General features: G+C 69.5%; 85 protein-coding genes and 1 tRNA gene (1 of these 86 only partly in view). 56 read left to right on the top strand and 30 right to left on the bottom strand.

Annotated elements, in window-relative coordinates:
* Positions 1-109: 109 nt before the first annotated feature.
* Positions 110-1072 (bottom strand): metal ABC transporter substrate-binding protein, encoded by a 963-nt coding sequence (locus tag IBL26_RS05805; RefSeq protein ID WP_241749050.1) that lies wholly within the window; start codon positions 1070-1072, stop codon positions 110-112.
* Between the two features lie 135 nt (positions 1073-1207).
* Between IBL26_RS05805 and mntR the strand changes: the two genes are divergently transcribed.
* Complete coding sequence (gene mntR, locus IBL26_RS05800; RefSeq protein WP_187783510.1) at positions 1208-1693, top strand: manganese-binding transcriptional regulator MntR; 486 nt, start codon at positions 1208-1210, stop codon at positions 1691-1693.
* A gap of 354 nt (positions 1694-2047) precedes the next feature.
* Here mntR and IBL26_RS05795 read toward each other — a convergent pair whose 3' ends face one another.
* The gene (locus IBL26_RS05795; protein WP_187783509.1) at positions 2048-3406 is read right to left on the bottom strand and encodes a globin-coupled sensor protein; all 1359 of its coding nucleotides are present in this window, start codon (positions 3404-3406) and stop codon (positions 2048-2050) included.
* A 166-nt stretch (positions 3407-3572) separates the two neighbouring features.
* Positions 3573-5153, bottom strand: a complete 1581-nt coding sequence (locus IBL26_RS05790) for an aldehyde dehydrogenase (NADP(+)) (RefSeq protein WP_187783508.1) — start codon at positions 5151-5153, stop codon at positions 3573-3575.
* 578 nt (positions 5154-5731) lie between these two features.
* Here IBL26_RS05790 and IBL26_RS05785 point away from each other — a divergent pair.
* Positions 5732-7066: an LLM class flavin-dependent oxidoreductase gene (locus IBL26_RS05785; protein ID WP_187783507.1), complete on the top strand. Its 1335-nt coding sequence runs from the start codon at positions 5732-5734 to the stop codon at positions 7064-7066.
* A gap of 361 nt (positions 7067-7427) precedes the next feature.
* On the opposite strand, the gene pdxA is transcribed toward IBL26_RS05785, so the two are convergent.
* The 3 genes from pdxA to IBL26_RS05770 form a co-directional block, all read right to left on the bottom strand.
* The gene (pdxA, locus tag IBL26_RS05780) at positions 7428-8450 is read right to left on the bottom strand and encodes a 4-hydroxythreonine-4-phosphate dehydrogenase PdxA (protein WP_187783506.1); all 1023 of its coding nucleotides are present in this window, start codon (positions 8448-8450) and stop codon (positions 7428-7430) included.
* Between the two features lie 89 nt (positions 8451-8539).
* Positions 8540-9817 carry a four-carbon acid sugar kinase family protein gene (locus tag IBL26_RS05775; RefSeq protein ID WP_187783505.1) on the bottom strand — a complete coding sequence of 426 codons (1278 nt, stop codon included), beginning with the start codon at positions 9815-9817 and terminating at the stop codon, positions 8540-8542.
* Positions 9818-9821: 4 nt separating this feature from the next.
* A complete protein-coding gene (locus tag IBL26_RS05770) occupies positions 9822-10067 on the bottom strand; it encodes a hypothetical protein (protein ID WP_187783504.1) in 246 nt (81 codons plus the stop codon).
* Between the two features lie 177 nt (positions 10068-10244).
* Here IBL26_RS05770 and IBL26_RS05765 point away from each other — a divergent pair, with 177 nt between their 5' ends.
* The 8 genes from IBL26_RS05765 to IBL26_RS05730 all read left to right on the top strand — a co-directional run bounded on the left by IBL26_RS05765 (position 10245) and on the right by IBL26_RS05730 (position 18911).
* Positions 10245-10955 carry an SDR family NAD(P)-dependent oxidoreductase gene (locus IBL26_RS05765; RefSeq protein WP_187783503.1) on the top strand — a complete coding sequence of 237 codons (711 nt, stop codon included), beginning with the start codon at positions 10245-10247 and terminating at the stop codon, positions 10953-10955.
* Between the two features lie 96 nt (positions 10956-11051).
* On the top strand, positions 11052-11900 hold the full coding sequence (locus IBL26_RS05760; protein ID WP_367615377.1) for an IclR family transcriptional regulator: 849 nt from the start codon (positions 11052-11054) through the stop codon (positions 11898-11900).
* Positions 11901-11937: 37 nt separating this feature from the next.
* Positions 11938-13068 carry an iron-containing alcohol dehydrogenase gene (locus IBL26_RS05755; protein ID WP_187783501.1) on the top strand — a complete coding sequence of 377 codons (1131 nt, stop codon included), beginning with the start codon at positions 11938-11940 and terminating at the stop codon, positions 13066-13068.
* Positions 13069-13080: 12 nt separating this feature from the next.
* The gene (locus IBL26_RS05750; RefSeq protein WP_187783500.1) at positions 13081-14286 is read left to right on the top strand and encodes a sialidase family protein; all 1206 of its coding nucleotides are present in this window, start codon (positions 13081-13083) and stop codon (positions 14284-14286) included.
* Entirely contained in the window at positions 14283-15197 is a 915-nt protein-coding gene (locus tag IBL26_RS05745; protein WP_206684148.1) for a dihydrodipicolinate synthase family protein, read from the top strand. The genes IBL26_RS05750 and IBL26_RS05745 overlap by 4 nt, the downstream gene beginning before the upstream one ends.
* A 339-nt stretch (positions 15198-15536) precedes the next feature.
* Positions 15537-16517 (top strand): Bug family tripartite tricarboxylate transporter substrate binding protein, encoded by a 981-nt coding sequence (locus tag IBL26_RS05740; protein WP_187783499.1) that lies wholly within the window; start codon positions 15537-15539, stop codon positions 16515-16517.
* Complete coding sequence (locus IBL26_RS05735; RefSeq protein ID WP_367615376.1) at positions 16514-17392, top strand: amidohydrolase family protein; 879 nt, start codon at positions 16514-16516, stop codon at positions 17390-17392. The genes IBL26_RS05740 and IBL26_RS05735 overlap by 4 nt, the downstream gene beginning before the upstream one ends.
* 538 nt (positions 17393-17930) lie before the next feature.
* Positions 17931-18911: a Bug family tripartite tricarboxylate transporter substrate binding protein gene (locus IBL26_RS05730; RefSeq protein WP_187783497.1), complete on the top strand. Its 981-nt coding sequence runs from the start codon at positions 17931-17933 to the stop codon at positions 18909-18911.
* Between the two features lie 320 nt (positions 18912-19231).
* On the opposite strand, the gene IBL26_RS05725 is transcribed toward IBL26_RS05730, so the two are convergent.
* Positions 19232-19993, bottom strand: coding sequence for a phosphatase PAP2 family protein (locus IBL26_RS05725; protein ID WP_187783496.1), 762 nt, complete (start codon positions 19991-19993; stop codon positions 19232-19234).
* Positions 19994-20253: 260 nt separating this feature from the next.
* On the opposite strand from IBL26_RS05725, the gene IBL26_RS05720 reads away from it, so the two are divergent.
* Positions 20254-21195 carry a lipid kinase gene (locus tag IBL26_RS05720; RefSeq protein WP_187783495.1) on the top strand — a complete coding sequence of 314 codons (942 nt, stop codon included), beginning with the start codon at positions 20254-20256 and terminating at the stop codon, positions 21193-21195.
* A gap of 50 nt (positions 21196-21245) precedes the next feature.
* Complete coding sequence (locus IBL26_RS05715) at positions 21246-22001, top strand: TerC family protein (protein ID WP_187783494.1); 756 nt, start codon at positions 21246-21248, stop codon at positions 21999-22001.
* Positions 22002-22440: 439 nt separating this feature from the next.
* On the opposite strand, the gene rdgB is transcribed toward IBL26_RS05715, so the two are convergent.
* Together rdgB and rph are read right to left on the bottom strand one after the other, a co-directional pair.
* Positions 22441-23058 carry an RdgB/HAM1 family non-canonical purine NTP pyrophosphatase gene (gene rdgB, locus IBL26_RS05710; protein WP_187783493.1) on the bottom strand — a complete coding sequence of 206 codons (618 nt, stop codon included), beginning with the start codon at positions 23056-23058 and terminating at the stop codon, positions 22441-22443.
* Positions 23055-23771, bottom strand: coding sequence for a ribonuclease PH (gene rph / locus IBL26_RS05705; RefSeq protein ID WP_187783492.1), 717 nt, complete (start codon positions 23769-23771; stop codon positions 23055-23057). Before rph ends, rdgB begins: the two co-directional genes overlap by 4 nt.
* A 572-nt stretch (positions 23772-24343) precedes the next feature.
* Here rph and IBL26_RS05700 point away from each other — a divergent pair.
* The 12 genes from IBL26_RS05700 to IBL26_RS05645 are packed head-to-tail and all read left to right on the top strand — an operon-like array spanning position 24344 to position 34989.
* Positions 24344-24976 carry a TetR/AcrR family transcriptional regulator gene (locus IBL26_RS05700; protein WP_187783491.1) on the top strand — a complete coding sequence of 211 codons (633 nt, stop codon included), beginning with the start codon at positions 24344-24346 and terminating at the stop codon, positions 24974-24976.
* Positions 24973-25737, top strand: a complete 765-nt coding sequence (locus IBL26_RS05695) for an ABC transporter ATP-binding protein (protein WP_187783490.1) — start codon at positions 24973-24975, stop codon at positions 25735-25737. Before IBL26_RS05700 ends, IBL26_RS05695 begins: the two co-directional genes overlap by 4 nt.
* The gene (locus tag IBL26_RS05690) at positions 25734-26462 is read left to right on the top strand and encodes an ABC transporter ATP-binding protein (RefSeq protein WP_194443512.1); all 729 of its coding nucleotides are present in this window, start codon (positions 25734-25736) and stop codon (positions 26460-26462) included. Before IBL26_RS05695 ends, IBL26_RS05690 begins: the two co-directional genes overlap by 4 nt.
* Positions 26455-27717, top strand: coding sequence for an ABC transporter substrate-binding protein (locus IBL26_RS05685; RefSeq protein ID WP_367615375.1), 1263 nt, complete (start codon positions 26455-26457; stop codon positions 27715-27717). Before IBL26_RS05690 ends, IBL26_RS05685 begins: the two co-directional genes overlap by 8 nt.
* Before the next feature lie 7 nt (positions 27718-27724).
* Complete coding sequence (locus IBL26_RS05680; RefSeq protein WP_187783489.1) at positions 27725-28588, top strand: branched-chain amino acid ABC transporter permease; 864 nt, start codon at positions 27725-27727, stop codon at positions 28586-28588.
* Positions 28588-29493: a branched-chain amino acid ABC transporter permease gene (locus IBL26_RS05675; protein ID WP_187783488.1), complete on the top strand. Its 906-nt coding sequence runs from the start codon at positions 28588-28590 to the stop codon at positions 29491-29493. The genes IBL26_RS05680 and IBL26_RS05675 overlap by 1 nt, the downstream gene beginning before the upstream one ends.
* The gene (locus IBL26_RS05670; RefSeq protein WP_187783487.1) at positions 29490-29960 is read left to right on the top strand and encodes a GAF domain-containing protein; all 471 of its coding nucleotides are present in this window, start codon (positions 29490-29492) and stop codon (positions 29958-29960) included. Before IBL26_RS05675 ends, IBL26_RS05670 begins: the two co-directional genes overlap by 4 nt.
* Positions 29961-29976: 16 nt before the next feature.
* The gene (locus tag IBL26_RS05665; protein ID WP_187783486.1) at positions 29977-31203 is read left to right on the top strand and encodes a metal-dependent hydrolase family protein; all 1227 of its coding nucleotides are present in this window, start codon (positions 29977-29979) and stop codon (positions 31201-31203) included.
* On the top strand, positions 31203-32009 hold the full coding sequence (locus tag IBL26_RS05660) for an ABC transporter permease (RefSeq protein WP_206684147.1): 807 nt from the start codon (positions 31203-31205) through the stop codon (positions 32007-32009). The genes IBL26_RS05665 and IBL26_RS05660 overlap by 1 nt, the downstream gene beginning before the upstream one ends.
* A gap of 4 nt (positions 32010-32013) precedes the next feature.
* On the top strand, positions 32014-33066 hold the full coding sequence (locus IBL26_RS05655) for an ABC transporter ATP-binding protein (RefSeq protein WP_187783485.1): 1053 nt from the start codon (positions 32014-32016) through the stop codon (positions 33064-33066).
* Between the two features lie 28 nt (positions 33067-33094).
* Positions 33095-34132, top strand: coding sequence for an extracellular solute-binding protein (locus tag IBL26_RS05650; RefSeq protein ID WP_187783484.1), 1038 nt, complete (start codon positions 33095-33097; stop codon positions 34130-34132).
* The gene (locus IBL26_RS05645; protein ID WP_187783483.1) at positions 34129-34989 is read left to right on the top strand and encodes an ABC transporter permease; all 861 of its coding nucleotides are present in this window, start codon (positions 34129-34131) and stop codon (positions 34987-34989) included. The genes IBL26_RS05650 and IBL26_RS05645 overlap by 4 nt, the downstream gene beginning before the upstream one ends.
* Before the next feature lie 414 nt (positions 34990-35403).
* On the opposite strand, the gene IBL26_RS05640 is transcribed toward IBL26_RS05645, so the two are convergent.
* The 4 genes from IBL26_RS05640 to IBL26_RS05625 form a co-directional block, all read right to left on the bottom strand.
* Positions 35404-35820: a pyridoxamine 5'-phosphate oxidase family protein gene (locus IBL26_RS05640; RefSeq protein ID WP_187783482.1), complete on the bottom strand. Its 417-nt coding sequence runs from the start codon at positions 35818-35820 to the stop codon at positions 35404-35406.
* 504 nt (positions 35821-36324) lie between these two features.
* Positions 36325-37038 (bottom strand): uracil-DNA glycosylase, encoded by a 714-nt coding sequence (gene ung / locus IBL26_RS05635; protein WP_187783481.1) that lies wholly within the window; start codon positions 37036-37038, stop codon positions 36325-36327.
* 20 nt (positions 37039-37058) lie between these two features.
* Positions 37059-38189 carry a peptide chain release factor 2 gene (gene prfB / locus IBL26_RS05630; protein ID WP_187783480.1) on the bottom strand — a complete coding sequence of 377 codons (1131 nt, stop codon included), beginning with the start codon at positions 38187-38189 and terminating at the stop codon, positions 37059-37061.
* A gap of 526 nt (positions 38190-38715) precedes the next feature.
* A complete protein-coding gene (locus IBL26_RS05625; protein WP_187783479.1) occupies positions 38716-41145 on the bottom strand; it encodes a penicillin-binding protein 1A in 2430 nt (809 codons plus the stop codon).
* A 352-nt stretch (positions 41146-41497) separates the two neighbouring features.
* Here IBL26_RS05625 and phnD point away from each other — a divergent pair, with 352 nt between their 5' ends.
* The gene (gene phnD / locus IBL26_RS05620; RefSeq protein WP_187783478.1) at positions 41498-42475 is read left to right on the top strand and encodes a phosphate/phosphite/phosphonate ABC transporter substrate-binding protein; all 978 of its coding nucleotides are present in this window, start codon (positions 41498-41500) and stop codon (positions 42473-42475) included.
* 255 nt (positions 42476-42730) lie between these two features.
* On the opposite strand, the gene IBL26_RS05615 is transcribed toward phnD, so the two are convergent.
* Positions 42731-43627 carry a diacylglycerol/lipid kinase family protein gene (locus IBL26_RS05615; protein WP_187783477.1) on the bottom strand — a complete coding sequence of 299 codons (897 nt, stop codon included), beginning with the start codon at positions 43625-43627 and terminating at the stop codon, positions 42731-42733.
* Between the two features lie 253 nt (positions 43628-43880).
* Between IBL26_RS05615 and IBL26_RS05610 the strand changes: the two genes are divergently transcribed.
* The 3 genes from IBL26_RS05610 to IBL26_RS05600 all read left to right on the top strand — a co-directional run bounded on the left by IBL26_RS05610 (position 43881) and on the right by IBL26_RS05600 (position 46514).
* On the top strand, positions 43881-44726 hold the full coding sequence (locus IBL26_RS05610; protein WP_187783476.1) for a UDP-2,3-diacylglucosamine diphosphatase: 846 nt from the start codon (positions 43881-43883) through the stop codon (positions 44724-44726).
* A gap of 2 nt (positions 44727-44728) precedes the next feature.
* A complete protein-coding gene (locus tag IBL26_RS05605; protein ID WP_187783519.1) occupies positions 44729-45796 on the top strand; it encodes a glycosyltransferase family 4 protein in 1068 nt (355 codons plus the stop codon).
* 82 nt (positions 45797-45878) lie between these two features.
* Positions 45879-46514, top strand: coding sequence for a class I SAM-dependent methyltransferase (locus IBL26_RS05600; RefSeq protein ID WP_241749049.1), 636 nt, complete (start codon positions 45879-45881; stop codon positions 46512-46514).
* Positions 46515-46788: 274 nt separating this feature from the next.
* On the opposite strand, the gene IBL26_RS05595 is transcribed toward IBL26_RS05600, so the two are convergent.
* The 5 genes from IBL26_RS05595 to IBL26_RS05575 all read right to left on the bottom strand — a co-directional run bounded on the left by IBL26_RS05595 (position 46789) and on the right by IBL26_RS05575 (position 52021).
* Complete coding sequence (locus tag IBL26_RS05595; protein WP_187783475.1) at positions 46789-47307, bottom strand: chromate transporter; 519 nt, start codon at positions 47305-47307, stop codon at positions 46789-46791.
* A complete protein-coding gene (locus tag IBL26_RS05590) occupies positions 47304-47909 on the bottom strand; it encodes a chromate transporter (RefSeq protein WP_241749047.1) in 606 nt (201 codons plus the stop codon). Before IBL26_RS05590 ends, IBL26_RS05595 begins: the two co-directional genes overlap by 4 nt.
* Positions 47910-48429: 520 nt before the next feature.
* A complete protein-coding gene (locus tag IBL26_RS05585) occupies positions 48430-49293 on the bottom strand; it encodes a DUF6492 family protein (protein ID WP_187783474.1) in 864 nt (287 codons plus the stop codon).
* A gap of 437 nt (positions 49294-49730) precedes the next feature.
* Positions 49731-50510, bottom strand: coding sequence for an SDR family oxidoreductase (locus IBL26_RS05580; protein WP_187783473.1), 780 nt, complete (start codon positions 50508-50510; stop codon positions 49731-49733).
* Between the two features lie 68 nt (positions 50511-50578).
* Positions 50579-52021 carry an amidase gene (locus IBL26_RS05575; protein WP_187783472.1) on the bottom strand — a complete coding sequence of 481 codons (1443 nt, stop codon included), beginning with the start codon at positions 52019-52021 and terminating at the stop codon, positions 50579-50581.
* Between the two features lie 185 nt (positions 52022-52206).
* Here IBL26_RS05575 and IBL26_RS05570 point away from each other — a divergent pair, with 185 nt between their 5' ends.
* The 3 genes from IBL26_RS05570 to IBL26_RS05560 all read left to right on the top strand — a co-directional run bounded on the left by IBL26_RS05570 (position 52207) and on the right by IBL26_RS05560 (position 56297).
* Entirely contained in the window at positions 52207-53085 is an 879-nt protein-coding gene (locus IBL26_RS05570) for an SMP-30/gluconolactonase/LRE family protein (RefSeq protein WP_187783471.1), read from the top strand.
* Positions 53082-54107 carry a threonine ammonia-lyase gene (locus tag IBL26_RS05565; RefSeq protein ID WP_206684146.1) on the top strand — a complete coding sequence of 342 codons (1026 nt, stop codon included), beginning with the start codon at positions 53082-53084 and terminating at the stop codon, positions 54105-54107. Before IBL26_RS05570 ends, IBL26_RS05565 begins: the two co-directional genes overlap by 4 nt.
* A gap of 549 nt (positions 54108-54656) precedes the next feature.
* Positions 54657-56297: an acetolactate synthase large subunit gene (locus IBL26_RS05560; RefSeq protein ID WP_187783470.1), complete on the top strand. Its 1641-nt coding sequence runs from the start codon at positions 54657-54659 to the stop codon at positions 56295-56297.
* Between the two features lie 580 nt (positions 56298-56877).
* Here the strand turns inward: IBL26_RS05560 and IBL26_RS05555 are convergent.
* Positions 56878-59643: an SLBB domain-containing protein gene (locus IBL26_RS05555; protein ID WP_367615374.1), complete on the bottom strand. Its 2766-nt coding sequence runs from the start codon at positions 59641-59643 to the stop codon at positions 56878-56880.
* A gap of 83 nt (positions 59644-59726) precedes the next feature.
* Between IBL26_RS05555 and IBL26_RS05550 the strand changes: the two genes are divergently transcribed.
* From IBL26_RS05550 to IBL26_RS05500, 11 genes are all read left to right on the top strand, one after another.
* Entirely contained in the window at positions 59727-61472 is a 1746-nt protein-coding gene (locus tag IBL26_RS05550; RefSeq protein WP_187783469.1) for a heparinase II/III family protein, read from the top strand.
* The gene (locus IBL26_RS05545) at positions 61472-62305 is read left to right on the top strand and encodes a hypothetical protein (RefSeq protein ID WP_187783468.1); all 834 of its coding nucleotides are present in this window, start codon (positions 61472-61474) and stop codon (positions 62303-62305) included. The genes IBL26_RS05550 and IBL26_RS05545 overlap by 1 nt, the downstream gene beginning before the upstream one ends.
* 639 nt (positions 62306-62944) lie before the next feature.
* The gene (locus tag IBL26_RS05540) at positions 62945-64267 is read left to right on the top strand and encodes an O-antigen ligase family protein (RefSeq protein WP_187783467.1); all 1323 of its coding nucleotides are present in this window, start codon (positions 62945-62947) and stop codon (positions 64265-64267) included.
* Complete coding sequence (locus IBL26_RS05535) at positions 64260-64871, top strand: sugar transferase (protein WP_187783466.1); 612 nt, start codon at positions 64260-64262, stop codon at positions 64869-64871. Before IBL26_RS05540 ends, IBL26_RS05535 begins: the two co-directional genes overlap by 8 nt.
* Before the next feature lie 97 nt (positions 64872-64968).
* The gene (locus tag IBL26_RS05530; RefSeq protein ID WP_187783465.1) at positions 64969-66189 is read left to right on the top strand and encodes a DegT/DnrJ/EryC1/StrS family aminotransferase; all 1221 of its coding nucleotides are present in this window, start codon (positions 64969-64971) and stop codon (positions 66187-66189) included.
* 11 nt (positions 66190-66200) lie between these two features.
* Positions 66201-67463, top strand: a complete 1263-nt coding sequence (locus IBL26_RS05525) for a glycosyltransferase family 4 protein (RefSeq protein WP_187783464.1) — start codon at positions 66201-66203, stop codon at positions 67461-67463.
* On the top strand, positions 67463-68698 hold the full coding sequence (wecB, locus tag IBL26_RS05520) for a non-hydrolyzing UDP-N-acetylglucosamine 2-epimerase (protein ID WP_241749044.1): 1236 nt from the start codon (positions 67463-67465) through the stop codon (positions 68696-68698). Before IBL26_RS05525 ends, wecB begins: the two co-directional genes overlap by 1 nt.
* The gene (locus tag IBL26_RS05515) at positions 68695-70086 is read left to right on the top strand and encodes a glycosyltransferase (RefSeq protein WP_187783463.1); all 1392 of its coding nucleotides are present in this window, start codon (positions 68695-68697) and stop codon (positions 70084-70086) included. Before wecB ends, IBL26_RS05515 begins: the two co-directional genes overlap by 4 nt.
* A gap of 59 nt (positions 70087-70145) precedes the next feature.
* The gene (locus IBL26_RS05510) at positions 70146-72059 is read left to right on the top strand and encodes a polysaccharide biosynthesis protein (RefSeq protein WP_187783462.1); all 1914 of its coding nucleotides are present in this window, start codon (positions 70146-70148) and stop codon (positions 72057-72059) included.
* 4 nt (positions 72060-72063) lie between these two features.
* On the top strand, positions 72064-73605 hold the full coding sequence (locus IBL26_RS05505; protein ID WP_241749041.1) for a nucleotide sugar dehydrogenase: 1542 nt from the start codon (positions 72064-72066) through the stop codon (positions 73603-73605).
* Positions 73606-73662: 57 nt separating this feature from the next.
* Positions 73663-74823 carry a DegT/DnrJ/EryC1/StrS family aminotransferase gene (locus IBL26_RS05500; RefSeq protein ID WP_187783461.1) on the top strand — a complete coding sequence of 387 codons (1161 nt, stop codon included), beginning with the start codon at positions 73663-73665 and terminating at the stop codon, positions 74821-74823.
* A gap of 469 nt (positions 74824-75292) precedes the next feature.
* Here IBL26_RS05500 and IBL26_RS05495 read toward each other — a convergent pair whose 3' ends face one another.
* Together IBL26_RS05495 and IBL26_RS05490 are read right to left on the bottom strand one after the other, a co-directional pair.
* A complete protein-coding gene (locus IBL26_RS05495; protein ID WP_187783460.1) occupies positions 75293-75469 on the bottom strand; it encodes a hypothetical protein in 177 nt (58 codons plus the stop codon).
* The gene (locus IBL26_RS05490) at positions 75466-75705 is read right to left on the bottom strand and encodes a hypothetical protein (protein WP_187783459.1); all 240 of its coding nucleotides are present in this window, start codon (positions 75703-75705) and stop codon (positions 75466-75468) included. Before IBL26_RS05490 ends, IBL26_RS05495 begins: the two co-directional genes overlap by 4 nt.
* Before the next feature lie 271 nt (positions 75706-75976).
* On the opposite strand from IBL26_RS05490, the gene hrcA reads away from it, so the two are divergent.
* From hrcA to IBL26_RS05460, 6 genes are all read left to right on the top strand, one after another.
* Positions 75977-77008, top strand: a complete 1032-nt coding sequence (gene hrcA / locus IBL26_RS05485) for a heat-inducible transcriptional repressor HrcA (RefSeq protein ID WP_187783513.1) — start codon at positions 75977-75979, stop codon at positions 77006-77008.
* 613 nt (positions 77009-77621) lie between these two features.
* Positions 77622-78254 (top strand): glutathione S-transferase family protein, encoded by a 633-nt coding sequence (locus IBL26_RS05480; RefSeq protein ID WP_187783458.1) that lies wholly within the window; start codon positions 77622-77624, stop codon positions 78252-78254.
* 432 nt (positions 78255-78686) lie between these two features.
* A complete protein-coding gene (locus IBL26_RS05475; RefSeq protein WP_187783457.1) occupies positions 78687-79703 on the top strand; it encodes a CobW family GTP-binding protein in 1017 nt (338 codons plus the stop codon).
* Positions 79700-80737 (top strand): WD40 repeat domain-containing protein, encoded by a 1038-nt coding sequence (locus tag IBL26_RS05470; RefSeq protein WP_187783456.1) that lies wholly within the window; start codon positions 79700-79702, stop codon positions 80735-80737. Before IBL26_RS05475 ends, IBL26_RS05470 begins: the two co-directional genes overlap by 4 nt.
* Before the next feature lie 89 nt (positions 80738-80826).
* Positions 80827-81651 carry an aldo/keto reductase gene (locus tag IBL26_RS05465; RefSeq protein ID WP_187783455.1) on the top strand — a complete coding sequence of 275 codons (825 nt, stop codon included), beginning with the start codon at positions 80827-80829 and terminating at the stop codon, positions 81649-81651.
* Positions 81652-81945: 294 nt separating this feature from the next.
* Positions 81946-82353, top strand: a complete 408-nt coding sequence (locus IBL26_RS05460; RefSeq protein ID WP_187783454.1) for a DUF2177 family protein — start codon at positions 81946-81948, stop codon at positions 82351-82353.
* 258 nt (positions 82354-82611) lie between these two features.
* Here IBL26_RS05460 and IBL26_RS05455 read toward each other — a convergent pair whose 3' ends face one another.
* The 3 genes from IBL26_RS05455 to IBL26_RS05445 all read right to left on the bottom strand — a co-directional run bounded on the left by IBL26_RS05455 (position 82612) and on the right by IBL26_RS05445 (position 85304).
* The gene (locus tag IBL26_RS05455; RefSeq protein ID WP_187783453.1) at positions 82612-83217 is read right to left on the bottom strand and encodes a hypothetical protein; all 606 of its coding nucleotides are present in this window, start codon (positions 83215-83217) and stop codon (positions 82612-82614) included.
* Positions 83218-83284: 67 nt separating this feature from the next.
* Complete coding sequence (locus tag IBL26_RS05450; protein ID WP_187783452.1) at positions 83285-85078, bottom strand: adenine deaminase; 1794 nt, start codon at positions 85076-85078, stop codon at positions 83285-83287.
* Positions 85079-85228: 150 nt separating this feature from the next.
* Positions 85229-85304 (bottom strand) — tRNA-Ala (locus tag IBL26_RS05445).
* 173 nt (positions 85305-85477) lie between these two features.
* Between IBL26_RS05445 and IBL26_RS05440 the strand changes: the two genes are divergently transcribed.
* Positions 85478-86215, top strand: a complete 738-nt coding sequence (locus IBL26_RS05440; protein ID WP_187783451.1) for a CoA transferase subunit A — start codon at positions 85478-85480, stop codon at positions 86213-86215.
* Between the two features lie 172 nt (positions 86216-86387).
* Positions 86388-87038 carry a CoA transferase subunit B gene (locus tag IBL26_RS05435; protein WP_187783450.1) on the top strand — a complete coding sequence of 217 codons (651 nt, stop codon included), beginning with the start codon at positions 86388-86390 and terminating at the stop codon, positions 87036-87038.
* A gap of 261 nt (positions 87039-87299) precedes the next feature.
* Here IBL26_RS05435 and IBL26_RS05430 read toward each other — a convergent pair whose 3' ends face one another.
* Entirely contained in the window at positions 87300-88466 is a 1167-nt protein-coding gene (locus IBL26_RS05430) for a lactonase family protein (RefSeq protein WP_187783449.1), read from the bottom strand.
* 787 nt (positions 88467-89253) lie between these two features.
* Here IBL26_RS05430 and pnp point away from each other — a divergent pair.
* The 5 genes from pnp to IBL26_RS05405 all read left to right on the top strand — a co-directional run bounded on the left by pnp (position 89254) and on the right by IBL26_RS05405 (position 95281).
* The gene (gene pnp, locus IBL26_RS05425; RefSeq protein WP_187783448.1) at positions 89254-91458 is read left to right on the top strand and encodes a polyribonucleotide nucleotidyltransferase; all 2205 of its coding nucleotides are present in this window, start codon (positions 89254-89256) and stop codon (positions 91456-91458) included.
* Positions 91459-91708: 250 nt separating this feature from the next.
* Positions 91709-93109 (top strand): NAD(P)H-dependent flavin oxidoreductase, encoded by a 1401-nt coding sequence (locus tag IBL26_RS05420; protein WP_187783447.1) that lies wholly within the window; start codon positions 91709-91711, stop codon positions 93107-93109.
* Between the two features lie 119 nt (positions 93110-93228).
* Positions 93229-93633 carry a DoxX family protein gene (locus IBL26_RS05415; RefSeq protein WP_187783446.1) on the top strand — a complete coding sequence of 135 codons (405 nt, stop codon included), beginning with the start codon at positions 93229-93231 and terminating at the stop codon, positions 93631-93633.
* Positions 93634-93897: 264 nt separating this feature from the next.
* The gene (locus IBL26_RS05410) at positions 93898-94293 is read left to right on the top strand and encodes a DUF983 domain-containing protein (RefSeq protein WP_187783445.1); all 396 of its coding nucleotides are present in this window, start codon (positions 93898-93900) and stop codon (positions 94291-94293) included.
* Between the two features lie 220 nt (positions 94294-94513).
* Positions 94514-95281, top strand: a complete 768-nt coding sequence (locus IBL26_RS05405; protein ID WP_187783444.1) for a DUF3891 family protein — start codon at positions 94514-94516, stop codon at positions 95279-95281.
* Between the two features lie 563 nt (positions 95282-95844).
* On the opposite strand, the gene IBL26_RS05400 is transcribed toward IBL26_RS05405, so the two are convergent.
* Positions 95845-96531, bottom strand: a complete 687-nt coding sequence (locus tag IBL26_RS05400; protein WP_187783443.1) for a CBS domain-containing protein — start codon at positions 96529-96531, stop codon at positions 95845-95847.
* A 536-nt stretch (positions 96532-97067) separates the two neighbouring features.
* Between IBL26_RS05400 and IBL26_RS05395 the strand changes: the two genes are divergently transcribed.
* On the top strand, positions 97068-99038 hold the full coding sequence (locus IBL26_RS05395) for a glycerophosphodiester phosphodiesterase family protein (RefSeq protein ID WP_187783442.1): 1971 nt from the start codon (positions 97068-97070) through the stop codon (positions 99036-99038).
* A gap of 453 nt (positions 99039-99491) precedes the next feature.
* On the opposite strand, the gene IBL26_RS05390 is transcribed toward IBL26_RS05395, so the two are convergent.
* From IBL26_RS05390 to IBL26_RS05380, 3 genes are all read right to left on the bottom strand, one after another.
* Positions 99492-100460: a TAXI family TRAP transporter solute-binding subunit gene (locus tag IBL26_RS05390; RefSeq protein WP_187783441.1), complete on the bottom strand. Its 969-nt coding sequence runs from the start codon at positions 100458-100460 to the stop codon at positions 99492-99494.
* Positions 100457-102172, bottom strand: coding sequence for a hypothetical protein (locus tag IBL26_RS05385; protein ID WP_187783440.1), 1716 nt, complete (start codon positions 102170-102172; stop codon positions 100457-100459). Before IBL26_RS05385 ends, IBL26_RS05390 begins: the two co-directional genes overlap by 4 nt.
* Positions 102173-102498: 326 nt before the next feature.
* On the bottom strand, positions 102499-103107 hold the final stretch of the coding sequence (locus tag IBL26_RS05380; protein WP_187783439.1) for a xanthine dehydrogenase family protein molybdopterin-binding subunit. 1599 nt of this gene lie beyond the right edge of the window; the window shows 609 of its 2208 coding nt (coding positions 1600-2208); its start codon lies beyond the right edge, outside the window; its stop codon occupies positions 102499-102501.

The raw sequence follows: 103107 nt of genomic DNA, 5'->3' as shown, positions 1-103107 counted from the left end.
GGCGGCAGCGGCGCGGCCACCGGCCCAGCGGGCCAGCCAGCCGGTGGGCCGGGGCGCTGCCTGGCGGCCGGCCCCGGCTGGTTCGAAGGCGGCGGGCTGCGCGTCCATCTCAGCGGGTTCCCTGCAGGCCGGCCAGGAGGGCGCGGGCATTGAAGTCCAACAGGTCCAGGAAAGTGGGCGCGTCGCCACCGGCTTCGGTCAGGCTGTCCACATGCAGCACGCCGGCGAAGCGCGAATTCGCCTCCCGCGCCACCTGCTTCATGGCGCGGTCGCTCACCGTGCTCTCACAGAACAGGGCCGGGATGCGGTGCTGGCGGACCGTGTCCACCACCTTGCGGACCTGCCGCGGGGTGCCTTCCTCCTCCGCGTTGATCGGCCAGAGATACAGTTCCCGCAGGCCGTAATTCTGCGTCAGGTAGGAGAAGGCGCCCTCGCAGCTGACCAGCCAGCGCTGCGCTTCGGGGATCGCGGCCAGGCGCTCGCGGATCGGTGCATCCAGGGCGCGCAGGCGTTCGGTATAGCGGGCGGCATTGGCGTTGTAGGTCTCCGCATTGGCGGCATCGGCGGCGACCAGCGCCTTGCGGATGTTCTCGACATAGACCAGCGCATTGGCCGGGGACATCCAGGCATGCGGGTTGGGCCGGCCGCGATACGGCCCCTCGGTGATCGCCACCGGCGCGATGCCATCAGTCAGTACGGCGGAGGGTACGTCCCGCACCCGCTGGAAGAAGCGCTCGAACCACCGTTCCAGCCCCATGCCGTTCCACAGCACCAGGTCGGCCTGCTGGGCGCGCACCACGTCCTGCGGCGTCGGCTCGTAGTCATGGATCTCAGCCCCCGGGCGAGTGATGGATTCCACCACCGCGGCATCGCCGGCCACGTTGCGGGCCATGTCCTGCAGGATGGTGAAGGTGGTGACCACCCGCAGCTTGCCCTCCCGCGCCCCGGCCTGGGCCCAGGCCGCGCCCGGCAGCAGCACCGCCCCCAACAAGGTGCCTGCGAGGGACAAGGCAACGGCACGGCGGGCCCAGAGGGCACGGCTCCAGGGCTTCGCGGGTGGCCGGGTGTGCATTCAGGTCACTCCTGTGGGCTGCGCATCGAACTCGTGCTTGGTATTGAGCATGTAGCCTAAGCTACATTCAAGAGCGAAAGTTGCACTTTTCGCGTTGTTGCAACACCTTCCCCCCTGCGGCATTTTGCGCCCCCTATGACCCAGCGAGACCTGAAGCAGGCCGCGGGCGGGCCCAGCAGCCTGCCAGCCGAGCCGCCCGAGATGGATACGACGGAGGAAGGCGCGCAGGCCGCGCGGCACGCCTCCGCGCGCGCCGGCCGTGCCTCCGCCGTGCTGGAGGACTATGTCGAGCTGATCGACGACCTGCTGCGGGAAGACGGCGAAGCCCGCCCCACCGACCTCGCCCGCCGCATGGGCGTGGCCCACGCCACCGCCATCAAAAGCATCGCCCGGCTCAAGGCGCTGGGGCTGGCACATTCCCGACCCTATCGCGGCGTGTTCCTGACCCCGGAAGGCCACACCCTGGCCGAGAAAGTCCGCGCCCGGCACCGCGTGGTGGTGGACCTGCTGAAAGCCGTCGGCGTCCCGCACGACGTGGCGGAAAGCGACGCCGAAGGGCTGGAACACCACGTCAGCGACACAACCCTGCAAGCCTTCGCGGAATTCCTCCGCGGGCGCTGACGGTCGGACGGCGCGCCGGTCCGGTTCTGTCGAGGTTCGTGCAGGGGTGAAGCAAGGCCGGGGAAGGAATTCCCCGGGCCCCTTCTTTTCCTTCTTCGAGTTTTTGCGGGTGTGGCTGTTGTTGGGGTGGGCCTGAGAAACGGCTGGGTGCGCCGGAGGTCCTAGACCTTCGGCGACTGACGGTTCAGCCCGCGTGGTCCATATTTAAGATCATCAAGCAGCGTCCGCTCTCAGTCCTGCAGCGCTGTCCCAAATTCGCAGAAAGAAAAGAAGGGGTCTGGGGAATTCATTCCCCAGCCTCTCTTCCTTCCTCATTCGGCACCCCAGAGCCAGCCAAGGAGCCCCCCCAGGACCCTAAGCCGCGCGGACCTGCTTCAAGAAGCCGCCCACGGCCTGGTCCAGTTGCTGGATCTGGCCGCCCAGGCTGCGCGTGGCCTGCCCGACTTCCCGCGCCACGCCATGGCTGGCTTCGGCCGAGCCCTTCAGCCCGTCCATCAGGGCGCTGACGGTCTGGTTGCCGTCGGCCGCCTTCTGCACGCTGCGGGCGATCTCGGCCGTGGCGCTGCCCTGTTCTTCCACCGCGGCGGCGATGGCGGTGGCGATGCCGCCCATCTCCCCCACCGTGGCGCCGATATCCTGGATGGCCGCCACGGCCTTCTGCGTCACCGCCTGCATCTGGCTGATCTGTTCGCGGATGTCGTCGGTCGCCTTGGCGGTCTGGCTGGCCAGCCCCTTCACCTCGCTGGCCACCACGGCGAAGCCCTTGCCGCTTTCGCCGGCGCGCGCGGCCTCGATCGTCGCATTGAGGGCGAGGAGGTTGGTCTGCCCGGCGATATTGCTGATCAGCATGACCACGTCGCCGATCCGCCCGGCGGCCTCGGCCAGCGCCTGCACCACGGCATCGGTGCGGCGGGCGCTGTCCACCGCCCGCTCGGCGATGCTGGTGGACTGGCTGACCTGCCGGCTGATCTCGCCGATCGAGGCCGCCAGTTCCTCGGCCGCGGCGGCCACGGTCTGCACGCTGCCATTGGCCTCGCCTGCCGCCGAGGCGGCGGTCGCCGCATCGGCGCTGGAGCGGTCGGCGGCGACGGACATGGCGCGCACCGCGTGGTCCAACTGTCCGGTGGACTGGCTGACGCCTTCGGTCACGCTCTGGATGCTGCGCTCGAACTGGGTGGCGAAGCTCTCCAGCAGGGCGCGCTTGCCGGCCTGCTCGGCCTCCGCATAGGTCTCCAGCAGCACTTCCAGGTCCATCCAGGCGGCGCTGTTGACGGCGCGGGGCAGCGAGGGCGCCCCGGGCGCATCCGCGCCACGCCCCATCAGGCGCGGCAGCAGGCCGCTGCCCTTGGCATCGGCCAGCAGGCGCTGCAGGCCCTCGGCCACGGTCGCATGGCAGATGGTCACGGCATAGGCGGGGACGTGGCGCTCATACAGCGCCTGGGCCAGACGCTGCGCGGATTCGTAGAAGCCCGGCCCAAGATCGCCGGAGGCCACGCGCGTCCAGTGCGCCAGGCGCGGCTCATGCACCTTGGGATCGGCCAGGGCAGCATGGATTTCCGGCCAGGGCAGGAAGGCGTGCTGCAGCTTCGCCAGCAGGGCCGGCATCTGCTGCCGCACCGGCTCGGCCTGCTGCCGCAGCAGGGCAAGCTGCTGTTCATCCAGACCGAAGGCCTGCAGGCGGTTGCGGTGGGCGGTGGCGGAGACATCGACCATGGGTGGGACATGCTCAAAAATGGGGTGAGCATGATCCTGCGACGCACCGGGTTAACGGAGCCTTTCGCCCCACGGAGATGTCATCCGGGGCCGAATGTGGCTGGCCAGGGGCTGCGTGCCCCTGGCCAGGATCGCGGCAGCCGGGACCGGCCCGGCTGCCCGCGGTTCAGTCGCGGCCGAGCTGGCCGTCCGTGCGGCGCCACAGGCCCTGCGGATTGCCGTTCCGCAGCGCTTCCGGCAGCAGCGCGTCCGGGAAGTCCTGGTACGCCACCGGGCGCAGGAAGCGCCGGATGGCCAGCGAACCGACCGAGGTGGTGCGCCCGTCCGACGTGGAAGGCCACGGGCCGCCATGCACCATGGCGTGCCCGACCTCGACCCCGGTGGGGTAGCCGTTGACCAGGATGCGGCCCACCTTGCGCTCCAGCACCGGCACCAGCCGGCGGGCCAGCTCCAGGTCCTCGGGCTCCATCTGGATGGTCGCGGTCAACTGGCCTTCCAGCTTCTCGGCCAGGCCCAGCATCGTCTCCAGGTCCGGGCAGCGGATGATGAGGGAGGCGGAACCGAACACCTCCTCCTGCAAGGCCAGGTCGGCGGCGAAATGCTCGGCAGTGGTGCTGAACAGCGCGGCGCGGCCCTGGTTCGGCCCGGCGCCGGTCAGCCCTTCCACCACCGTCTCCACCCGGTTGTTGGTGGAGAGGCGGGAGACGCCCTCCTCATAGGCCTTGAAGATGCCGGGGGTCAGCATGGTCTGCGCCGCGCTGCCCTTCAGCGCCTCGCTGGCCGATGCGATGAAGGCGTCCAGCTCCTTGCCTTCAACGCCCAGCACCAGGCCGGGATTGGTGCAGAACTGCCCGGCGCCCATGGTGAGCGAGCCGACGAAGCCCTTGCCGATGCCGTCCGCCCGCTTGGCCATGGCGCCCGGCAGCAGGAACACCGGGTTGATGCTGCTCATCTCGGCATAGACCGGGATGGGGTGCGGGCGGCTCTGCGCGATCTTCAGCAGCGCCGTGCCGCCGGAGAAGGACCCGGTGAAGCCCACGGCCTGGATGCGCGGATCGGCCACCAGCGCGGCGCCCACCTTGGCGCCCGAGCCCATCAGCAGGCTGAACACCCCTTCCGGCAGCCCACTCGCCTTGACGGCGGACTGGATCGCCCGGCCCACCAGCTCGGACGTGCCGGGATGCGCCGAATGGCCCTTCACCACCACCGGGCAGCCGGCGGCCAGGGCCGAGGCCGTGTCACCACCGCCGACGGAGAAAGCCAGCGGGAAGTTGCTGGCGCCGAACACCGCCACCGGGCCCACGGCAATGTGGCGCTGGCGGATGTCGGACCGCGCCAACGGCTTGCGGTCCGGCTGCGCGGGGTCGATCCGCGCATCGACCCAGCCGCCTTCCCGCACCACGCCGGCGAACATGCGCAACTGACCGACGGTTCGGCCACGCTCACCCTCGATCCGGCCGCGCGGCAGGCCGCTCTCGGCCACCGCACGCTCGATCAGCTCATCGCCAAGGTCCAGGATGGCCTGCGCGGCCGCTTCCAGGAACGCCGCGCGCTGCTCGGGCGCGGTCTGGCGGAAGGTGTCGAACGCCGCGGCCGCCAGGGCGCAGGCACGCTCCACCTCGGCCGCGCCGCCACCGCCGAAGGCCGGCTGCAGCTTCTCCCCGGTCGCGGGGTTGATGCCGTAGATGTCGCCTTCCGTGCCGCGCACCGCACTGGCACCAATCAGCATCTCGCCTGTAATGGCCATACTTGAAACTCTCCTCGCTCCCCTCCACCACGGCATCACACCGGGGGTCGGGTTGGTTCGGGCCATGACAGGGCATCTTCCAGCCGGCCGCAACCCACCATTGCCGCGGATGGGACCTGGAAAGGTGGGGGATGGCCTTTCTTCTTGAGCCGTCCGCAGTTTGGCCGGGGTAGGAGGAAGGCCGGGGAAGGAATTCCCCGGGCCCCTTTTTTTCTTTTTCGAGTTTCTGCCGGAGCGGTTGTTGAAGGAGTGGCCTAAGAGACGGCTGGGTGCCGGAGGTCTTGGACCTCCGGCGACTAAGGATTCAGCCCGCGTGGCCTCATATTTAAATCCTCAAGCAGAGCCCGCTCTCAGTCCTGAGGCACGACGCTAAACGCGCAGAAAGAAAAGAAGGGGTCCGGGGAATTCCTTCCCCGGCCTTCCCTCAAACCGCCAAAAATTCACGGAACTTCATGGTTGATCTGCGCGCAGCGCGCGGCGAACCCGTGGTATTCTCCGCCAGACGGGTGTTCAATCGCCGGGACGGCCGCGCCGGGCAGACCGGCTGACGGCCCCATTCCTGTACAGGGACACCCCCGATGGGTCAGACCCGCCAACTGCATCTGGGCGCCTTCATGCGCCCCACCACCATCCACACCGCCGGCTGGCGCTACCCCGGTGCCTGGCCGGACACCAACTTCAATTTGCCCCGCCTGAAGTACCTTGCCCAGCGGCTGGAGCAGGGGCGCTTCGACGCCTTCTTCATGGCCGACCACTTGGCCGTGCTGAACATGCCGATCGACGCGCTGAAGCGCAGCCACACGCCCACGTCGTTCGAGCCGCTGACGCTGCTCTCGGCGCTCGCCGGGGTCACGGAGCATCTGGGGCTGATCGCCACCGCCTCCACCACCTTCGAGGCGCCTTACCATCTGGCGCGGAAATTCGCCTCGCTGGACCATATCAGCGGCGGGCGGGCCGGCTGGAACCTCGTCACCACCTCCAACCCCGACGCCGCGCTGAATTTCGGGCTGGAGGAGCATGTCGACCACGCCGAGCGCTACCGCCGCGGGCGGGAGTTCTACGACGTCGTCACCGGCCTGTGGGATAGCTGGGCGGATGACGCCTTCGTCCGCGACGCGGAATCCGGCCTGTTCCTCGACCCCGCCAAGCTGCATGTGCTGAACCACAAGGGACCGCATTTCTCCGTGCGCGGCCCGCTGAACATCGCCCGCCCGGTGCAGGGTTGGCCCGTCATCGTGCAGGCCGGCTCCTCCGAGGATGGCCGGCAGATCGCGGCCGAGACCGCCGAAGTGATCTTTGGCGCGCAGAACACCCTGGCCAGTGGCCAGGCCTTCTACGCCGACGTCAAAGGCCGGATGGAGAAGTTCGGCCGCAACCCGGACCACCTGAAGATCCTGCCCGGCGCCTTCGTCGTCGTCGGCGACACGCGGCAAGAAGCGCAGGACAAGCGCGCGCTGCTGGACAGCCTGGTGCACGACCAGAGCGCCATCGCCGCCCTCTCCATCGCCCTCGGCCACGATGCCTCCGGCTTCGACCTGGACGGCCCGTTGCCCGAGATCCCCGAAAGCAACGCCAGCAAGAGCGGGCGGGAACGCGCCATCGAACTCGCGCGTCGGGAGAACCTGACCGTTCGGCAGCTGGCGCAGAAACTCGGCGGCTATGGCGGGCTGCAATTTGTCGGCACCGCCACCGATATCGCCGACCACATGGAAGAATGGCTGACCACCCGCGCCAGCGACGGCTTCAACATCATGTTCCCCTTCCTGCCCGCCGGGCTGGAAGACTTCGTGGACAAGGTGGTGCCGGAACTGCAACGCCGCGGCATCTTCCGCCGCGAATACGCCGGCACCACCCTGCGCGAAAACCTCGGCCTACCGCGGCCGGAAAACCGCTTCTTCACACCGGGTTCGTGAAGGTGCTGGAATCGGCTGGGATTTTTCCCGCCGGTTCTCCGCTTCAGGCTGCTGTGTGAAGCGTGGTTGGGGAAGATGAAGGGGAGGCCGGGGAAAGAATTCCCCGGGCCCCTTCTTTTCTTTTTTCGAGTTTTTCGGCTGTGGCTGTTGAAGGGGTGGCCCTGAGGGGCGGCTGGGTGCGCCGGAGGTCTTGGACCTCCGGCGACTGAGGATTCAGCCCGCGTGGCCCATTATTAAAATCATCAAGCAGCGCCTGCTCTCAATCCTGAAGCGCCACGCCAAACTCGCAGAAAAAAAGATGGGGCCCGGGGAATTCTTTCCCCGGTCTTCCTTCCCCCGCCCCACGAAGGCAAAGCGCCCGTCAGGCCGCCACGGCGTTCCGCTTCGGGGCCAGGTCGACGGCCTGCTTCAGGGCTTCGACCAGCGAGCCTTCATCGGCGATGCCGGTGCCGGCGATGTCGAAGGCCGTGCCGTGGTCGACCGATGTGCGCACCACGGGCAGGCCGATGGTGATGTTCACCCCGGCTTCCAGCCCCATCACTTTCACCGGGCCGTGGCCCTGGTCGTGGTACATGGCCACCACCAGGTCGAAATCCCCGCGTGCGGCGCGGAAGAACAGCGTGTCGGCGGGCAGCGGGCCATCGACTTTCCAGCCCTTGGCCTGGCAGGCCTGCACGGCGGGGATGATTTTTTCTTCTTCCTCACCCTGTCCGAACAGTCCGTTCTCCCCGGCATGCGGGTTGATGCCGCAGACGCCGATGCGCGGCTCGGCGATGCCGGATTTCACCAGCGTGGCGCGGCCACGGGCGATGACGCGCTCGACCAGACCCGGCTCGATGCGGCGGATGGCGTCCATCAGGCCGATATGGGTGGTGACGTGGATGACGCGCAGCTTCGGCGCCACCAGCATCATGGAGACTTCCGGCGTGCCGGTCAGGTGGGCCAGCAATTCGGTATGGCCGGGGTATTTATGCCCAGCGGCGTGCAGCGCTTCCTTGGAGAGGGGGGCGGTGCAGATGGCATCGGCCTCCCCGGCTTCCACCAGGCGCGTGGCGCGTTCGATATAGCGGTAGGCGCCTTCGCCTGAGAGCGGGATGACCTTACCGAACGGGTGCCCGGCCGGGATGAGGCCGAGGTCGATGCAATCGACCGTGCCGGGCGCGTAGCGGGCTTCCGCCGGGGTGGCGAGGGCTGCGACCTGCTGGCCGGTGCCGGTGATGGCGGCGGCCTCGCGCAGGCGGGTGGCGTCGCCCACCACCAGCGGGCGGCACATGGCGTAGACGTCCTGCCGCGCCAGGGCCTTCATGATGATCTCGGGGCCGACGCCGGAGGCGTCGCCCATGGTGATGGCAACGATCGGGCGGGTGTCGGGGGTCTGGGTCATGTCGCGGTTCCGGGCCGGAGAGAGGGCGGGAGTCGGGCGGGCAGGCGCAGCGGCATGGGCGCCGCGGGGGAAGGGAAGCGGGGCCGGCGTCATTGGTTCACCGCCGGGGCTGGCGCGCGGGGGAAGCCACGCAGCCGGGCCAGACTGCGGAGGATGGTGGCATCATGGCCGAAGGCGCCGGCCTTGGTCATCACCGGCACTTCCAGCGCGCCCTGGGTGATGCCGAGCGGCACGCCGGGCTCGACCTCCTCCAGCAGGCGGATACCGTGGACGCCGAGCTGGGTCAGCAGCGCGCAGGCGGTCTCGCCACCGGTGGCGAACAGCCCACCCATGCGGGCGGCGGCGGGGCGTAGCAGCGCGGCCAGCCCCTCGGCCAGCGCGGCGCCCTGGGCGAGGTCCGCCGCCGGGTCGGCGGCGATCTCCACCAACGTATCCCGCCCACCGCCGATGCTGGCGGCGATGCCGGTGGAAAGGGCGGCCCAGTCCGGTGCGGCGGGGCCTGCGCGCAGCGTGGCGGCGGGGATGCTGAAGCGGCTGGCGGCGTCCTCCGCCGCCAGCCGGGCAGCGGCGGCGCGGGAGGCCTCGGCGATGCTGCCAACGACGACCAGCACGCCGCCGCGCGCGGGCGGCAGTGTCGGGGCGCGTGGTGCTTCGGTGGCGTCCGGCAAGGCGGCGGCCAGGGCGGCGGCGATGCCGCCGGAGCCGGCCCAGTAGACCTGCCCGGCCAGGCCCAGGCTGGCACGGGCCAGGGCGGCGAGGTCCTCCACCGCCTCGGCATCGCAGATCACGGCGTCCAACCCTTCGGCCAGGGCGGCGCGCAACGATGCGGCCAGGGCGGCATGCCCGGCGCGCAGCGTGTCCAGCGGCAGCAGGCGGGCGGCGAGGCCGGCCTGGGCCAGAATCTCGCCCAGGTCGGCGCTGGCATAGGTGTGGTCCCGCGCCCAGAGCGGCGTGGCTTCCAGCGGCATGCCGTCGATGCGCACGCGGCCGTCGCGTGTGGTGCGGCCGGTGGCGGGGAAGGCCGGGGCCAGGATGGCCAGCATCGGCTGGCCGGCGGCGCGCAGCGCCTGGTGGGTGGCCGCCAGCTCGGCGGCAGGCTGGCCGCGCAGGGTGGAATCGATCTTCTTGATCAGCCCGGCACCGGGGCGGTGATGGGCCCGCAGCAGCGCGACGTGGCGGGCGGCGGCCTGCGCCGGCGGCAGGCGGCGGCTATCGGCGTCGATCGCCAGCACGGCACCGGCGGTTTCACCCGCCGCCCCCGCGTACCAGCCGACCGAGGCCTCCAGGCCGCGCCGGGCGAAGGCGATGGCGCAATCCGCCGCCCCCGTCAGGTCATCCGCCAGGATCAGCCACGTCGCGGGCGGCATCGCCTCAGCTGCGCTCCGCCACCGGCGTGGCGGCGGCCGGGCGCGCGCCGCTCAGCAGGCGTTCCAGCAGCAGGACCAGCGCGGGGGTGACAGCGGCGATGTCCATGTTGTCGATGCCATACTTGTTGTTGGGCAGGTACCAAGCCGTGGTCGGCAGGGCAGTGGCGATGAGGCCAAGCGTAGCGCTGCGGTTGCTCTGGAAGAAGGGCAGGACGAACCCACCACCGCGACGATGGAGAAGGAGAGCCACAGCGCCCCGGTGAAGACGGTTTCTTTCTGGTTCGGACTGCGAACTTATGTTCTAATTTGTACAAGACCTTTTATCGGTCCTGCCCTGGCAGCGTCAACCGCCAGGAATCGGGGGCGCCAATGACGTCTTCGCAATCATCCCGCGGCCGGGAAGGACACACGCTTGAAGGACACACGCATGCCCGACGCCACCATTCCCCAGGGCGCGCCCCACGCCGTGGTCACCGGCGCCAGTTCCGGCATCGGCGAGGCCATCGCCCGCCGCCTGCTGGCGGATGGCTGGCACGTCACCGGCCTCAGCCGCCGCGCCGGCGGCATCGCGCATCCCGCCTTCACCCACCGGGAGGCCGACCTGCGCTCCGAGCCCAGCATCCTCGCCGCAGCCGAGGGGCTGGTGGCGGATGCCTTCGTCCACGCCGCCGGGCTGATGGGCACCAGGCCGTTGGGCGAGCTGGAGGCCGCGACCGGCGCCGGCATGTGGCAGGTGCATGTGCAGGCCGGCAGCCTGCTGGCGGACCGGCTGCTGCACGGCATGGGCGGTGCCGGGCGCCGCGGCGGCCGCATCGTGCTGGTGGGCAGCCGCACCGCCACGGGCGCGGCCGGCCGCAGCCAGTACGCGGCCACCAAGGCGGCGCTGACCGGCCTGGCGCGTTCCTGGGCCGCCGAGCTGGCGCCGCGCGGCATCACGGTGAACGTCGTCTCCCCCGCCGCGACCGACACGCCGATGCTGGCCGACCCCGCCCGCGCCAGCACCGCGCCGAAGCTGCCGCCAATCGGCCGGTTGATCCGCCCGGCGGAGGTGGCGGCCACTGTCGCCTTCCTGCTGTCGGAGGACGCGGCGGCGATCACCGGGCAGAATATCGTCATCTGCGGCGGCAGTTCCCTGTAAGCGCCGCCGCGTTGAACGATTGACAGAGGGCCTTGCCGGGATGAGTGTATTGATTAACGAACAAGAGTTCGCAGTCCGAACATGAGGGAAGGAAAGGTGGTAACCACCGAGGCCGCGCCCGCCCCCGCCAAGGGGCGCCCGGCCGCCGAGAATCCGAAGAACGTCGTCCAGTCCGCCGCGAAGGTCTTCGCGGTGCTGAAGGCGTTCGGCCCGGACCTGCCGGAACTGACCCTGGCGGAGGTGGCGGCGCGTGCGGGCACCGACCGCGGCACCGCCTTCCGCCTGATCCACACGCTGGAGGCGCTGGGCTACCTGCGCGCCGTGCCCGCCAGCCGCCGCTTCCGCCTGACGCTGAAATGCCTGGAGCTGGGCTTCTCCGCCCTCGCCGCACGCGGCATGCCGGACCACGCGGCGCCGCTGCTGCGGGAACTGGTGCCGGAATTCGGCGATGCGGCCTCCCTCGGCGCCGTGGAAGCCGGTGAGGTCGTCTACCTCGCCCGCGTCCAGGCGGGGCTCGAGCGGCACGGGGTGGTGCGCCACCCAGGCACGCGCGTCGGCGCCTACGCCACGGCGCTGGGCCACGCCATGCTGGCCTTCCTGCCGCGCGAGGAACAGGTGGCGCAGCTGGAGCGGAAGGAGCGGGTGAAGCTCTCCGAACGCACCATCACCGACCTCGATGCGCTGCTGGAGCGGCTGGCGGAGGTGCGCGCGCGCGGCTTCGCCGTGTCGGATGGCGAGAACGCCTACGGGCTGCGCACCGTCGCCGCCCCCATCCTGGATGCCAGCGGCCAGCCCTTCGCCGGGGTCAGCCTGACCATCGATGCCAGCCGCGCGCCGCTGGAGGACTTCGTCGCCGCCGGCCTGCCGCGACTGCGCCAGGTGGTGACCGAGTTGACCGAGGCCACCCGCCTCTCCCTGGGCGCGATAGGCCCCCGCCTCGCCTGAACCCCACCGCCCCGAACCCCTGCTGACGGAACCCGCCATGACAGACTTCACCATCCCCATCGAGATCGCCCGCCCCGCCATCATCGAATTCGGCGGCGGGCTGGTCTCGGCTGCCGGGCGCTGGGCGCGGGCGCGCGGGCTGTCCCGCACCCTGGTGGTGTCGGACGCCTTCAACGCCGCGCGGGTGGGGCTGCTGGACCTGCCCGGGGACGTCGTGGTGTTCGGTGAGGTGAAGCCGGAGCCCGACCTGCCGAACCTGCAGAAGGTGCTGGCGCTGGCGGAGCAGGTGAAGCCGGACCTCGTGATCGGCTTCGGCGGCGGCAGCGCCATGGACCTGGCCAAGCTGGTGGCGGTGCTGCCCGGCAGCGGCCAGAGCTTCGCCGATGTCGTGGGGCCGGAGAAGGTGCATGGCCGCAAGGTGGCGCTGTTCCAGGTGCCCACCACATCCGGCACCGGCAGCGAGGGCGGCACCCGCGCCCTCATCACCGACCCGGCGACGCAGAACAAGGCGGCGGTGCAGAGCCGCCACATGCTGGCCGACATCGCCATCGTCGACCCCGACCTGACGCTGACCGTGCCGCCCGCCGTGACCGCGGCCACCGGCGTCGACGCCATGGCCCATTGCGTCGAGGCCTTCACCAGCAAGAAGTCCCATCCGCTGATGGACCTCTATGCGCTGGAAGGCATCCGCCTCGTCGGCCGTTTCCTGCGGCGCGCCGTCGTGGACGGCAATGACCGGGAGGCCCGCGCCGGGCTAGCCCTGGCGTCCATGTATGGCGGCTTCTGCCTGGGCCCGGTGAACACCACCGCCGGCCACGCGGTGGCCTATCCGCTGGGCACCCGCCACCACATCCCGCACGGGCATGCCTGCGCACTGATCTTTCCCTACACCCTGGCCTTCAACGCGCCGGTGATGGCGGAGAAGACCGAGCTGGTGCTGCAGGCGCTCGGCCTGCCCGCCTCGGCCGACGAGGCGACGGTGCGGGACGCCACCCACGGCTTCTGCGCCGGCCTTGGCATCGAGATGCGCCTCTCCGCCCTCGGCGTGCCGAAGGATGACCTGGAAGCGATGGCCACCGAAGCGCACGCCATCCGCCGCCTGCTGGACAACAACCCGCGCGACCTGAGCCGGGAGCAGATCCTGGCCATGTACGAAGCGGCGTACTGAAAGGTTCCCAACATGACCATCAAGACCACGGAAAGCGGCAAGCTCGACCTCGGCGAGGTCGGCCATGTGCGGCCGGTGGCGGGCGATGCGGCGCGGCGGGAAGCCTTCATCCCGCCTGCGACGGTGCAGAGCCACGCCGCCAACCTGATGCCGCTGCCGGATGGCTCGCTGGGCTGCGTCTGGTTCGGCGGCACGCAAGAAGGTGTGCCGGATATCTGCGCCTATTTCTCCCGGCTGGAGGGGGACCGCTGGTCCGCCCCGGTGCGCCTCTCCGACGACCTGACCAAGTCCGAGCAGAACCCGCTGCTGTTCCCGGCGCCGGACGGCACGCTGTGGCTGATCTGGACCGCGCAGAATTCCGGCAACCAGGACACCGCCATCGTCCGCAAGCGCGTCTCCACCGACAATGGCCGCTCCTGGGGCCCGGTCGAGACGCTGTTCGGCCCGCGCCCCGGCGGCGGTACCTTCATGCGCCAGCCCGTGGTGGTGCTGGACAACGGCGACTGGCTGCTGCCGGTGTGGATCTGCCAGAGCACGCCAGGCAAAAAGTGGGTGGGCGACGACGACACCAGCGCCGTCATGCTCTCCTCCGACCAGGGCAAGAGCTGGACGGAAGTGGCGGTGCCGGAGAGCCTGGGCTGCGTGCACATGTCCATCGTGGATCTGCGCGACGGCACGCTGGCCGCCTTCTACCGCAGCCGCTGGGCGGACAACGTCTATGTCAGCCGCTCGAAGGATGACGGCCGCAGCTGGAGCGCGCCGGAACCGACCGAGTTGCCCAACAACAACTCCTCCATCCAGGTCACCCGCCTGGCCAACGGCCACCTGGCGATGGTGTTCAACGACAGCAGTGCGGCGGATGCCACCGAGCGCCGCCTGTCGCTCTACGATGACATCGAGGACGATACCGATGACGGCAAGGTCGTCGCCGCGATCGATACCAGCCGCCGCACCACCTTCTGGGGCGTGCCGCGCGCGCCGATGACGCTGGCGATCTCCGAGGATGGCGGCCGCACCTGGCCGCACCGCCGCAACCTGGAAACCGGCGACGGCTATTGCATGACCAACAACTCGCGCGAGGGGCTGAACCGCGAGTTCTCCTACCCCAGCGTCGTGCAGGGGCCGGAGGGGCGGCTGCATGTCGCCTACACCGTGTATCGCCAGGCCATCAAATACGTCTCCGTCACCGAGGACTGGGTCAAGGACACCATCGCATGAGCATGACCGCCGAGCTGCCGACCACCTTCAAGGGCCCGACCGGCGTGTTCAGCGCCGCGCTGACGCCGTTGACCGCCGAGCTGATGCCCGACCATGCCGAGTTCGCCGCGCACGCCAAGTGGCTGCTGGCGGAAGGCTGCGACGGCATCGCCATGCTGGGCACCACCGGCGAGGCGAATTCCTTCTCCGCCGAGGAGCGCATGGCGCTGCTGGAAGCCACCGTCGCCGCCGGCGTGGCGCCCGGCGCGCTGCTGCCCGGCACCGGCGTCGCCGCCTTCACCGAGACCGTGGCGCTGACGAAGCATGCGCTGTCCTGCGGCGTCACCACCGTCGTCATGCTGCCGCCCTTCTACTACAAGGGCGTCTCGGATGACGGCGTCTTCGCCGCCTATTCCGAGATCCTGCAGCGGATCGGCGACAGCCGCCTGCGCGTGGTGCTGTACCACATCCCGCAGATGTCGGCGGTGCCGATCAGCCACGCCGTCATCGCGCGCCTGATCGAGGCCTTCCCCGAGACCGTCGTCGGCATCAAGGATTCCTCGGGCGACCTCGCCAACATGGAAGCCATGGTCGCGAAGTTCCCCGGCTTCTCGGTGCTGGCGGGCGCGGACCCGGCCATGCTGCCGCTGCGCCGCAAGGGTGGCGCCGGCTGCATCACCGCCACCTCCAACCTTGTGGCACGGGACCTCGCCTTCGTGTTCCGCCATGCGCTGGACGAAGCGAAGAACGCCGAGGTGGATGCGGCGCAGGCGCGCGTCGTCGCCGCCCGCGCCAAGGCCTCGCGCTTCGCCCAGATGGCCTCGCTGAAAGCCATGACGGCACAGCGCACCGGCAACCCCGCCTGGATGCGCCTGCGCCCGCCGCTGCTGCCGCTGACGGAGGCGGAAGCCGCGGCGTTGGCTTCGGCCTGAACCGGACGCCAGCCCGGCCCTGCTGCGGCCGGGTTGGCGCCGGGATGACGCCCCGATCGGCCGGTGCGACAGGCCTTGGGGCCCGCGTCCGGTCCTCCGGGCTGTCCGCACGCCGAGTGTCGCCTGGGCTGCCCTTCGGCGGCAGGGTGGCGGCTGCTACCCAGCTCGAGGATCGCTCCCGCTGGGAAGGCGCAGCCTCCATCGTCAAGCCCGCCGGCCGCGTCCGATGGAACTGTGCGGTGGCAACAGATCGCGCCTGATGCGCCAGGCAATGGCGTCCGCGCATGGCTGAACAAGAACGCCGAGTGATCAACCCACCGGCGCATAGGGAAGAAAAGAATGAACCGTAGAAATCTGGTGCTGGGAACATCCGCCGTCGCGGCGGGACTGCTGGCCGCGCCGGCCATCAGGGCACAGCCCGCCTGGCCAATGGGACGCCCGATCCGTATCGTGTGCCCAACGCCGCCAGGCGGTGCGAACGACGCCTTGGCGCGCCTGCTTGCCCAGCAGCTTCAGGACAAGTTCGGCGCCCTGGCCGTGGTGGAGAATCGCCCGGGCGGCTCGGCGCTCCTGGGCACCAATGCCGTTCTGCAATCAGCCCCGGATGGCTTCACGCTGCTGGCCTCCACCTTCAACACGGCCATCATGCCGCTGGTGCTGAAAGGGGCGACCTTCGATCCTGAAAAGGATCTCGCACTGATCGGCCGGACGGCCCAGGCGCCGCTGGTCATGGCCCTCAGCGGCCGCCGCCCCGAGAAGACCCTGGCCGAGGTGATCGCCAGCGTGAAGCGCGATCCGCTCGCCTGGAACGTCGCCATCTCGGCGCTGGGCTCCGCCGGCCACCTGGCGACGATCGACTTCATGCGCAGGGCGGACCTCGACATTAACGTCGTGACCTATCGCGGCACGCAGCCGGCCCTGGCGGATCTGATGGGCGGCAGCGTGCAGTTGCTGATCGACCCCAGCTTCGCCCTGCTCGCGAGCCGGGAGGATGGCCGGATCAAGGCCATCGGCATCGCCACGGCGCAGCGTTCCGCCCTGGCACCGGATGTACCGACGATGGCCGAGGCGGGTGTGCCGGGCTTCGAGTACCAGGCTTGGTACGGCGTGTGGGCCCCGAACGGCACGTCGCCCGAGATCTGCCAGCGGGTGAATGGCCTCGTGCAGGACACGATGCGCGATCCCGCCATCGCGGGGCGTCTGGCGGCGCAGGTCATCGAGCCGGTCGTCGAGGATGTCGAGGACAGCCGCCGCTTCATCCGGGGCGAGATCGTCCGCGCGACGGCGCTGCTGCGCAGCGTCAACTATCAGCCGGAATGAGTCAGGCGCAGGGCAGGACCAAGCCGATGATCGCCGACTCCCAGGTGCATGTCTGGCCGGCGGAGACGGCCGATCATCCCTGGCCGCAGCCACCGCCCTCTGTCGTGCAGCGGGCGACGCCGTTCTCGTGGCAGGACCTGCTGCGGGAGATGGATGGCGCCGGCGTCGATCGCGCCATCCTGGTTCCGCCATCGTGGGAGGGGTATCGCAATGCCTATTGCCTCGCCGCCGCCCAGCTTCACCCCGACCGCTTCGCGGTGATGGGGCGCCTGCCGCTCGATGCGCCGGATAGCCGCGATCGGTTCGAGGAATGGGCTACGCTTCCGGGCATGCTCGGCGCGCGGCTGAATTTTCGCCGCGCGGCGGTACGGCAGTTGCGGGATGGAACCGCCGACTGGATCTTCCGCGCGGCGGAGCGGCTCGATCGTCCGCTCATGCTCTTCGTGAATGAGGATTTCGCCGCGGTGTCCCTCATCGCGCAGCGTCACCCGGGCCTTCGCCTGATCATCGACCACCTGGGGGTGAATGTGGAAAGCCGAGGTGAGGCTGCCTTCGCGCATTTGCCCGAGCTGCTGAGTCTGGCGCGGCATTCGAACATCGCGGTGAAGGCTTCCGCCCTGCCCTGCGCCGCGGCGGACGCCTATCCGTTCCGCAGCCTGGACCCTTACCTGCGGGCGAGTTTCGATGCCTTCGGGCCGCAACGGATGTTCTGGGGCTCCGACCTGACCCGGCTGCCCTGTGACTATCGCCTCTGCGTTCAGATGATGACCGAGCATCTGCCCTGGCTGTCCGGCCCCGACAGAGACCAGGTCATGGGACTTGCGCTCTGCGACTGGCTTCGATGGCCGGTTTCATCGGCGCCTGTTGACCGGTGACTGATGCCCCACGTGTCTTCGTCCTACCAGTATAGAGGCTGAGTCGTTGGCTTGAACTCACGCCGCAGGGGCGGAGTCCCGGACTTCCGGCGCCTGACGGTTCAGCCCGCGTCGCCCATCCTCACACCATCCAGGGCGCCCGCTCCTGCGGTGCGTAACGCCAAACTCGCAGAAGAAAGAAGGGGCCTGGGGAATTCATTCCCCAGCCTTCCCTGCTTCCATCTCTCCCGGAATCGGTCAGCCCCGGCCGTCAGATTTCCCATCACGCCTGCCCTTGTCGGCGCTTTCGTCAATCGACACCTGCACGACGATTGACGGCGCGGCCGGCGGTATGACATTGTCCCCTCAATCTCCCGGACAACAGTTCGCATTCCGAACTTCGATGAGGAGAGACAATGAAGGTGGGAACGGATCGGTCCAGGATGTTCAGGCAGCGCGCCCGATATGCGCGGAGCCTGTGGGCCATGTTTCCTCCGTTCCGCTGCCATCGTGCAAAGCCAGGTGGCAACGAACTACCTGGGTACCGGAGGATAGGTTGATGAACAGGCGAACCATTCTGGGCGTGACGGCCGCGGCTGCCATCGGCCTGCTGAAGGCGCCGGCCGTGTGGGCGCAGGATGCCTGGCCCCGCGCCCGGCCGATCCGCCTGGTCTGCCCCTTCGCCCCCGGTGCCGCCACCGACGCGATGGCCCGGCTGGCCGCGCAGAAGATCACGGAAAAGCTCGGCGTGAACGTGGTGGTGGAAAACCGCACGGGCGGCGGCGGCGTGCCCGGCACGCTGTCCGTGCAGCAGGCACCTGCCGATGGCTATACGCTGCTCGCCTCCAGCCTGACGCATACGATGCTGAAGCACGTGCTGCGCAACGTGCCGTTCGACCCGCAGGCCGATTTCGCCCCTATCGCCCGCACCGCGCGCGGCCCGCTGATGATGGTGATGACGCCGAAGCGCCCACCGATGACGATTCCGCAGATCGTCGCCGCCGCCAAGGCAAACCCGAAGGACTGGACCTTCGCCGTCAGCTCGCTCGGCGCGCCGGGGCACCTCGCCACCATCGACTTCAACCGCCGCACCGGCGCGGAGATCGAGATGACCTCCTATCGCGGCACCGCGCCGGCGCTGCTGGATGTCGCCGCCGGCAACGCGCATGTCATGATCGATGCCACCTTCGCACTGCTGCAGGCCGCCCGCAGCGGCCAGGTGCACCCGATCGGCATCTCCACGCGTGAGCGTTCGCCCCTGGCGCCGGAAATCCCGACGCTGATCGAAGCCGGGCTGCCGGATTTCGAATTCTACTCGTGGTACGGCGTCTGGGCCCCGAAGGGCACCCCCGCCGCCATCTGCGAAAAGCTGAACGCCGTGCTCACCGAATCCATGCGCGACGCCGATTCCACCGAACGGCTGAAGACGCTGGTGGTGGAGCCGGTCTCGCAAACCGTGCCGGAGATGCAGCGCTACATCGATGAGGAAGTGAAGCGCAACGCCGAGCTGCTGCGCATCGCCAACTTCCAGCCGGAGTAGCGGGAGGCGCTGTTCGCGGTGCGCGCCTTCGGGTCCGCTGGGTGGGGTGGTAGAAGAGAAGAAAGTCCCGGGGAAAGAATTCCCCGGACCCCTTCTTTTCTTTTTACGAGTTTTCCGTGCGGGGCGGTTGAACCGGCGGTGCTGAGAGGCGGCCGGAGGTCCTGGACCTCCGGCGACTGACGGTTCAGCCCGCGTGGCCCATTTATAAAATCACCAAGCAGCGCCACTCTCAGTCTGCAGCACCACGCCAAACTTGAAGAAAAAAGCAGGGGCCTGGGGAATTCCTTCCCCAGCCTTCACGCCACCACCCCCACATCAGTTCAGCCCTGAGACCCCGAGGGCGGCTCCGTCGCGCCACGGCGGTTCTGCCGCAATACGATGCCGCGCACGCCCAGCCAGCAGGCCATGGCCCAGGCGGCACCCAGGCACCAGCCGCCCAGCACGTCGGTGGGCCAGTGCACGCCCAGATACACCCGGCTGAAGCCCACCAGCACGGTCAGCCCCACGGCCACGCCCAGGATATAGGCCTTGAAGCGCCGCTGTTGCGCCACGCCGGCCAGCAATGCGCCGAGCGTCAGGTAGCAGACGGCGGAGAGCATGGCATGGCCGCTGGGGAAGCTGGCAGTGTGCACTTCCACCAGATGCGCCACCAGGTCCGGTCGCGGACGGGCGAAACCCAGTTTCAGCAACCCGTTCAGCACCATGCCGCCGGCGAAGGAGACGACGAGCATGGCGGCGGAGAACCGCTTGCCCATCATCAGCAGGTAGGCGAACGCCACCGCCCCGATCAGCCCCAGAACTGCGTGGCTGCCGAGGGAGGTGAAGTCCCGCATCATGATCTCCAGCCAGACCGGACCGATCGGGTCCGCCGAATCGGCCGGGTTGCGGAGGGCGAGCAGCACTGCATTGTCGAAGGCGTGGGTATCGCCTTCCATCATCTCGTCCATGATGCTGGCGAAGGTAAACAACCCGCCGGCGCAGACAAACATGGCGGCGAGGACGACGAACTGCCCCCAACCGAATTCGCTCCACCGGAACTTGATCCCCGCAAGCCCGCGCAATCGCGCCCCCAAGGGTGCCATCGGCCCCATCTCCCTATCCTCACCGCCGTGTGACGCGGCATGGTGGCCATGAGTTGCCGGTCCGGACTGCCGTGCCCCACCTTGCCCGCCCTGGCCAGCCCCGCCAACCGGAAGCGTGCTGGCGGGTTTAGGGCATGGCCGCCACGGCCGGTACGGCGGGCATGCTCCGACCTGTCGTCTGGCGCGTGATCCAAGCGTCCGGCCGGGATCATGCTCCAGGCCGGCCGAAACCTGCTACGCCGCCGCCCTGAGAGCCGACCATGCCGGAGACGACAGCCCTGCCCGATACGCCCGCCGCCCCGCCGCCCCGGTTGCTGCTGATCGTCAACCGCCACGCCCGCAATGGCGGCGCATCGGTGGCGGAGGCGCTGGACATCCTGCGCGACGGCGGCCGGGAGGTGGTGGAGCACCAATGCGGCCCGGGGGAGAAGCTGGCGGACGTCATCCGCGCCCGGGCAGCGGAAGGCCTCGCGGCCGTGGTGCTGGGCGGCGGTGACGGCACGCTGAATGCCGCTGCACCGGCCCTGAAGGATACCGGCCTGCCGATGGGCATCCTGCCGCTGGGCACCGCCAACGACCTGGCGCGCAGCCTCGGCATCCCCGCCGATGCCGCCGATGCGGCACGGATCATCGCCCAGGGCCGGCTGCGACGGATCGACCTGGGCGAGGTGAACGGCCACCTGTTCTTCAATGTGGCCAGCATCGGCTTCAGTGCGGAGCTGGCGCAGGAGCTGCGGGCGGAGGCCAAGCAGCGCTGGGGTAAGCTGGGCTACGCCATCGCCGCCTTCCGCCTGCTGCGCCGCGCCCGCCCCTTCACCGCCTGGATCACCCAGGATGGCCAGGTACGGCGGGTGAAGACGCTGCAGATCTCGGTCGGCAACGGCCGGCACTATGGCGGCGGCATGACGGTGGCCAGCAGCGCCCGCCCGGATGACGGCAAGCTGGATATCTACAGCCTGGAAGTCGCCCACTGGTGGCGGCTGCTGGCGCTGCTGCCCTACCTGCGGCTCGGCACGCACGGGCAATGGCGGGACGTGCGCAGCTTCCAGGCGCTGGAATGCAAGGTGGTCACCCGCCGCCCGATGCCGATCAACACGGATGGGGAGTTGAGTACCTCTACCCCCGCCCGGTTCCACCTGTGGCCCGGGTGCATCCAGGTCTTCGCACCCGCACAAAATCCTTCAAACAGACCTCAACCCTGAGCGTGACGAAACGTTCATAATGCCTTCGTAACCTCACCGGACCGTCCCTGATGGATTCCCTCCTCGTCCTGGCAGCCGATCCCGCAGCCTGGGTCGCGCTCGCGACCCTGGTGGCGATGGAAGTCGTGCTCGGCATCGACAACCTGATCTTCATCTCGATCATCACCAACAAGCTGCCGGAGCATCAGCAGGCACGGGCCCGCCGCATCGGCATCGGGCTGGCGCTGATCCTGCGGCTGGCGCTGCTGGGCACCGTCGCCATCATCGTGCGGCTGACCTCGCCAGTGATCGAGGTGTTCGGCATCCCGCTCTCCTGGCGCGACCTGATCCTGATCGCGGGCGGGCTGTTCCTGGTGTGGAAGGCGACCAAGGAAATCCACCACAGCGTGGACCCGACGCCGACGCCGGACATGTTCGACCAGCGCAAGCCGCAGCTGGGCTACACCTCCGCCATCGGGCAGATCCTGGTGCTGGACCTGGTGTTCTCGATCGACAGCATCGTCACCGCCGTGGGCATGACGCCGCACGTGCCCATCATGGTCATCGCCGTGCTGGCCGCCGTCACGGTCATGCTGCTGGCGGCGGACCCACTGGCCAACTTCATCAAGGCCAACCCGACCGTGGTGATCCTGGCCCTCAGCTTCCTGCTGATGATCGGCATGACGCTGATTGCCGAAGGCTTCGGCGCCCATGTGCCGAAGGGCTACATCTACGCCGCCATGGCCTTCTCGGTCGCGGTGGAAGGGCTGAACATGATGGCCCGCCGGGCATCCCAGCGCCGTGGGGGCAACAAGGCGGCGCATTGAGGGCGCCGGGCTAAGGGGCTTGCTCCCCTGGTCGGGGCCAGAAGGGGCACTGCCCCTTCTGGACTTCCCCGCTGGGGTGACAATGGCACCCCAGACCCCGCCATCTGGTTCAGGCGACAGGGTGGGTTACGCCGGAGGCTTCTGGCCCTCGGCCGCCACCCTCCCAGATTGCGCTCCTAGTTCAGGTGAAGTGGTGGCGCGCCGAAGCTGGCGAAGCTGGCGAAGCTGGCGAAGCTGGCGAAGCTGGCGAAGCTGGCGAAGCTGAATTGCCAGGACCTCGACCTTCAAGAAAGCCAAGATCAGCGTGGCTGGACGGACCTATCGGTTCCAGGCTCCGGAAAACTGACAGCGGGGTCCGGGGTGGACTGTCCACCCCGGCGGGGGCCTGGGGGCAGCGCCCCCCAGTCGCGCCCGCCCCCGAGCGCATACCCTGCAAGGTTCACTCCTTGACCAGGCAAGCCTCCGCCAGCATCGCGAAGGCATGCGCCCGGTGGCTGATCGTGTGCTTCAGCGCCGGGTCCATTTCCGCGAAGGTCTGCCCGTGCCCGGTGGGCACGAACATCGGGTCGTAGCCGAAGCCGCGATCACCGCGCGGCGGCCAGACCCATTCGCCCGGGGCGCGGCCTTCGAAGCCCTCGGTGTGTCCATCCGGCCAGGCCAGCACCAGGGCGCAGGTGAACCAGGCGGTGCGGTCGGCCGCGTGGCGGGCCAGCTTCTCCACCTTGGCCATGGCAATGGCGTAGTCGCGCTTGCCATCCGCCTGCACCGCCCAGTCGGCCGTGTAGACGCCCGGTGCACCATCCAGCGCGCCGACGGAGAAGCCGCTGTCATCCGCCAGCGCCACCAGGCCGGATGCCTTGGCCGCCGCCTGCGCCTTCAGCGTGGCGTTGCCGAGGAAGGTGGTCTCCGTCTCCTCCGGCTCCGGCAGGCCGAGTTCGCCGGCGCTGACGATGCTGATGCCGTATTCGGCCAGCAGGGCGGCATTCTCCCGCACCTTGCCGGCGTTGTGGCTGGCCATGACGATCCTGCGTTCGGTCAGCTTGCGATGCGTGCTCATGCGCCGATGGCCTTTCTCTGTGCCGCGAACAGTTCCGCCGTGCCCTTCCGGGCCAGGCCCAGCAGGCCGAGCAGTTGCGCTTCGGCGAAGGGTTCGCCCTCCGCCGTGGCCTGGATCTCCACGATGCCACCGGTGCCGGTCAGCACGAAATTGGCGTCCGCCTGGGCGGCGCTGTCCTCGGCATAATCCAGGTCCAGCACCGGCTCCCCACCCCACAGGCCGCAGGAGACGGCGGCCACCTGGCCGATGATCGGGTTGGCGGCGATCACCCGCTTCGCCACGCAATGCTGGAAGGCCAGGTGCAACGCCACCCAGGCCCCGGTGATGGCGGCGCAGCGCGTGCCACCATCGGCCGTCAGCACGTCGCAATCCAGGGTGATGGACAGTTCGCCCATCGCCTTGCGGTCCACCACGGCGCGCAGGCTGCGGCCGATGAGGCGCTGGATCTCCTGCGTGCGGCCGGACTGCTTGCCGCGCGCCGCCTCCCGGTCCCCCCGGCTATGGGTGGCGCGAGGCAGCATGCCGTACTCGGCCGTCACCCAGCCCTCGCCCTTGCCGCGCAGGAAGCCCGGCACCCGGCCCTCGACACTGGCGGTGCACAACACCTCGGTCAGCCCCATGCGGATGCGGCACGAACCCTCCGCATGATGGGCAGCGCCCGGTTCCAGGATGATGGTGCGCAACGCATCCGCGGCGCGGCCCGAAGGGCGCATGGTTCGATCCAGTCCTAGCCTTGAAGGGGCGGAGCAATGCCCGGCAGGTCGGGCGGCTGTCAAACACCTCGTCTCGCTCTTTCTGGGGAGGGCGAAGGCCGGGGAAGGGATTCCCCGGACCCCTTCTTTTACTTTTTCAAGTTTTCCGGGCGTGGCGTCTGAAAGCGCAGTCTTAAGAACGGCTGGGTGCGTCGGAGGTCCTAGACCTCCGGCGACTGACGGCTCAGCCCTTGGGGCCCTTTTAATATCATCAGAAGCATCCGCTCTCGGTCTTGAAGCGTGACGCCAAACTCGCAGAAAAAAGAAGGGGTCCGGGGAATTCTTTCCCCGGCCTTCCCTCCCCGCTCGGCACCCCCGGCCAAAGCGACATCGCCGCGCCTGTGATGACCTCGCGGTAACATGGGAAGAATCACAGGCATTCAGCCCAATTGATGGGCGAATGCACGTACCCACACCGCACTGCACCATAAAATTTGGGCAGTGAAGCCGAAAAACATGCTTGCGTGTTTGTTTTTTCAATCCTCCACTGCGGCGGTCCACTCTCATTCCCGCCGCAGGGGGCTGCCAGCATCATGACCAGTGCCGCGCCACGTCGCAGCCAGGAAGCGCGCAGCGAGGATACCCAGCGCCGCCTGCTGGAGGCCACGGTCGCGTTGTTGCTGGAGCGTGGCTACACCCGCCTGACCACGCCGGACATCGCCCGCCGGGCGGGATTGTCCCGTGGGGCGCTGACACATCATTTCGCCAGCAAGGAAGATATCGTGGTGCGCGCCCTGGGGGCGCAGCTGGAGGCGACGACCAGCGGCCTGCGCCGCTTCTGCGACAGCCGCCCGGCGCCTACCATGAACACCGACGACGTGGTGGACTACCTCTGGCCGATGATGGAGCAGGGGCTGTTCTACGTGACGTTGGAATACCTGCCGGAGGCCCGCAACAACCCCGGCTTCCGTGCCCAGCTATTGCCATTGGTGCAGGATTTCCACGCGGCGCTGGATGCCATCTGGACGCGGCTGTCGGAAAGCTACGGCGTGCCGCCGGAACAGGCGCGGGTGACGATGAATGCCACCATGTGCCTGATCCGCGGCATGATCGCGCAGACGGTGCTGCGCGACGATCCTGCATATTTCAAGCAGATCCTCGATTACTGGAAGGGCCATCTGCGCACCAGCCTGGGCGCGCGCCGGCCGGCGGAGCGCGCGGCGTGACGGCGGCCCTGGCTGTCTCCGGCATCACCCGGCATTTCTTTGGCGTCGCGGCGCTGGGGGGCGTGGAGTTCGCGGTGCCGGCCGGCAGCATCACGGGTCTTATCGGGCCGAACGGCGCCGGCAAGTCCACGTTGCTGAACGTCGTCTCCGGCCTGCTGAAGCCGGATGGCGGCGAGGTGCGCTTCATGGGCGAGGCGGTGACGGGCGCGGCGCCGCACCGCCTGGCCGCGCGCGGGCTGACGCGCACCTTCCAGGTCGCGCGCGGCTTCCCCAAGATGAGCGTGTTCCAGCACCTGATGCTCTACGGCCCGCGCCAGCCGGGCGAGCGGCTGTTGCAGGCGCCGATGTGGGGCGCCGCCGCCCGGCGGCGGGAGGCGGAGCTGGCCGAGCGCGCATGGAGCATCGCCCGGCGCCTGCGCCTCTCCCACGTCATCGACGCGCCCGTCACCGCATTGTCCGGCGGCCAGAAGAAGCTGGTGGAGATCGGCCGGACATTGATGGCCGAGCCGCGCATGATCCTGCTGGACGAGCCGATGGCGGGCGTGAACCCGACCCTGACGGCGGAGATCGCCGCGCACCTGCAGGCGCTGAACGCGGAGGGCATCACTCTCTGCCTGGTGGAGCACGACATGGCGCTGATCCGCCAGCTTTGCGGCCATGTCGTCGTCATGGCGCAGGGCCGCACCCTGGTCACTGGCAGCTTCGACGAAGTGGTGGCGAATACCGAAGTGCAGGAAGCCTATCTGGGGCGCCGGCATTGACCGCACCTGTCCCCGCCACGGGCATCCTGGTGGCCGAGGGGCTGGTGGCCGGCTACGGCGCCGCCGAGCAGATCCTGAAAGGCACCTCCCTGCGGGTGGAGCCGGGCGAGATCGTCACCATCATCGGGCCGAACGGCGCCGGCAAGTCCACGTTCCTGAAGGCGGTGGCGGGGTTGTTGCGGGTCTCCGCCGGCCGCATCGCCATCGGCGGGCGGGACGTGACGGGGGCGGACGCCATCGGCCGCGCCCGCGCCGGCATCTCCTTCGTGCCGCAGGAGAGCAATGTGTTCGGCCGCCTGTCGGTGGCGGAGAACCTCTCCATCAGCGGCTTCCTGGAGCCGGGCGAGACGACGCGGCGGGTGGAGGAGATGTACGCCCGCTACCCCATGCTGGCGGAGAAGCGCCGCGCCCTGGCGCGCACCCTCTCCGGCGGCCAGCGGCAGATCCTGGCGATGGCCATGGGGCTGATGGCAAAGCCCAGCCTGATCCTGCTGGACGAGCCGACCGCCGGCCTTTCCCCCCGCGCGGCGGACGAGCTGTTCGACGCCGTGGTGGCCCTGAACCGCGACGGGCTGCCAGTGCTGATGGTGGAGCAGCACGCGGTGGAATCGCTGGAAATTTCCCATCGCGGCTACGTGCTGGTCTCCGGCCGCAACAGCGTGGAGGGGCCGGGCCCCGACCTCGCGCGCGATCCCGAGATCCGCAGGCTGTTCCTGGGTGGCTGACAACACGCGCCGCGACCGGCGCCAAGGAGTAGACATGATCGACTTCCTCTCCGGCCTGGCTCAACGGTCCCTGGCGCGCCGCTCTCTGCTGGGCACCGCGCTCGCCCTGCCGCTGCTGCCGGCCGCCGCGCGGGCGCAGCAAAGCGGCCCCATCCGCATCGCCGCCCTCTCGCCGCTCAGCGGTGCCGGCGGCGCCTATGGCCCCAGCATGGTCAAGGCCATCCGCGCGGTGGTGGAGGAAGCCAACGCCGCCGGCGGCATCCTCGGCCGCAAGGTGGAGCTGGTGGTCGAGGACGACCAGACCAACCCCGAGGCCGCGGTGCGCGCCATGCGCAAGCTGATCGACGTGGACAAGGTCTCCGCCGTCGCCGGTGTCTGGGCCAGCTCGGTCGCCGCCGCCATCGCGCCGCTATGCTGGGAAAGCGGCACGATGCTGCTGACCTGCGCCGGTGCCGATGCGCTGACCAACCTGCCCCACCAGGGCTTCCTGGCCCGCACCCAGCCCAACACCACGCTGCAGGGCCGCAAGTTCGGCGAGTTCGCGCTGGCCCAGGGCGCCAAGCGCGTCTTCATGCTGTCGCCGCAGACGCCCTTCGTGCAGAGCCAGTTCGAGAACATCGCCGCCGCCGTGAAGGCCCAGGGCGGCGAGGCCGAGCTGCTGGTCTATGACGACAAGAAGCCCTCCTACCGCTCGGAACTGCAGCAGGCGCTGCGCTTCCGCCCCGATGCCATCGTGCTCGGCGGCTACCTGCCGGATACGACGGTGCTGGTGAAGGACATGCTGCGCGCCGGCTTCAACGGCACCCGCATCGCCTTTGCCTACTCGGTCAACCAGAAGCTGATCGAGAGCGTGCCGGCCGATACGGTGGAGGGCATCTTCACCATCGCCCCCTCCCCGGCCGAGGGCTCGCCCGCCTTCAAGCACATGACGGAACAGGCCGGCACGCCGACGCCCGACCCGTATTCCACGCAGAGCTACGACCAGGCCAATCTGGCGCTGCTGGCCATGCAGGCCGCCGGCACCGCCAGCGGCACCGCCATCCGCGACACGCTGCGCAAGATCAGCCAGGCGCCGGGCGGCACCGTGGTCAGCACCGTGACGGAAGGCCTGGCCGCGCTGAAGGAAGGCAAGGCGCTGAACTACGAAGGCGCCAGCGGCCCCTGCGACTTCACCGAGAAGGGCGATATCGCCGACTGCCAGTTCCGCTACGAACAGGTGAAGGCCGGCAAGCTCACCCTGCTGCGGATCGCCTGAGCCGGCGATGGAAGCCCTCCTCCAGGCCCTGGTGAACGGACTCCTCTCCGGCTCGCTGATCGCGGTGCCGGCGGTGGGCTTCACCGCCATCTTCGCCATCCTGCGCTACCCGAGCTTCGCCATCGCCGGTTATGTCTCGGTCGGCGCCTTCGCCGGCTGGTGGGTGAACACCCGCTTCGGCTTCGGCGCGCCGCTGGCCCTGCTGGCGGCCTTCGTGGCGGGCGGCCTCACCGGCCTGGTGTGCGAGCAGGGGCTGCTGCGGCGGCTGATGCCTTCCGGCGCGCTGACCGTCGCCATCGCCTCCATCGCCGTCAACCTGGTGCTGGAGAACGTGCTGCGCTTCTTCTTCGGCAACGACCTGCGCGGCTTCGACCTGCCGATCCGCCCGGACCTGATCCTGGGCGGCATCTTCATCGGCGTGCAGCAGCTGTGGAACCTGCTGCTGGCCGTCGTGGTGGTGGGGGCGGTGTTCGGCTTCCTGATGTTCACCCGCTTCGGCCGCGCCATGCGCGCGGTGGCCGACAACCCGGACCTGGCGCGGCTGAAGGGCATCGACCCGTCGCGCATCGCCGCCATCGCCGTCATGCTCGGCGCCGGGCTGGCGGGCGCGGGCGGCGTGCTGCTGGGCCTGGATACCTCGATCGACCCCATGACCGGCTACCGCGTCCTGCTCTCCGTCTTCGCGGCGGCGGTGCTGGGCGGCCTCGGCTCCATCCCTGGCGCCGTCGTCGGGGCCCTGGCGCTGGGGCTGGCGGAAGAGCTGTCCCTGCTGGTGGTGCCGGCCACCTACCGCACGGCGGTGGGCTTCGTCGCCATCCTGCTGATCCTGACCTTCCGGCCGCGTGGCCTGCTGGGCGAGAGGGCGGCCTGATGCTCTCCTACCTTCTCTTCTCCATCACCATCGGCGGCGTCTATGCGCTGCTGGCGCTGGCGCTGAACCTCGCTTGGGGCAGCGCCGGGCTGGTCAATCTCGGCCTCGCCGGCTTCTTCGGCATCGGTGCCTATGCCACGGCGCTGGCCACCGGCGCCGGGCTGCCCGTCGCGCTCGGCCTCGGCATCGCCATGCTGGCGGGCGTGCTGGCAGGCCTGATGGTCACCGGCATGACGCTGCGGCTGCGCGACGACTACCTGGCCATCGTCACGCTGGGCTTTGGCGAGGTGGTGCGGCTGGTGGCGCTGAACGAGCGCTGGCTGACCAACGGCGCGGACGGGCTTTCCGGCATCGCCGCCCCCGGCAAGGCGGCGCTCGGCACCGCCGGCTTCAACTGGGCCTGGTGCATCGGCGTCAGCCTGGTCGTGCTGCTGGTGGCGCTGTTGCTGCGGCGGCTGGATGCCGGCCCCTTCGGCCGCGCCCTGCGCGCGGTGCGGGAGGACCAGGAGCTGGCCGCCTTCGCCGGCAAGCCGGTGCTGCGGCTGAAGCTGCAGGCCTTCGCGCTCTCCGCCGCCATCGCGGCGCTGGCGGGCGCGCTCTACGCCCACTACCAGTCCTACATCTCGCCCGACCACTTCCAGCCGCTGATCACCATCTACATCTTCCTCGCCGTCACCGCCGGCGGCCTCGGCCGGCCGCTGGGCGCGGTGCTGGGCGCCTATGCGGTGGTGGCCTTCCTGGAAGGCACGCGCTTTCTGGCCGCCGAGGTGCCGGGCATCGAGCCGGTGCAGGTAGCGGCGCTGCGCGAGGCGCTGGTCGGGCTTTCCCTGTTGCTGGTGCTGCATCTCCGCCCACGCGGCGTGCTGCCCGAACGCATCCCCGCCGCGCCGAAGGTATCCGCATGACCGAGCTCCTCCCCCTGCTGGCCGAACCCGGCCAGCCCGAGACCCTCTACCGCGCCCTGCAGGAGGAGACGCGGCGGCTGGTCGGCCACCGGCTGTTCACCCTGCTCTACGTGGACGGCACCGACGTCGCCCGCGTCTGGTCCAGCCACCCGGCCGAATACCCGACCAGCGGCCGCAAGCAGATGACCGAGACGCCCTGGGGAACGCATGTGCTGGCCGGCGGCCAGCCCTATCTGGGCCGCGACGTCGCCGGTATCCGCTGGGCCTTCCCCGACCATGCGCTGATCGAGAGCATGGGGCTCGGCTCCGTCATCAACCTGCCCGTCCGCTACGACGGCCAGACCATCGGCACCTGCAACCTGCTGGATGCCGAGCACGCCTATGACGAGGCGGCCCTCGCCAAGGTGCTACCGCTGGCGCCCCTGCTGGTGCCCGCCTTCGTCGAAGCCCGCCGTGCCCGCAGCTGAAGAAGAAACAATCGCCATGACCACGATGTTCCTCGCCAACGCCCGTATCGTCGACGGCACCGCGCCCGAGCCCACCGCGCCCCAGGGCGTGGTGGTCGAGAACGGCACCATCCGCGAAGTCGGCGCCAATGCCCGCGCGCCGCAGGGCGCCACCGTCATCGACCTCGCCGGCAAGACGCTGATGCCGGGGCTGATCGACGCGCATGTGCACATCGTCGCCGTGGAGGCCAGCCTCGGCCGCAACGCAACGCTGCCGGATTCGCTGATCATGGCGCGCTCCATGCGCCTGCAGCACGAGATGCTGCTGCGCGGCTTCACCACGGTGCGCGACGTCGGCGGCGCCGACCACGGCCAGGTGCTGGCCAGCGAGCAGGGCTTCGTCACCGGCCCGCGCCTCGTCATCTCCGGCAAGGCGCTGAGCCAGTCCGGCGGGCATTGCGACTTCCGCGGGCCGTTCGACAATTCCACGCCGCGCTTCAGCCATCGCCTCGGCGCGCTGGGCCGGCTGGCCGATGGCGTGGCGGAAGTGCGCCGCGCGGCACGGGAAGAAATCAAGGGCGGCGCGCGCTTTATCAAGATCATGGCCAATGGCGGCGTGGCCTCCCCCACCGACCCGATCGACTTCCTCGGCTTCTCGCGGGAGGAGATCGAGGCGGCGGTGGAGGAGGCGCGCAACGCCGGCACCTATGTCTCCGCGCATCTCTATACCGATGACGGCATCCGCCGCGCGGTGGAATGCGGCGTCCACTCCCTCGAGCACTGCAACCTGATCACGGAGGAGACGGCGCGCTTCGCGGCGGAGCAGGGCGCCATCGCGGTGCCGACGCTGGTGACCTACGACAAGCTCTCCTCGGAGGGCGAGGCGCTGGGCATCGGGCCGGAAGCCGTCGCCAAGGTGGACAACGTGCGGCTGGCGGGGATGGACTCCATCGCCCGCATGCAGGCCGCCGGCCTGCCGATGGCCTATGGCTCCGACCTGCTCGGCGAGATGCACCGGCACCAATCGGAGGAATTCGTCATCCGTGGCCGCGTGCTGCCGGCGCAACTCGTCATCGCCTCCGCCACCCATATCGCGGCGAAGCTCTGCCGCATGGAAGGCAAGCTCGGCGTGGTGGCGCCCGGCGCCTTCGCCGATTTCGTCGTGGTGGATGGCGACCCGTTGCAGGACCTCGCGCTGCTGACGCGCCAGGGCGCGCACATGCCCATCATCATCAAGGGCGGCGCCCTGGTGAAGGGGGGCTGATGCCGCGCCACCTGCGACGCTGGGCGTTGAACGGAGCCGCCGGGCTGGGGCTGGGATTCATCCTGCTGCCGCTGCTGCTGGTGATGTGGCTGGCCTTCTTCCGGCAGGAGATCCCCTCCTTCCCGCCCGAAGGCTATTCGCTGAAGTGGTTCGCCGAGATTCCCGGCAACCGTGCCTTTACCTCCGGCTTCCTGCTCAGCCTGCAGGTGAGCATCGCCGCCACCGCCATCGGCCTGCTGCTGGCGGTGCCGGCGAGCATGGCGCTGGTGCGCAGCCGGCTGCCGCTGCGCGGCGTACTGAACACGCTGCTGCTGCTGCCGCTGGTGGTGCCGGGCGTCGTGCTCGGCGCCGCCTTCTATGTCGGTGAGCTGGAGCTGGAGATGGCGACGGAGTGGCCGCTGCTCGGCTCCACCATCGGCCTCGTCATCGCGCATACGCTGGTGGTCATTCCCTGGGCGGTGCGGCTGATCACCGCCAGCCTGGGCACGCTGAACCCGACGATCGAGGAAGCGGCGCGCAACCTCGGCGCCACGCCGCTGACCACGTTCCGCCGCATCACCCTGCCGGCCATCCGGCCCGGGCTGGTCGCGGGCGCGCTGTTCGGCTTCGTCACCTCCTTCGGCAATCTGGAGGCCAGCCTGTTTCTGGTGGGGCCGGGGCAGACCACGCTGCCCATCGCCATCCTCCAGTACCTGGCGTGGAAGATCGACCCCACCGTCGCCGCCGTGTCGCTGCTGCAGATCCTGGTGATCGGCATCGCGATGCTGGTGACGGACCGCTTCGTCAAACTTTCTCAGGTGGTGTGACGCCATGGCACGGCTCGAACTCAGCGGCCTTTCCAAGACCTATGGCGCCGTCACCACGGTGCGCGACGTCAGCCTGGATGTGCCGGACGGCGAATTCCTCGTGCTGCTCGGCCCCTCCGGCTGCGGCAAGACGACGACGCTGCGCATGGTGGCCGGCTTCGTCGACCCCAGCGCCGGCCGGGTGACGCTGGGGGGCGAGGACATCACCCACCGCCCGCCCTGGCGCCGCAACACCGGCATGGTGTTCCAGAACTACGCGCTGTTCCCGCATATGAGCGTGGCGGAGAATGTCGCCTTCGGGCTGGAGATGCGGAAGGTGCCGAAGCCGGAGCGCGAGCAGCGCGCGCTGGCCGCGCTCGGCCTCGTCCGCCTCTCCCAGTACGCCGCCCGGCTGCCACGGCAGCTCTCCGGTGGCCAGCAGCAGCGCGTGGCGCTGGCCCGCGCGCTGGCCATCCGCCCGGACGTGCTGCTGCTGGATGAGCCGCTCTCCAACCTCGACGCCAAGTTGCGGGAGGAGGTGCGGGTGGAGATCCGCCAGTTGCAGAAGCAGCTGGGCCTGACGGCGGTGATGGTGACGCACGACCAGGAAGAAGCGCTGACCATGGCCGACCGGCTGGTGGTGATGGCCGAGGGCGCCATCCGCCAGGTGGGCAGCCAGCAGGATTTGTATGAACGCCCGGCCGACCGCTTCGTCGCCGGCTTCGTCGGCCGCAGCACCTTCCTGCAGGGCCGCGTGGCCGAGCCCGGCGTGTTCCAGACCGAGGGCGGCCTGCGCCTGGCCTGCGACCCCGCCGCGCGCTCCGGCCCCGCCGTCATGGCCGTGCGGCCGGAAGCCATCCACCTGCATCCGGGGGCGGAGGATAACAGCCTCTCCGGCACGGTGGAGTTCACCTCCTATCTCGGCCCGGTGCTGGAGCTGCATGTGCGGCTCTCCCCCACCGAGCGCGTCGTTTTGCACATGCCCAACCGGGGCGGCACCCCCGCCGCCGGCCTGGGCGAGAGCGTGACCATCGGCTGGCCGCGTGCCGCCGGCATGGTCTTTTCCGAAGCTGCCTGACGAACCCCCCACAGCGGAGTTGCCCATCATGAGCGCCTTCCCCGTCTCCCGCCGCGCGGCCCTGCTCGGCCTCGGCGCCGCTGCCGCGCTGCCCATGCTCTCCCGCCCCGCGCTGGCCGCCGGCCGCGTCGTCGTCGGCACCTGGGGCGGCGACTATGCCCGCCTGCTGACCAAGAACATCGAGGAACCGATCCTGAAGCCGAAGGGCTGGGAAGTGGTGCAGGACCAGGCCTCGGACGCCCCGCGCCGCGCCAAGGTGCTGGCCGAGCGCCGGCTGCCGCGCGGCACCGTGGATATCCAGGGCTTCTCCGCCGCCAATATCTACGAGATCGGCGAGGCCGGTGCGGCGGAGGAGATCGACTATTCCAAGCTGACCAACGCCGCGAACATCATTCCGTCGATGCGCTACAAATACGGCATCGGCCACATCTATTCGGGCAAGGTTGTCATGTACAACCCGAAGCTGGTGGAAGCGCCCGTCAGCTTCCGCGATGCGATCGACCCGAAGCACGGCAGCAAGATCGGCTTCATCGACATCCAGTACCAGACCGTGATGGTGGCGGCGGCGCTGGCGGCCGGCGGCGGCGTGGCGGATATCGAGAAGGGCAAGCCGCTGCTGCTGGAAGCCAAGAAGGCCGGCGCGCGCCTCTACCCGACCAACGAGGCCTTCGCCCAGGCAATGAAGACCGAGGAGATCGCCCTCGGCATGATGTGGAAGGCGCGCGGCGTGCAGTGGCAGAATGCCGGCATCCCGCTGCAGATGGTGGCGCCGTCGGAAGGCATCCCGATGTATGTCACCGGCTTCCTCATCCAGAAGAACGCGCCCAACAAGGCCGGTGCCTACGCCTACATGGACGCGATGCTGGAGAAGTCCGCGCAGGACGCCTTCGCCATCGACATGGGCTTCAACCCGACCGTGACCAACGCCACGGTGGAAGCCGCCCTGCATGACCGCATCGGCTTCTCGGAGACCGAGCAGAAGCGGCTGGTGGACCTGGACTACGCCTACCTCGCCCGTGAAAACGCGGCGATGAAGGAGTGGTGGGACAAGGTCTTCAAGGCATGAGCCTGGGAACGCAGGGCCATGGCACCGCCGCCGGGCTGGTGACGCCGGCCACCATCTTCGTGGTGCTGACGCTGCTGGTGCCGCTGGCCCTGCTGTTCCGCTACAGCCTGAACGCCTTCGTGCCCGGGCAGTTCATGGTGGATGCGCTGACGCTGGAGAACTACGTCAAGTTCTTCACCGATCCGTTCTACACCGCCGTGCTGTGGCGCACCTTCCGCATCGCCTTGCTGGTGACGGTGATCTGCCTGTTCGTCGGCTTCCCGCTGGCCTACGTGCTGGCCCGCACCCGCAGCCGGTACAAGAACCTGCTGCTGATCGGCGTCGTGCTGCCGCTGTTCGTCGGCAACGCGGTGCGGGCGGCGGGTTGGATGGTGGCCTTCGGCGCCAAGGGGGTGGTGAACGCCTCCCTCATGGGGCTCGGCGTCATCGCCACGCCGCTCGACATCATGTTCACGGAGACGGCGGTGATCATCGGCATCACCGCGGTCAACCTGCCCTTCATGGTGCTGAGCCTGCAAAGCGTGATCGAGGGCATCGACCGCTCGGTGGAGGAAGCGGCCTTCAACCTGGGCGCGCCACCCTGGCGGATGATCGGCCGCGTGCTGGTGCCGCTGGCGGCACCCGGCATCGTCGCCGGCTGCATCCTCACTTTCATCCTGGGGATGAACGCCTACGCGACGCCGGTGCTGATCGGCGGCCCGCGCTTCCAGACCATGGGGCCGCTGGTCTATGGCCAGTTCGTCGAGCAGAATAATTGGCCCTTTGGCGGCGCCATCGCCTTCATCCTGATGACGGCGACGCTGCTGCTGACCATGGCCTCCAGCCTGCTGCTGCGGCGGCGCCGCGTGGCGGACTGAAGAAAGGGAAGGCTGGGGGAAGGAATTCCCCCAGGCCCCATCTTCTTTTCTCGAGAGAGGGGAGTTCCGCCGTCTTTGGCAGGCTCCCCCGTTCTCCTGGGCCGGATCGACATCCGGGCTTGGACAGGAAGGCCGGGGAAGGAATTCCCCGGACCCCTTCTTTTTTCTGCGAGTCTTTCGGGCGCGGATGTGGCGGTGTCAGCTTTTCCAGGCCCAGAGCAGGGTGACGCCGGAGGCTGCTGGTTCAGTCCAGATGGCCCGTGATTTTTCCCAAGGCCGCATCTGCTGGTCCTGAGTTCCACGCCAGCTGACAGAAAAGAGATGGCGTAAACGTCTACATTTACGCAGGAGAATTCTTTCCCCTGGCCTTCCCTCTCCCCCTGAGCCGAATGTCGATCGGCCCTGGCCTTCAGTTTACAGCGTGATTTCGCCGTCCTCCTCGCCGTTCCAGTAGTGGATGCGGGTTGCGCCGACCTCGATCATCACCACGCCCGGCGTGTCGATCCCCTTCTCGAACCAACGGTCCAGGTCCGGCGTCCAGTGTTCCTGGAAGCGCGCCTTGTCGCGCACCAGCTCCGCCTTGCCTTCCACCGCCACGGCGAAGGCCTTGGGACCCTGGAAGGTGAGGGAGACCTTGGGGTCGCGCTTGATCTCGCCCACCATGTGGGACTGCTCCCAGGTGAAGTAGTAGGAGCGGCCGTCATACTCGACCTCGCCATTGTTGCTCATCGGCCGGCTGGCGATCGAGCCATCCTCGGCGTGGGTGGAGAGCATGGCGATGTCGATCTGGCGCATCTTTTCCGACAGATCGGAGAGGCTCATCTGGCTCATGGTGCATGTCCCTTGGTGGCTTGCACCTGGAACGCCCGGCGCCACGGCCGGGTTTACGCCACCAGCTGATCAGGCCGCCCTTCTCGCACCCGGCGTGAGCGTGATCGTCGCAGTTAAATCAACCGAAGACATGAATCATGCGCCGGACCGGAGGTCGGTTCCACACCGGTGACGTCCTCCGATGCGGCCTGATCCTGGGGCAGCCTGCATGCCGGGACCGATCGACATTCAGCCGGCGCGGGAAGGAAGTTCGGGGGAAGGAATTCCCCTCAAACCCCATCTTTTTTCTACGAGTTCAGCGTCGGGCTTCGGACCTGGCCAATGGAGCCCTGCGGACGATCATGGACCACTCGGTCTGAACCGTGCGTAGCCGGCAAGATCTGAAAGGCCGATGCTCCCAATGCCACCCCGTGTCTCGAAGAAAGAAAAGAAGGGGTCCGGGGAATTCCTTCCCCGGCCTGTCCCTCAAATGGCAGCACCTGGAGAAAGGCCCGCCCCCAGCGCCTACAGCCGCCAGTCGATGCCGCCACGCCCCTGGCTCTCCAGAAAGGCATTCGCCTGGCTGAAGGGGCGGGAGCCGGCGAACGGCCGCAGGCTGCTGGCGCCGCGGGCGGCGGCCAGGGGCGAAGGGTGGTCCGATTCCAGCACCAGGTGCCGCGCCGTATCCACCATGGCCGCCTTCTTCCGCGCGTGCCCGCCCCAGAGGATGAAGGCGACCGGCGCCGGCCCCGCATTCACCGCCTGGATCACCCGGTCGGTGAACACGTGCCAGCCGGCGCGGGCGTGGCTGCCCGCCTTGCCTTCTTCGACCGAGAGCGCGGTGTTGAGCAGCAGCACACCCCGGTCGGCCCAGTCCGTCAGGCAGCCATGCGGCGGTATCGCCACGCCGCAATCGGCCGCCAGTTCCTTGTGGATGTTCCGCAGCGAGGGTGGAATCCGCACCCCCTCCGGCACCGAGAAGGACAGCCCCATAGCCTGGCCGGGCCGGTGATACGGGTCCTGCCCCAGGATGACCGCCTTCACCGCATCCAGTGGCGTGCGGCGCAGCGCGGCGAAGGTCAGCGCCGCTGCGGGGAAGATGTGCTTGCCCGCCGCGCGCTCGGCGGCCAGGAACGCCGCCAGGGCGCGCATAGTGGGCGCCTCGAACTCAGCGCGGAGGGCGACCTGCCAGCAGGGTGGCAGCGCGGCGAGGTCGGCGCTCCAGGATGCATCCGTCATCGGCGTGGCCGCGCGCCGGGTCAGCGCGCGTTCGCGCTGGCCTCGCTGCGGGTGGCACCGACGCGGCTGGCCAGGGCGGCGGCCATGAAGTCGTCGATTTCGCCATCCAGCACCGCGTCCGGGTTGCCCTTCTCCACATTGGTGCGGAGGTCCTTCACCAGCTGGTAGGGGGCGAGGACGTAGGAGCGGATCTGGTGGCCCCAGCCGATATCGGTCTTGCCGGCCTCTGTGGCGGCATTGACCTCTTCCCGCTTGCGCAGCTCCAGCTCGTAGAGCCGCGCCTTCAGCATATCCATGGCGATGACGCGGTTGCGGTGCTGGGAACGGTCCTGGGTGGAGGCAGCGACGATGCCGGTCGGGATATGCGTGAAGCGCACGCCCGACTCGGTCTTGTTCACGTGCTGGCCACCGGCGCCGGAGGCGCGGAAGGTATCGGTCCGCAAGTCCGCCGGGTTGATCTCGATCTCGATCTTGTCGTCGATCACCGGGAAGACATAGACACTCGCAAAACTCGTCTGGCGGCGGGCGGCGGCATCGAAGGGGCTGATGCGCACCAGCCGGTGCACGCCGCTCTCGGTCTTCAGCCAGCCATAGGCATTGGGCCCGGTCACCTGGATGGTGGCGGATTTGATGCCGGCCTGCTCGCCCTCGCTCTCCTCCGTCATGGTCACCTTCAGGCCACGCTTCTCGGCCCAGCGGGTGTACATGCGCAGCAGCATCTGGGCCCAGTCCTGCGCCTCGGTCCCGCCAGCGCCGGCATTCACTTCCAGGAAGGCGTCGCGCATGTCGGCCTCGCCGGAGAGCAGGCTCTCGATCTCGCGCCGCTTGGCTTCCTTGGCGAATTCCTTCAGGTCGGCCACGGCGGCATCAGCGGTGGCCGCATCGCCCTCCGCCTCCGCCATCTCGACCAGTTCCATCGCGTCGCGGACGTCCTGCTCCAGCTTCTGCACGCCCTCGATCTGGTCGGCCAGGCGGCCACGCTCGCGCATAACCTCCTGCGCCAGGTCGGGCTTGTCCCACAGCGTCGGGTCCTCGGCGCGGGCATTCACCTCGTCCAACCGGCGCAGCGCCACATCCCAGTCGAGGTGGCGCCGCAACAGGGCGATGGAATCCTGGATCTGCCCGTTCAGGGCCTCGGCATCTGCGCGCATGGGGGCTCTTTAGAACAAAAGCGGCCGAAGTTGAATGGGCAGCCTGCCTGGGATGGGCCGGGGCGGGGGAAGGCCGGGGAAAGCATTCCCCGGACCCCTTCTTTTTTCTGTGAATATTTCGGATGTGGTTGTAGTGGGCGTCCAGCCTGTTGAGCCCCAGGTTACGCCCAGAGGCCCGTGACGGCTGGAGGCCGGACCTTCAGCCCAGGTGGCCCCCACCGACTGACAGGAAAAAGATGGCGTAAACGTATACGTTTACGCAGGAGAATTCTTTTCCCTGACCTTCCCTCCTGTCGCGCGCCGAATGTCGGTAGGCGCCAGGCGGCGCCCGGCGTTCCGGGCCTGCGCAACCGTCAGCGCCTGTGAGGATGGAACAGGCCGAGCGCGCCGAACGGTCTGTCTCGACAGCCATCGATGGTGCGACCATGCCGGGCACCCAGCCGCAAAGGCAAAAACCCGCAAAAAGAAGATGGGGGTCCGGGGGAATTCCTTCCCCCGGCCTTACCCTCCGGAAGCTGAAGCTCCCTCAGTAAAGCCCGCCCAGCGAGCTATCGGCCCCGGCGGCCGTCCCGGCGGCAACCCCCTCGCCCGTATCGCCGATCGGCGCGCGGGCGGCATTTTCGGTGCCGGGGCGGAAGGGCTCCAGGATGGTGTCGCCATTGCTGGCCTGTACCCGCACCAGGGAGACGCCGGGCGGGGCGCGGAACGGCACTGGCGGGCTGTTCCGCAGCGCGGCGGCAATGACGTCGTGGAAGATCGGCGCCGCGTTGCCGCCGCCGGTCTCGCCATCGCCCAGGCTGTGCGGCTCATCGAAGCCCACCCAGACCGCGACGACGATCTCCGGCGTGAAGCCGACGAACCAGTTATCCATGTAGTCGTTGGTGGTGCCGGACTTGCCGGCGATGGGGCGGTTCAGCCCGGCGCCGGCGCGCGTGCCAGTACCCCGCTGCACCACGCCCTGCAGCAGGGAGACCATCTGGTAGGCGGCGATGGGGTCGGTGATCTGCCGGCGCTCATCCACCAGGGTCGGCGGCTGGGCGCTGGCGGCACTGCCGCAACCCTCGCAGCGGCGGTTGTCGGCGCGCCAGACGACGCGGCCGAAGCGGTCCTGCACGCTGTCGATCAGCGTCGGCGCCACGGCCTTGCCGCCATTGACGAAGCTGGCATAGCCGGCGGCCATGCGCAGCACCGTCGTCTCGCCAGCGCCAAGGGACATGGCCAGCACGCGCGGCATGTTGGGGATGATGCCGAAGCGCGCGGCGGCATCCGCCACCTTGTCGATGCCGATCTCCTGCGCCAGCCGGATGGTGACGAGGTTGAGCGACTTCTCCAGCGCCGTCCGCATCGTCACCATGCCGTTGGTGTTGCGGCTGTAGTTGCCGGGGCGCCACATGCCCTGCGGCGTCATGATCTCGATCGGCGCGTCCAGCAGGCGCTGGTTGGGCGGGATGCCCATCTCCAGCGCCGGCAGATAGACGAACGGCTTGAAGGAGGAGCCGGGCTGGCGCATCGCCTGCGTGGCGCGGTTGAACCAGCTCTGCTCGAAGCTGTAGCCGCCGGCCATGGCCAGCACGCGGCCCGTCGCCGGGTCCAGCGCCACCACGGCGCCCTGCACCTTGGGTATCTGGCGGAGCGAGAGGCGTTCCGGCCGCGCCGGGGTCCGGCCCTCGGCCGGGCGGGCGGGCTGGTTCTCCACCATCACCACGTCGCCGACATTCATCACGTCCTGCACCCGGCGCGGCGCGCCGCCGATGCGGCCCTGGGCGTTGACCGGGCGGGCCCAGCCAGAGAAATCCTCGAAATTCAGCGTACCCTGGCGCGGCTGGGCGGGGCGGCCGTCGGTCGGCCGCTCCAGCCACGCCACGCGGGCGCTGCGGCCTTCGACCGAGAGCACCACGGCCAGCTTCCAGTCCGGCTGGGCGCCGGGCGGGCGGGTCGTAGCCTCCAGCTGCGGCATCCACTCGGTCGCGGCGGCGGAAATCTTCGCCACCGGGCCACGCCAGCCGCCGCGGCGGCGGTCGTAGCTGGTCAGGCCCTCGCGCAGGGCTTCCTCGGTGGCGGCCTGCAGCTCGGGCTCCATGCTGGTGCGGACCACCAGCCCGCCCATCGTGGTCTGGTCCTGGCCGAAGCGGGCCACCAGGTCGCGCCGCACTTCCTCGGTGAAGTACTGGCCGGTAGCCAGCATGTCCGGCCGCTGCCGGCCACGGACGACGATCGGCTCCTGCTTCGCGGCGGCGGCCTCGGCGGCGGTGGCCGCGCCATCCTCCACCATGCGGTCCAGCACGTAGTCCCGGCGCGCGCGGGCGGCGTCCGGGTACCGGGTGGGGTTCAGGTTGTTCGGTGCCTTGGGCAGGGCGGCCAGGAAGGCCGTCTCGCTGAGCGTCAGCTCATCCAGCCCCTTGTTGAAGTAGTTCATCGCCGCCGAGGCGACGCCATAGGCCTGCTGCCCCAGGAAGATCTCGTTGAGGTAGATCTCCAGGATGCGCTGCTTGGACATGGCGCTTTCCAGCCGGAAGGACAGGATCGCCTCCCGCACCTTGCGCATCATGGTCCGGTCGTTGCCGACCAGCATGTTCTTGGCGACCTGCTGGGTGATGGTGGAGGCGCCGATGGCCCGCCGCCCGCTGCCCATGCCTTCCAGGTTGGTCACCACCGCGCGCGCCAGGCCGACCGGGTCCACGCCATGGTGGCTCCAGAACCGCTGGTCCTCCGCCGCGATGAAGGCTTCCTGCACCCGCTTCGGGATGGCATCGATCGGCAGGAACACGCGGCGTTCCAGCGCCATCTCCGCCATCAGGCGGGAATCGGCGGCGTACATGCGGCTCATCTGCGGGGGCTGGTAGTCGGCCAGCCAGGCATGCGCCGGCAGGTCCTTCCCGGCGGTCTGGTACACGCCGTAGGCGGCAATGCCGGCAATGACCGCCAGCGCCAGGCCCAGCGAGAGGCCCCAGCCCATCAGCCGCCGCATCCAGCGGCCGAAGCCGCCCCCCCCGCCCCGTGGCGCGCGCGGAGGCCGCCCCCCCGGCGGCCGGCCACCCGGAGGTGTCGGCGGCGGCGGGACTTCGGGCGTCGCGGAAGCGCGGTCACCGACCAGGGGACGGCCGGCGCGGAGTTCATTCGATACCATGGCGTCCCCCCCTTACACCCATGCGTACCGGGGAGCGAAGCACCGTTTCGTTGGGTTGCATGCCAGCCCCGCCCGCCAGGCGGCCCAGGCGTAACGAAGCCAGGACATGCCCGTTGCGGAGGGTGAAAGAATTCCGTCATCCTCCTGCCACAACCCCTCCCGCGCACCCGGAGTGCCCTTCATGCAACGACGCGCACTGCTTGCCCTGACCGGCCTCGCCGCCGGCACCGCCCTGGCCCCTGCCAGCCCGGCCCGCGCCCAAACCGCCGCACCACCCGCCATGCCGGCGCCCGGCAAGCGCCCCTGGGCCACCCAGGTGCCGCAGATCCGCATCGGCGTGCTCGGCGGGGAGTCGGAGAGCGACCGCCTCGGCCGCTACGGCGCCTACGCCAAGCTGTTCGAGGATACCTTTCAGGTCCCCGCCCGCCTGTACTTCGCCAGCGACTATGGCGGCGTGCAGCAGGCCTTCGCCGCCAAGCAGCTGGAAATCGCCAACATGTCCCCCGCCGCCTATGCCGGCGTGTGGATGGATACCAATGGCGGTGTCGAGCCCCTCCTGGTGACGCGGGAGCAGGACGGCTCCACCGCCTATGTCGCCGTCATGTATGTCCGCGCCGATTCCGGCATCACCAGCCTGGAACAGATGCGCGGCCACTCCATCGCCTGGGCGGACCCCAACAGCGCCTCCGGCTACCTGATCCCGCGCGCCGAGCTGCGCGCCGCCGGCATCAACCCCGAGCCCGGGCAGTTCTTCTCCCGCACCGGCTTCGGCGGCGGGCACGACCAGGCGCTGGTGGCGGTGCTGCAGAAGCAATACGACGCCGGCGTCACCTGGGTCTCCGGCCAGGGCGAATACCCCTACACGCGCGGCACCCTGCGGGCCGCGGTCGAGAAGGGCATGCTGGACGTGAAGGACCTGCGCGTCATCTGGACCTCCCGCCCCATCCAGAACGGGCCGATCGTCGTGCGGTCCGACCTGCCGGCGGCCTTCAAGGAAGACATGGTCGCCTTCCACCTGGCCCTGCCCGCCGCACACCCGGACATCCACAAGGCCGTGGAACGCGGCAGCGCCGTCGGCTGGTCCCGCACCAGCCACGCCGACTATGCGGTGTTCGTGGAAATGCGCCAGGAAGAAGCCCAACAACGCCGGCGCCGCTGAGCGGCCCGACGCGCGGTGTTCAGAAAGGGAAGGAGAAGGCCGGGGAAGGAATTCCCCGGACCCCATCTTTTCTTTTTTCGAGTTTTCTGCGTGGGGCTGTTGAACCGGCAGTGCTGAGAGATGGCCGGAGGTCCTGGACCTGCGGCGACTGACGGTTCAGCCCGCGTGGCCCATTTTGAATATCATCAAGCAGCGCCACTCTCAGTCCTGCAGCGCTTCGCCAAACTCGAAGAAAAAAGATGGGGTCTGGGGAATTCATTCCCCAGCCTTCCTCCCATGCTCCGTCCCCGACCCCGCAGGCAAGCGGACCCGCAGGGGTGCCGGGGCGTCGTCGATGGTCACTGGCAGGTCGCCGGTCACGTCGCCATCCATCTGCGTCGGCACGTCTTCGCCGCGGAGGGCAATCCGGGAGGCCTGGTGCAGCACCAGACCGGGCAGGTGCGGCAGCAGGCCCAGCGGCAGCAGCGCGCCGGCCATGGCGGCGTGCAGGGCGCCGCCGCCGATCAGTGCCACGTGGAAGCCAGGGCGCAGCGGCGTGGCACCGGGGGCAAGGCGGAAGGGGCCAGCGTAGAGGCGGCCCTTGGTCACCACCAGGGCGCTGGCGGGCATGGGGGCGCCGCCATCCAGCACGGCCTGGATAGGCCGGAACCGGTAGCGGGGCAGTTCCCGCGCCGCTTGCCAGACATAGGCGGCGCGGCCGGCGCGGCGCTTCAGCCGCAGGTCCAGGTTGCGCACCACCATGGCGTCGAACCCGGCGCCCAGCATTTGCACGAACAGGCGGGACTGGCCGCTGCCGAAGCGGGCGATGCCGGGCCACAGCGCCGTGTCCTGCCCGGTCAGCAGGGCGCGGGCTGCCTCCTCCGGCTGGCGGGGCAGGCGGAGTTCCAGCGCCAGCACGTTGGCGGTGCCCAGCGGCAGGATGCCCAGCGCGGTCTGGCTGCCGACCAGCCCGGCCGCCACTTCGGCAATGGTGCCATCGCCGCCGGCGGCCACCACGCAATCCTCGCCGGCGGCGGCGGCCTGGCGGGCCAGCGCCTCGGCATGGCTGGGCCCATGGGTCTCGGCCAGCCGCGCGCCGGGCAGCAGGGCCAGGGCACGATCGAGGCGGGAGCGGCGCCGGCTGCCGGCGGCCGGATTGAAGACGATGAGCATGCGCGCGCGTCACCCAGGAACTGTTTCGGACCTCTGCCGGCCGAGGGCACAGCCGGGGTTTCCCGTGCCGGCGGGATATCTGGCGAAGCCGGCGCGGGAGAGGCCGTTGTGACCGGCCCGGCAGATCTCCGCAGCAGTCTCTAGACCACACGGCGGCCGCACGCCGCATCCTGCCGGGCGATTTCAGAAAACCGTCACGCCCTTTTATCGAGTTCGCCGGTATCCAGGCGCCATCGCAGCGCGGGAATGCCCCATGCACCAGAGCCCAGCGAGCCAGTCGCTGTTCCATGAGCGGGGCTCGAAGCGCCGCTACCGCAGCGTCTTCATCTCCGATGCCCATCTCGGCACGCGCGGCTGCCGGGCGGAGTTCCTGGCGGATTTCCTGCGCGGCGTCGAATGCGAGCATCTCTACCTCGTCGGCGACATCGTCGATGGCTGGCGGCTGAAGAAGACCTGGTACTGGGACGCGCATCATGACGAGGTGCTGCGCCTCATCATGAAGCTGGCCCGCTCCGGCACCGCCGTCACCTACATCCCCGGCAACCACGACGAGATCTTCCGCTCCTGGCTGGGGCTGGAAGTGGCGGGGGTGAAGCTGGCGCTGCAGGCGGTACACACCGCCGCCGATGGCCGCAGCTTCCTGGTCATGCATGGCGACGAGTTCGACAGCGTGGTGCGCTACTACCGCTTCCTGGCCCTGCTGGGGGACAGTGCCTACACCATGGCACTCGGCCTCAACCGCTGGTTCAACGGGCTGCGCCGCAAGCTGGGCTATCCCTACTGGTCGCTCAGCCAGTGGCTAAAGCGGCAGGTCAAGGAAGCCGTCAAGGCGATCGACCGCTTCGAGACGGCGCTGGCCGCCGAGGCGCGGCGCCACGGCCACCACGGCGTCATCTGCGGCCACATCCACCATGCCGAGATGCGCGACATCGGCGGCATCGCCTACATGAATGACGGCGACTGGGTGGAAAGCTGCACCGCGCTGGTCGAACATGCCGATGGGCGCTTCGAACTTCTCGACTGGGCGGCGGAGCTTCGCATGTCCCACTCCCTTCCCCCGCTGCCGGCGCCCGAGCCGCGCCTGTCGCTGCCCGCGTGACGATGCAGCCCGGCGTACCCACCCGCCTCCTCATCATCTCCGACGCCTGGTTCCCGCAGGTGAACGGCGTGGTCCGTACCCTCTCCGTCGTGGTGGACCATCTCCGTGCCGGCGGTGACACGGTGGAGGTGATCGGGCCCGAGCGCTTCCCCACTATCGCCACGCCGGGGTATGCCGAGATCCGCTTGGCGTTGCTGCCTCGCCGCCGCCTGGCGCGGCTGATGGACGCATTCCGCCCGGATGCCGTGCACATTGCCACCGAGGGCCCGCTGGGCTGGGCGGCCCGCGCCATCTGCCTGCGCCGCGGCTGGCGCTTCACCACCTCCTTCCACACCCGCTTCCCGGACTACGTGCATGCCCGCACGAAGGTTCCGAAAGCGTGGAGCTGGGCACTGATGCGGCACTTCCACCGCCCATCCTCCGCCGTGCTGGTCGCCACGCCCTCCCTGGCGCGGGAGATGGAGGAACGCGGCTTCCACAACCTTGCCCCCTGGTCCCGCGGCGTGGACCTGGAACGCTTCAAGCCGCAGCCGCGCGCGGCCTGGGACGGGCTGCCCCGCCCGGTGTTCCTCTATGCCGGCCGCATCGCGGTGGAGAAGAACATCGAGGCCTTCCTGGCGCTCGACCTGCCCGGCAGCAAGGCGGTGGTGGGGGATGGCCCGCAGCGCGCCGCGCTGCAGGCGAAGTACCCGCGGGCACATTTCACCGGGCGGCTGGAGAACGGCAAGCTCGCCGCCGCCTATGCCGGCGCCGATGTCTTCGTCTTTCCCTCCCGTACCGACACGTTCGGCCTGGTGCTGCTGGAGGCGCTGGCCGCCGGCACGCCCGTCGCCGCCTTTCCGGTGACCGGGCCGATCGACGTCATCGGCACCGCGCCGCAACCGGTCGGGGCGCTGGACGAAGACCTGCGCGCCGCCTGCCTGAAGGCGCTGGAGGCCGACCCGGCGGCCTGCCGCCGCTACGCCGAAGGCTGGTCCTGGGCCGCCTGCGCCGCCCGCTTCCGCGAGACGCTGACACCCGCCATGCCCCCCGCCGCCGGGGCCGCCCCACTGCGCCCCGCCGCTGCGTGAAAAGGGGGCGCATCCCGCGTCCACCACGGCGGCCACGAAACGCCTGGCAGGGCTGCCGCTGAGAACGGCGCCCGCACGCACAATGGCCGCCACCGCCGATGCCGAAACCTGCATGAAGGACACCGCCGCCTTGCTCGACAGCATCAGCCGCGCGCCCCGGCCCGGCATCGCCCTGTTCCTTGGCCGCTGGCTGCGCCACCCGCTGCGCATGGGCAGCGTCGTCCCCTCCTCCCCCGCCCTGTGCCGGCGCATCGCCCGCCATACGCGCTGGCAGTCGGACGAGATCGTGGTGGAGCTGGGCGCTGGCACCGGCGTCGTCTCCCGCGCCTTGCTGGAAGCCGGGCTGCCGCCGGAGAAGCTGGTGGTGGTGGAGATCGAGCCAGACATGGCCAGCCACCTGCGCGACACCCTGCCCGGCGTGACCGTTCTGACCGGCGACGCCTTCGCCCTGCCGGACATCCTGCCCCGCGCCCTGCACGGCAAGGTCGGCACCGCCATCTGCGGCATCCCGCTGGTGCTGCTGCCGCAACCCCAGCAACAACGCTTCGTCGATGCGGTGGAAGCTGTCGCGCCGGGGAAAGGCTTCCTGCTCTACACCTACTGCGCCACCTCCCCCCTGCCTTACGCCCGGCTGGGCCTGCGGGCGAAACGCGAAGCCTGGACACCGCTGAACGTACCGCCGGCGAGCGTGTGGCGGTACGTGCCGACGGGGCGCTGAGACCTGGGGCGTTGGAGGAAGGCCGGGGAAGGAATTCCCCGGACCCCTTCTCCCTTTTTATCGAGTTTTCAGGAGTGACTTTTGGTGGGTTAGGCCTGAGAGACGGCTGGGTGCGCCGAGGTCTAAGACCTCCGACTGACGGTTCAGCCCACATGACCCATCTTTAAAATCATCAAGAAGCGCCCGTCCTACGCGCTGAGGCGCGCCGCCAAACCCGCAGAAAGAAAAGGAGGGGTCCGGGGAATTCTTTCCCCGGCCTGCATCCCCCGGCACGTCACAACAGCAACAACCCCGCCACCGCCCCTCCGCCCAGCAACCAGAGCGGATGCACCCGGGTCAGGGTCATCGCGGCCGCCGTGGCGGCGGTGATGCCCACCAGCAGCCAGTGCGTGCTGGTGGCTTCGGTGATGAGGGCGGCGCTGGCGGCGACCAGGCCGACCGTCATCGGCACCAGCCCGGCCTGGATGGTGCGGCGCCAGGGGCGGTCCTTGAAGCGTTTCCACAGCCCTAGCACGATGCCCGTCAGCAGGGAGGACGGGCCGAACTTGGCGAGGGAAGACACCAGCAGCCCGCCCCAGCCGGCCACGTGCCAGCCTACCAGTGGCACCACCATCATGTTCGGCCCGGGTGCCGCCTGGGCCAGGGCGAACAAGGCGCTGAAATCCTGGGCGGACATCCAGCCGTGCACCTCCACCACCTGCCGCTGCATCTCGGGCAGGATGGTGTTGCCGCCGCCGAAGGCGAGCAGGGAGAGTTCCGCGAAGATCAGCGCCAGGGCCAGCAGCGTGCTCACCGGCTGCTCCACTTCACGGCGAGGATGCTGAGCGGCGCCAGCACCGCCATGCTGGGCAGCAGCGGCAGCCGCAGCACCGCGATGGCCAGGAAGCACAGCAGCACGATGGCCAGGCCCGGCAGGTTGCGGCGCAGTGGCAGCAGCATCTTCAGCGCGGTGGCCACCAGCAGCCCGGCGGCGGCGGCGGCCAGGCCGGCGAACAGGTGCTGCAGGTGCGGGTCGTCGCGGAAGCGGTCGTAGATCACGCCGAGGCCGATCACCACCGCGGTCGGCCCCAGGATGAGCCCCATGAGCGCGGAGACGGCGCCGGCGACGCCGCGGAATTCCAGCCCGATGGCGACGGAGAGGTTGATGATGTTGCCGCCTGGCAGGAACTGGCAGAGGCCGAGCATCTCGGCGAAGGCCTCGGCCGTCAGCCAGCGCTTGTCCTCCACGATCATGTGCCGGGCGAGCGGCAGGACCCCGCCGAAGCCGATCAAGCCGAGGCCGAGGAAGCCGGTGAACAGGGCGGCGCAGCTGGGCGGCGCCCGCAACGTCCCGGCCTCGGGTGCTTGAGAATTGGCCGGGGGCGCGTGCGGGGTCTGCATGGAAGGCCTCGTCATCGGTGGGTTCCACCCCGATGGATGCGCCGCCGCACCGGTGATGTCCAATGCAGGCGCCGGGTAGGGGCGATACGGTGCGGGTATGGGCGGGAAGCGCTGCATCGACCACTTGGCATCCCGCAAGCGCAATCGCGGCCATCTTTCTTGCGCGGGCTGGAGGAGAGCTCCATCAGGTGGAATCACCGGATGGAGTGGCCCTGCCCTGCAAAACAACAAGCGAGAGCATTGGAAGTGAGCCTGTGCGACCGAAAATACTCTGGCGACCGGCCAGAAAGCGCCCGGGCGGGGCTGCCGGTCGCCTCGCCGGCTACCAGGACGTCCTAGCTGCTTGATCGCGGCGGCCTTTTCCGGACCGGCTGAAGGGCTGTGGAGACAATCCGCTAGGCCATCGCCAGCGGACTCGCGGCCAGCGTTGTTGGCGGCATTGCTGGGTCTCCGCACCGGCCCCATGCGGCGAGCGCCAGGCCCGCGCTGGTGCATAACCCTGGCCCTCACCCGCTTGGCTTGCCACAGCGTCCCCTTAGAAAGGCGAACCCGGAATGAACGGCGCCAGCCGCTCCCAGATCTCCCGAGGCGGAATGCGCGTGCTGCTCTGGCAAACCATGAAGAACCCCACAGCCTCCGGCGCGAAGGCATCCTCCGGCTGCCAGTCCTGCAGTTGCGCGGCGGACCACAGGCTCTGCCTGGCTCGCAGCGCCTGCCCATGCGCCCGCATCCAGGCAAGGTCGTGGTGGTGGCGCTCCAGCAGCCCCTGCCGCTCGGCGAACAGGGTGTAGAGGCTGTACTCGCTCCACAGGCCCGGGCGCCGCAGCAGGCGCATCCAGGCCTCCGGCCCACCCTCGGCACATAGCGCCCGTTGCAGGCGCCGCAGCACCTCGGTGGCCAGCAGCTCCGGCGTCACCGCCATGCCGGGCCGCCGCTCCGCCGCTTCCTCCACCCCTAGCGCGGCGGCGGAAGCCGCCCACCAGGGCCGGTGCAGGTTGCGGCTCTCCCAATCCGTCAGCGCCCGTCCCTCCCGCACCAGCCGGTCGGTGGAGACGGGGCGGATGCAGACCAAATCGGCATCCAGGGTCAGGAAGAACGTCCCCTCCACCAGCACATGGGCCGCCAGCTTCAGCGCCATCTGGCGGAACCAGCCGCCCACCTCCGGCACCGCGCCCAGCCCAGGCAGCAGCAACCCCTCCCGCACCACCACCACCCGCACATGCCGCGGCACCAGCGCGGCGCGGACCGCCTCCACATCCCCCTCCGGCGCAATGACGATCAGGCGCAGCGCCTCCGGTCCACACCAGAAATGCTCCAGCGAATGCAGCAGCATCCGCGCGCGCTCCAGATCATGCTCCTGGTAGCCACCGGACAGGCGCAGGGGCAGCACGGCATCCATGACAGTCGCTCCCCCCTCTGCGCCAAGCCTCAGCCACATGCTGGCATAGCTGGAGAGCCTTCGCACCTGCGCCGGGTTTGGGTGCCTTTCGTTCGGGAATCGATCGTGTCCGGCTACGGATCGGCTGGCGCAAGGCTGGGGAATGAATTCCCCATCAAACCTATAGGTTTGATCCTTCTTTTTTTCTGCGAGTCTGGCGTGGCGCTGCAGGGCTGAGAGCGGACGCTGCTTGATGATTTTATCAATGGGCCACGCGGGCTGAACCGTCAGTCGCCGGAGGTCCAGGACCTCCGGCGCACCCAGCTGTCTCTCAGACCCGCCCTCTCAACGGCCCGCCCGGTAAAAACTCGAAAAAAGAAAAGAAGGGGCCCGGGGAATTCCTTCCCCGGCTTTCCTCCCCAATCCAAAAGACCCAGGCAGAGACAGGAACGAAGCCCTCACCCACCCTTCGGCAGTTGCGCCACGGTGCGCCCCACCATGGGCACCCCGGTGGAGAGGCCGCCATCGACGGCCAGGATGGTCCCGGTGATCATGCGGGCTTTGTCCGATGCCAGGAAGGCCACCGCATCAGCGATATCAGCGGGGGTGGACAGGCGCGGCAGCGGGCAGAGGGCGGTGAGGTCCTCGAACAGGCCAGGGTTCTTCTCAAGCCGTGCGTTCCAGGCGCGGGTCATCACGCTGCCTGGCGCCACCGCGTTCACCCGCAGCCCGCGCGGGCCGAGTTCCACGGCGAGGGACTTGGTGAGATGCACCAGCCCCGCCTTCGCCGCGCTGTAGCTGGGGAAGCCATAGACGCCGACGCCGTTGACCGAGGCGATGTTGACCACGTTGCCCTGCTGCTCGATCAGATGGTCCCGTAGCGCCTGGATGCAGAGGAAGGCGGAATCCAGGTTCACCGCGATGTCGGCGCGCCAGGTGGCGTAGTCTGTGGTGAAGATGGAGCGGCCATTGGCCTTGCCGGCGGTGTTCACCAGCACGCGGATATCGCCCAGCCGCCGCGCCGCCGCCACGGTGGCAGAGACGGCGTCCGGGTCCGTCACATCCGCCGCCAGGGCCACGGCCTGGCCGCCGGCCTGGCGGATGCCGGCGCAGACTTCCTCCGCGCGCTCCTGGCTCAGGTCGACGCAGGCGATGCCCAGCCCGTCCCGTGCCAGGGCGTGGCAGATGGCGCCGCCGATATCGCCGCCGCCGCCGGTGACGAAGGCCCAATGTGTCATGAAGCGGTATCCTTCTGCGCCCAGGCGCGTTGGTGGAAGGGAATGGTCAGGAGCGAGGACCGGCGCGGTCAGGCGGCCGTGGCGGCGGCAGGAGAGTCGAGATGGCGGGGGCGATGCCGGGCCCAGGGCCGGGCGGCCTCGAACAGAGCGGAGAGCCGCAATACGCCGAGGTCGTCGAAGCGGCGGCCAACGATCTGCAGTCCGACCGGCAGGCCCGCCGCGGTGAAGCCGCAGGGAATGGAGGCCGCCGGGTTGCCGGACAGGTTGAAGGGGTAGGAGAATTCCGCCCAGCTCAGCCAGTCCCACGGGTGCTGCGGCCAATGCTCCGGCTGCAGCCGCTCCGCCGGGAAGGCGGCGACCGAGACGGCGGGGGTAAGCAGGAAGTCCCAGTCCTCGAAGAAGCGATGGATCTCGACGCAGTAGGCGTATTTCTCCAGCCGCATGCGCTGGTAGCTGTTCAGGTCGCAGCCCTCGCCGGCGCGGATGCAGGCGACGAAGCCGGGGTCCATCCGCGCCTCCCACTCCGGCAGCAGGGCGCCGAAGCGGTTCATATGCGCGGGCCAGAAGAAGCGGGCGAGGTCCGGCCCCCGCCTGCCCCATTCGGGCACTACCGGCTCCACCGGCAGACCGAGGCTGGTCTCGATGGCATCGGCGGCGGCTTGCACCAGCGCAGCGACCTCCGGGTCCACCCGCGCGTGGCCGAGATCGGCGCTGAAGGCGATGCGGGGCTGGCGGGGGAAAGGTTCGCGCAGCAGGCCAGGGTAGTCGGCCGGCGGGGCTTCCAGGCTGGTCTGGTCCCAGGGATGCGGCCCGGCCATGGTCCGCAGCATCAGCGCGGCATCGGCCACAGTCCGCGTCATCGGCCCCAGATGCAGCGTCTGGTCCCCGGCGCTGGGGGGATAGACGGGCACGCGGCCATAGGTCGGCTTCAGCCCGAAGGCGCCACAGAAATGCGCCGGCATGCGGATGGAGCCGGCGCCATCCCCCGCCTGGTGCAGTGGCCCATACCCCGCCGCCGCCCCCACCCCGGCGCCGGAGGAGGAGGCACCGGCATTGTAGCCGTGCTTCCACGGGTTGTGCGTCATGCCGGTCAGCGGGCTGTCGCTGACGCCCTTCCAGCCGAATTCCGGCGTGGTCGTCTTGCCCAGCAGCACAGCGCCGGCCTCCTGCAACCGGGTGACCATGGGCGTGGTGAAAGCCGGCGTATCGCCCTGGCGGGTGTAGCTGCCGAATTCGGTCGGCAGGCCTGCGATCGCCTCGTGGTCCTTGATGGTGACGGGCACGCCGTGCAGCGGCCCCAGCGTCTGGCCCGCCATCACCGCGTCCTCCGCCGCGCGCGCCTGCTGGCGGGCGATGTCTGGCGTCAGCCGGGCGAAGGCGTTGAGCTGCGGCTCCAGCCGCTCGATCCGCCGCAGCACCGCCTCGGTCAGCTCGACCGGGGAAAGGGCTTTGGAGCGGATGAGGCCGGCCAGCTCGGTGGCGGGGGTGAAGCAGAGATCTTCGTCGCTCATGGCATGCACGGCCTTTTCGGTGGTTCCAGGGGGCGGCTTGGGTCCAGGGCCAAACGCCGAAGATTTTGATATAGCAAATCACCCTGCAAGAAAGCGCAAGTGGTTTTCTTTGCCAAATTACCCTGGAAATTTTGCCATTTCTGGTACATCAAAAACACAGCAGCATCCATCGCCGAAGGATTCCCATGCAGCTCACCGACCTCAGGACCCTGACCCACGAAGCCTTCGCCCTGCTGGAGAGCCCCGTCTGGGACGACCGCGAAGGCGTGCTCTGGTTCGTGGACATCACCGCCCCCCTGGTGCTGCGGCTTGAGCCGGAGAGCGGCCGGCTGGACCGCTTCCCCATGCCAGCCGAGGTCGGCAGCCTCGGCCTGGCCACGCAGGGGCGCCTCGTCCTCGCGCTGCGCACCGGCATCCACCTGTTCGACCCCGCCACCGGCGCGCTGGAGTTCCTGGTGAACCCCGAGCCCACGCCACCGACCAACCGCCTGAACGACGGCAAGGTGGGGCCGGACGGCAATTTCTGGGTCGGCAGCCTGGACGACCGGCCGAAGCGGGAGGCGACGGCGGCGCTGTACCGCATCACCCCCGCCGGCGAATCCACCCGCATCGTCGGTGGCCTGTTCTGCTCCAACGGCCTGGCCTGGAGCTCGGATAGCCGTACCCTGTACCATTCCGACAGCCGCGGCCCCTGGCTGCAGGCCTTCGACTTCGACGCCCGCCAGGGCCTGGCCACCAACCCCCGCCGCTTGCTGTCGCTGACCGAGGCGGAGGGCCTGCCGGACGGCGCGGCGATGGATGCGGATGGCTTCTACTGGAGCGCCGGCATCACCGCCGGCGTGCTCAACCGCATCTCGCCCGATGGCATCATCGTCGAGCGGATTCCCCTGCCCGTCACCGCGCCGACCATGCCCTGCTTCGGCGGCGCCGACCTGCGCACGCTCTTCGTCACCTCCCTGGCCTCGGATCGTTCCGGCAGCCACCAGCCCGGCCGCCTCATCGCCTTCCGCACGGAGGTGGCCGGGCTGCCGCCCCACCGCTTCGGCGAGGGCCCGGCGGCGTGACCGGCACGGAGGGTTCGCCGTGGTGGATGCAACCGCCCGGCGCGGAGGAGCGGGCGCAAGCCGCCACCCGGCTGCGCGGGGTGCTGCTGGAAACCCCGCTGCTGGAGAGCGAGCGGCTGAACGACCGGCTCGGCGGCCGCGTGCTGGTGAAGGCCGAATGCCTGCAGCACACCGGCAGCTTCAAGGCGCGCGGCGCCTGGAACTGGCTGTCGCAGCTGGACCCCACGGCGGCGGCGGGCGGCATCGTCGCCCTCTCCTCCGGCAACCACGGCCAGGCGGTCGCCTGGGCGGCGCGGCGGCTTGGCCTGGGGCCGGTGACCATCCTGATGCCGGTGGACGCACCCGCGGCCAAGGTGGCCCGCACCCGCGCCTGGGGCGCCGTGGTGGCGGCCTATGACCGGACCAGCGTCGACCGCGCCGCCCTGATGCGGCACTGGGTGGAGGAGCGGCGGCACGTGATGGTGCCCGCCTTCGACGACCGCCGCATCGTCGCCGCCACCAGCACCATCGCCACCGAGGCGCTGGCCCAGGCCGCCGCCGTGGGCGCCACGCCCACGCAGATGGTGGTGGCGTGCTCCGGCGGCGGGCTGGCCGCCGGCTGCGCCCTGGCGTTGGCTGCGCACCCCGCCCCGGTGCCGCTGCTGGCGGTGGAGCCCGAGGGCTTCGACGACATGGGCCGCAGCCTGGCCGCCGGCCAGCGCCTGGCCAACGCCCCCGGTGCCACCACCATCTGCGATGCCCTGCTCTCCCCCATCTCGGGCGAGCTGTGCTTCGGCATCAACCACGCAGAGGGCACCCGCGCCCAGGCCGTACCGGACCACCTGGCCCGCGCCGCCATGGCCGCCTATTTCGAGTATTTCGGGTTGGTGGTGGAGCCCGGCGGTGCCCTGCCCCTGGCCGCCCTGCTCGGCGGGCCGGAGGGGCTGCGCGGCCGCACGGTCCTCATCGTCGCCAGCGGCGCCAACACGGACAAGGCGGTGTGGCTGGATGCCGTCAGCCAGGACCTGCCGGCTGCGGCCTGAGGGCGCTGCATCTGGCACGTTGCCTGATGATGTGCCCCAGGTCCGATTGATATTCAGCCTTGGGCAGGAAGGTTGGGGAAGGAATTCCCCAAACCCCTTCTTTCTTTTGCGAGTCTTTGGGGCGTGGCGGCGGCGGCGTCAGCCTTTTCATGGCTCAGCCGGGTCACGCTGTCGGTCCGTGATGTCACGCGAATGCGGTTCCGCCTCTTCAACATTCATCCAGGCTCCGCTCGGCCGTCCTGAAGCACCACACCAGACTCGCAGAAAAAAGATGGGGTTTGAGGGGAATTCATTCCCCTGACCTTCCTCGGCTTCCCGAGCCGATACCAACCGCCCCCAAAGGCCGGTGAGGTTTCCCCTGGCCCCACCGCCACCCCTGGGGCGGGAGGCTGGGCCGACCAGCCCGCGCTTCCGTCGCGCCGGGGAAAGTGGCCAACTGGCCGGGACAGGTCGCGTGGCCGCCCGCCGGGGGCGGCACCGTGGCCGGCCCGGGGGAAGACGCGTCGCACGCGACGCGCCCCCCCCTTGGGCCCGCAACAGGAGTGGCATATGACCAAGGGCTCGGATCTGCTCGTCGCATCGCTGGAGAATGAGGGCGTGGAGCGCATCTTCGGCGTGCCGGGGGAAGAGAACCTCGACGTGCTGGAATCGCTGCGGAACTCCTCCATCAAGCTGGTGCTGACACGGCATGAGCAGGCCGCCGCCTTCATGGCCGCCACCTATGGGCGGCTGACCGGCAAGCCCGGCGTCTGCATCACCACCCTCGGCCCCGGGGCGCTCAACCTCTCCACCGGCGCCGCCTACGCGCATCTCGGCGGCATGCCGATGGTGATGATCACCGGGCAGAAGGGCATCCTCTCCTCCCGCCAGGCGCGCTTCCAGGTGGTGGACGTGGTGGCGGCGATGAAACCGCTGACCAAGCTCTCCCGCCAGATCGTCTCCCCGCAGATGATCCCGACCCTGGTGCGCGAAGCCTTCCGCATCGCCGCCGAGGAACGCCCCGGCCCCGTGCACCTGGAACTGCCCGAGGACATCGCGGCGGAGGAGTGCGAGGCGCTGCCGATGATCCCGCCCCACCCGACCGAGCTGCCGGTGGCCAGCGCCGAGGCGCTGGACCGCGCCGCCGCGCTGATCCTGGCGGCGAAGCGGCCGCTGGTGATGCTGGGTGCCGCGGCCTCCCGCCCCCGCTCCACCGACGACCTGGCGCAGTTCGTGCTCCGCAGCCGCATCCCCTACTTCACCACGCAGATGGGCAAGGGCACCGTGCCCGGCGGCACCGCGCTCTACATGGGCACCGCCGCCCTCTCCGAACGCGACTACGTGCATGAGGCAATTGAGCAGGCCGACCTGATCATCACCATCGGCCACGACACGATCGAAAAGCCGCCCTTCATCATGGGCCCCGGCGGGCCGCACGTGATCCATGTCGGCTACCAGCCGGCGACGGTGGAGCAGGTCTACTTCCCGCAGGCCGAGGTCATCGGCGATATCGGCCCCTCGCTGCGCCTGCTGGCGGACCGCATCGAAGGCCGCATCCCGAACGCCGAAGCGCTGCTGCCGCTGCGCGAAGGCATCCTCGCCCGCATCGCGGACCGCGCGACGGAGGACCGCTTCACGCCGCAGCGCATCGTGCACGACGTGCGCCGCGTCATCCCCGCCGATGGCGTGGTGGCGCTGGATAACGGCATGTACAAAATCTGGTTCGCGCGGAATTACCGCACCACCCAGGCCAACACCCTGCTGCTGGACAACGCGCTGGCCACCATGGGCGCCGGCCTGCCCTCCGCCATGATGGCGGCGATGCTGCATCCGGACCGCCGCGTCATGGCCGTGTGCGGCGATGGCGGCTTCATGATGAACAGCCAGGAGATGGAAACCGCCGTCCGCCTGAAGCTGAACCTGGTGGTACTTATCCTGGAAGACGGCGCCTACGGCATGATCCGCTGGAAGCAGGCGGTGGACCACTTCCCCGATTTCGGCATGACATTCGGCAACCCCGACTTCGTCCGCTACGCCGAAAGCTACGGCGCCACCGGCTGGCGCGTGTCCGAGATCGGCGACTTCGTACCGACGCTGGAAAAGGCCTTCACCGCCGGCGGCGTCCACCTCGTCACCATCCCGGTGGACTATTCGGAAAACACCCGGGTACTGGTGGAGGAACTGCAAAGCAAGCTGCGCCCGCAGTTGTAGCGGGGCGCTACCGGCAGTCGTTGGAGCCGTCGGGTTTTTAAGCAAAGGCCGGGGAAGGAATTCCCCGGGCCCCTTCTTTCCTTTCTTCGAGTTTGGGGGTGCGGGCCGCGGCCATCACCGCCATTCCGTGGTGCGCAGAAGGTCAGGGACCTTTGCTGACTGCACCCGCCACGCATGTGGCCACTCTTTTGTATGGCTTCGCCAGTTGTTCGGCAGAGCCTACGTCGAAAACAACCTTATTATTACAATAATTTTTTTCAGAATATGATCCGTCGGAACGCGGCATATGTCTGGCACAGCGGCTTCAACCGCGCGCAGCAAATTTCCAAAAATCCTTCAGCGCTGTGCCTCAATCAGAAGACAGCCCACCGCACACGCGCGGAGGCAGTCTGGGGCCGCCACGAAGATGCAGTTGATCTGCTGAAGATCTCTGCCAAACCACTCAACGATCGCTGTCACCTACTTGGCTCACAACGGCCGCACACCTCCGCAAGTCCCCTTACTCAAACTTGCAGACATAAAAGAAGGGGCCGGGGGATTCTTTCCCCGGCCTTCTTCCTGCCGCCAGACCGAAGCTCCCCTAGCGCGCCTGCTTCCCGATCACCGCCAGTGCGGCCGCGCTGATGCTGATCTGCCCCAGCACCTGCGTCAGGTCGCGGATGAAGCCCCAGGTCTCGTAGGGGCTTGGGTCCTGGGGTACCACCACCAGGCTGCCGGGCGGCACTGGCGGGCCGCTGGCCTGCCAGGAGCCGAGGCCGGAGGGCACGCTCTGCCCATTGGGCAGCACGATGAAGGCGCGGGAGCCATCGGCGAAGCGCTGCGCGCCGCCGGAGGCGCGGACATATTCCGCCACCCGCCAGCCGGTGGTGAATTGCAGGCTGCCGGGGTTCAGCACCGCGCCCACCACCGTCACTTCGTTCGGCCGCTTCGGGATGGCGATCAGGTCGCCCGGTTCCAGCAGCACGTCCAGTTCAGGCCGGGCGGCGAGGATGACGGGATTGGCTTCCACCACCATGCGGCCGGCGGCACGGGCGTCGCGCAGCGCGCCGGCCAGTTCGCGCCCGGCGGTGATGGCGCCGCCCAGGTCCATGCCGCTGGCCCGGCTGCCGGAGACCGCCTGCCCGGCGGCAACCTGGATCAGGCTCTGCTCCAGCTCCCGCGCCGTGCGGGCGAAGCCGTCCTGCTGCCGTTGCCGCACGCTTTCCCGCGTGAACACCGCCCCATAGGGATAGGCCTGGGGGGAGAGGCCGCCGGCGCGGGCGATGAGCTCGGAGAAGCGCTCGCCGCGGCGGATGTCGTAGATGCCGGGGCGGAGGAACTCGCCCATCAACGTCACAGGCCCGCTATCGCGGTCCCCGAAGCCGCGTGGCAGGCGGATGGCGTCGCGCGGGGAGAGCCGGATGGCGGCATAGTTGCGGCTGCGCAGGTCCAGCAAGGTGCGGGAGAGCGGGATGGCGCCCGCCTGTTCCATCGGCTCGCGGGAGAGTTCGACGGCGGAGAGGTCGGCGGTGTCGGTCACGCCACCGGCGGCGGCCAGCACCTTGTCCAGCCCGGTATCGTCCAGGATGGGGTAGAGGCCGGGCATCCGTGCCTCGCCGGAGAGCAGCACGGACTGGTCCAGCAGCCAGGGCAGCAACTGCGGGTAATCGATGAAGGCCTGCGGGCAAGGCGGCGCGCCAAGGTCGGGGAAGCCGGCGCCGCGCGCATGGGCGAAGCGGGCGGGGGAGGACCGGGCGGCGACCGCCAGGGCCTGCAGCGCCGCGCATTCGGCCCCGGGCGCTGCCTGGACCGGCATGGCGCCGGCCGCGACGGGCACGGCGATGGCCGGGGTCAACTCTCCCCGCAGCGCCCGCTGCACCGGCGGGCTGGCCAGCCACAGCACGTCGGCTTGGGAGAGCAGGACGATCTCGTCGCTCTCATCCAGCGGCATGTCCACCTCGCCGCGCAGCACGCGGCCGAGGTCGAAGCCGATGAAGCGCCGCACGCGGCTGCGGCCGTCGACGCGCCAGATGACGCCGAGGCGGATATACGGGTCCGGCCGCACCAGGCGCGGGTCATGCAGCATGGCGCGCAGCCCGCCGCCGCGCGGCGCCCGCAGCACCGGCGCGGTGACATGGCCGGAGAGCCGGACCTGCCCGGCCGCCACGTCGGCCCCCGGCTGCACCACCACGGCATCGCCCCGGCGCAGCTGGGCGGCGGTGTTGATCTCGCTGAAGCTGCGGCGGCCCTCGGCGTCGGTGCCCTGCAGCAGGAAGCGGTTGCCGGCGGGGCGCAGCGGCTCCCCCGCCAGGCGCAGCAGGCTGGCCAGCGGCGCGCGGGTGGCACCGGCCGGAAGTTCATAGATGCCGGGGCGTGTCACCTCCCCCGCCACCGCCACGGTGGCGCCCAGCGGCGGCACCACCAGCCGCTCGCCCTCCCGCAGCATCAGGTCGGGCGCGCCGGCCTCGCCGGCGATGACGCTGTAGAGGTCCACCACCCGGCGGCCGTTCGGCCCCTCGATCCGGATGGCGCGGAGCGAGCCGGTCTTCTTCACGCCGCCGGCCATGGCCAGCGCATCCAGCGCCGAGGCCAAAGCGGGCAGCGCCTGCATGCCGGGCCGCGCCACCTCCCCCGCCACGAAGACGCCGATCTGCCGCACCTGGCCGATCGAGACATAGGCCTCGGAGCCACCCAGCTCCTGCGCCACGCGGGCCATGATGTCGGCCCGCACCTCGCCCAGGCTGCGCCCGGCGGCAGGGAAGGGCAGCAGGTCCGGCAGCAGCAGGGTGCCGTCGCGGTTGACGCGCAGCGTCACGGTCTGCCGGGTACGGCCGCGGATGGCCACCATCACCTCGTCGTCACGGCCCAGCACGTAGCTGTCCGGCAAGACGCCCAGCGCCGGCGGAGCGCCGGTCATCGGCATCTCGCGGAAGGTGTCGTAGCCGAACTGCCGCAGCGGGGCTTCCAGCCGGGCGGCGTAGAACACCTCGGTGTGGGACAGGCTTTCCACCAACTGTGGCGCCGGCTGCGGCATCACCGCCGGCCGGGTGGGGCTGGCGATCTGCGGCAGGGAGGCCGGGAAGCCCGGCGGCTGCGCGCCCACTTGCCCGGCACCGGAGGCGTCGAGAATGCGCTGCAGGATGTCCTGCTGCACGCCGGGTGGCAGCGCCGGCACCGGAATGCCGCCAGGCAGCATGGAAGGCAGTTGTGGCGGCGAGAGCAGCGGGCTGGGCGTGGCGCCGCCTGGTGTCGCCTGCGCCAGGGCCGGGCTGGCCAGGATGGGGGCGACAACCCCCAGGGCGGTGGCCAGCATCGCGAGGGGGAGCCCGGAGGCCATCAGCAAGGACAGACGTGGTGCGCGGGACACGGAGCCGGAGTTTTCCCTGGCGAGAGGCAAGCGCGCGACCTAGGCGCTCGCAAAAAAGTGAACACCCATTTATCATCGCCCGCATGCCGATCCAAGCGCGCATCATGAGGACGCTGCTGATAGCCGACGCCGCCTGGCGCCTCGGCCCGCGCGCGCTGGGCCGCTACGGGCGCTACCGCCTCTCGATGCTGAGCGGACAGGCCGGGCGGCGGCTGGCCGGCGCGCGGGCGCCGACCGGCCCGTTCCTGACAAATCAGCCCACGCCGCCGCCGCCCAGCTTGCCGGAAGCGGCGCGGGACGCACTGCGCACCAGCCTCGCCACCCTGCCGCCCCCTGCGGTGCATGGCCCTTTCCCTGCCACCGTCCCGGCACTGGGGATGGACCTGTTCGGCCCCGGCGATGTCCGCCCGGTGTGGGAGGCCAACCGCTTCCAGGCCCTGCCCCTGCTGGCCCAGGCGGCGCGGCTTTGGCCGCAGGCCGGGCACCAGGCGGCGCTGGGTGGCTGGCTCGGCGCCTGGCTGGCCGCCAACCCGCCCTTCCACGGCCCCAACTGGGCCTGCGGGCAGGAAGCAGCGTTGCGGGCGCTGCACCTGGCACTGGCCCTGGCGCTGCTGGAGCAGGACAAAGCCCCCACCCTGGCCACCCGTGCCGTGCTGCAACTGCATGCCCGCCGCATCGGCGCCACCGCCCGCTACGCCCAGGCGCAGGACAACAACCACAGCATCAGTGAGCCCGCCGGGCTCTATGCCTGCGCCCTGCTGCTGGGCGACGCTGCGGGGCGGGACCGCGCGGCGGCCGAGCTGGCCGTGGCCATGGCCCGGCTGGTGGCGCCGGATGGCGGCTTCGCCCAGGTCTCCACCGGCTACCACCGGCTGTTGCTGGACGTGCTCTCCATCGTCGAATGGCTGCGGCGGCGGCACGGCGCGCCGGATTTCCCCGCCCCCTTCGCCGGCCGCGCCGCCGCCGCCGCCACATGGCTGGCCCGGCTGGTGGCCGCGGATGGCGCCATGCCCCGCCTCGGCCACCAGGACGGCTCGGCCTTCGCCGATCTCTCGGCCGCCGGCCCGGCCGATGCGCGCGGCAGCGTGGAGCGGGCGATGCGGCTGTTCGCCCAGGCTTCGGCCGGCTTCGCCGCGGATTCCGGCTGCGCCTGGCTCGGCCTGCCCGCCATGGCAACGGCGGCGCGCCCCAGCCACTGGCAGGCCAGCGGCAGCATGGGGTGGGAGGCCGCCGGCGCCCGCGCCCTGCTGCGCACCGGCCCGTTGCGCTTCCGCCCCGGCCAGGCCGACCTGCTGCACCTGGAGCTGTGGGATGGCACCCGCCCGCTGCTGACCGATGCCGGCACCGGCGCCTACAACCCCGCCCCGGCCGACCGCTGGTGGCTGGATCATTTCTCCGCCGCCACCGCGCACAACCTCATCGTCTTCGATGGGCAGGAGCCGATGCCGCGTGCCTCCCGCTTCCTGCACGCCCGCTGGCCGGCCATGGCCACGCTGGCCGATGGCGCCGCGCGGCGGGACACGCATGGCCATACCCACCGCCGCCGGGTGTTGCCCGAAGGCCGCCTCTGGCGCGTGCTGGATGACGTGGAAGGCCCATTCACCGAGATCGCCCTGCGCTGGCGGCTTGGCCCCGGCGCATGGCGCGCCACCGCCAACGGCGCCTCTGGCCCAGCCATCCTTGCCCTCTCCGCCGACGCCCCGCTGGCGGTCTCGCTGGAAGCCGGTTGGGAAAGCCCCGCCTATGGCACGGTGCGCCCCTGCACGGTGCTGACCGCGCGGGCCCGCGCGCCGGTCCGGCACCTCGAAACCCGTATCGAACTGCCCTGATGCCGCTGGATGTGCTGCTGCGGGGCGTCTGGCGCCTGAAACCCTGGCTGCTGCTCGGCACGTTGCTGCTTTGGCTGGCCGGTGGCGCCCTCATCCTCTCCTGGCCGCGCGCCTTCACCGCCCAGGCGATCATCGCCCCGGCGGAGACCACCGGACTCGCCACCTCCACCCTCATCTCCGCCAGCGCCCTCTCGCCGGGCAGCCTGCTGGACACCAGGCCCTCCGGCAATTTCGCCGTCTACCTGGCCGCCCTGCGCAGCACGGAAGCCGCGGCGATGCTGGCGCGCGACACCCGCCTGCTGGACGCGTTGCGGGACCGCCGCGCCGACGGCCCCGCCGGCAGCGTGCGGGAAACGCTGGGCCTGCGGCTGGAAGCCGACATGGATGATGTCGGCGGCTGGCTGGAACGCAGCCTCGCCGTCACCCAGTCCCTCGCCTCCGTTACCTGGACGCTGGAAGTCTCGCTGGCGGACCGGGATCTGGCGCGGGACATCCTGACCCGCCTGCACGCCTTCGCCGAAGCCAAGGTGCGCACCGATTTGCTGGAGCTGGTGGCGCGGCGCGTGAAGGTGCTGGAAGCCCGCCTTTCCACCGAACGCGACATCTACCTCCGCACGCCGATCTTCGAATTGCTGGCCCAGCACCAGCGCGCCGCCATGGTACTGGCGGCGGACGAAGCGGTGGCCGCCCGCCTCGTCTCCGGCCCCAGCGTGGAACTGAAGCCCTCCGTCCCCAACCGGCCGCTGCTGCTGGCCATGCTGCTGGTGGTGGCACCGATGGCCTGCCTGTTCCTGGGGGCCTGCCTGGTGCTGCTGCGCGGGGGGAAGCGTTGATGGCCGGCGTTGCCGTCGCCATCCAGGGGGTCAGGAGGAAGGTCAGGGGAACGAATTCCCCTGAAACCCCATCTTTTTTCTGCCAGTTGGCGTGGGGCTTCAAGATCAGCAGGTGGTGCCATGGGAAAGATCGTGGGCTACCCGGACTCAACCGTCAGTCGCTGAACATCACCGACCTCCGGCGTAACGCCAGCCTGGGCTCGGAATGGCTGACGCCACCACAGCCACACCCGAATGACTCGCAAGAAAAAGAAGGGGCCCGGGGAATTCCTTCCCCGGCCTTCCTGTCCAAGGCTGAAGGTCGCTCTGTCCTCAGGCCGTGCGATGGATACCCACCGTCTGGAAACGTTGGCGTAGCATCGCAACCGGCAGAAGGGCACTTTGCGGAGTGCTGCAATCATCCGCCGGGTCCGTCTTGGCGGCCTGCTTCGCGCCAGCTTCGTCGGCGGCGTGGTCCAAGCTCCTCGCATGCGGTCTGCATCACCGCCGTGCCAGCACGCAGCATTCCAGCCGCGCCTTCAGCCAGCACTTTGCCCAGACAGTGGCTCAATGCCATTCCTGCTGCTCTCAGCACACCGATCAGGGCAAGAGCGCGAGTGCCGAAGGCCCTGAACCTCCGGCGCATAAAGGCTGCCGCCCATGTCTGACCGTGGGGTCCGGGGGGACCCTGTCCCCCCGGCGGGAGTGTCCAGGGAGGGCGGAGCCCTCTTTGGCCCCGGCCCGCATGCCAGCACAGGCATCACCAGCGGCATCCGCATCGACACCGCCACCATCGCCTCCCTGGCCGGCCTCGCCGCCGCCATCCTGCAATTCGCCGGGGCGCTGAAATCCTCGCCGGTGCTGGCGGGGCTGCCGTTCGACATCACGGTGCTGTCCCTGCTCGCACTGCCGCCCTTGCTGGCACTGTTGCTGCTGACGCGGCGGTGGTGGGTGCATCCGTTGCTGGCGCCCTCGCTCGCCGGGGCGGGGCTGTTGTGGCTGTGGGCGGTGCTGGCCGGCACCTGGAGCCTCAGCCACGACATCCTGGCCGCCAAGCTGCCGGAGATCGTGCTGCTCGGCCCGCTGATGCTGCTGGCGGGGCTGGCGGTGGGGGCGGATGCGGCGGCGCGGCGCTGGCTGGTGGGGCTGGTGCTGGTGGCGGGGCCACTGGTGGGGGCCTCGGTCGCGTGGGGGTTGGCCACAGGCTCGGTGGTGCTGGGCGGCGCGGTGGGCGCCAATCCGGACCTGGTGCGGGTGCAGTACCAGCTGGCGGGCCTGATCATCGCCTGTGCGGCGGGTCTGGGCGGCGTGCGGGCGGTGGAGGCGCGCGGCTGGGCCGGGCGGCTGGGCTGGCTGGGCTATATCGGCGCCATGGCGGTGGCGGTGCTGCTGCCGGGCGGCCGCACGGCGCTGCTGTCGCTGGGATTGTGCGTGGCGCTGGTGCCGGTGCTGCGGCTGTGGTCGGCGGCAAAGCCACGCGCGGCGCTGGGCTGGCTGGCGCTGATAGCTGCGGGCGGCGTGTTGGCGCTGGGCGTGATGCTGCTGAACCCGGCCCGGATGGAGGGGCTGCGAACTCTGGAGCGCTTCACCCAGGGCGGTGTCGAATCCTCCGCACGGCCGGCGCTGTGGCGCGCGGCGATGGAGTGGGGCGGCGCAGCGCCGCTGGGTGTGGGCACCGGCGGCTTCACCCTGGCGGCCGGCTATGGGGAACGGCGCGGTCTGTATCCGCACAACCACCTGCTGGAAGCCTGGGCGGAGGGCGGCCTGCCCGGTCTGGCCTTCTGGCTGCTGTGCTTTGGCGGCGCCGCGCTGGTGCCGCTGCTGCGCCTGCGGCGGATGGCGCCCGGCCGGCTGGCGCGGGTGGCCGCCCTGGTGCTGCCGGTGGCGATGGCGGCGATGGTATCCACCGACCTGGGGAACCGGATGGTCTGGTTCGCCCTGGGTCTGGTGTTGTCGACAGGGGTTGTGGCGCGGCGTGTATGACCGGTTTGGAAAGCGGGCGCTGGATGTGGCGGGCGCGGGGCTGGCGCTGGTGATGCTGGCCCCCCTGCTGCTGCTGGTGGCCCTGGCGGTGGCGCTGGCGCTGGGGCGGCCGGTGCTGTTCCGGCAGGAACGGGCCGGGCGAGGCGGGGTACCCTTCACCCTGATCAAGTTCCGCAGCATGCGGGACGGCCCTGGCGAGGATGCCGAGCGGCTGACCCGCTTCGGCCGCGCCCTGCGCGCCAGTGCCCTGGATGAGCTGCCGCAATTGCTGAACGTGTTGCGGGGTGAGATGAGCCTGGTCGGCCCCCGGCCGCTGCCCATGGCCTATACGGCCTGCTATTCGCCCCGGCAGCGGTTGCGCCTGGCGGTACGTCCCGGCTTGGCCGGAGTGGCGCAGGCCGCCGGGCGCAATGGCGTGCCATGGGAAGATCGGCTGGAGCTGGATGCCTGCTATGCTGCCGCCCCGGGGCCGACCCTGGTACGGGATCTGCGTGCCCTTCTGGGCACAGCGATGATCCTGTTGAAAAGAAAGGGCGTCAGCGCCCCGGGCCATGCCACGATGCCCGCTTTCGGTGGTTCGGCCATCAGCCGCAGAGAGAACTGAATCAAGCTCTGTACACTTTTTGGTGATAATTCCCCTTGCATGCTGGGGGGCGACCTGTTTCGTTAGGTCGGCGTTCACAAAAAAGTGAGCTTTGAGCATGGCCTTGGCGCTGAGGCTTGGTGCGACCGGAGACGGTGCACTGGGTGAGAATATCCGCCTCTTCCCCGGCCGCCCAGTTGCCACGGCGCGGCCCCGGCAACGGATCCTGCTATCCCCGCCATCCCTGGTGGGGGGAGAGCTGGCTTCGCTGGACCATACCCTGGCTTCGGGCTGGATCGCCCCCGCCGGCCCGGTGCCGGAAGCGTTCGAGGCCGCCATCCGCGCCGCCACCGGCACGGAACAGGGCCTCGCCGTCTCCTCCGGCACCGCCGCGCTGCATCTCGGCTACCGGGTGCTGGGCGTGGAGCGGGGGGACGAGGTCTGGACCTCCACCCTCACCTTCGTCGCCACGATCGCGCCCGCGGTGCAGATGGGCGCCCGCCCCCGCTTCCTGGACGTCACGGCCGATAGCTGGACGCTGGACCCGGACATGCTGGAGACCCGGCTGCGCCAGGCCGCCAACAAGGGCAAGCTGCCGCGCGCCGTGGTGCCGGTGGACCTCTACGGCCAGTCCTGCGACCTCGATGCCATTGTCACCCTGTGCGGCCGCTGGGGCGTGCCGGTGCTGTGCGACAGTGCCGAGGCGCTGGGCGCCGAGTACCACGGCCGCCCGGTGGGCAAGGGCGCGGCGCTGGCCGCCTTCTCCTTCAACGGCAACAAGATCATCACGGCAGGCGGCGGCGGCGCCCTGGTCTCGGACGATGCCGGGCTGATCGCCCGCGCCCGCCACCTGGCGACCCAGGCGAAGGAAACCGCGCCGCACTACCAGCATGAGACGACGGGATATTCCTACGGCCTCTCCTCCGTGCTCGCGGCGGTTGGCCTGGCGCAGATCGGCGCGCTGCAGGACCGGGTGGCGGCGCGCCGCGCCGTCTTCGCCCGCTACGCCCTACGGCTGTCGGACCTGCCGGGCATCGCCTTCATGCCGGAACCCGGCTGGGGCCGTTCCTCCCGCTGGCTCAGCGTCCTGACGGTGGACCCGGCGCGCTTCGGCACGTCGCGGGAACAGGTGCGGCAGGCGCTGGACGCTGCGGGGGTGGAAAGCCGCCCGGTGTGGAAGCCGCTGCACCTGCAGCCCGCCTTCCGCGGCGCCGCCTTCCACGGCAACGGCGTCTCCGGCCACCTGTTCGATCGCGGCCTCTGCCTGCCCTCCGGCGCCATGCTGCCGGAGGAACAGGACCGGGTGATCGACACGATCCGCGCCTGCTACCGGGGCTGAAGGGTTTCGGCGTGCGTATCCTGTACCTGCACCAGCACTATTCCGGCCCCGGCGGCGCCACCGCCACGCGCAGCCACGCCATGGCGCGTGCGCTGACGGCGGCGGGCCACAGCGTCACCATCGCCTGCGGGCAGTATGCCGGCGCCGTCACCGGCCTGGCCGGCCCGTTCCGCCACGGGCGGCGTGAAGGCGTGGTGCGCGGCGTGAAGCTGGTGGAATTCGCCATTCCCTGCGGTAACCACCAGGGCTTCGCGCGCCGCACCGCCGCCTTCGGGCGCTTCGCCGCCGCCGCCAGCCGGCTGGCGCTGGCCGAGCCCTGGGACCTGGTCGTCGCCAGCTCCACCCCGCTGACGGTGGCGATCCCGGCGCTGGTGGCGCACCGGCTGCGCGGCACCCCCTTCCTGTTCGAGATCCGGGACCCCTGGCCGGAGTTGCCGCGCGCCATGAAGGCGGCGCCCGCTTTGGCGCTGGCGGCGATGGAGCCGCTGGCCACCGCCGCCTGCCGCCGCGCCGCCGGCGTAGTGGCGCTGAGCGAGGGCATGGCCGAGACCGCCCTGGCACGGGGTGCCGACCCCGCCCGCGTCCGCGTGGTGCCGAATGGCTGCGACCTGGACCTGTTCGGCCCGCATATCGCCCCATGGCGGCCGCCCGGTGCCGCAATGTGGGAGGTGCTGGCCGTCTATGCCGGTGCGCATGGCCGCGCCAACGGGCTGGACCAGTTGCTGGATGCCGCCGCGCTGCTGCAACGCCAGGGCGAGCGCCGGCTGCGCCTGCTGCTGGTGGGCGAGGGCAGCGAGAAGCCCCGGCTGCAGCAGGCGGCCGTGGCGCGCGGCCTGGCCAACGTGACTTTCCTGGACAGCCTGCCGAAGCAGCGCCTGGCGGCCCTGCTGGCCGGCGCGCAGGTGGGGGTGCAGTGCCTGGCCCCGGTGCCCGAGTTTGCCGAGTGGACGGCGCCGAACAAGCTGATGGATTACCTCGCCGCTGGGCTTCCCGTGGTGGCGAACCTCTCCGGCCGGGCCGCAAGGCTGCTGGCCGAGGGCCATAGGGATTCCCCCTGCGGCATCGCCACACCCCCGGGCGATGCCGCAGCACTGGCCCATGCCCTGACCTGGATGGCGGATAACCCTGCCCTGCGCGGCCGGATGGGCGCCGCCGGCCGCGCCCAGGCGGTGCGGCGGTGGGACCGTCGGCTGCTGGCCGCCGATTTCGTCCATGCCGCCGAGCACGCCGTCGGGCTGGTTCCCGCCGCCGAGGCGTCGCTGGTCGCCGCCTGATGCCGCCCACACCTGACCTGGCCGGACCGCCGATGATGGAACCGCCCCTGCCGTGCACGGACGTGGCGCACGCGCCCAGCCTGCCCGGCCACCATGCAAGCGTGCCGGCATCGCCCTTGCCCGAACTGCACCTCGTCGCCGCCGCGCGGCCCAACCTGCCGAAGCTGGCGGCGCTGTGGCATGCCCTGGCGCGGGATGCGGCGCCCTTCTGCCGCCCGGTGCTGCTGCATACCGGCCAGCACCACGATGCGGCGATGTTCCATGCCCACCTGGCCGATCTCGGCCTGCCGGCGCCGGAGATCGCGCTGGATATCTCCGGCGGTGGCCATGCCGAGCTGACCGGCCGCACCATGATGGCGTGCGAGGCGCTGTGGCGCACCCGCCGCCCGGCAATGGTGGTGGTGGCGGGGGATGTGGACGGCACGCTGGCCGCCGCCCTGGCCGCGCGCAAGCTGGGCCTGCCGGTGGCGCACCTGGAAGCCGGGCTGCGCTGCGGCGACCGCGACATGCCGGAGGAGATCAACCGCCGCGCGGTGGATGCGATCAGCGACCTGCTCTGGGCGCCGGACCACGCCACCGCCGCCCGGCTGCTGGCCGAGGGCCATGCGCCGGCCAGCATCCGCGCCGTCGGCAACAGCATGATCGACACGTTGCTGGCGCGCCTGCCAGCCGCCCACACCCGTTCCCTGCCGGTCGGGCTGCGGGAAGGCGGCTATGGCGTGCTGACGCTGCACCGCCCGGCCAATGTGGACCACCCGGCGGCGCTGGCCGGCCTGCTGGCGGCGGTGGAACAGGCCGCGCGGCTGCTGCCGCTGGCCTGGCCGCTGCACCCGCGCACGGCACGCCGCATGGCGGAATTCGGCCTGGCGATGCCGGCCGGAATCACCCGCCTGCCACCGCTGGGCTACCTGGATTTCCTCTCCCTGCTCAGCCGCGCCCGCCTCGTCGCCACCGATAGCGGCGGGGTGCAGGAGGAAGCGGCGGGGCTGGATGTGCCATGCCTGACGCTGCGCCCCTCCACCGAGCGGCCCGTCACGCTCGAATCCGGCGCCAACCGGCTGGTGGCCACCGCCGCCCTGCCCGATGCCATGGCCGAGGTGCTGGCCGGCCGCTGGCCGCCGGCCCGCCCCATCCCGTTATGGGACGACGCGGTCGGTACCCGTATGGTGGCGCATCTGCGGCAGGTGCTGGCCCCTGCCGTGGTGCTGGCCCCTGCGGCGCAGGTGGCGGCGTGACCGCGCCGCTGGTCTGCATGCTCTCCGCCGCGCATCCGCCGGCGGATGTGCGGGTGGTGGGCAAGGAAGGCGCCGCACTGGCCAGCGCCGGCTGGCGGGTGATGCATCTGTGCCCCGCCCCCGCACGCCAGGACGCTTCCGCACCGTTGCAGGAAACGGCCGCGCCCGCCGCGCTCAACGGGCGCGCATCCATCGCAAGCGCACTGGTCGGCGGCGCGGCTGTCGGCAACGCATTTGCCAGTGACGTCCCGTCCAGCGGTGCGGGGGCCGAGAGCACGCTGGCCACCGGCGACACCGCGGCCCGCAGCACGCCACCCCGTCCGGCCGCCGCCGGCCGCGTCCCCAACAGCCACGTCCCCGCCAGCCATGCCGGGGTCGCCATCCAGACCTATCGCCGCGCCCCCGGCTGGCGCGGGCGGCTGCTGGGCATTCCGGCGCTGGCCCGCCGCGCCGCCGCCACCGGCGCCGCTGTGCTGCATGCCAGTGAGCCGGATGCCTGGATCGCCGCCATCCTCGCCGCGCGGCGCAGCGGCGCCCGGGTGGTGCTGGATGTGCACGAGCATTACCCCTCCCGCCTGGACCACCGGTTGCCCAGGGTGCTGCGGCCGCTGGGCCGCGCCGGGTTGCGGCTGGCCTGCCGCCTCTCCGCCCGCGCCGCCGACGCGGTGGTGGTGGCCAAGGATGGCCTGGATGCCGATTTCGCCGCCCCTGCCCGCACCATTCCGGTCCGCAACTACGCTACCCCCGCCGCCGTCACCCCCCGCCGCCACGCGCCGGGGCCGCTGACGCTGGTGCATCTTGGCGCGCTCGGCCGCTCCCGCGGCGCATGGGAGATGCTGGAGGCGCTGGCGCTCTGCCCGCCGGAGACCCGGCTGCGGCTGATCGGCCGCTTCACCGATGGCAGCGGCGAGGCCTTTTCCGCCCGCGCCGCCGAGCTCGGCCTGGCCGGGCGGATCGACCAGCTGGGCTGGATGCCGCATGAGGCGGCGCTGCAGGCCGCCGCCAGCGCCGATATCGGCCTGGTACTGTTCCAGCCGGGGGTGGAGAACCACCGGCTGGCCCTGCCGCACAAGCTGTTCGACTGCATGCTGGCCGGCCTGCCCATCATCGCCCCCGCCTTCGCCGAGGAAGTGGCATCGGTGGTGCGCGACGCCGCCTGCGGCCTGCTGGTGCCGACGGAAGATCCCGCCGCCATCGCCGCCGCCATCCACCGGTTGCGGGACCCCGCCATGCGGGCCGGCATGGGCGCCAACGGGCGGGATGCGGCACTCGGCCGCTTCGGCTGGGGGGCGGAAGCGGCGCGGCTGGTCGGGCTGTACCGGCGGCTGGCGCCCCTGCCCGCCACCGTCGCCGCGCCCGCCGCCCCGGCCCCGCTGGAAGTGGCGTGACCACCCTCCCTACAGCAGGTGCTTCACCGCGCCGTTTACTGCGCCTATACGCGGCCCCTATGGCCCCCCAACGCATCCTGATGAACCTCGGCATCGACGCGCTGCTGGCCGGCGTGGCATTGCCGGCCGCGGTCTGGCTGGCAGCCCCCGGCACCTGGCCGCCGCCGCTGTGGTGGGCGGGGGCGGTGCCGGGCGCCGTGGCCTCCCTGGTCGCCGCCGCGCTGCCGCTGCGGCTGCCGCAGCAATACCTGCGCTTCGCCGCCCTGCGGGACCTGACGCGGGTGCTGGGCGCCGGCATCGGCGGGGCCGCCATCTTCTCCGTCGGCGCGCATCTGCTGGGGGGCTGGGGCTCGCCCAACCCCGCCTTCCCGCTGCTGCATGCCGGCGTGCTCTCCGCCGCGCTGATGGTGCCACGCGTCATCGGCCGCATGACCCAGGCGCACCGCGTCGGCCGCGTCAGCGAGGCGCCGGCCCAGCCGGTGCTGCTGCTGGGCACCGGCGATGCCGCCGACCTGTTCATCCGTGCGCTGATCCAGCAGCGGGCGCCGGGCTACCAGGTCATGGGCATCCTGGCGCCGCGCTCCCGCGCCGCCGGCCGGCGCATCCATGGCTACCCCATCCTCGGCGCCATCGAGGATATCGGCGCGTTGCTGGACCGCCTGCGGGCCGAGGAACGCCTGCCCACCGCCCTGGTGCTGGCCGACCCCGACCTGCATGGCGAAGCGCTGGAAGAGGTGCTGGACGCTGCCGACCGCCACGGCGTGCCCGTCAGCCGCGCCCCGCGCCTGACGCGGCTGGACCCTGCCAAGCGGGAGGACACCGTCAGCACCCGCCGCTTCGACCTGCGCCCCGTGGCGATCGAGGAATTGCTGGACCGCCCGCAGGTGCCGCTGGACCGCGAGGGCATGGCCCGCCTGGTACAGGGCCGCCGCGTGCTGGTCACCGGCGCCGGCGGCACCATCGGCGGGGAGCTGGCGCGGCAGGTGGCCGCCCTCGGTCCCTCCCAGCTGACGCTGCTGGATCACGGCGAATTCGCCCTCTACTCCATCGACCTGGAACTGGCGGAAAACCACCCCGGCGTGCCGCGCCGCGCCATGCTGGCCGATGTGCGGGACGCCGCCCGCATCGCCACGCTGATGCAGGACGTGCGGCCGGAACTGGTGTTCCACGCCGCCGCGCTGAAGCATGTGCCGATGGTGGAGAACGACCCGCTGGAGGGGCTGCTCACCAACTCCCAGGGCACGCGCATCATCGCCGATGCGGCGCTGGCCGTCGGCTGCCGGGCGATGGTCTTTATCAGTACCGACAAGGCGGTGAATCCCACCAGCGTCATGGGTGCCAGCAAGCGACTCGCAGAGATGTACTGCCAGGCGCTGGACGTGCAGGCACGGCACGGGCAGGGCGGCATGCGCTGCGTCACCGTGCGCTTCGGCAACGTGCTCGGCTCCACTGGCAGCGTCGTGCCGCTGTTCCGCCGCCAGTTGGAACGCGGCGGGCCGCTGACGGTGACGCACCCGGATATGCGCCGCTACTTCATGACCGTGCGGGAAGCCGTCGGCCTGGTGCTGCAGGCCTCCGTCGTGGGCGCCGAGGACCGGCAGGACCAGCCGCCGGAGCTGGCCGATGGCGGCATCTTCGTCCTGGATATGGGCAAGCCGGTCAAGATCGTCGACATGGCGCGGCGGATGATCCGCCTGGCCGGGCTGCGGCCGGACGAGGAGGTGGAGATCCGCTTCACCGGCCTGCGCCCAGGCGAGAAGCTGTTCGAGGAACTGTTCCATGGGCAGGAGCCGCCGCGCCCCACCCAGTTCCCCGGCCTGCTCGTCGCCACCCCGCGCACGTCCGACGCGGCGGAGATGGGTGCGGCGATCGACCGCATCGCCGCCAGCGCCCGTGCTGGCGACACCGCCGGCGCCCTGGCCCAGCTGGCCCAGCTGGTGCCGGAATTCGACCACAACACCGGAACCGGCTGACCGCATGACCGCTGCCCCTACGCCCACTGCCCTGGGCTTGATCGAACGTATCCAGGGCCGGCAGGCGCGTATCGGGGTGGTGGGGCTGGGCTATGCCGGGCTGCCGCTGGCGCTGCGCTTCGCCGAATGCGGCTTCGCCGTCTCCGGCTTCGATATCGACGGCGCCAAGGTGGCCGCCATCAATGCGGGGCGGAGCCCGGTGCACGGCATCCCGGATGCCCGTGTCGCCGCCGCCCGCATCGCCGCGCATGAGGATTTCGCAGCGGCGCGGGATTGCGATGCCATCCTGATCTGCGTCCCCACCCCTATCGGCCCGCACAAGGAGCCGATCCTGGAGCCGGTGCGGCAGACCCTCGCTTCCCTGGCGCCGCATCTGCGCCCCGGCCACGCCATCGCGCTGGAGAGCACGACCTATCCTGGCACCACGGAGGATTTCGTCCTCCCCGCCCTGGTGGCAGCGGGCCTGCGCGTCGGCGTGGACGCCTTCGCCCTCTACAGCCCGGAGCGCGAGGACCCCGGCAACCCGGACGGCACCTTCGGCCGCGTGCCGAAGCTGGTGGCCGGCGCGACGCCCGCCTGCCTGCAGGTCGGCATGGCGCTGTACGGCGCCGCCACGCCGCATCTGGTGCCCATGACCTCGCTGGCGGCGGCGGAGCTGACCAAGCTGTACGAGAACGTCTTCCGCGCGGTGAATATCGGCCTGGTGAACGAGCTCAAGCGCATCAGCCACGCCCTGGACATCGACGTGCACGAGGTGATCGACGCGGCACAGACCAAGCCCTTCGGCTTCATGCCCTTCCGCCCCGGCCCCGGCCTCGGCGGCCACTGCATCCCGGTCGATCCCTACTACCTGGCCTGGAAGGCGCGCGAGCTCGGCGTGCCGAGCGACTTTGTCGAGCTCGCCGGGCGGGTGAACGACGCGATGCCGCCCTATGTGGTGGGCCGGCTGCGGGATGCGCTGGATGCGCGCGGCATCGCGCTGCGGGGGGCGAAGGTGCTGCTGCTCGGCCTCGCCTACAAGCCCGGCGTGCCGGATACGCGGGAGAGCCCCGCCATCGAGATCTTCCGCCTGCTGGAGGAAAAGCGGGTCGAGATCGCCTATCACGACCCGCTGGTGCCGCATTTCCCGGTCACCCGCCGGCTGCACGGCCAGGCGCCGGGGCTGGAAAGCCAGGAGCTGACGCCCGCTCTGCTGGCGGCGCAGGATGCGGTGCTGGTCGTCACCCCGCAGCCGGGCATCGACTTCGCCCTGGTACGCGACCATGCGCCGCTGGTGGTGGATACGCGCGGCGTCTACCGCGATGCCGCCGTGCGGGTCGATGGCCCGGATCAAGACGCGCCCTGGGCCGAGTTGCGAGGGGCCGGGTCGCGGGCCGCGCCGTGCCGCCCGGATGCGGGCCCCGCCATGGCCCACGCACCGGCGCATGCCACCGCCCTGGCGGATGCGCCGCGCCCCGGCACCGCCCAGGGTGCATTGCACCCTGAAATGCCCGGTGATTTCCCATCCGCCCCCCACCGGGCCTATCACCGCGTCATCCAGGCCTGAGCGCCCCCTTCCCAGGGCGGCGTCGGCCGACCCTGAGATGACCGGAGCAATCCGACTATGACCACTGAGACCACCGCGCGCCCGATCGCCCTCTTCGACATGAAGGCGCAGCAGGCGCTGATCCGCGCGGAGATGAACACCCGCATCGCCAAGGTGCTAGATAGCGGCGCCTTCGTGAACGGCCCCGAAGTCCGCGAAGTGGAGGAGAAGCTGGCCGCCTTCGCCGGCGCCAAGCACGCCGTCGGCGTCTCCTCCGGCACCGATGCGCTGCAGATCGCCATGATGGCCGAGAAGATCGGCCCGGGCGACGCGGTGTTCCTGCCCGCCTTCACCTACACCGCCACCGCCGAGGTGCCGCTGGTGCTGGGCGCCACCCCGGTCTTCGTGGACGTGGCGGCCGACGGCTTCAACATCGACATCGCCGACCTGAAGCGCCGCATCGCGCTGGTGAAGGAGCAGGGCAAGCTGCGCCCCCGCGCCGTCGTCGGCGTGGATCTGTACGGCCTGCCGGCCGACTGGCCCGCCATCCTGGAAATCTGCCAGGCCGAGGGCATGTTCGCGCTGGATGACGCCGCCCAGGCCTTCGGTGGCGCGCTGGATGGCAAACGCCTCGGCCGCTGGGGCACCGCCACGGCGCTGAGCTTCTACCCGACCAAGACGCTGGGCTGCTACGGCGATGGCGGCGCCATCCTGACCAACGACGCCGAGCGCGCCGAGCTGTACCGCAGCCTCCGCACCCATGGCGAAGGCAAGACCCGCTACGAGGTGGAGCGCACCGGCATGAACGGCCGGCTGGACACGATCCAGGCCGCCATCCTGCTGTGCAAGCTGCCGCTGATGGAACAGGAACTGGCCGCCCGCACCCGCATCGCCGGCTGGTATGCCGAGCAGCTGGGCGAGCACGTGGTGGTGCCGCGCGAACGCCCGGGCGCCCAATCCGCCTGGGGCCTCTACACCGTCATCCTGCCGGACAGCGCGACGCGTGAGCGCGTGCAGGCGGCGATGAAGGACCGCGGCGTGCCCAGCGCCATCTACTACCCGAAGCCGCTGCACCACCAGCCGGCCTACGCCGCCGCCCACGCCTACGGCCTGCCCAACGGCCCGGCCCTGAGCGTCAGCGAAGACCTGTGTGGCCGCGTCCTCTCCCTGCCCATGCACCCCTATCTGGACGAAGGCCAAGTGGCGACGGTGGCAAGCGCCCTCATCGCCGCGCTGTAACGGCCCCGTTCGTGGCCGCCGCCGTTTGGGGCGGCCACGCTGATGGGCAATGCTCTTCCGGGACGGTCCAGGCGCGCATCCGGGTGATCTGGCGGCGATGCTTTGGCGGCCGCGGCGTCCGGGTTGGAGCCGCCTTGATGGATGGAAGCCAGGCAGGACAGTGAAGGCCGGGGAAGGAATTCCCCGGGCCCCTTCTTTCCTTCTTCAAGTTTTTGGGCGTGGCCGTTGAGGAGTTGATCTGCGGATAAGGCTGGGAGCGCCAGAGGTCTCAGACCTTGGCGACTGGGAGTTCAGCCCGCACGACCGATATTGAATATCCTCGGAAGCGCCCGCCCTCAGTCCTGCAGCGCTCCACCAAACCCGCAGAAAGAAAGAAGGGGTCTGGGGAATTCATTCCCCAGCTTACGCGCCAAGACCACTACGGCCGCGACAAGAAACGCGCCGCCGCTTCACAGGACGGGCGGCGCGTTCAGTCCACCAGCAGCAGGCTGCCACCCCAGGAGAGGCCGAAGAACACCACCACGACCACGGCGGTGGCCATGCCGGGGCAGCGTGCGGCGCGGTCCAGCAGCAGGCCGCCCAGGCCGGCCAGCACGGAGAACAGCAGGAAGGCTGCCATCAGGGCGTTGAAGGCGGCTGCTGTCACGCGCGGTCCCGCCGCCGGCGCCGGCGGATCGTGGCGCGTTCCGTGGCGGAGAGGGGCGCGTACAGGGCGCGGGCATCGCGCAGCCAGGCGGCACGGCTGCCGGGGTTGCCGCTTTCGTAGCGGATGGCGGCGGGGTCTGGGGTTTGCGCGGCGGCTTCACGCCCCGCGGGTGGGAAGGCGGCCAGCCAGCCCATCAGTGCCAGGGGCCAGAGGCGGTTCGGCGGTATGTCCGTCATGCGACCTCCTCATGCTGCAGCGGTCTGTGCTGCTAGTAACCACCTGTATGAAACGGCAAAATGGCTATGGTGTGACAACACGTTGCGCGGTGCTCCTCATATCCCACACAAGGGAGTGAGCTGCCGCCGCGCTGGCGCTTGACGCAGGGAGATGTGATCCCTACCGTTTTACTTGGTTGTTCAAGGGGATGGCTTCAACTTGGGTGCACCACCCTTCTCACGCACAGGCTTCCCCCGCAGTACCCTGCCCAGGGACCTGTCCGGTGCCGCGTTGTTGCCGGGCCTCGACAGCCGCGGCGCCGCGATCCTGCGCCAAGTCGTTGAACTTTATGTGGAAACCGGGGAACCGGTGGGCTCCCGCACCCTATCCCGGCGCCTGCCGCTGGCTTTGTCACCCGCAACAATTCGTAACGCGATGGCGGACCTGGAGGAGGCCGGGCTGCTCTACGCCCCCCACACCTCCGCCGGCCGCCTGCCGACCGAGCAGGGCCTGCGCCTGTTCGTCGATGGATTGCTGGAATTTGGCGACCTGACGGACAAGGAGCGGGAAGCCATCGCCCTGCGCTGCGCCAGTTCCGGCCGCAGCTATGAGGAGACACTGGCGGAGGCCGGGCAGATGCTCTCCGGCCTCGCCGGTGCCGCCGGGCTGGTGGTGGCGCCGAAGACCGAGGCGCCGATCAAGCATATCGAGTTCGTCGCCCTCTCCCCCGGCCGGGCGCTGGTAGTACTGGTCAACGCGCACGGACAGGTGGAAAACCGCGTCATGGAGGTGCCGGCCGGCCTGCCGCCCAGCGCCTTCACCCAGGCCAGCAACTTCCTGAATGCCCGCCTCTCCGGCCGCACGCTGGAGGAAACCCGCGCCCTGGTGGCCGAGGAGATCAAGGCCAACCGCAACACGCTGGATGAGCTGAGCCAGCAGGTCATCGCCGCCGGCCTCGCCACCCGTGCCGGCGGCGGCGGCGGCTCCCTCATCCTGCGCGGCCAGGCCAAGCTGCTGGAGAACCTGGGCGAGCTGGCCCGCGTGCACGAGATCCAGGCGCTGTTTGAACGGCTGGAAGCGCAGGAGACGATGCTGCGCCTGCTGGAACTGACCCAACGCGGCCAGGGCGTGCAGATCTTCATCGGCGCGGAGAGCGGGCTGTTCGACAGCGCCGGCCTCTCCATGGTCGTCGCCCCCTTCCGCAATGGGGAGGAGCAGATCGTTGGCGCCATCGGCGTCATCGGCCCGACCCGCATCAATTACGGCCGGGTGATCCCGGTGGTGGACTACACGGCCCAGGTCATCGGCCGCCTGCTCGGCTGAGAGGCTGTCCGGGCCTTATGCCCGCGTAGGCTGCTCGGCCCGGTTGTAGGGATATTGGGCAAAGTCGCCGGTTGAGTTGGCGCGGAACATCCTCCGAACTGGCCCGTATTTTTAGATAAGCTGCAGAGGCGGCCAATCTTCAGCTGGAGAAGAAAGGCTGGGGAAGGAATTCCCCAGACCCCATCTTTTGTCTGTGAGTCTTTTGAGGCTGACGGTTGGAGCGTTCGCTTTTTCCTGCCCAGGCCAGCGCTGCGTTGGAGGTCGATCCTCATTCACTGAGAGCATTTTTTGTTCGCACAGGCTCACTTCAAATGCTCTGGCTTGTTGTTTTGAAGGGCATCGTCACGCCGTCAGGTGATTCCACCTGATGGATATCTGCTCTAGCTCTGCCAGGCAGTCCTGAAGCCCGCCGCCAAAACCCGCAGAAAAAAGATGGGGTTTCAGAGGAATTCCTTCCCCTGACCTTTCCTTGCCCCAGGCCAAGTGTCGATGGCCGGGGGTGTTCACGCCGGCTTTTCGCCCTTGAGCACGCCCGTGTTCGGTGGGACCGTCCGGAACCAGCAGACAAGGCTCCGCCGTCCATGCGGCGCGAGGGCCTGACAAAGGAAACGCGATGTCCCTGACGATCTATGGCGTACTGCGCTCCCGCGCCTCCCGCCCCATCTGGCTGGCCAAGGAGCTGGGCATCCCCTATCGCCACGTCCCCGTCATCCAGGGCTACCGCCTGGCGGACCCGCTGGCCCTGGACGCGCCTTTCAACACCGTCACCCCCGCCTTCCGGGAGATCAATCCGAACGGCCTCATCCCCTCCATCCAGGATGGCGGGCTGGTGCTGCATGAGAGCCTGGCCATCACCCTCTATCTGGCCAAGAAGCATGGCGGACCCCTCGCCCCGCGTGACCTGACCGAGGAAGCCCAGGCGATGATGTGGAGCCTGTGGGCCACCACCTCGGTCGAGGAACAGGCCCTGTCGATGCGCGCGGGCCCGGACGCGATCGAGCGTGCCTTCCCGGGGCTGGACAAGCAGTTCGGCGTGCTGGCTTCGGCCCTGAAGGCCGGCGGCGGCTGGCTATTGGGCGGGCGCTTCACCGTAGCCGACCTGAACGTGGCGGAATGCGTGCGCTACGCGCAATCCGCCCCCGCGCTGTTCGAGAAGCACCCGGCGGTGAAGGAATGGCTGGCCGCCTGCCACGCGCGCCCGGCCTTCCAGGCGATGTGGGCGGAACGGGATGCCGAGCCGGCCTGAGTTCTGTTGCGCTGGCGCTGGTACTGGGGGTGCTGACCCCAGGCCCCGCCGGGGTGGAAAGTCCACCCCGGACCCCGCTGTCAGGTTTTTTCAGTGCTTTACGGCTTGAGCGGAACGCTGCCGCAGGACGGGTTCAAAGTATTTTTATAAGGCCATGCTGGCTGGGGGCGTCAGTCGTCGAGGGTCATGGACGCTCGGCGGAACCACCGTGCCGCCTGCCTGAAAACCGACGGCGGGGTCTGGGGTGGCACTGCCACCCCAGCGGGAGTGTCCAGAGAGGGCGGAGCCCTCTTTGGCCCCGGCACACCATTATGCAGGGCAGCCCCCCGTGACCTTGGGGGGGAGGCGTATCATATAACGCCCCGACCGAGTGGCCCCCACTCACTGACCACGCCGATTGACCCGCTTGGCCACCGACAGGAAGATTCCCCCATGAGCGATACCGCGCCCACCGAAGACACCACCATCCCCGTTACCGTGCTGACCGGCTATCTCGGCGCCGGCAAGACCACGCTGCTCAACCGCATCCTCAGCGAGGACCATGGCAAGAAATACGCCGTGGTGATCAACGAGTTCGGTGAGCTCGGCGTAGACAACGACCTCGTCATCGACGCGGACGAGGAAGTGTTCGAGATGAACAACGGCTGCATCTGTTGCACCGTGCGGGGCGATCTCGTCCGTATCCTGGGCAGCCTGATGAAGCGCCGGCAGAAGCTGGACGGCATCATCGTCGAGACTACTGGCTTGGCCGACCCCGCCCCCGTCGCCCAGACCTTCTACATGGATGAGGACGTGAAGCGCGCCACGCGGCTGGACGCTATCGTCACGCTGGTGGACGCCAAGAACCTGGCGGCCCGGCTGGCGGACAGCAAGGAAGCCGCCAGCCAGATCGCCTTCGCCGACATCGTCGTGCTGAACAAGATGGACCTGGTGACGGAGGAAGAGGCGGCCGAGGTCGAGCGCCGCATCGCCGCCATCAACCCGTATGCCGAGATCCGCCGCGCCACCAAGTCCGCCGTGCCGATCGAGACGGTGATGGGCCGCGACGCCTTCAAGCTGGAGCGCATCCTGGAGCGCGAGCCGACCTTCCTGACCGAGGACAACCACTCCCACAACGAGGACGTGATGAGCCTGTCCTTCGAGGTGGATCAGCCGCTGGACGAGGCCAAGTTCCAGAACTGGATCGGCGAGCTGCTGCAGACCAAGGGGCAGGACCTGCTGCGCACCAAGGGCGTGCTGGCCTATGCCGGGGAGGACCGCCGCTTCGCCTTCCAGGCGGTGCACATGATCGCCGATGGCGACTTCATCGGCCCCTGGCCGGAAGGTTCGCCCCGCAAGTCCAAGATCGTCTTCATTGGCCGCGACCTGAACCGCCCGCGCCTGCGCCGCGGCTTCGAGAGCTGCGTGGCGACCGAAGCGAGCACGGCCACCGGGGCTGGCGCAGAATGAGCGAGACCGTCACCGACGCCGATTTCCTGCTGACGCATCGCGGCAAGGCCGAGGACCTGGATGCCTGGGTCGTCGGTGCCGCCTTCTCGCGCGATGGCAAGTCCGCCGGTTTCGCGCTGGGGGATGGCACGCTGCGCCTGGCCTCCACTGGCGACATCACCGGCGACTGGCAGCGGGTCGAGGCGCATGAGGGCGCGTGCCTGTCCATGGTGGCCGATATCGCCAGCGGCTTCCTGACCGGTGGCGATGACGGCCGCATGGTCCGCACGGCGCATGACGGCACGGTGGAAGAACTGGCCAATCTGGGCGCCATGAAGTGGGTGGATTGCGTCGCCAGCCACCCGGACGGGCTGCGCGCCGCCTCGGTCGGCAAGAAGCTGCATGTGTTCGGCAAGGGCGGCCCGCTGAAGGTGCTGGAGCATCCCTCCTCGGTCGGCGGCATCGCCTTCGATGCCAAGGGCAAGCGGGTGGCGGCGGCGCACTACAACGGCGCCAGCCTGTGGTTCGTGAACAGCAAGGAAGACAAGCCCCGCGTGCTGCCCTGGAAGGGTAGCCACCAGGGCGTGTGGTTCAGCCCGGACGGCACCCATGTCGTCACCACCATGCAGGAGAATGCCCTGCATGGCTGGCGGCTGGCGGATGGGCAGGACATGCGGATGTCCGGCTACCAATCCAAGATCAAGTCGGTGTCCTTCACCGCCAAAGGCCGCTGGCTGGCCACGGCGGGCGCCGACTGCATCGTGCTGTGGCCCTTCTTCGCCGGCGGCCCGATGGGCAAGCCGCCGATGGAACTGGCCGGCGGCGACGGCGTGCTGTGCACCCGCGTGGCCTGCCACCCGCAGCACGAGGTGGTGGCCGCCGGCTTCGATGACGGGTTGGTGCTGATGGCCGAGATCGCCTCCGGCAAGGTCGTGCCCGTCGCCGCCCCTGGCCGTGGCCCGGTCTCCGCCCTCGCCTGGAACGCCACCGGCACGCAGCTCGCCTTCGGGACCGAGACGGGCTTCGGCGGTCTGGTCGATCTGTCCAAGCGGTGAGAGACTGAGCGGAACTTCCGCCGGGCCGGCGGGGCCGGGGCAGCCGACGCTGCGCCCCAGCCCCGCCGGTCCTCTTCAAGGATTTCCGCATGACCGTTCCCGTTGAGAAGACCCCGCGACTCGCCATCCCCAAGCTCGGCCTGGGCACCTGGCAGCTGCGGGACGCGGAAGGCCAGAAATCGGTGGAGAGCGCGCTCTCCCTCGGCTACCGCCACCTGGACACCGCCGCCCGCTACGCCAACGAGGCCGAGGTAGGCAGCGCCATCCAGGCCAGCGGCGTCGCCCGCGGCGACATTTTCCTGACCAGCAAGGTCTGGTGGGAGAACCTGGAGCCCGAGGCGCTGTACCGCAGCCTGGAGAACTCCCTCTCCCTGCTCAAGACCGATTACCTCGACCTGTTCCTGATCCACTGGCCGACGCCGTCGATGGACCTGGAAGGCGCCATCAAGGTGCTGAAATCGGCGCAGGGCAGCGGCATGATCCGCGCCTGGGGCGTCTCCAACTTCCCCATCGCGCTGATGCAGCAGGTGGAAGCGCTGGGCGAGACCCCGGCGGCGCTGCAGGTCGAGTACCACGTCCTGCTCTCCCAGGCGCCGCTGCTGGAATGGTGCCAGGCGCGGGAGATCGTGCTGGAAGCCTATTCCCCCCTGGCCCAGGGCAAGCTGCGGGAGAACGAGGTGCTGGCGCGCATCGGTGCCAAGCATGGCGCCAGCGCCGCGCAGGTCGGCCTGGCCTGGCTGCTGCGGCAGAAGGGCGTGGTGCCGATCCCGAAGGCCAGCAGCGCCACGACGCAGCAGGCCAACCTGGACGCCATCCCCCTGGCCGCCAAGCTGGATGCCGAAGACGTGGCGGCAATCGATGCCCTGCCGAAGGACCAGCGCCTGGTGAACCCGGCCTTCGCGCCGAGCTGGTAAGCGTGTCTCAGCGGGCCGAGGCATTAACCCTCGGCCCGTGCGCCCGCCGCTGCGCTGGCACCGGCCGTTCCCGGCGTCGGCCGCGCGACGCCGCCCTGAAGTGCCCGCGCCGCCTTGGCTTCTTGAGCATCCGTGGCGGCCTGGCTCTCATGCAAGACGCGGCGCCATCTCGTGCAAGCCAGGCGCACACAGGCCCCGCCGCTACGCTGACGCAAAGACCCACTGCAACCACGGGCGGGGCTGCGGACTTGCCCCTGCGCCCGGCAACAGAACGCGGCAAAAGGACCACACCGCATGCTGCGCTACGCCACCACGGGCCTCGCCACCCTCCTGGTCATCCTGGTGCTGGACGCGCTGTGGATCAGCCAGGTGGCCCTGCCCCAGTACCGCGCCGCCCTGGGCGACCTGCTGCAGTTCCGCCCCATCCCCGGCGTGGTGTTCTACCTCGTCTACGTCCTTGGCATCTGCGTGTTCGTGCTGCCCCTGGCCTTCAACGGTGATGGCTGGAAAACCGCCCTGCTCTACGGCGCCCTGTTCGGCCTGTTCACCTACGCCACCTTCACCCTGACCAACTTTGCCGTGCTGCGCCCCTGGACCCTGGGCCTGACCGTGGCCGACATCCTGTGGGGCGCCGCCATGACCGGCATCGCCTCCGCCCTCGGCCTCACCCTCGGCGACGCGGTGCTGCGCTGGTTGCGCTGAGGCAGGAAAGGCCGGGGAAAGAATTCCCCGGACCCCTTCTTTTTTTCTGCGAGTTTGGCGTGGCGCTGCAGGACTGAGAGCGGGCGCTGCTTGATGATTTTATAATGGGCCCCGCAGGCTGAACCCTCAGTCGCCGGAGGTCTAGGACCTCCGGCGCACCCAGCCGTCGTTTCAGCGCACCGCTCCAACAATGCCGCCCGAAGAACTCGAAAAAAGAAAAGAAGGGGTCCGGGGAATTCGTTCCCCGGCCTTCTCTCTTCACCTCCCCTCACCCTCCAGCAGACGCGCGTAGCGCAGGGCCATGACCAGGGAGAGGCAGAGCACGCTGCCGGCGTTCATCGCCAGCACCCGGGCGGCGGCCTCGGTTGGCATCGTCAGTAGCGGCGGCACGGGCATCCAGGCGCAGAGGACCGCCACGGCGAGGATGAGACCAAGGACTCCCAGCATCAAGCTGCGTTCCTGCGGCCGGTGCAGCAGCGCGGCCAGCAGGGCGCAGGGTGGCAAGAACAGGGCGATGCCGGTGCCCGGCCCCAGCACCCAGGCACAGAACAAGGTGTTGAGGGTACCGGCCGATGCCAGCAGGGCCAGCCCTGCCGTGGGGTTCCGCCGGGCCAGCCAGGGCACGGCCAGGAACAGCGGGCAGGATAGCAGGGTCAGCCACCCGATCGGCCAGACCTCCGGCCCGGCGGCCCAGCGCAGCATCAACGGATAGAAGGGCGTGTTCCAGCCGACCACCAGCGCCAGCAGGTTGGCGGCGGCCACGCGGGGCTGCGGATGGTGCAGGTAGCGGCCCAGCGGCCCCATCGGCCCGGCCGCGTGGGATGCGGCGGGGGTGGGCGGCGCGGCCGGGCGGGAGAGGGTCATGCCGTACCCTCCGCCATCCGGCGCGGGCGGGCCAGGGATTCCGCCCGGGCCGGCCCGGCTTGCCGCCTCAGGCGGCGTGGGCTTCGACGAGGGAGGCCGGGATGGTCTCCCCGGTTCCGCCATCCGCCACGCCGACATCAGTGACATGCGGCCCGGCGTTGCAGGCGAGCGAGGCGCCGACGATGGCTTTGAAGATCAGGTAGGGCGGCTGCCAGTCGGCGATGCCATCGGCGGCGGCCTTCACCGCGGCGAACTGCGCCGCCACCTCCTCCACCGGCGCGTCGGAGAGCAGGCCACAGATCGGCAGCGGCAGCAGGGCGGTGACTGCGCCGCCCTGGGCCACGGCCATGCCGCCGCCGCAGCCGATCAGCGCATTGGCGGCGGCGGCGAGGTCCACCGGATCCCGCCCGAACAGCACCAAATTGTGGGAATCATGCGCCACGGTGGTGGCCAGGGCGCCGCGCCACCGGCTCCAACCCTGCAGTACGCCGAGTACCGGAGTGGCGGGGTACAGGCCGTGGCGGTGGATGACGGCCATGAAAATGCCGTCCTCCGGCAATTCGGCAATGCCGTCCCGCACCGGCACCTCGGCCGTGCCCCATTCGGTGAAGCGCGGGTTCACCACGGTGCGCAGGGTGGCGGTGCCGGTGGTGACGCCCAGGGTGCGGATGCGGAAATCCTCCGGCGTCAGCGGTGCCAGCTTCATGGTGTCCCGCAACGGGCCGGCGGCGGGCTCGGGCGGCAGTTGCGCCAGCAGGCGCCCATCGGCGGCGACGTGGCGGCCGGAGGCAAAGACGTGGCGGACGCCCAGGCTTTCCAGGCCGTCCAGCAGGATCAGGTCCGCCCGGCGGCCAGCGGCGACCAGGCCGAGATCGGGGCGGCGGAAGCGGTAGGCGGCATTCAGCGTGGCGGCGCGCAGCACCTGCATCGGCGGCATGCCGTAGCGCACCAGGCGCCGCAGCAGGTCGATCATGCCACCCTTGGCCGCCAGGTCGTCCGGGAAAGTATCGTCGGTGCAGAGCGTCAGGGTCTGCGGGTATTGCGGCAGGGTGGCCAGCGCCTGCACGCATTCGGGCAGCAGGTGGTCGTGGCTGCCGCGCAGCTCCACGGTGAAGCCAGCGCGGAGTTTTTCGAGCAGGTTGTCTGCGGAAACGATCTCATGGTCCGAGCCGATGCCGGCACTCGCAAAAGCCTGCAGGTCCGGGCCGGTCAGGCTGCGGGCATGGCCGCAGACCAGCTTGTCCGCCTCCAGCCCGGCGCCGACGATGCCGGCCATGCGGGGGCTGCGCTCCACCACGCCGCGCATGTCCATCACTTCGGCCACGCCGACGATCTCGGGCCAGGAGAGCATTTCCTCCAGCTCGGCCGGGCCGAAATCGGCGCCGGCGCGCTCCAGCCCCGGGGCGGAGGGGACGCAGGAGGGGGCCATGACCAGCGCGCGCAGCGGCAGGCCGCGCATCGCCTCCAGCGCCCAGCGCACGCCGGGCAGGCCGGAGACGTTGCCGACCTCATGCGGGTCCCAGCAGATGGTGGTGGTGCCGTGCGGCACCACGGCGGCGGCGTAGCGGCGCGGCGTGATCATCGAGCTTTCGACATGCATATGCGTGTCGATCAGCCCGGGGGCGGCGATCAGCCCGGTGGCATCCAGCGTCTCCGCCGCATCGGCGCGGCTGCCGGGCGCGTGCACGCTGGCGATGAGCGGGCCGACCAGGCCGATATCGGCCGGGCGCAATTCCCCGGTGGCGACATCGGCCAGGGTGGCGCCGGTGATCAGCGTATCGAAGGGCGCCTGGCCGCGGGCGGCGCGGACCGCGCGGTCGCGCAGCGCCCTTTCATGCAGGTCGTGCGGTTCACGGGTCATGGGCGTGGCCTTCGGCTGGGGCGTGGTCGCGGGGGTGGCCGGCGGCGTGGATCGCCCCCGCCCCGCGGCGGCTTGGCGGGCCGGGATTATTGCGCGCGGGGCGTGGAAAGCAAAACAGGGCGCCCGTTTCCGGGCGCCCTGTTTGAATACTGGTGGAGCCAAGGGGAGTCGAACCCCTGACCTCTTGAATGCCATTCAAGCGCTCTACCAACTGAGCTATGGCCCCGCAGTCACTCTCGTCTTTCAACGAGGTGGCGCGGTATAACTGCGGCCCGATGGGCACGCAAGCCCCCTGTCACGATTATTTCGCGCAGGCATCCCGCACGGCTCCGCATCCCCCTTCCCGCCCCTGTTGGGGCCCGGTAGCGTGGCGCACGATCAAGGCTAGGGAGCGAAGTGATGCGGAAGATCTACCCCGATGCGCGCGCCGCGCTGGATGGCGTGCTGAAGGATGGCATGCTGATCCATTCCGGCGGCTTCGGCCTCTGCGGCATTCCGTCCGCGCTGATCGAGGCGATCCGGGATTCGGGCGTGAAGGACCTTACCGTCGTCTCCAACAACGCCGGCATCGACGATGCGGGGCTCGGCCTGCTGCTGAAGACGCGGCAGATCAAGAAGATGATCTCGTCCTATGTGGGGGAGAACAAGACCTTCGCGGAGCAGTTCCTGGCCGGTGAGCTGGAGATCGAGTTCAACCCGCAGGGCACGCTGGCCGAGCGCATCCGCGCCGGCGGCGCCGGCATCCCCGCCTTCTTCACCAAGACCGGCTACGGCACCGCCGTCGCCGAGGGGAAGGAGACGCGGGAATTCGACGGCGAGCATTACGTGATGGAGCGCGGCATCTTCGCCGACCTCGCCATCATCCATGCCTGGAAGGCGGATACCGAGGGCAACCTGGTGTTCCGCAAGACCGCGCGGAACTTCAACCCGATGATGGCCACCGCCGCCAAGCTGACCATCGTGCAGGTGGAGGAACTGGTGGAGCCCGGCCAGCTGGACCCCGACCACATCCACACCCCCGGCATCTACGTGAAGCGCATCGTCAAGCTGCCGGAGAACTACGAGAAGCGGATCGAGCAGCGGACCCTGCGCAAGCGGGTGACCGACCTGAACCCCGCCAACAGCAACGTGGCCTAGCACCCTGCCCGCCGCGGCGGGCGTGCACTGGACCTTTGTATGGATGGCGCGGCCCCCGTTGCCGGTTGACCCAACCGGTGACGACCGCGCCCACCGCTGCTTCGTGTTTGATTGCGTGATTCGCGCCACCGGCCACTGGCCCCCGACGATCACGCCCTAAGGGAGAACGCACATGGCCTGGACCCGCGACGACATGGCCGCCCGCGCCGCGCGCGAGCTGGAGGACGGCTTCTACGTCAATCTCGGCATCGGCATCCCCACCCTGGTGGCCAACCACATCCCGGATGGCATCAGCGTGCAGTTGCAGTCCGAGAACGGCATGCTCGGCATGGGCCCCTTCCCCTATGAAGGGGACGAGGACGCCGACCTGATCAATGCCGGCAAGCAGACCGTGACGGCCCTGCCCACCACCAGCTTCTTTTCCTCCGCCGACAGCTTCGCCATGATCCGTGGCGGGCATATCGACATCTCCATCCTGGGCGCGCTGCAGGTGGCGCAGAACGGCGACCTCGCCAACTGGATGATCCCGGGCAAGATGGTGAAGGGCATGGGCGGCGCCATGGACCTGGTGGCCGGCGTCAAGAAAGTGGTGGTGCTGATGGAGCACACGGCCGGCGGCAAGCCGAAGCTGCTGCGGGAGTGCACCCTGCCGCTGACCGGCAAGGCCGTGGTGGACCTGGTGGTGACGGAACTGGCCGTGTTCAGCATCGACCGCGCCCTGGGCCGCGCCACGCTGATCGAACTGGCGCCGGGCGTGACCGAGGAAGAAGTGCGGGAGAAAACCGAGGCGGAGTACGAGACGGCGCTGGCCGTCCAGGCCTGACGGGAGAAGGCCGGGGAAGGAATTCCCCGGACCCCTTCTTTTCTTTCTGCGAGTCTGGTGGCTGTTGCCAGGGCCGGGCTTTTTAAGTCCGGACGGGTCGCGCCGGAGGTGCAGGACCTTCGGCGACTAACAGCGCAGCCCCTGGGGCCTTTTGATTCAAAAAGGCTTCGCCGGTCAGCCCTCCCCCGCATCACTATCAAACTCGAAGAAAAAGATGGGGCCCGGGGGAATTCCTTCCCCCGGCCTTGCTGACCCCGTCCCTCAGCGCGCCGGCGCAGCAGCGGTACCCAGCGCGGCAGGCCCGCCATTCACCGGCAGGGTCTGGCCGGTGGCTTGCAGAGTATCGCCCTCGATCCGGTAGAGGCCGATCTGCCGGTCCACCATGTTACCGATCATCAGCGTGCGGCCGTCGCGGGAGAAGGCCATGCCTTGCACCCAATCCCCCGCCGGGGCTTCGGCCACCACGCGCAGTCGGCCGCCTTCCACCTTCAGCAGCTTCACCATCGCCCGGCCGCGCAGCGGGTCCGCCGCCGCGCGGCTGGAGCCGTTATGCACCACCGTCACCGCGTGGACCCCGTCCGGGCTGGCCATCACCCCTTCCGGCGTCGGGCCGACGGTGACGGTGTCGATCGTGCGGAACGGCTCGCGCGACAGGTCGATCAGGCTGACGGTGTCCAGGTCCCCCGTATTGTTGGCGCTGCGCCCGACATTGCCGACCACCGCCCAGCCGGCGGGGGAGGCGGAGATGGAATAGGGCCGCACGCCCACCGTCAGGTCGCGCTCCAGCTTGGTCACCGTCTCGCCCTCGATGCGCAGGACGGAGACGATGCTGTCATTGTCCCGCGTCACCAGGGCGTGCCGGCCGTCGGCGGTGAAGATGACGCCGGAGGCGCCGGTGGTCGCCGCGCCGATCGGCACGGTGCCGGCGACGCTGACCTGCTGGCCGGCGATGCGCAGCACGGAGACGGTGCCGCCATTGCGGTTGGCGACCAGTGCCAGTGTGCCGGCCGGGTTGACCGCGATACCGGACGGACCGGCGCCGACCTCCAGCGTCGCCAGTACGCGGGGTGGCGATGCCTTCAGGTCGACCACGGAGACGCGGTTGTCGGGCACCGTCTTGGCCGGGTCGGCGGGGTCGATCCGCTCAGCCGAGGTCGCCAGGGCCAGGCTCTCATCCGGCGTCACCGCGATCGAGTTGGGCGGGCCGATCACCGAATGCGGTGCCTGCACCTCCCCCACCAGCCGTGGCGTGCCGCCGGAAAGGTCGAACACCGCCAGCGTATCCGGCTGCGGGTTACGCACCACGGTGTTCACGCCGTTGACCAGCGCGCGCTTGTTGTCGTTGCCGGAGACGACGATCTCAGCCGAGGCCTGCGCCGCGAGGGCCAGCGTCAGCGCCGCCCCAGCCAGGAGGACTGCTCTTCTCATCACGTTCTTCCCTGATCGTTCTTGGTCGGGATCTCTGTCCCTGGCGAAGTCTCTGCTTCGCGGCGCGCGCTTCGCAAGGGCTGAATTGGAGGGAGGGAAGGCCGGGGAAGAATTCCCCGGACCCCTTCTTCTTTTTTTTGAGTTTTGGGGGTGGGCGGTTGGAGGTGGGCTTTATGAAGCCGGAGGCTTTGGGAGGGATCATGGCCTTTGATGACTACCGATGCTGCCATGGATATTTTGTAATTATCTGGAGCCCCCACTCGCACCTGAGAGCGCAGCGCCAACTCGCAAAAGGAAGATGGGGTCCAGGGAATTCCTTCCCCCTGGCCCTCCCCACTGCCTTCGGCTTCCCCGCCACTGACCCCAGCATTCCAAGGCGGGCTGCCACTCACCGAGGCTCCAGGCCGCGGCGCCGCCTTGGCCCGCCCGAGGGCATGCCCCGGGGCCCCGAGATATTTTCCAGTGGTATCGGGGGCTTCCCCGGTCCATAAGGCGCGCGGTTTACCTGCCATTCGCGGGTAGGCCGGACCCGCGAGCGTAGGCGGGGCCGCAGCCAATCTGTCGTAGCGCGACCTTCGGTCGTGGCGGCGTTTCCGGCCACATGGTGCGTTCCGCGGTTCTCCGCGGCCATCCATGCCGCCCGAAACGCCGGTCCTTGCAGCCCCCAGGTGGGGCGGGCCGGGCGGCAGGGCTGGGTTCCGCATCGCTCATTGACGTGGCCTCCCCGAGCGGGGCGGCCGGGCGAAGGCCGGCGCAGCAATGGCGCGGCCGAAGCTAAGGACCTTTCATGTTCGACAATTATTTCCGCAAGGACATCAACTGGGGTGGCAAGACCCTGACGCTGGAGACCGGCAAGGTCGCCCGTCAGGCCGATGGCGCCGTCATGGCCCGCCTGGGCGACACCATCGTGCTCTGCACCGTGGTCGGCGCCCGCAGCGTCAAGCCGGGCCAGGACTTCTTCCCCCTGACGGTGAACTACCAGGAAAAGGCCTTCGCGGCCGGCAAGATCCCGGGCGGCTTCTTCAAGCGTGAGGGCCGTCCGTCCGAGGCCGAGACGCTGATCTCCCGCCTGATCGACCGCCCGCTGCGCCCGCTGTTCCCGGAAGGGTTCCGCAACGAGGTGCAGGTCATCGCCACCGTCCTGTCGCATGACATGGAGAACAGCCCCGACATCGTCGCGCTGGTGGGTTGCTCCGCCGCGCTGACGCTGTCCGGCATTCCGTTCTTCGGCCCGGTGGGCGCGGCGCGCGTCGGCTATGTCGACGGCGAGTACGTGCTGAACCCGACCCTGGAGCAGATCAAGCAGTCCAAGCTGGACCTGGTGCTCGCGGGTACCGAGGAAGGCGTGCTGATGGTCGAGTCCGAGGCGCATGAGCTGACCGAGGACGTGATGCTCGGCGCCGTGACCTTCGGCCATGCCGGCTTCCAGCCGGTCATCCAGGGCATCATCGAGCTGGCCGAGAAGGCCGCGAAGGAGCCGTGGGATCTGCCGGAGGAATCCGCCGAGACCGCCGCGCTGAAGAAGAAGCTGGCCGAGCTGGGCACCGCCTCCATCGGCGAGGCCTACAAGGAGACCCAGAAGCTTCTTCGCCAGAAGAAGGTGGGCGAGGCCAAGAAGGCGATCCTGGCGCAGCTGACCGAGGACGAGGCGGCCGCCGCCAAGGGCCTGCTGAAGGCGTTGGAAGCGGATGTCGTCCGCAACAACATCCTCGACACCGGCATGCGCATCGATGGCCGCGACACCAAGACGGTCCGCCCGATCGTGGCCGAGGTGCATGTGCTGCCCCGCGCCCATGGTTCCGCCCTGTTCACCCGTGGCGAGACGCAGGCGCTGTGCGTCGCCACGCTGGGCACCGGGCAGGACGAGCAGATCATCGACCAGCTCGCAGGCGAGTACCGCGAGGCGTTCATGCTGCACTACAACTTCCCCCCGTACTCGGTGAACGAGACGGGCCGGATGGGCAGCCCGGGCCGCCGTGAAGTCGGCCATGGCAAGCTCGCCTGGCGCGCCATCCGGCCGCTGCTGCCGGAGAAGGAGAAGTTCCCGTACACGATGCGCGTCGTGTCCGAGATCACCGAGTCCAACGGCTCCTCCTCGATGGCCACCGTTTGCGGCACCTCGCTGGCGCTGATGGATGCGGGTGCGCCGCTGAAGCGCCCCTGCGCCGGCATCGCCATGGGCCTGATCAAGGAAGACAAGGGCTTCGCCGTCCTGTCCGACATCCTGGGCGACGAGGATCACCTCGGCGACATGGACTTCAAGGTGGCGGGGTCCGAGCAGGGCATCACCGCGCTGCAGATGGACATCAAGATCACGTCCATCACGCCGGAGATCATGAAGATCGCGCTGGAGCAGGCCAAGCATGGCCGCCTGCACATCCTGGGCGAGATGGCCAAGGGCCTGTCCGGCGCGCGGAGCGACGTGGCTGGCAACGCGCCGAAGATCACCGTGATCCAGGTGCCGAAGGACAAGATCCGCGAAGTCATCGGCACCGGCGGCAAGGTGATCCGCGACATCGTGGAGACCACCGGCACCAAGATCGACATCGAGGATGACGGCACGATCAAGATCGCGTCGACCAGCCCCGAGGCGACCCAGGCGGCGATCGACCGCATCAAGGGCATCACCGCCGAGGCCGAGATCGGCACGATCTACAACGGCACCGTGGTGAAGACCGCCGATTTCGGCGCCTTCGTGAACTTCCTCGGCGCCAAGGACGGCCTGGTCCATATCTCCGAGCTGGCGAATGAGCGGGTCAACAAGACCGGCGACATCGTCAACGTCGGCGACAAGGTGAAGGTCAAGGTCCTGGGCTTCGACGATCGCGGCAAGGTCAAGCTGTCCATGCGGATGGTGGACCAGGCGACCGGTGCCGACATCTCCGACCAGGTCGGCGCCCGCCGTCCGCGCGAAGAGGGTGAAGGCGGCGAGCGCGAGCCCCGCAATGACCGTGGTGGCGAGCGCCGTGAGCGCCGCCCCCGCCGTGACTGATCAGCCCACGGGCTGAAACGTGCCTGCAACCGGGGCGGCAATGCCCGCCCCGGAATGCGCGCCTGGCGCGCGAAAGGGCGGTGAGACCCCCCCTACCGCGACGAAAGGCTGGGTAGGCCGTTGAAAGCCAGCCCAACCTGCGCCAAATGGCGGGTCTCCCGGACAGCGATGCCGCGTTCCCTTCGACATCGCTGCTACCGGCATGATATGACAAAACAGTGATCATTAACCGTAGGAACGGCGAACGGCTTTGAAAGCGATCAACGCGATCCGGATGGGTGGGGTGGATGTGCTGCCGCTGGTGGAAGGCGGCAAGGGCGTCGCTGTCTCGACCGGTGCCTCCTGCGGCGAATGGGCGGGCGCTGGCGGCGTCGGCACCTTCTCGGGCGTCAATGCGGATAGCTTTGACGCCGATGGCAATGTCATCCGCCAGACCTACCAGGGCCGTACCCGCGTGGCCCGGCATGAAGAGCTGGTGGCCTACGGCATTTCCGGCGGCATCACCCAGGCGCGCGAGGCGTATGAGCGCGCCGGTGGCCATGGCCGCGTGCATATGAACGTGCTGTGGGAGATGGGCGGCGCCGAGCGCATCCTGCGCGGTGTGCTGGAAGGTGCCCGCGGGCTGATCAACGGTATCACCTGCGGTGCCGGCATGCCCTACAAGCTCGCCGAGATCTCCCGCGAGTTCAACGTCTTCTACTACCCGATCGTCTCCTCCGGCCGCGCCTTCACGGCGCTGTGGAAGCGCAGCTACTCCAAGGTGGCGGAGCTGCTGGGCGGCGTGGTGTACGAGGACCCGTGGCTGGCCGGTGGCCATAACGGCCTTTCCAACTCCGAGGACCCGCACAAGCCCGAGGCGCCCTATGCCCGCGTGCTGAAGCTGCGCGAGCAGATGCGGCAGTTCGGCCTGGGCGACGTGCCGATCATCATGGCCGGCGGCGTCTGGTGGCTGGAGGAGTGGGAGGATTGGATCGACAACCCCGAGCTCGGCCCCATCGCCTTCCAGTTCGGCACCAGGCCGCTGGTGACGCAGGAAAGCCCGATCAGCGATACCTGGAAGCAGAAGCTGCTGACGCTGAAGCCCGGGGACGTGCTGCTGCAGCCCTTCTCCCCCACCGGCTTCTATTCCAGCGCCGTGCGGAACGAGTTCCTGCGCGACCTAGAAGCCCGCAACGAGCGCCAGGTGGCCATCAGCCCGGAACCGGTAGGCGAGCACACCGCCGAATACGGCGTGGGCCCCCGCAAGCGCCTGGTCTGGCTGGCCCCGGGCGACCTGGAGCGGGTGCATAACTGGGAAGCCGCTGGCTATACCGAGGCCCTGCGCACGCCGGATTCCACCCTGGTCTTCGTCACGCCCGAGAATTCGCGCGAGATCCTGAAGGACCAGACGGATTGCATGGGTTGCCTGTCCCATTGCCGTTTCAGCAACTGGACGCAGCACGCGCCGGAATACAGCAACGGCAAGAAGGCGGACCCCCGCAGCTTCTGCATCCAGAAGACGCTGCAGGACATCGCGCATGATGGCTCGATCGAGCACAACCTGATGTTCGCCGGCCACAACGCCTACCGCTTCGGCCAGGACCCGTTCTACTCCAACGGTTTTGTGCCGTCCGTGAAGCAGCTGGTCGAACGGATCATGACGGGTCGATAACGATCTTCCGTCAGTAGCTAAGGCGTGACACAACCGCATCCGGAACGCTCCGGATGCGGTTTTTTCATGGGTTCTTCCCATCCCGGGGCAAGCAACATTGTGCTGGGAGAGACCGACTGATGATCCGTGCGATCCTGCTGAACCGTGCCGTGCTGCTGCTGGCCCGCATCCTGCTGACCTTCCCCTTCTGGGGCAGCGGCCTGGCCAAGCTGATCGATTTCCAGGGCGGCGTGGCGGAGATGGCCATGTTCGGCCTGAACCCGCCGGTCGTCTTCAACATCGCCACCATCATCGTGCAACTGGCCGGCTCGGCGCTGATCATCGCCAACCGCAGCGCGTGGCTGGGGGCCGGGGCGCTGGCCGTCTTCACCGCCCTGACGATCCCGCTGGTGCACCATTTCTGGAGCCTGGAAGGCCCCCGCGCCATCGTCGCCTTCCATACGGCGACGGAGCATGTGGGCATGATCGGCGCCCTCATCCTCGCCGCGATCCTGGCGGAACTGACCCACCCTTCGCGGCGTTGATGGCAGGAAGGGGCCGGCGTTCGGCCCTGGCCTCCGGGTACAGGGCGCCGGTATTTGCCGCCGCCCGGGCCGGTGATGCACACGCAACGGGACAGGCGGGCCCATGACGCAGTGGCCGGCGCGGCCAGCGCATGTGAGCCATGGGCTACCGTGAAAGGGCTAGGCGGGCCAAGCATGGATGCATACATTACAGGCTGAAAGCACATCATAATCCATACAATATTTATTTGAATGGATTCCAACCCTGTCCCAGGGGGAACGACCATGGCCGAACCGACCGAACACCAATTGCCCGCCGGCGAAACCCCCTTCAGCCTGGGCGTGCGCGGGCTGTGCCCACGCTGCGGCCGTGGCCACCTGTTCCAGGGCTTCCTAACCCTGCGGCGCGAGTGCGAGGTGTGCGGCCTGGACTACAGCTTCGCCGACCCGGCCGACGGCCCCGCCTTCTTCGTCATGTCGGTCGTCGCGGTGCCAGTGACCATCTTCGCTGGATGGCTGGAACTGCGGCACGAGCCACCCTTCTGGGTGCACCTGATGACCACCTTCCCGCTGCTGATCCTGAGCTCGCTGGCGCTGCTGCGCCCGTTCAAAGGCTGGCTGGTCTGCTCGCAGTACATCAACAAGGCCGCTGAGGGCCGCTTCGGGCCGCGCCAGCCCTGACCATCCTGCCGGGTCAAGGCCGGGGAAAGAATCCCCGGAACTTCTTCTTTTTGTTCTGCGAGTTTGGGGTGTGCTGAACTGGTGGCGCTTCCGGGCGCTCGGTGTCCAACAGCCTCGGCAAACCCCCGCTGCTGAAACTGCCAAGAAGAAAGAAGGGGTCCGGGGAATTCCTTCCCCGGCCTTCCTTCCCCCTCCTCCAGACCCAACCTAACCTGCCGTCATGATGTTCCGCGCGCACCCGGCCCCGGTCCTCGCCATCAGCCAGCCCTCGCATGCCTGGATCGCCGGGCAGATCCTGCGGAGCTGGGCCCGGGACCTGGACCAGGCGTTGCTGCTGGCGGCGGACCAGCACGACATCGCCTGGCTGGATTGGGAACGGTCGCCCAGCTTCGCCGCGACGACCGGCCGGCCGCACAGCTTCCGTGCCCTGGGCCCGGCCACGCATGCGCCGATGTGGGCGGAAGGGATCGAGCGTGCCTTGGCGGCCTGGGGGATGCGGGTGGCGCTGCTGATCTCCCGCCATGGTGCGCTGCTCTACACCCGCTTTGCCGACCCGGCGCGGATGAGCCCAGCCGATGCCGCGGCAGTGGAAGGCTTCCTGCGCCAGCAACGCCCGCTGCAGCGGCAATGGGCCGAGGCGCTGGGGCTGACCGAGGCGGTGCTGGAGCACGACACCGGCATGATCGCCATGGCCGATGCGCTTTCCCTCGCCCTATGCGGCGATCTGAAGACGCCGCTGGAGGTCAAGGCACCGGATGGGCAGGGCGGCGAGCAGACGCTGCGCCTGGAGGCCGACCCCGAGGCGCCGGGCCGCTTCACCCTCTCCCCCTGGCCGCTGCGCGTACCTGCCCTGGTGCTGGAGGCTGAGGCCATGCCGCTTCCCGCCTCTGGCCGCTTCGCCGATGAAGCCGCGATGCGGGCATGGCATGCGGGGGTCCGCCGGGCGCCTTTCACGCTGCGGCTGGAACCGGGGCAGGCCAAGGGCTGACCTGGAGCCGATCGACATTCAACCGGGGGGGTGAGGAAGGTCAGGGAAAGGAATTCCCCTGCGTAAACGTATACGTTTACGCCGTCTTTTTTCTGGCAGTTGGCGTGGGGCTTCAGGGCCGGCGGGTGCGGCCATGAGCCACCGGGCTGAACGATCGGCCTCCGGCGGCCACAGACCCTCCGCGCAACACTGGTCTGGGCCCATGATGGCCGACGTCCCTTTCCCCCCGTATCGACACCCAAAGAACTCGCAGAAGAAAGATGGGGCCTGGGGAATTCCTTCCCTAGCCTTCTTCCCCAAAGCTGCATTTCGAGCCGTCCTCGAGCCGATCTCCATCAGGTGGAATCACCCGATGGCGAGAAGATGCTTTTCGGAAGAACAAGCTAGAGTATTCGAAGCAAGCCTGTGCAAACACTTCATGCTTTAGCTGGCATGGGCCGTGCCATCAGTCCGAGCGCCATGCGCGTGGCTGCCATAAGCACGGCATGCGCGCTCCAGACAGAGTTCCACGCCGCATGGGGAGTGACGCTGCCGGCGCCCGACATGGCCAGGCGCAGGCAACCTCAATCGGCGACGAAGGCGGGCTTCGGCGCCAGGTCCAGCTTCACCGCCTTCACACCGGGGATGCCCTCCCCTAGCGCCCGCAACGCGCGCTCGACATCGGCGGAGCGGCTGAAGCCGTGGAAGGTGACGACGCCATCGGCGACATCGGCGAAGATCAGGTAGGAATCCGCCCAGGACTGCTTGCGCATCTCGGCCCGGACACGCAGCAGCAGCTCCCTGTCGCTGACCGGCGCGTCGGACTTGGCGATAGGCGCCAGCAGGGCGCGCATCATGTCGGCGCGGGAGAGGATGCCCAGCAGCTTGCCGTCCTTCACCACCGGCAGGCGGCGGATGTGGTGCTTCTCCAGCAACGAAGCGGCGTGGGAGACGGTGTCATCCTCCCCCACCACCTGCAGCTGCGTGGACATCACGTCCCGCGCCCGCTGGCCATGGATCTGCGCGTATTGATGCGCCTGCTGCGGCGAGGAGCCAAAAAGGCGGGAGAGCCAGGAGCGTGGCTGCTCATCCTCCGCCACCAAGCGGCGGATCAGGTCGCCCTCGGTGACCAGGCCGATCAGGTTGCCGCTGGCTTCCACCACCGGCACGCCGGAGATGCCGCGTTCGGCGAACAAGGCCGCCAGGGCGGGCACCGGGGTTTCCGGCGTCACCGTCATCACTTCGCGGGTCATGATATCGCGGACGAACATGCTGGCGTTCTCCTCTCTGTTCAGGCGTCGATGGCGCCGTTCTGGCAGGCACGCGGCGGGGCGCGAGTGAATGCCCCGCTCTGGCACGGGCCGGCCGGGCCTGCTGCACGCTCGATGAGCGCCGCTTCCGCACTATAAATTACGTACAGTTCATCTGCTTTCAAGCACGAGCCAAAGAAGAAGGTCTGGCCTCTGGTGGATCACCGCGCCAGCAACCGACTCACGCAGGTCAATGCTGCGTCGCAAAACTTCCCGCTGCTTCAACGAAAGTCTAGCACAGGCGCGCGCCCCACCCGCACGCACAACCTTGTGCTGCCCGGCCCGACGCCGGCACCGCGGGGCGACAGCCATCCGTACCATCAGTCGCCGGACATGCTTCGCCAGCGCGTATCTGTCACTCACTTAACCTGAACGTCATCTTCCCTTCATCGCCCTGTCCCGCAGCGCGGATACCCCGGCCGCTCAAACGCGGCGCAAGAGCGGGTGGCATTTCCCTCCGGCCGTCCCTCGCGCCGCACGGATGGGATATGGATGTCATGGCTCAGTACGATTCGCTCAATGGCGGCGCGCCGCAGGTCATCGGCCATCGCGGCGCCAGCGGCTATCGGCCGGAGCACACGCTCGAAGCCTACAAGCTGGCGATCGAGATGGGTGCCGAGGTGATCGAACCCGACGTGGTCATGACCAAGGATGGCCACCTGATCGCCCGGCATGAAAACCTTCTCGACCACACCACCGATGTCGGCGAGCGGGCGGAATTCGCGCATCTCTACACCACCAAGGCCATCAACGGCCGCAATGTCAGCGGCTGGTTCGCCGAGGACTTCACCCTGGCCGAGATCAAGACGCTCTGGGCGCGCGAGCGCATCCCCGAGACGCGGCCGGAAAGCGCCAGCTACGACGACCAGTTCCGCATTCCGACGGTCGAGGAGATCATCGACCTGGTGAACCAGGTCGAGGTCGAGACGGGCCGCAAGATCGGCATCGCGCCGGAGACCAAGAGCCCGACGCACTTCGCCTATACCGGCACTTTCATCGACGGCTCCGCCATCCATGCCGATACCTCGCAGATGCTGGTGGACGTGCTGGTGGCCAAGGGCTTCACCGATGGCGACCGCGTCACCATTCAGTCCTTCGACATGCTGAACCTGATCCAACTGGCCAACGAGATCATGCCGGCCGCCGGGGTGGACTTCAAACTCTCCCAGCTACTGGGCGGTGCGGCGGATATCGCCTTCCACTTCAACCCGGCCAATGCCGGCAAGGGCGCCGACCCCTCCCTCTACGATGGCTTCGACTTCCCGCTGACTGCCGCCAGCGCCAGCAACGCCGACCTGTATTCCGCCGCCGCCATCCAGGCGATGGCGAAGCTCTACGCTGACATCCTCGCCCCCTCCAAGGACGCCATCCTGCGCAGCACGCGGCTGGAGACTCCGGTGGATGCCGATGGCGACGGCAAGGCGGAGATCACCAAGATCCTCACCGGCCAGCTGCTGGACCTGTCCGACATCGCCCACGCCGCCGGGCTGGAATACGTGCCCTGGACCGTGCGCGCCGATGAGAGCTTCATGGCGCTGAACCCGGACGGCACCGTGCAGCTGCCGGTGGAGGAGTTCGTCAAGCTGCTGGACATGGGCCTCGACGCCCTGTTCACCGACTTCCCCGACCTCGGCCGCGCGGCGGTGGACCAGTACATGGCGGGGGATGGCGCTATCGCCCTTTCCAACCTGCGCGGCGGCCATGACATCCTGGTGCGCGATGCCGGCGACTTCACCGCCGCCAAGGGCAGCGAAGGCACCGACCTCGCCGTCTACTACGGCGACGGCACGGTGGTGCTGCCCGGCAATGTCGAGAACCTGCGGCTGAACGGCAACGGTGACGCCATGGTCATCGGCAACGCGCTGGACAACCGCATCCAGGGCAATGCCGGCGACAACCGCTTCTTCGAAAGCGCCGGCAACGACACCATCCTCGGCGGCGGCGGGCAGGATACGCTGGTGCTGAACGGTGCCCGCGGCCACTACGAGATCCGCGTGGCGGAGAGCCTGGCCACCATCACCAACCTCCGCACCGGTGACGTGCAAAAGGTGGGCGACGTGGAGAACCTGCTGTTCACCGATGGCGCGCAGCAGCTTTTCGCCACCGGCCAGACCGAGGTGATGGGCCTGTACCGCGCCCTGCTGGGCCGCACCGCCGAAGCGGATGGCCTGCATTTCTGGATGGACCATAGCGCCGATGGCATGACCATGGGCGAGATCGCCAACAGCATCGCCGGCTCCGCCGAGCACCAGGCCCGCGCCGATGGCATGGGCGAGGCCGCGATGGTCGACGCGCTCTACACCACCACGCTCGGCCGCGGCGCGGATGCCGAGGGCCGCGCCTTCTGGACCCAGGCACTGCAGGACGGCACCGCGCTGGCCGATATCGCCCAGGGCTTCGTCAACAGCGACGAGTTCCAGCAGCGCAGCCCGCTGCTGGCGAACCCGGAGGTGTGGCTGGGGGCCTGAGGATAGGTCGGGGGAGTGAGCTCCCCCAAGCCCCCTCCTTTTTGGGGGTGTTTTTTGGCGGTGCTTGTGGAGGGGTTGTCCCTGCGTTGCTGCGTGATTGTCGTAGGTCGGGTTGACCAAGAATCACGTGGACGATGAGGGTAGGGAGCAAGTCCGCTGCGCTTCTTTGCGGCGGACTTGCTTCTGTCATTGTTGGCGACTGGCGCGGGCGCTCGTGGCAATCCGGACAACGGAGTTCAACGAGCACATTCTCAAAACACTACTATTTATCTGTTATTTCGAGCAGGCCCCTGGCAAGGCAGAATGGATGACACACCTCATCCCGGCAACCTGCTCCCCCCCTTAGCCGCACCTCTCCCGCTAAAGCACAGACAAGAAACTCACAGAAAAAAGAAGGGGCCCGGGGAATTCTTTCCCCGGCCTTCCCTTCCCTTCCCTTCCCTTCCCTTGCGCCTAACGGACTGCGTTGAAGCGGGTCCAGCCCGGCACCTGGGCCGCGAGGTTCACCTCTTTCCATTTCGGATGACGCGGGGCCTGCAGGAAGGCGGGGAAGCGGGACTGGAAGGCCTCGACGAAGCGGGCCACCTTGCGGTGCCGCTCGGTGCCCGGTTGCCAGGCGTAGACGGCCATGACGGCGCCGACGGCGATGGTCTCCACGCTTTTGCCCTGCGGCACCAGGCCAGGGTAGTCCGCCGCGCCCAGGGTAGAGGGCAGGTAGGTTTCGATCAGCGCCGGCGTGGCGGCGATGGGCAGGAAGTGCAGGCCGCTGCCGGCCGGCACGCCGCTGAACAGCCGCGCGGGCTTGCCGGCGATGAACACCATGGCCGCGATCTCGCCCTGGCGCAGCCTGGTCAGTGCCACGTCCTGCGTATCCTGTGCCATGCGGGGCTGGATGCCCAGCAGGCCGAACACCAGCGCCGCCGTCATCGCCGTGCCGCTGCCAGGGACGTCGATATTGACGGTCTTGCCTGCCAGGTCCTGCAAGGTTCGGATGTCGGCGTGGGCGAGGATATGGATTTCCTCGTCATACAGCTTGGCGATGTACTGGATCATGCTGTCGATGCCGGGCACCAGCCTGCGGCCGCGCGCGTAGGCCAGCGCGTCCGACTGGACGATGCCGACATCGATGCCCCGCAGCAGCATGATATCCGTGATGTTCTGCACCGAGCCCTTGCCGAGGATCGGCAGCACCCGCAGCGCATCCCCGTCATCCAGCACGGAGGCGAGGTCGGCGGCGATGCGGATATAGGTGCCGTCCACCCCGCCGGCGATGACGCCGACGGTGCCGCCATTGGCCTGCGTCACCATGGCGTTGACCATGGCGAGGTTCTGCGCCTCGGCCGGCTGGGTGGCGGTTGCGGCGGCCACGCTGGCCAGCAACAGGCCGCGCCGGGTGGCAGGGGGCAGGGTCGGCTGGTTCATGGGGCCTCCAGGGCTTGGATGCGCTGTGCCACCGGGGCGCCACGCGCGGCGGCGCGGCGGTACCAAGCCAGCGCGGCGGCGGGGTCGGGCCGCAGCCCCCTGGTGTGCAGGCTGGCGAGGGTGGCGGGGTCGTAGGTCTCGGCCAGGGCCACGGCGGCGCTGGCGCTGCCGGCGGCCTCCGCCCGCTCCAGAAAGCGCCGTGCGCCGGAGATATCGCCGAAGGAGAGCAATACCTCCGCCCGGCGCAGCATGGCGGCGACCAGGGCGGGCTCCGCCACCGCTGGCTGCGATGGAGGCGGGTCCTGGACGGGCCGGGCGGGCACGGGCGCGGCGGCCATTCCGGCCGAGGTGGTTACGCTGCCGGTGGCCCTGGGTGTTGGCGGTGTGGGTTGGGGCGCTTCGGTGGCAATGGCACCGACCGCCGCCGGAGCGGGTAATCGTTCTACTGCCGGCGGTGAGGGCGCGGCGGTCGCGGCTGGCGGCAGTTCGGCGACTGGTGAGGGCAGCGCTGCGGTGGCGTTGTCCATGGCCGGCTGTCCGGCCGATGGTGGCAGAGGCGTTTCGGCGGTGGCCCTGGCGCCCGGGGGCGGCTGATCTGCCGGAGGTGGCCGTTCCGTCGCCATCGGAGCAGGTGTTTCGGCTATCGGTGCAGCCTGGCTCTCTGCTTCCCCTCGCACAGACGCTTCCACAACGCCGGTCCGCGCTGCAGCCGTCGCAGACGTGCTATCCCGCGCAGGCAGAGCCAGCCCTCCGGCACCGGCTTCCGGCGCCGACAAAGCCAGGGGCTGCGGGTCCGGCGATTGAGCCGGTGACGCCTGCGCGCCCTCAGGGGTCTCGGCGCGGACAAACTCTGGAATCAGCCACCGTGCGGTCATGGGGCTTGGCAGCGGCGCCGTGGGCGGCGTGTCCTGGGTCGATGGCACTTCCGGCAACACCGGCGCAGGCACCGTCACCAGAAAGGCCGGTGAAGCAGCCACCGGCACCTCCCAGCCAGGGGGCGCCTGCAGCGCGGCCAGCGTCACCAGGGCAGGCAAGGGCGCTTGCGGCGTGCCCTCGCCCGCCACAGCGGGGAGTGCGGCCGGTAAGGCCATCGCCCAGGCCAGCGCTTCCCCTTCTGGCATTGCCGGGATCGCTTCGAGTTCAGGCAGGGTAGACGCGAGGAGCGGGACGGGTGTCCCAGGCAGGGTCTCCGCTGCCGGCGCTCCGGCCAGGGCCGAGGCCGTCCAACGTGGCCACACGCTGTCCGCCGCCGGCACAGGCGGGGGCGCGGCCATGGTCTCGGCCGGCGTTGGCATCGTCGGTAGGGCGGCGGCCAGGCGCGGCAGGGTGGGCGGCGGCTCGGCCTGCCGCGGTGCCGGCCATAGTAGCCAGCAAGCGGCCACGCCGGCGCAGGCCAGCAGGGCCGGCACCAGCTTCCGGCGCGGCGCGCGCGGCTGCGCCACTGAGACCTTCGCCGATGCCGTCGCGGGGGCCTTCGCCAGCATGGCCTGCAGCGCCTCCACCCAGCCGGAAGTGGGGGAGATGCCGATCCGCTCCTCGAAGGCAAAGGCCTCATGCAGGATGGAATCCAGGTGGGGGATATCCTCTGGCCGCAGGCGGCGATGGATCACCGGCAGATGCCCCGGATAGGCGGCGCTGAAGCCGGCCCTTGCCAGTCCCTGGCGGAAATGCGCGGGCAGGTCCTCCGTCCAGGCGGGCGGCAGTTCGAACAACGCGACACCGCCATCGGGGCGCAGCAGGACAATGGGGATACGGAGCGGGCCGAGGCTACAGTGGCTGAGCAGTATCCAGCCGCACTTCAAATGTTCCGACGTGAATGCCGAAGCATTGTCGGAATATTTTACGGTTCCTGCCCTGACATTCTTCCACGATGTGTCCCGCATGGTCGCCTCCGGAACATCGTCTGATTGCTTGGATAGGGATGTTAGACTGTGCGCAGCCTGCGGGCCATGTTTTCGTTACGGCGGCGCGCGGATGAAAAAAGGGCCTCCGAGGAGGCCCTTCCGTCGCGCTGCACCCAGACCTGGGATCCTGCCGCTCAGGCCTGCGGCATGCCCGCCTTCAGCAGCTTGTCCAGCGTCAGCGGATAGTCGCGGATGCGCACGCCGGTCGCGTTGTAGACCGCATTGGCCACGGCGGCGCCGACGCCGCAAATGCCTAGCTCGCCAATGCCCTTGGCCTTGATGGGGGAGGATTTGTCGTCCTCCTCCTCCAGGAACACCACGTCCATATGCGGGATGTCCGCATGCACGGGCACCTGGTACTCGGCCAGGTCGTGGTTGATGAACAGGCCGTGGCGCTTGTCCACCACCGCCTCCTCCATCAACGCGGCGCCGATGCCCATGGTCATGCCGCCCAGGCACTGGCTGCGCGCGGTCTTGGGGTTCAGCACGCGCCCGGCCGCCGCCACGCTCAGCATGCGGCGGATGCGGATCTCGGCGGTCTCCACATCCACCCGCACCTCGCAGAAATGCGCGCCGAAGCCGGCCTGCTCGTATTGCTTGCTGAAGTCGCCGAAGGTGATCTCGGCCTCGGCAGAGAGCCCGGCCTCGCCGGCCACCTCGGCCAGGGTCAGGCTGCGCTGGCCGGAACGGACGGTGCCATCCTCGAACACCGCCTCGTCATTGAAGCCGGCCCGCTGCGCGAC

Origin of the sequence: Teichococcus aerophilus, assembly GCF_014490485.1 — a bacterium.
Taxonomy (GTDB): domain Bacteria; phylum Pseudomonadota; class Alphaproteobacteria; order Acetobacterales; family Acetobacteraceae; genus Pseudoroseomonas; species Pseudoroseomonas aerophila.
The sequence above is the reverse complement of the archived record's forward strand: the minus strand, read 5'-3'. Positions and strand labels throughout refer to the sequence as shown.

Excerpts from the sequence above, each read along its gene's own strand:
- IBL26_RS05390 (WP_187783441.1), bottom strand. The coding sequence starts at position 100,460 with ATGAACCAGCCGACCCTGCCCCCTGCCACCCGGCGCGGCCTGTTGCTG.
- IBL26_RS05655 (WP_187783485.1), top strand. The coding sequence starts at position 32,014 with ATGGCACGGCTCGAACTCAGCGGCCTTTCCAAGACCTATGGCGCCGTC.
- IBL26_RS05680 (WP_187783489.1), top strand. The coding sequence starts at position 27,725 with ATGGAAGCCCTCCTCCAGGCCCTGGTGAACGGACTCCTCTCCGGCTCG.
- IBL26_RS05415 (WP_187783446.1), top strand. The coding sequence starts at position 93,229 with ATGATCCGTGCGATCCTGCTGAACCGTGCCGTGCTGCTGCTGGCCCGC.
- IBL26_RS05395 (WP_187783442.1), top strand. The coding sequence starts at position 97,068 with ATGGCTCAGTACGATTCGCTCAATGGCGGCGCGCCGCAGGTCATCGGC.
- IBL26_RS05805 (WP_241749050.1), bottom strand. The coding sequence starts at position 1,072 with ATGCACACCCGGCCACCCGCGAAGCCCTGGAGCCGTGCCCTCTGGGCC.
- IBL26_RS05490 (WP_187783459.1), bottom strand. The coding sequence starts at position 75,705 with ATGACGGACATACCGCCGAACCGCCTCTGGCCCCTGGCACTGATGGGC.
- IBL26_RS05700 (WP_187783491.1), top strand. The coding sequence starts at position 24,344 with ATGACCAGTGCCGCGCCACGTCGCAGCCAGGAAGCGCGCAGCGAGGAT.
- IBL26_RS05720 (WP_187783495.1), top strand. The coding sequence starts at position 20,254 with ATGCCGGAGACGACAGCCCTGCCCGATACGCCCGCCGCCCCGCCGCCC.
- IBL26_RS05505 (WP_241749041.1), top strand. The coding sequence starts at position 72,064 with ATGACCGCTGCCCCTACGCCCACTGCCCTGGGCTTGATCGAACGTATC.
- IBL26_RS05765 (WP_187783503.1), top strand. The coding sequence starts at position 10,245 with ATGCCCGACGCCACCATTCCCCAGGGCGCGCCCCACGCCGTGGTCACC.
- IBL26_RS05600 (WP_241749049.1), top strand. The coding sequence starts at position 45,879 with ATGGCCGCCACCGCCGATGCCGAAACCTGCATGAAGGACACCGCCGCC.
- IBL26_RS05625 (WP_187783479.1), bottom strand. The coding sequence starts at position 41,145 with ATGGGCTGGGGCCTCTCGCTGGGCCTGGCGCTGGCGGTCATTGCCGGC.
- IBL26_RS05585 (WP_187783474.1), bottom strand. The coding sequence starts at position 49,293 with ATGGATGCCGTGCTGCCCCTGCGCCTGTCCGGTGGCTACCAGGAGCAT.
- IBL26_RS05500 (WP_187783461.1), top strand. The coding sequence starts at position 73,663 with ATGACCACTGAGACCACCGCGCGCCCGATCGCCCTCTTCGACATGAAG.
- IBL26_RS05775 (WP_187783505.1), bottom strand. The coding sequence starts at position 9,817 with ATGCCGCCCGCGACGTGGCTGATCCTGGCGGATGACCTGACGGGGGCG.
- IBL26_RS05675 (WP_187783488.1), top strand. The coding sequence starts at position 28,588 with ATGCTCTCCTACCTTCTCTTCTCCATCACCATCGGCGGCGTCTATGCG.
- IBL26_RS05615 (WP_187783477.1), bottom strand. The coding sequence starts at position 43,627 with ATGCTCATCGTCTTCAATCCGGCCGCCGGCAGCCGGCGCCGCTCCCGC.
- IBL26_RS05475 (WP_187783457.1), top strand. The coding sequence starts at position 78,687 with ATGAGCGATACCGCGCCCACCGAAGACACCACCATCCCCGTTACCGTG.
- IBL26_RS05550 (WP_187783469.1), top strand. The coding sequence starts at position 59,727 with ATGCCGATCCAAGCGCGCATCATGAGGACGCTGCTGATAGCCGACGCC.
- prfB (WP_187783480.1), bottom strand. The coding sequence starts at position 38,189 with ATGCGCGCAGATGCCGAGGCCCTGAACGGGCAGATCCAGGATTCCATC.
- IBL26_RS05650 (WP_187783484.1), top strand. The coding sequence starts at position 33,095 with ATGAGCGCCTTCCCCGTCTCCCGCCGCGCGGCCCTGCTCGGCCTCGGC.
- IBL26_RS05605 (WP_187783519.1), top strand. The coding sequence starts at position 44,729 with ATGCAGCCCGGCGTACCCACCCGCCTCCTCATCATCTCCGACGCCTGG.
- IBL26_RS05715 (WP_187783494.1), top strand. The coding sequence starts at position 21,246 with ATGGATTCCCTCCTCGTCCTGGCAGCCGATCCCGCAGCCTGGGTCGCG.
- IBL26_RS05665 (WP_187783486.1), top strand. The coding sequence starts at position 29,977 with ATGACCACGATGTTCCTCGCCAACGCCCGTATCGTCGACGGCACCGCG.
- IBL26_RS05755 (WP_187783501.1), top strand. The coding sequence starts at position 11,938 with ATGACAGACTTCACCATCCCCATCGAGATCGCCCGCCCCGCCATCATC.
- ung (WP_187783481.1), bottom strand. The coding sequence starts at position 37,038 with ATGACGGATGCATCCTGGAGCGCCGACCTCGCCGCGCTGCCACCCTGC.
- IBL26_RS05610 (WP_187783476.1), top strand. The coding sequence starts at position 43,881 with ATGCACCAGAGCCCAGCGAGCCAGTCGCTGTTCCATGAGCGGGGCTCG.
- IBL26_RS05725 (WP_187783496.1), bottom strand. The coding sequence starts at position 19,993 with ATGGCACCCTTGGGGGCGCGATTGCGCGGGCTTGCGGGGATCAAGTTC.
- IBL26_RS05750 (WP_187783500.1), top strand. The coding sequence starts at position 13,081 with ATGACCATCAAGACCACGGAAAGCGGCAAGCTCGACCTCGGCGAGGTC.
- IBL26_RS05460 (WP_187783454.1), top strand. The coding sequence starts at position 81,946 with ATGCTGCGCTACGCCACCACGGGCCTCGCCACCCTCCTGGTCATCCTG.
- IBL26_RS05730 (WP_187783497.1), top strand. The coding sequence starts at position 17,931 with ATGAACAGGCGAACCATTCTGGGCGTGACGGCCGCGGCTGCCATCGGC.
- IBL26_RS05560 (WP_187783470.1), top strand. The coding sequence starts at position 54,657 with ATGACCAAGGGCTCGGATCTGCTCGTCGCATCGCTGGAGAATGAGGGC.
- IBL26_RS05410 (WP_187783445.1), top strand. The coding sequence starts at position 93,898 with ATGGCCGAACCGACCGAACACCAATTGCCCGCCGGCGAAACCCCCTTC.
- IBL26_RS05735 (WP_367615376.1), top strand. The coding sequence starts at position 16,514 with ATGAGTCAGGCGCAGGGCAGGACCAAGCCGATGATCGCCGACTCCCAG.
- IBL26_RS05795 (WP_187783509.1), bottom strand. The coding sequence starts at position 3,406 with ATGGTCGATGTCTCCGCCACCGCCCACCGCAACCGCCTGCAGGCCTTC.
- pnp (WP_187783448.1), top strand. The coding sequence starts at position 89,254 with ATGTTCGACAATTATTTCCGCAAGGACATCAACTGGGGTGGCAAGACC.
- IBL26_RS05480 (WP_187783458.1), top strand. The coding sequence starts at position 77,622 with ATGTCCCTGACGATCTATGGCGTACTGCGCTCCCGCGCCTCCCGCCCC.
- IBL26_RS05450 (WP_187783452.1), bottom strand. The coding sequence starts at position 85,078 with ATGACCCGTGAACCGCACGACCTGCATGAAAGGGCGCTGCGCGACCGC.
- IBL26_RS05590 (WP_241749047.1), bottom strand. The coding sequence starts at position 47,909 with ATGACGAGGCCTTCCATGCAGACCCCGCACGCGCCCCCGGCCAATTCT.
- IBL26_RS05465 (WP_187783455.1), top strand. The coding sequence starts at position 80,827 with ATGACCGTTCCCGTTGAGAAGACCCCGCGACTCGCCATCCCCAAGCTC.
- IBL26_RS05785 (WP_187783507.1), top strand. The coding sequence starts at position 5,732 with ATGGGTCAGACCCGCCAACTGCATCTGGGCGCCTTCATGCGCCCCACC.
- phnD (WP_187783478.1), top strand. The coding sequence starts at position 41,498 with ATGCAACGACGCGCACTGCTTGCCCTGACCGGCCTCGCCGCCGGCACC.
- IBL26_RS05740 (WP_187783499.1), top strand. The coding sequence starts at position 15,537 with ATGAACCGTAGAAATCTGGTGCTGGGAACATCCGCCGTCGCGGCGGGA.
- IBL26_RS05400 (WP_187783443.1), bottom strand. The coding sequence starts at position 96,531 with ATGTTCGTCCGCGATATCATGACCCGCGAAGTGATGACGGTGACGCCG.
- IBL26_RS05570 (WP_187783471.1), top strand. The coding sequence starts at position 52,207 with ATGCAGCTCACCGACCTCAGGACCCTGACCCACGAAGCCTTCGCCCTG.
- IBL26_RS05575 (WP_187783472.1), bottom strand. The coding sequence starts at position 52,021 with ATGAGCGACGAAGATCTCTGCTTCACCCCCGCCACCGAGCTGGCCGGC.
- IBL26_RS05660 (WP_206684147.1), top strand. The coding sequence starts at position 31,203 with ATGCCGCGCCACCTGCGACGCTGGGCGTTGAACGGAGCCGCCGGGCTG.
- IBL26_RS05745 (WP_206684148.1), top strand. The coding sequence starts at position 14,283 with ATGAGCATGACCGCCGAGCTGCCGACCACCTTCAAGGGCCCGACCGGC.
- IBL26_RS05405 (WP_187783444.1), top strand. The coding sequence starts at position 94,514 with ATGATGTTCCGCGCGCACCCGGCCCCGGTCCTCGCCATCAGCCAGCCC.
- rph (WP_187783492.1), bottom strand. The coding sequence starts at position 23,771 with ATGCGCCCTTCGGGCCGCGCCGCGGATGCGTTGCGCACCATCATCCTG.
- IBL26_RS05440 (WP_187783451.1), top strand. The coding sequence starts at position 85,478 with ATGCGGAAGATCTACCCCGATGCGCGCGCCGCGCTGGATGGCGTGCTG.
- IBL26_RS05645 (WP_187783483.1), top strand. The coding sequence starts at position 34,129 with ATGAGCCTGGGAACGCAGGGCCATGGCACCGCCGCCGGGCTGGTGACG.
- pdxA (WP_187783506.1), bottom strand. The coding sequence starts at position 8,450 with ATGACCCAGACCCCCGACACCCGCCCGATCGTTGCCATCACCATGGGC.
- IBL26_RS05435 (WP_187783450.1), top strand. The coding sequence starts at position 86,388 with ATGGCCTGGACCCGCGACGACATGGCCGCCCGCGCCGCGCGCGAGCTG.
- IBL26_RS05530 (WP_187783465.1), top strand. The coding sequence starts at position 64,969 with ATGGCCTTGGCGCTGAGGCTTGGTGCGACCGGAGACGGTGCACTGGGT.
- IBL26_RS05670 (WP_187783487.1), top strand. The coding sequence starts at position 29,490 with ATGACCGAGCTCCTCCCCCTGCTGGCCGAACCCGGCCAGCCCGAGACC.
- IBL26_RS05790 (WP_187783508.1), bottom strand. The coding sequence starts at position 5,153 with ATGGCCATTACAGGCGAGATGCTGATTGGTGCCAGTGCGGTGCGCGGC.
- wecB (WP_241749044.1), top strand. The coding sequence starts at position 67,463 with ATGCCGCCCACACCTGACCTGGCCGGACCGCCGATGATGGAACCGCCC.
- IBL26_RS05540 (WP_187783467.1), top strand. The coding sequence starts at position 62,945 with ATGTCTGACCGTGGGGTCCGGGGGGACCCTGTCCCCCCGGCGGGAGTG.
- IBL26_RS05470 (WP_187783456.1), top strand. The coding sequence starts at position 79,700 with ATGAGCGAGACCGTCACCGACGCCGATTTCCTGCTGACGCATCGCGGC.
- IBL26_RS05580 (WP_187783473.1), bottom strand. The coding sequence starts at position 50,510 with ATGACACATTGGGCCTTCGTCACCGGCGGCGGCGGCGATATCGGCGGC.
- rdgB (WP_187783493.1), bottom strand. The coding sequence starts at position 23,058 with ATGAGCACGCATCGCAAGCTGACCGAACGCAGGATCGTCATGGCCAGC.
- IBL26_RS05640 (WP_187783482.1), bottom strand. The coding sequence starts at position 35,820 with ATGAGCCAGATGAGCCTCTCCGATCTGTCGGAAAAGATGCGCCAGATC.
- IBL26_RS05545 (WP_187783468.1), top strand. The coding sequence starts at position 61,472 with ATGCCGCTGGATGTGCTGCTGCGGGGCGTCTGGCGCCTGAAACCCTGG.
- IBL26_RS05430 (WP_187783449.1), bottom strand. The coding sequence starts at position 88,466 with ATGAGAAGAGCAGTCCTCCTGGCTGGGGCGGCGCTGACGCTGGCCCTC.
- mntR (WP_187783510.1), top strand. The coding sequence starts at position 1,208 with ATGACCCAGCGAGACCTGAAGCAGGCCGCGGGCGGGCCCAGCAGCCTG.
- IBL26_RS05510 (WP_187783462.1), top strand. The coding sequence starts at position 70,146 with ATGGCCCCCCAACGCATCCTGATGAACCTCGGCATCGACGCGCTGCTG.
- IBL26_RS05455 (WP_187783453.1), bottom strand. The coding sequence starts at position 83,217 with ATGACCCTCTCCCGCCCGGCCGCGCCGCCCACCCCCGCCGCATCCCAC.